This window comes from Stenotrophomonas sp. GW821-FHT09E08 (assembly GCF_059416125.1).
On sequence record NZ_JBWKOO010000004.1, the window covers coordinates 226,710 to 338,600 of the forward strand.

Consider the following 111,891-nt stretch of genomic DNA (forward strand, 5'->3'; position numbering starts at 1 on the left):
GGCGCCGTTGCCCAGCGCGGTCTGGTAGACCTCCTGGCCCGGCTTCTTGAAGCGGATGGCGAAGCCGCAGGCACACGGACCGTGCTTTTCGGCGAAGTCGGCGGCGAACGAATCAGGGTCTTCATTGACCAGGAAGTTGACGTCGCCCTGGCGATAGACGGTAATCGGACGCTGCTTGTGCTTGAGCACCGCGCTGAAGCCCATCTTCCGGAAGTACTCGTGCAGCTCCTGGCCACGGCCGGCCGGGGCGGCGAATTCGACGAACTCGAAGCCGTCGATGCCCATCGGGTTCTCGAAGGTGGTGACCTGCATGCCGGGGTTGGGATGCGAGGCGGTCGGGACTGCGGTATTCATGGCGTGGCTCCGAATCGGTACCGCATCGGTACAAACCAGGTGCGGGCAGGTAGGGACCCGGCGAGAATGCAGGGTCTGGACCTACCCCTTATAGTTACACTTGAAACCACCAGCAAGGTGCACCGCAACATGAGCCCCGCCGATCCCGTTTCGACCCGCCTGCGTTCCTCGCACGTCCTGCTCGACCTGGAACAGTTCCTGCCGTACCGGCTGAGCGTGCTGTCCAACCGGGTCAGCGGCAACATCGCCAAGCTATACGGCGATCGTTACGGTCTGGCGATCCCCGAATGGCGGGTGATCACCATCCTGGCGCTGTACCCGGGTTCCTCGGCCAGCGAGGTCTCCGACCGCACGGCGATGGACAAGGTGGCGGTCAGCCGCGCCGTGGCCCGCCTGCTGGAGCGTGGCTTCATCAAGCGCGAGACCCATGGCGACGACCGCCGTCGCTCGGTGCTGGCGCTGTCGGCAGCCGGCTTCGAGGTGTACGAGACCATCGCGCCAATGGTGATCGAGATCACCCGCAAGCTGATGTCGGTGCTGAGCGAGGAGGAGGAGCAGGTGCTGGAGAAGCTGATCCTGCGCCTGGCCGGCGACGGCCTGGAGCGGATGGGCGAAGGGGTCTGAAAGAAAAAGGGGACGGAGGGGATCAAGTCGTTTTGGGCACAACTGTGCTGATTGCGGCTTTATCCCCTCTGTCCCTTTTTTCCGCGCCTCAGCTCAGATGCTTGCGGCGTGCATGGATCCACGGCACGGCCAGCGCGGCGATGGCACCACCTGCAAAACCGAGTGACGCAGCAACCGTGGCCGCTTCGACCGCCCCTGGCAGCGCCAGTGCCGCAGCCACCAAGAGCAGCGACGGCAGGCCGACGAAGGTGCCGAGGAAGAAGTGCCAGCGCGGCGACCAGGTGTTGAGCTGCAGCAGGCTGACCGGCTGCCAGGCGTCGGATGCGGCGTCCTCGGCGATCTTCGCTACCGCCTTGCCCAGGTCTACTTCCGGCAGCGCGCGCCCCTGCCGTGCGGTCGCCAGCAGCTCGGCCACGGCCTCCACCGGCGGAAAGCTGGACGGCCACGCCACCGGCGCCGGCACGCCGTAGGCGGTCATCAGCGGCACGCTCAGCCACGGCGCCACCAACGGGCGCATGCGGCGTCGGCCATGCACGCACCAGATCTGTGGCTGGCCATGGGCGGTGACGCTGTACAGCGCCAGCTCACCCGCTGGCGGGTAGCCAAGCATGGTCACCCGCGCCGCCAGGCTGTCCTGGCCCATCGCGCGCAGGAATCCAGGACGGCTGCGTCCCTCCTGCATCCACGCCAGGCCGAGTGCACCCACCAGATACGCCTCGGCCACGTCCTTGCTGCCGGCAGTGGCGCGCTCATCACTGGCCAGGTACCAGGCCAGCGATTTCGGTTCGGAGACATCGTCCAGGCCCCAGCGGCTGTCATCGCCCAGCACGTGGCGCACCGGCAGGCGCGCCGGCGCGGTTTCGCCACGTTCGCCCGGCTGCAGGAACGGCAGTACGCCCTGGATGAAGGTGGACAGTTCGATGGCCCGCGCGCCATGGCCCTGCCATTCCGGCGGCAGCAACCCGGCCAGCTGGCCTTCGGCAGCCAGCGCATCCAGCCGCGCTTTCTGCTCGACCAGCCTTTGCACCGCCCCCTTCAGCACCACGTTGTCGGGCAGCGCGATCTGCGGCAGGCGGTGGCGCGATGGTGTCAGTTCAACGGTGTTCTCGCCGGTACCATCGTCATCGAGCAGCACTTCCTGCGCCGGCAGGCTCACGCCCTCATCTGCTCCGCTCTCGGCCAATGCGCTGGCAGGTTCGGGCAATCGTTCGGCGTGGTCGCTGTGCATGGGCGTTCCGGTAGGTTGAATCGACGGGGCGTCGACTGAAGTCCTTGCCGGTAACGGCGTGCACGCAGTGAAATTGAGACACCGATTCGGAGAGTGTGACGGCGCGCGCAATAGATCCACGCCATGCGTGGTTGCACGTCTGTGCCGACCAACGGTTGGCACCCACCAGAGCCTGCTGACCAGCAGGCGGCACCCAGCCAGGTTGCCGGCCAGCGGCCGGCACTACCGGTCAGGTGCCCACTGCTTGAGGAAGGCGCTCACTCGGGCAGGCTGGAAAGCTTCGCCCCTGCGCAGCTCACCAGTCGCCTGCGATACCAGCAGTCCACCATCGGCATCGAGCACCAGCAGGTACGGGTAGTCGCGTTCCATCATCGGGAACTGGGCAAAAAAGGCGGTGTTGGGCTGTTCGTCGCTGGCGTTGATCTTCACCCACACGTAGTGGGCATCGCGGAAGCGGCGCAGGTCGCCGTTGCCTTCCACCAGTTCGTCCAGCGCATGGCAGCGCTCGCAGGCGGCGTTGCCGACCTCGAGCAGGATGCGCTTCTTGCCGCGCTGGGCTTCCACCTTGGCGGTGGCCAGGTCATTGGCCGGGTCGCGGGCCGGGTCGAACTGTGCACCGAGCCCGGCGATGGCGGCGATGTCCGCCGCCACCGGGGTGTTGCCCGAGGCCACCGGTTCGCTGGGGTCAGCGACCGGTGGCTCGGTGGGTCGGGTATCCAGGGGCTGCGTAGGCTCGGCGGCTGCAGGCGGTTGCGGTTGGGAACAGGCGCCGATCAGCGCCGCACAGACCACCACTACCGCAGTACCGAGCTTGCTACGCATGCCTTCTACCCTCTCATCATTACTTGACGCCGTGCATCAGCTTGTTGATCAGCGGGGCGACCAGGAACAGCACCACGCCAGAGCCGATCAGAGCCCAGAACCCGAAGGTATACCCCTTCAGTGCCGACTCGACCGTCATGCCGCCTTCACCACTGACAACGCCGGCGAAGATGCCCGACAGGTTGTTGCCGATGCCGGTGGACAGGAACCAGCCACCCATGCCGAAGCCGACCAGGCGCACCGGAGCCAGCTTGGTCACCATCGACAGGCCGATCGGCGACAGGCACAGCTCACCGACGGACTGGATGACGTAGACCATGAACAGGGTCCAGAACGGGATCTTGCCGTCCACCACCATCTGCGACAGGGCGTACATCAGCAGGGCGAAGGCGGCGCCGTTGAACAGCAGGCCCAGGCCGAACTTGCGCGGAATCGACGGATTGGCGCGGCCCAGGGCCACCCAGATCCAGGCGATGATCGGCGCCAGGGTGATGATGGCCACCGAGTTGACCGACTGGAACCAGGCGGTCGGGAAGGTCCAGTCGCCCATCTGGCGGTTGACGATGTTCTCGGCCAGGAAGGTGAACGAGCTGCCGGCCTGTTCGAAGAACATCCAGAACATCACGTTGAAGGCGAAGATGATCAGCATGGCGATCACGCGGTCGCGCTGCACCTTGCCCTCGCGGATGCCCTCGACCAGCAGCAGCACGGCCAGTGCGGCGAACATCACGCCCAGGATCCAGGCCAGCGCGGTGGCGCCGGTGGCCAGCAGGAAGTAGGCCACCGGAATGGCGAACAGCGAGCCCACCAGCACCATGACGACACGGCCGAAGCCTTCAGCGCCAGCCGGCGGAGCACCGATGCCCTTCAGGCCGGCGCGCCCGATGTAGAACCACACCAGCGAGATCAGCATGCCCACGCCCGAGGCGATGAACACGACCTTGTAGGACGGCATTTCCGAGGTGCCGAAGACCTTGCGGGCCAGGTACTCGGTCAGCACCGGGGCGATCATCGCGCCGATGTTGATGCCCATGTAGAAGATGGTGAAGCCCGAATCGCGACGCTCATCCTTCAGGCCGTACAGCTTGCCGACCATGGTCGAGATGTTCGGCTTGAACATGCCGTTGCCGACGATGATCGTGGCCAGGCCGAGCTTGAACAGATGCTCTTCCGGCAACGAGATCATGAACAGGCCGGCGGCCATGATCACCGCACCGGTCAGGATCGAGCGCTGGTACCCCAGTACCCGGTCGGCCACGTAGCCACCGAAGATCGCCGCGGCGTACACCAGCGCCAGGTAGGCACCGTAGATGCGGCTGGCGTCGGCTTCACCGGCGGCACTGCCATCACGGAACTGGGCGACGATGTACAGCACCAAGGCCCAGCGGATGCCGTAGAACGCAAAGCGTTCCCAGAACTCGGTCATGAACAGCATCCACAACGGGCGCGGGTGGCCCATCATGGTCTTGAAGTCCGGCACGGCCGGCTCTGGGGTGTTCGCAGTGGCGTTCAAGCTCATGCGGATTTCCTGGTTCGGTGGATGACGAGCACGTCCGATGTGCAGTGGAGCAACGCGCGAGGATCACCGACTTCTGGCGTTCACGTCAAATACACGCCGTTTGAGGCAGGTGCCAGCCTGCTCGCTGAACTTGCATCTGAAACGATCCAGCCGCCGGCCGGGAACCAAGCTGAATGGGAGTCAGGCCAGATCGGCCGGGGGTGCGGCCTGCAGGCTGGTGCGCACCTGGAACAGTTCGGGGAAAAAGGTCAGTTCCAGCGCCTTGGCCAGGAAACCGACACCGGACGAGCCGCCCGTGCCGCGCTTGAAGCCGATCACCCGCATCACCGTACGCATGTGGCGGAAGCGCCAGAGCTGGAAGGCGGTCTCCAGGTCCACCAGGTCCTCGCACAGCGAATACTCGCGCCAGTAGCGATCGGTGTCCTGGTAGATGCGTTCGAAGACCGGCTGCAGTGCGTCATCGGCCACATGCGGCTGGGTCCAGTCGTGGGCCTCGTACACCGCCGGCACGGCGTGGCCGAAACGGGTCAGGTACTTGAGGAATTCCTCGTACAGGCTCGGCGCTTCCAGTGCGGAGCGCAGCTGCGCCTGGCCAGCCGGGTCGTGCTCGAACACCTGCAGCATCTGCGTGTTCTTGTTGCCCAGCAGGAACTCGATGTAGCGGTACTGCAGCGACTGGAAGCCCGACGACGGGCCCAGCACGTCGCGGAAGCCCATGTACTCGGACGGGGTCAGCGTTTCCAGTACCGACCACTGCTCGGTCAGCTGGCGCAGCACCTGCTTGCTGCGCGCCAGCACCTTGCGGCACTGCCAGACTTCATCACGCTGCAGGAAGCCGATCGCGGCACGCAGTTCGTGGCCGAGCAGCTTCAGCCACAGCTCCGAGGTCTGGTGCTGGATGATGAAGAGCATCTCGTCGTGGTGCGGCGGGTTGGACAACGGCTGCTGCGCGCTGAGCAGCTGGTCCAGCCGCAGGTAGCCGCCATAGGTCAGCCGCCCCTGCAGATCGGTGTGGATGCCAGCTTCGAGATCGCGTTGGTTGTTGTCGACGGACATGGGCGGGACCAGATCGGGGGCGGCAAGGGTAGCGCGTTGCCGCCATGCTGGCAGCCGCCGCGTCCATACCGGGGCGTCCGGGGGCCCGTGGAGCATCCGCCGATATGGGGGCTGCGCGTGGAACCGTTCGGGCCGTTGCACGGGCAGTCAGCCAGAGGCGTATTCTGATGCTTTGCAGCAACGACTGAATACGTTGTTGTTATTGGCCCCCCACCCGCCGGCAGGGGTAAAACAGGGCATCGCCGTGTTGCGCCGCAGGAAGGCTATTCCGTACGCGTTCCTTAACATGGCGATTCATATCATTTGTAACTTCTCTGTCGAAGGTGCAGTACGCAATGACGGTTGCCGCTGAATTCAAGATCGAATACCTGCAGTACCTGGACACGGACGGCACGCTCGTCCGCGATGACCTGCCCGCGTCGCTGCGCGACCCCAAGGTCCTGGTGCCGCTGTTCAAGCAGATGCTGTTCGTACGTACGTTCGACAGCAAATCCATCGCGCTGCAGCGCACCGGCAAGCTCGGCACCTATGCCGCCTGCCTGGGCCATGAAGCCGCGCACGTGGGCATCGGTGCCGCCATGCAGAAGGACGACGTGTTCGCGCCTTCGTACCGCGAGTATGGCGCGATGTTCATGCGTGGCGTGCGCCCGCACGATGTGCTGATGTACTGGGGCGGCGACGAGCGCGGCAACGACTACGGCGGCAACGCGGCCAAGGACTTCCCGTTCTGCGTGCCGATTTCCACCCAGTGCCTGCATGCCGCAGGCGCCGCGCTGAAGTTCAAGCTCAACAAGGAACCGCAGATCGCGGTGGCCGTGTGTGGCGACGGCGGCAGCTCCAAGACCGACTTCTACGCGGCACTGAATTCGGCGGGCGCTTACAAGCTGCCGCTGATCCTGTGCATCGTCAACAACGGCTGGGCCATCTCGGTCCCGCGTTCGGCCCAGACCGGTGCCGAAACGCTGGCACAGAAGGGCCTGGCCGGCGGCCTGCATTGCCTGCAGGTGGACGGCAACGACCTGATCGCGGTGCTGGCGGCAATGGAGCAGGCGCGCGAACGTGCGCTGGCCGGCGACGGTGGCACTGTGCTGGAACTGATGACCTACCGCCTGTCTGACCACACCACCGCCGATGACGCGCGCCGCTACCGCGACGACGCCGAAGTGAAGGATGCCTGGCAGCGCGAACCGATGCTGCGCCTGCGCAAGTACCTGATCAACGCCGGCGTCTGGAGCGAGGAAGAGGAAACCGCTTGGGTCGCCGAGTGCGGCACGCGCGTGGACGAGGAAGTGAACCTGTACCTCAACACGCCGGTGCAGCCGGTCGAGGCGATGTTCGATTTCCTCTACGCCGATCCGCCGCAGGACCTGCTGGCCCAGCGTGCCCAGGCGATCGCCCTGGAGAAGCGCCATGGATGAGATCAAGAACGGCGCGCCCGGCGCGCACACCAACGCCGCCGACAGCGCCGCCGTCGCGCGCGGAGAACAGAGCATGACCACCACCCCCATCACCCTGATCGAAGCCATCACCCAGGCACTGGCCTGGGAGCTGGAGCACGACCCGTCGGTGCTGGTGCTGGGCGAGGACGTGGGCGTCAACGGCGGCGTGTTCCGCGCCACCGCCGGCCTGCAGCAGCGCTTCGGCTCCGAGCGCATCCTCGACACCCCGCTGGATGAAACCACCATCGCCGGCCTGACCATCGGTCTGGCGGCACAGGGCATGAAGCCGGTGGCCGAAGCGCAGTTCGACGGTTTCATGTACCCGATGGTCGACCATATCGTCTGCCACGCCGCACGCCTGCGTTACCGCACGCGTGGCCGCCTGCACTGCCCGATGGTGCTGCGCGTGCCGTGGGGCGGTGGTATCCGCGCACCGGAACATCACAGCGAAGCCAATGAGGCGATCTTCACCAACGTGCCGGGCCTGCGCGTGGTGCTGCCGTCGTCGCCGCAGCGTGCCTATGGCCTGTTGCTGGCCGCGATCCGCGAGCCGGATCCGGTGATCTACATGGAGCCCAAGCGCATCTACCGCCAGTACAAGGAAGTGGTCGTCAACGACGGCGAAGCCTTGCCGCTGGACGTCTGCTTCGTGCTGCGCGATGGCACCGACGTGACCCTGGTGACCTGGGGCGCGCAGGTGAAGGAAGCGCTGGAAGCGGCCGACAAGCTGGCCGGCGAAGGTATCAGTGCCGAAGTCATCGACGTGGCCACGCTGCGTCCGCTGGACTTCGCCACCATCGCCGAATCGGTGGCCAAGACCGGCCGCTGCGTGATCGTGCAGGAGGCCCCGAAGACCGCGGGCTTCGGCGCCGAGATCGCCGCGCGCCTGGCCGAGGAATCGATCTACGACCTGCTGGCCCCGGTCGAGCGCGTCACTGGCTACGACACCCACATTCCGCTGTTCCGCCTGGAAATGAAGTACCTGCCGAGCGTTGAGCGGATCGTGGCTGCGGCCAAGCGCGCGGTGGCGGCCGGCTGACATGCGGGCCCGCCTCCTGGGGGCTTACCGCAGCCAGTATCCCAACCCGCTCCGGTTCCGCACCGGCCAGATCGTCGAAGTAGGTGTCCGTGACGAGGAATGGCCGGCGTTTGCCTGGGTACGCACCAACGATGGGCGCGCTGGATGGGCGCCCATCGCCTGGTTGCAGCTGCTGGACGAGGGTCGCGCCGAAGCGCTGTGCGACTACGACGCCCGCGAGCTGGATGTGGAAAGCGGCGAGATGGTGAAGCTTCATCACGAACACGGCGGGTGGTGGTGGTCCGAGCGCGCCAATGGCGCGACGGGTTGGCTGCCGGCCCGCGAACTGGAACTGCTGGAAGAGAACTGCAAATGAGCCAGACCAAGAACTTCAACCTGCCCGACCTGGGCGAAGGCCTGCCGGACGCGACCATCGTCGAGTGGTTCGTCAAGGAAGGCGATGTGATCAAGCTGGACGAGCCGCTGGTCTCGATGGAGACCGCCAAGGCCGTCGTCGAAGTACCGTCGCCGTTCTCCGGCAAGGTGCTGAAGCTGTCCGGCGCCGCCGGCGATATCATCCCGACCGGCTCGGTGCTGGCCAGCTTCGAGCTGGACCCCAACCTGCCGCAGCGCGCCGATGGCCAGGACACCGGCCACAGCCACGGTCATGCCGCACCTGCCGCAGCACCGACCCCGCCACCGCTGCCGGCCGCTGCCGCACCGGTGGCCGCCGAAGCCGCCAAGCCCGCCGCCGCCGAGCGTGATGACGCCGGCACCGTGGTCGGCGCGATGCAGAGCTCCAACGCCGTGCACGCCGAGCAGGCGCTGGCCGTCGGTGGCGTCAAGGCCGTACCGGCCGTGCGTGCCACCGCGCGCAAGCTGGGCGTGGACCTGTCCCGCGTACGCGCCACCGGCGCCGATGGCGCGGTGACCATGGCCGACGTCAAGCAGGCAGCTGCGGATGGCAGCGCAAAGATCGGTGCCGCTCCGGCTCCAGCCGCTGCTGCCGCCTATGCCACGCCGGCCCCGGCGCAGGTGTCTGCCCCGGTGCAGAGCGAAGCGCGCACCCCGCTGTCTGCTGCCGGCAAGCCGATGCGTACCCAGCCGCCGGGCGTGGTCGCCAAGGGCCAGCCGGAACCGCTGAAGGGCGTGCGCCGCAACATGGCGCGCGTGATGGCCGATGCGCACAGCAAGGTCGTGCCGACCACGCTGAACGACGACGCCGACATCCACGCCTGGCTGCCGGGCAACGACGTCACCGCGCGCCTGGTGCGTTCGATCGTGGTCGCCGCACAGAAGGTGCCGGCGATGAACGCCTGGTTCGACGGTGAAGCGCTGACCCGCACCCTGCACGCCCAGGTCGACATCGGCATTGCCGTGGACACCGACGACGGCCTGTTCGTGCCGGCGCTGCGCAATGCCGACATGCTCGATGCACGCGGCATCCGTGAAGGCGTCAACCGCCTGCGCGAGCAGGTCGAATCGCGTTCGATCGCCGCCTCGGAACTGAGCGGCTACACCATCTCGCTGTCCAACTTCGGCATGTTCGCCGGCCGCTACGCCACCCCGGTCGTGGTACCGCCGTGCGTGGCCATCGTCGGCGCCGGCCGTGCCCGCCACCAGATGACCCCGGTGATGGGCGGCGTGGAAGCGCACAAAGTGATCCCGCTATCGGTCACCTTCGACCACCGCGCGGCCACGGGTGGTGAAGCGGCCCGCTTCCTGCGCGCGATGATGGACGATCTGGCACTGGCCAGCTGATCGGGTGGGCCCACCGAGGAACTGATCGGTGGGTGCCAACCTTGGTTGGCACATGAATTGGAGAAAACGCTGGGCACTGCCCGGCGTTTTTTTGTGCCTGCTGGATCGCGCGCCATCCACGCATGGCGTGGATCTACTGAACGACCTGTCGCTGCGGTGGGCTCGCCGTTGTTCTGCGTCAGGGGAGGATCAATCGCGCGCGACCATGCCCTCGGCGCGGCTGTAGACACGCAGCCGGTGACCATCGGGGTCGACCCCGACGAAGGTGTGGCCGAATTCCAGCGTCACCGGCGCCTGCGCGATCTGCACACCGAGTGCGCGCCAGGCATCGTGCAACTGCCGCACTTCATCAGGATTGGCCACCACCATCGCCAGTTCGGCGGCACCGGCCTGCGCAGACACAGGTGGCTGCACGTCATCGCGCTGCCACAGGCCGAGTGCGGCGCCATCGCCGAGCAGGAACAGGGCAAAGCCGGGTGACTGTTCGACCGGTGCCGTGCCGAGGATGCCGCTGTAGAAGGTGGCGCTGGTGGCAACGTCGCGCACGTACTGCAGCAGGGTGCTGGGCGTGAACATGGGAAAGCTCCGTTGTTGGGAGCGATCATGGTGGTACGGGCCTGCTGACAGATTCTGTCAGTAGATCAAGCAGATGAAATCGGCCAGGTAGAGTCGATCGTCGTTCGAACATCTCGCGTATTGCGGGCACTTCCGCCACCGGATGGAAAGGCAGGCGACCCACTGTGATCTCGCGATATATCGCAAAGCCAAGTCATGATGGGAGCTGTCGTCGGCGATGAACCTTCGCTCTTTTGGAGCCCCCCGGACCAATCAAAGGGAGACGCAGTTACCAGTTGCAACACACAGAAGTGATTTAGAGTCAAATGCAGATGGAACGCCGCTTCACGTAATACACATGAAAAGGAAAGTTCATGACCACAATACGCAGATATCTCCCGTTGTTGGCAGCCATCCTCACCGCCTCTCCCGCCCTTGCGGACGACGCCCCCAAGGATGTAGCAATACAGCACTACGCGGAAACCATGCACGTAGGCACGTTCGAAGCCGCGCAACGAATGGATGCGGAACGGGCCGCCGGTAAACTCAGCGCACGGCTTCAGAGGGAGAAGCCGGAGACGTTCGCCGGCCTTTACATCGAGCACTCCCCTGAATTCAGGATCGTGGTGAGATTCACCGGCGATGCCTCACGCCAACTTTCTGCTTACACCAAGGACCGCCTCTACGTCGCAGAAGCCGCGCCACGTTCTCTCGAGCTTCTCCGCGCCACCCAAGAGGAGGTGTCCGATCAGCTCGTCAAGGCGGGCATTGAGTTTGCAGCCACGGTAGACATAAAGAGCTCTATCGTCGAGGTATATGTACGCGATCCCGATGCCGTACGCGCCAGACTTTCCAAACTTCTCTCTGTCGCCGACTTCATCCGCATAAAAGAGACCACAGGTTTCATAGAGCCAACAAACACTGTAGCGGGCGGGCGGCGACTGGAAGGCTACCAGCAGCAGCTCTGCACAGCCGGCTTCAACGTGGTCGAAACTGCAACTCGCGAACTAGGCTTGGCCACTGCGGGTCACTGTGACAATGACAACTATCAGCGCAATCCAACCGCTCGCATTCTGTTCAAGAGTGAACGCAACAAAGGATCTTACGACGTTCAGTGGGGTGCACAGCAGCGTGGCGGCGTCATCTTCTCCCAGTCGAACGAAATCATTGTCGATGGGGAAAAACTGGCGATAACCGATGAGGCATCACTGGCCGACATGACACCAGGCACAACGGTCTGCAAGTTCGGCGTAACGACCGGTCGCACATGCGGATCCATCAAAGACGCAGAGTTCGCAGCCAACTGGAATGGGGAAGCTGGCACCTACGTCCAAGTCGTCAGCCTTGATGGAACCGTGATGAACAAAGGCGGCGATAGTGGTGGGCCCGTCTATGCCGGCAACTCGGCCTACGGCCTTGTTCATGGCAGGGGAAACGATGGCTCTCCTTGGGAGAATGACCTTTTCTTCATGCCCATAGAGAGAATGTCCACCCTGGGCGTCGCTACCCTGACGAAGCCATTTCAGCTGGACAGCGTTCCGAACGTGTCTGGAACAGGCGCCAGTGTTACTGCCACGATGAACTTCAGTGGGTATCCGAGGTTTCCGGTATACATCAACCTCGAGATCGTGACGTGTCCCGCCAGATGGATCTGCTACGGGGGCCGCGCTAAAGTCGATAAGAACATCCCATCCCCCATCACCTTCACTTGGGGTTGTACACCCAGTAAACCTGGTGAACCTCAAGTTTCGAGAGTCAGGACATTCTTGGAAGATGCGTCGGGCCTCGTAACCCAGGCCATAGAGTCGACGATTACCTGTACCACCCCGGCCTCCCCCGGCACATAGCCCACCAGCTGTGTAAGCCCACCGCGTTGATGCACAGCGCCATTCCTCGTTGGGGTTACGAGCGGTCCAACCAATCCGGTGCGATGCCCTGCGCCTTCTGCCAGCGCCGCAGCAGGGTGGCGCGTGGCACGAGGTAGCGATCCTCCAGCACGCGCACCTGGCGGATGCGGTCCAAGCGGAAATGACGGAAGTCCTCGCGGCTTTCGCACCACGCCGCCAGCATTGGCACTTCATCGAAGTAGCCCAGCGCGAACGGCCAGACGATGCGCTCGGTACGTTGGCCCTGCGCATCCTGGTAGCCGAACTGCAGTCGTTGTTGCGCGCTCACCGCTTCGCGCACAGCCTGCAGGCGCGCAGCGGGTACCTTGGCTGCCGCACGCGAGGGACCCACGCGCAGGCCGCTGTCACGCAGCGCTTCGCGACGCGCGGCAGGCAACACATGCGCGATGCGCGCCAGGGCATCGCGTGCGGCCTCGGCCAGCGCGGGTTCGGTGCGGGCCGCAACCCAGCGCAGGCCCAGCACCAGCGCATCGATCTCGGCGGGCGGCAGGGTCATCGGCGGCAGGGTATCGCTCGGTGCCAGCTGGTAGCCGACGCCGGCCTCGCCGCGCAGGTCGGCACCCTGCTCGCGCAGGGTCTCGATATCGCGGTACAGCGTGCGCAGGCTGATGCCCAGGGCTTCGGCCAGAACCTGTCCGGCCACCGGCCGCCGATGGCGTCGCAGCAACTGTTGAAGCTGGGTCAGGCGCAGCGCACGCGACATCAGCCGGCCAGTGCGCTCGATGCCACTACGTGTTCACCCGGGTGCGGGGCGAGTGCGGCCTCGACCAGTGCCTTGGCAACTTCGCTGGCCGGATTGATCCGCCACGCCCGTGGCAGTACTGGCCCCAGTGCGCCGAGTACCGTCAATGCGAAACGCTCGCCGCGGCGCACCTCGTTACGCTCGCCACCAATCAACCCTGGACGTACCAGCGTCAGCGAAGCGAAGTCGAGCGCGCGCAGGTCATGCTCCAGCTCACCCTTCACCCGGCTGTAGAAGATCGACGACTGCGGGTTGGCACCGGCTGCGGAGTTCAACACATAGGTCTGCGCTCCCTGCGCCCGCGCCAGCCGGGCGAACGCCAGCGGGTAGTCATGGTCGATTCGATGGAAGGCCTCGCGGCTGCCGGCCTGGGCAATGGTACTGCCGAGCGCGCAGATGACCGCGTCCACGCGGGCCCATTCGGCTGCGGCGGGCAGTGCATCGAAGGCCAGGACCGGGTTCTCAAGCGTCCCGTGGGTCATGCCCAGCGGGCGGCGGGTGGGAGCGACCACGACACTGCAGCGCGGGTCGTCCAGCAGCTTGCGCAGGGTCAGCCCGCCCACCAGCCCGGTCGCCCCCAGCAACATCACGCGCATCACCACCTCCACTGCGGCATCCTGTCGCCCATCCTAGCCGTTCAAGCCGTCGGCGGCCGCGCCGATATGCTGGAACCAGTCCCTGCCAGCCCCCAGGATTTGCTCCATGACGGACCAGCCCGACCACCGCCCTGCCCCCGGTACCGCCCTTGGGCCGCCGGCACGCGTGCGCGCGGTGGTGGATGACGGGCTGGGAGACCGCGTGGTGCTGCAGGGCGGTGGCGGCGTGGCCCTGCAGCAGCTGTTCGCCGGCGCCGATGCACCGGAACCACTGCTGGCCGCGTTCGCCAACGGTATGGCCACCCTGCCCGGTGAACTGGGCGACATGGGCGACCGCCTGCAGTCGGCGCAGGCCAGTGCCGACTGGCCGCGCTACGGGCGCGCGATGCGGCAGCTGATCGACAAGTACATCCGAACCATCGAACAGCATTCGCCGGATGGCCAGCCCGAAAGCCTGCGCCTGTCCGAGCAGCTGCGGTTGCTGCTGGGCGGCGCGGTGGTGGCCCTGCTGCAGCACGATCCGGACCTGCGCGAGCAGGCGCAGACGCTCGCCATGCAGCTGCGCCAGTGGCAACCGGGCACGGCGCTGGAACCGATCGAACAGGGCGTGCGCGAGCTCGGCCACCAGGTCGGCGTGCGTGCCGAGAGCTGGCAGGAGCAGCAGGCGCTGCTGCTTGAGCTGTTCGCGCTGCTGCTGGAGAACGTCAGCGAACTGCTGGACGACCGCAGCTGGCTGCAGGGCCAGATCGCCGCAGTGCGCCACCTGCTGGACGGACCGCTGGAAGCCGAAGCGGTGGAGCGCACCCGCGCCGAACTGCGCGAAGTGATCTACAAGCAGGGCCTGCTGCGCCAGGGCATCGACGATTCGAAGGCGGCGATGCGCGGGCTGATGGGTGAATTCATCGAGCGCATGGATGGCATGGCCACCAGCACCGGTGAGTACCACGATCGCATCGGCAGCTATGCACTGCAGCTGCGCGAGGCACGCAGCATCGCCGACCTCAACCAGCTGCTGCAGGAAGTGATGCGCGATACCGGCAAGGTGCAGCAGCAGGCCGCGCAGGCGCGCGATCATCTGGCCAGCGCGCGCCAGGAAGTGGAACGTGCCGAGCAGCGCATCGCCGAGCTTGAGCAGGAACTGCGCGCGGCCGGCGACCTGGCCCGCATCGATCCACTGACCCAGGCACTGAACCGCCGCGGCCTGGACGAACTGCTGCAGCGCGAGCTGGCCCGCGCCACGCGCAACAACTCACCGCTGGGCGTGGCGGTGATCGACCTGGATGATTTCCACCAGACCAACGATGCGCACGGCCATGCCGGTGGCGATGCGCTGCTGCAGCACCTGGTGTCTGTGTGCAAGCTGCTGCTGCGCGCCACCGACGGCATCGCGCGGCTGGGTGGCGACGAGTTCGTGCTGGTGCTGCCGGAAACCCAGGGTGCCGACAGCATGGCCACCGTGCAGCGCCTGCAGCGCTCGCTGGCGCACCGCGTGTTGACCGTACAGGATCGGCGCGTACCAGTGCATTTCAGTGCCGGACTGGCGCAATGGCAGCCCGGCGACGATATAGAAACCCTGCTGCTGCGCGCCGATGACGCGCTGTATGCGGCCAAGCGGCAGGGCAAGAACCGGGTGCAGGCAGGGTAGTTTCCCGGCACACCGGAAACTGCTTCGGTAGGTGCCAACCTTGGTTGGCACACGCGGGAAACAAAGCACCGACCAAGGTCGGCCTCTACCGGACAAAGGGCCGTCGCTTACTTCCCGCGCAGCTTCTGGAACCCGGTCACCGCCGCCAGCACGATCGCACCGGCAATGATGCCGACCACCATGTTGGCCACGGCACTGATCAGCCAGCCCCACTGGCCTTCACCGCCCAGCGCCTGCACCGCGTGGTGCAGCGCCGGCACGTTGTGCACCAGGATGCCGCCACCGACCAGGAACATCGCCGCGGTACCGGCCACCGACAGGAACTTCATCAGCCACGGGGCCGACACCAGCAGGCCGCGGCCAACTGCCGCCAGCGCCGCGCCCTTGCGCGACAGATATAGGCCCAGGTCGTCCAGCTTGACGATGCCGGCGACCAGCCCGTAGACGAACACGGTCATCGCCAGCGCGATCACCACCAGGGTGCTGACCTGGTTGATGAACGACGCCGTGGCAACCACGCCCAGCGACAGCACGATGATTTCGGCCGAGAGGATGAAGTCGGTGCGGATGGCGCCCTTCACTTTGTCCTTTTCCCACGCGACCATGTCCACCTGCGCATCGGCCAGCGCCTTGCGCCGCTCGGCCTGGTGTTCGGCGTCCTCATCGGCGGAATGCAGGAACCGGTGCGCCAACTTCTCCACGCCCTCGAAGCACAGGAAGGCGCCGCCGATCATCATCAGCGGCACGATCAGCGGCACGTTCCAGCCGCGGCTGTGCAGCCAGGCTTCCAGCGCGCTGATCGCCAGCGCCGCTGGCACCAGGATCACCTTGTTCACCAGCGAGCCCTTGGCCACCGCCCACACCACCGGCAGTTCGCGGTTGGCGTTGACGCCGGTCACCTGCTGCGCGTTCAGTGCAAGGTCGTCGCCCAGCACGCCGGCGGTCTTCTTCGCCGCGACCTTGGTCAGCACCGAGACGTCGTCGAGCAGGGAGGCGATATCGTCGAGCAGGGCGAACAGGCTGGCACCGGCCATGGGGGATCCAAGAGAGGGAATGAGCGGATTCTGACCGATACCGGGGCGACTGCGGAAGCGGTCGGATTCACTGCATGCCTACCGCCCCCCGGCGACACTGCGGAATCCGGTAGTGACGGCCGCTGGCCGGCAACCGCGCAGTTCCGGACATTACCGGCCAGCGGCCGGCACTACCTGTATCCGTCGCATGGGAGTTCCACTTGAGCAATCCGCCCACCACCAATGGCAACCCTCCGCTGGTCAAGGGCATGAACCGGCGCAGCCAGATCCTGCGCCTGCTGATGCGCTATCGCCATTCGGGCGTGTTCTCGGGCATGAACCTGGACGCCGCCAGCAATCAGGCCGACGTGCCCGCCGACGGAAACCCGGAACAGTTCGTCAGCGACCTGGAAGCCCTGGGGCCGACTTTCGTCAAGCTGGGCCAGATGCTGTCCACGCGACCGGACATGGTGCCAGTGGAGTTCGCTACGGCGCTGGAGCGCATGCAGGAAAAGGTGGCCGAGATTCCGGTCGCTCGCATCCATGCCATCGTCGAACAGGAGCTGGGCGCGCCGGTGAACAAGCTGTTCGCCGCGTTCGATCCCGAGCCACTGGGCTGTGCCTCGATCGCGCAGGTGCATCGCGCGGTGCTGCACGATGGCCGCCAGGTGGCGGTGAAGGTTCAGAAACCCGAGGTCGCTGCTCAGCTGCGCTCGGACCTGGAGGCACTGCGCAGCTTCGCGCTGGCCGCCGACCATCTGACCCAGGTCGGCCGTCGGGTGCGCCTGCGCGACTGGCTCAACGAGTTCGCCAAGACCCTGATGCAGGAGCTGGACTACCACGCAGAGGCCGAGAACCTGGCCCGTTTCGGCCGCCATCTCAAGCCGTTCCGCCGCCTGTGGATACCGCAGCCGCTGTGGGATTACAGCAGTCAGCGCGTGCTGACCATGGAACTGGCCACCGGCGTGCGCGTGGATGCGATTCCCGATGTCCGCCGCACCGAACAATCGATGGACCCGCTGGCGGCGGCGCTGATCCGCGGCTACCTGGACCAGATCTTCGTGCATGGCGAGATCCATGCCGACCCGCATCCCGGCAACCTGCGGGTGATGCCCGATGGACGGCTGGCGATCTTCGACCTGGGCATGGTCGCGCACATGCCGCCGCGCCTGCGCGAGCGGCTGCTGAAGATCCTGTTCGCCGCTGTCGATGGCCGTGGCGAAGAAGTGGCCGACGACCTGATCAGCATCAGCACGCGGTTGGAGGCATTCGACGAAGAGCGCTACCTGCGCGAGACCGGCCAGCTGATTGCGCGCTACGCCGCCAGTGGCAGCTTCTCGGAAGGCCGCGTGGTACTGGACCTGGTGCGCATCGCCACCGCCTGCGGCCTGCGCACGCCGCCGGAGCTGAGCCTGCTGGGCAAGGCCCTGCTCAATCTGGAAACCGTGTGCCGGTTGTTGGCACCGGACCTGGATACCCGCCGCATCGTCGAGCGCCAGCTGCAGCACGTGATGCGCGCACGCCTGAAGAAATCGCTGTCTGCCGCCAACCTCGCCAGCGAGGCGATGGAGCTGCAGCAGCTGCTGCGCGATGGGCCGCGCAAGTTGTCGGACATCATGGCGCTGCTGGCCGAGAACCGCCTGCAGATGAAGGTGACCGGCCTGGAAGAATCGCGGTTGATGGAGAACCTGCAGAAGATCGCCAACCGTGTGGCGGCCGGCATCATCAGCGCGGCATTGATCATGGCTGCGGCAATGATGATGAAGATCGACACCGGCTGGCATCTGTTCGGCTACCCGCTCATCGCCCTGATTCTGTTGTTCATCGGCGTGGTGCTCGGGCTGGGCATCGTTACCAGCGCGTTGTTGTTCGATCGTCGTGCGCGGGCGCGCGAAGAACGCGGGCATCGCTAGCGCATCGATGAAAACATCCGTATTCATGCGGTTTTTAATGCAATTCAACGAACCCTTTCACGCTCGTTTTACCTTCTGAACGCGATTGCGCGCGCGTTATTTCAACAAACATTTCAGTCAGGTTCGTGCATGCACTATCGGGTCATCGGCCTGTCATGTGTATGTGCTTGCGACAGCGCCGGTCGGATGGACACGCGTCGGTACGACGTCCATCAACATCCCGCCACTGCCGAAGCTGCCTATGCTCTGGATACTGTTGTTGTCGTTGCTGCTGCTGTGCTGGCTGTTTCTCGCATCCGGCAAATGGGTGTGGTGGAAGGCCGGTTCACTCTCGCTGCTGCTGCTCATGCTCAGCGCATGGTGGCTGATCGACAAACTCTCCGGTGATGGGCTCAATGCCGCCACCCTGTACCACCTCGGCGCCGATATGGAAGGCGCCGGTGTCTCCGATTTCAAGGGCTATATCGCCGGCTTCATCGTGCTGGCGCTGGTCTCGCTGCTGCCGCTGTTCGCGACGCGGGTGAAGCGCTGGCGCCGGCCCGGCCACGGTGGCGCGTTGTTCGCCGGTTTCGCGGCCGTGTGGGTGGCCGCGATCATGATCAGCCCGCTGGCCCGCGACGGCCAGCGCCTTTACCAGCAGCTGCGTCCGGTCGACTTCGCCCGCATCGCCCCCGAGTACCAGGTGCCGACGCAGCCGCTGCAGCGTCCGCGCAACATCGTCTGGATCTACGGCGAAAGCCTGGAACGTACCTATCTGGATGAGAGCGCTTTCCCGGGCCTGATGCCCAACCTCAACCGCTTGGCATCTGAGTCGCTGGACGTGCGCGGCCTTGCCTCCGCTGAGGGCAGCGGTTGGACCATCGCCGGCCTGGTGTCATCGATGTGCGGCGTGCCGCTGACCACCTCGCAGGGTGATGAGAACAGCATGGACCGCATGGGCAGCTTCCTGCCCAAGGCCGTGTGCCTGGGCGATTACCTCAAGCAGCAGGGCTACACCAACCATTACCTGGGTGGTGCCAACGGCCAGTTCGCTGGCAAGGGCCAGTTCCTGGCCAGCCACGGCTTCGATGAAGTGCATGACCTGGCGTGGTTCAAGCAGCAGAAGAAGATCGGCCGCATCCATTACTCGGCGTGGGGCGTGCACGATGACGTGCTGCTGGATACCGCCTACCAGCGCTTCGAGCAGCTCTCGCGCGCCGGTTCGCCGTTCATGCTGACCACGTTGACCATGGACACCCACCACCCGGCGGGTCATCTGCCGGTGTCGTGCAAGGGCGAGCGCTACCAGAGCCAGTACGGCAACATCAACATGCTCAACGCGCTCAAGTGCAGCGACCGGCTGATCTCGCAGCTGGTGCAGCGCATCCAGGCCAGCCCGTACGGCAAGGACACGCTGATCGTGATCGCTTCCGACCATCTGGCGATGCCCAACGATCTGACCCATATCCTGACCCGGCAGAAGCGCGAGAACCTGCTGCTGTTCCTGGGCGATGGCATTGCCCCGCAGCAGCTCAGCGCCGATGCCGGCACCACCCTGGATTCGGGTGCGACCCTGCTCAGCCTGCTGGACCCGAACCTGAAGACGATGGGCTTCGGCCGTTCCCTGATCGATACCCAGCGCGCGCCCAGCGCCAGCGTAGCCACCCAGCGCGATGGCGGCCGTGACTATCCGCAGTACCTGGCCTTCGCCCGCTCACTGTGGCTGGGCGAACCGACCCGCGAGCTGAAGATCGATGGCGATGACCAAGTGGTGGTGGGCCTGCAGCACGTGCAGCCACCGGTATTGCTGGAGTACGACAAGGACTGGGGTTTGAAGTCCGTGTATCTGGAAAACACCTCGCGCCAGTTCGATGATGCCAACCCGGACAACACCCTGGCCTACGTCGACCGTTGCACCGCATTCGAGGATGGCTCAGCCGACGGTGACTGGTGCGCCCTGCTGGTCAACCGCGACAACGGCATCAAGCTGTACCGCGACAACGACCTGCGCGGGGGCATCGCGGTGGATGCACCACTGGACGCATTCCAGGGCCCGCGCCCGAGCGTGCGCCAGGCACACATGATCACCCAGAAGGGCCGCCGTACCCGTGCCGGCCAGTACATGCTGCAGCTGGTGGCAAGCACGCGCCCGGATCGCGGCTTCTGGATCGAGGCGGTGTCCTCGCAGCGCAAGGTGGTGCTGGCGCAGCAGTGGGTGCAGCCCGATGCCAACGGCAAGATCAACGTGTCATTCGGGCTGGACCACGAAGTAGATGATCTGGAGATCCGCGCGTGGTTGAACCACGCCGAAAAGCTGGCGGTGGACACGTTCGCACTGGTGCCCTCGCGCAGCCGGCCACGAGGGTAGGGGTTTCTTTGCAGGGCTGCGCCCTGCACCCGCCGAAGCAACAGCCGAAGCAACAGCAACAGCAACGGCAACAGCGGGCATTCCGTGGGATGGCGGGGTGGGTCCGGTTGCGGGAGACGCCGTAAACCCATCCATGGGGGCTTGGCCGCGGCATCCATGCCGCGGACACTCCCGCAACCGGACCCACCCCGCCTTCGACAGTTTTCCGCGATCTGTCGGAAATACTCTTGGGGTCAGATCCGTTTTCCGGAGGAAAACGGATCTGACCCCAGATTGATTTCGATATCTGACAGACGTGTCGACCAAGGTCGACACCTACCGACAGCCGCAGGAATCTGTCAGAGGTGGGGCGGTGTCGGAGTGCGGGGTGTCAGCCGCATGGATGCGGCTGCCAAGCCTCCATGGACGGATTTACGGCGTCCCCGCACTCCGACACCGCCCCGCCATCCCACGGAATGCACGCTGTTGCCGTTGCCGTTGCTGTTGCCTTTGCTCCGGCTTGTAGCGGGTGCAGGGCGCAGCCCTGCAGAACAACCCCTACTCCTGCGGATCGCGGGTGATGTGGATGTCGGTCGGGGTCGACAGCGGAATGTTCCGCTCGGCCAGGATCTGCAGCAGGCTGAAGTACAGATCGCTGCGGGTCGCATACACCTGCCGCGGGCTGGCCACGTACGCGAAGCTGTTGATGGTGATCTGGCCACCGGCAATGCTGTCGATGTAGACCGTCGGCGCCGGCTGTTTCAGCACGTTGGTGTGCGCGGTGTACGCATCCAGCAACGCTTGGCGCAGGTTGCCGACATCGGTGCTGGTGGGCACCGCGAACTGGATCTGGATGCGGCCCTGATTGTTGCCCATCGTCATGTTGCGGATGGTCTTGGTGATCAGTTCCGAGTTCGGCACGATCAGCGTCGACTTGTCGCTCACCTGGATCTCGGTCGAACGCACGTTGATGCGGCGGATGTCACCCTCCTGGTCACCCAGCTTCACCCAGTCGCCGATCTTCACCGGGCGCTCGGCCAGCAGGATCAGGCCCGAGACAAAGTTCTGGATGATCGCCTGCAGGCCGAAACCAATACCCACCGACAGCGCGCTGACCAGCAGCGCCAGGTTCTTCAGGTTCAGGCCCATGGCGGTCAACGCCCACAGCCCCACCAGGATGATGCCGACGTAACCTGCAATGGTGCTGATCGAGTTGCGCGCCCCCAGGTCCAGCTCGGTCTTGGGCAGATAGGTGTCGGTCAGCCAGCGTTGCAGCAGCCGGGTCACCGCCAGGCCGACCAGCATCACCAGCAGAGCAATGGCGATGCGGCCGGGTTGCAGCGTCAGGTCCTTGGTGATCGGGATGCCGTTGGCCAGCGAGGCCACGCGTTCAACGACCGAGCCGATGTTGCCGAACGGCGCTGCCAGTGCCAGCAGCGCGATCAGCACCACGAAGGTACGCAGAACCGCCGACAGCAGCACGCCAGCCTGCTCCAGCCGCGATACGCTCAGGCCGGTGCTGAGCAGAATGGTCTGGCCAACCTTGCTGTCGGCATTGAGCATCCACGTGCTCAGGTCATCGACGAATTTGAACAGCAGCGTCGCCGCCAGCACCACGATGCTGCCGCCGATCAACTGCTGGTTCACGAACTTGGCGAAGTTCAGATAGCCCAGCAGGGTGGCGATGATGGCCGCTGCCACAGCGATGTTGCCCGCCACGCGTGCCAATACCAGCCAACTGCTGCGGCGCACCGGCGTGGCCGCACCCACGCCATCGGCCTGCGCCTCCAGCTTGGCCTCGGCCTCGGCGGTCTGCCGGCGATGCAGGCGCGCCAGGGTCACCAGCATGGCCATGATCAGGCCGAGGTAGGTCAGCGCAATCAGGCCATCCAGCGCCACCGTGGTGACGTCGCTGGTACGCGTGGCCTGATCGAGGGCGACCAGCACCGTGCTCAGCCAGGCCAGCGCCGCCGCACCCCAGGCGTATTTGCGCAGCTTCAGTGCGGCGGTGTCATCCAGATTCAGCAACCGCCACGACGGACGCTTGGGAACCAGCATGCAGGCGCTGAGCGCGGCGATGAAGGCGGCGCGGAAGGTAGCCGTCTCCAGGCCGTCGGCCACCACCTGCAGGCGCGGCGCGATGGCATCGATGGCGTCCAGCGCCGCCATCAGTACCACCACGGCATAGCCGGGCAGCAGTGTCCCCACCAGCAGCAGCCACATGGCCAGGCCAGAACGCCGCAGGCGGCCATCGGGTGCACGCTCGGACGCAGCAAAGCGACGACCCAGCCGGCGCAGCCACAACCGCAGCGGGAACATCATGACCAGTGCAGCCACCAGGCCCAGCAACGGCGTGCCCCAGCCATTGGCCCGGATGCCGGCGACGAAGGTATCGCGCCCCTGCTCGGCCAACGGCGCAACGCGTGCGATATCGATCGGCAGGCGCTCGGCAACTTTGCTCCACAGCGCGGGAGACAACGGCGAGGCAACCTTCTGCCCTAGTTCTTCGGTGCGCTGCGCGACGCGTTGCTGGTCGATGTCGGTCGCCAGCTGCTGGGCACGCACGGCACTGGTCTTGGCCTGCGCTACCGACGCGGCCAGTCCGTCCCGCTGCTTGGTGATGCTGCGCCGTTGCGCCGCCAGTTCCGGCGGCTCGGTAGTGCCCTCGGCAGGCGTACCCAACTGCGCCAGTTGTTCGTCGAGGCGAACCAACTGTGGCTGCAGCTCCTTTTCCAGCGCCTCAGCGTCTCGCCGTGCCTGCGAGGCACTCTCGGACAACATGGCCAGTGTCTCGATGGCCGAAGCATCACCGCGCTTGCGGTCGATCTCCTTCAGGCTGGATTCGATCTGCGCCAACTGCTGCTTTGGCGTGAGGTCCTCATCCTGTGCCAGCACCGGCGCGGACAGCAGGAGGGCGGAGCACAGCATCAGGACCCACCATGGCCCTCGTGCACGGATCGATCGCAGGAAAGAAGACAAGCCAGCCACACCGGTTCGCGCGGACCACCGCGCCTGCGCGCGACTATACGGCAGAGCCGGTAAAGGGCGGATGGGCGGCCCCGGCAGCGTCGAGCATCAGTACTTCAGGCGCAGCTCTTCCACCGTGGGCTGCTGCAGCGCGTACCAGTCCTGGAACTCTTCCTCGGTGATCTCATCGGGCGCATACACCGCCACCGGGTGCCAGTCGTGGTCGGTCGGCAGCGGCTGGCGCGGGCCGGCACGCAGGCTGTAGGCCACGCCTTCGTAGTCCACCAGGTCATCGACCTGCGGCCACTGTTCGCGTGTGAACGCGGATTCACTCTTCAACAGGATCACCTGGTACATCGGCACCTCCACCTCGTCTGGATCAGGAAAACACGGCGCTGGCTGCAGGATACCGCCGCGCCGGTGACAACGGGCGCTCCGCCGGGGCGACGGAACGTTCTGGACGCGGCCATCGCCCCGGCTTCACCCGCCCATGGCAAGGCCATCGGCATCGTGGAGGCCCACCCCTGCAACGACCGCCAATGACCGATCACCCGCCGCTGAAGACCGTTGCCGACCTCAAGCTGCCGCGCTACCTGGGCACCTGGTACGAGATCGCGCGCCTGCCTATGCGCCATGAACCGGAGGGCTGCACCGACGTGTCGGCGCACTACACGCTGCTCGACAACGGCAACGTCGGCGTCACCAACCGCTGCCGTATGGACGGCGAGGTCGAGGAAGCCACCGGCGAGGCCTGTGCCGTCGACAACGACAGCGCGCGGCTGGAGGTGAGCTTCCTGCCCAAGGGCCTGCGCTGGTTGCCGTTCGCCAAGGGCGACTACTGGGTGATCCAGGTTGCTCCGGACTACAGCGTGGCGCTGGTCGGCAGCCCGGACCGTAAATACCTGTGGCTGCTGGCGCGCGAGCCACGCCTGGACGCGACCGTGCAGGACCATTATCTGGCGGCGGCCCGCCTGCAGGGCTTCGATCTGTCCGAACTGATCCAGACCCCGCACACCGGCCGCCCCACCGCCTGAGCAACGCACGACCATGGACCTCAAGAGTGGCTACCCGTGGTGGGCGTTACGCAACGGCCTGATCCACGCCTTTCCCCCGCTGCAGCAGGACCTGCGCTGCGACGTGCTGGTGGTCGGCGGCGGCATCACCGGCGCGCTGATTGCCGACGAACTGTCCCGGCATGGCCACGACGTGGCGGTGATCGAGCAGCGCGACATCGGCTGGGGCAGTACCGCCGCCAGCACAGCGCTGCTGCAGTACGAGATAGATACCCATCTGCTGGAACTGGCCCAAAGCTATGGCCAGGACGCCGCCGCGCTGGCCTACCGGGCCTGTGCCGAGGCGATTCCGGCGCTGGGCGAGGTCGCTCGCGGTCTGAAAGACGTTGATTTCCAGCGCATGGACAGCCTGTACCTGGCCAGCCGCCACCGTGACGTCCCCACCCTGATGGCCGAGGGTGAGGCCCGGCGCAGCATTGGCCTGGATGCCCGCTGGCTCGGCCCGGAGGCACTGCAGGAACGCTTCGACGTGGACGCCGGTGGTGCCCTGCTCACACGCCAGGCGGCACGGGTCGATCCCTATCGCCTGACCTATGGGTTGCTGCAGCGCGTGCGCCGGCGCGGCGGCAATGTGCATGACCGTACGGTGCTGCACACGCTCACGCCCAGCGCGCGGGGGGTGACCGCACTCACCGAGGGCGGCGCCACGATTCACGCCCGCCATGTGGTGCTGGCAATGGGCTACGCCAACCAGACGTGGCTGCAGCAGCGCGTCGCACGTAACCGCAGCAGCTATGCCTTCATTACCGACCCGATCGATGCGGACGTGCTGGGCCGCCTGCGCAACACGATGGTATGGGAGAGTGCACGTCCCTACCTGTACCTGCGCGCCACCGGCGATCGCCGCCTGCTGGTGGGCGGCCTGGACGACGCCATCGACATTCCCGCCCGCCGTGATCGGCGCGTAGAACGCAAGGCCGACAAGCTGATGAAACAGCTGCTGCATTGGTTCCCACGGCTGGACCCGGTGCCGGCATTTTCCTGGGCCGGCACCTTTGCCGAAACGGCGGACGGCCTGCCGTTCTTCGGCCCGCACGATCAATGGGGGCCACGGGTGCACTTCGCCATGGCCTACGGCGGCAACGGCATCACCTATTCGATGATCGGCGCGCAGCTGCTGCGGGCCCGGATCGAGCGGCGCAAGCACCCGCTGCAGGGGCTGTTCGGGTTCGGGCGGTTGTAGCGCGCAACCAGGCATGGCCTGGCTCTACCCCAATCCGGCGCCGACAGGCATCATTCAAGCAGCCCCTGCTAGCGTCGGCCTGTACCGCCGCGTGTTGCGTGGCCACCTGTCCGCTGGAGCGCCGTCATGATCCGCCCCCTGACCCTGCTGCTGTGCCTGGCCCTGCCGGGAACCGTGCTGGCCCAGTCCGCTGCTGGCGCGACCGCGCCGCAGGCGACCGGGCTGGATCTGTCGCTGCCGCAGGCACCGATGCGCTATCTGAACGATGCGAGCCTGAAGCAGGACCCGCCGGGCACGTTCTACGGCGACAAGAGCGGCCCGCGCGTGCACGACGACGCGAAGATCGCCGACGTCACCGACGACAAGGTCAAGGTGTCTGGCAGCTTCACCACCGGCATCGGTTATTCCAAGAACGGCGGCAACAGCCACTACAACGCCGCCACCCTGAACCTCAGCAAGAACTACACCACCGATGAAGGCAAGACCCATGGGGTCAACGTCAACATCCACGTGAGCGAAGGCAAGGGCCCAGGCTTCTACGGCCCGTACGGCGGCTACTACGGCCGCGGCCCGGGCTATTGGGATTACCCGCCGCCGTTTGGTTGGTAAGCCCCGCGTCGGGCCTGGGCCGACCAAGGTCGGCCACTACCGGTGCACGTGTCCGGTAGGTGTCGACCTTGCACGTGTCCGGTAGGTGTCGACCTTGCATGTGCCGGTGGGTGTCGACCTTGGTCGACACGCTCTGCCTGCTTTCCGTGCCGACCAAGGTCGGCACCTACCGGCACGCGAATCAATCCAGCCAGCCATCGCGCTCGCTGTGCAGGATGCGGCCGTCATAACCGCTCAGGCGCACGTCCACCTTCTGGTTGCGGGCATTGCGCGCTTCCAGCGACCACGTCGCACCATCGCGTTCCAGCGAATGGATCTCGCGCAGGCCATGCGCCTGTGCCCGTGCCAGCACCTGCTCGGTGGTCAACAGTGCGCGGCTGCTGTGCTCATCGAAGATCTCGCCGGTCTTGGGGTCAACGTAGACCTCGCTGAAGCGGCCGTCGGCGCGGCTCACGTCAGCCTCCCACAGGCCATCATCGCGCTCGATCTCGTGGATCTGGGTGTAGCCGGCCTTGCGCAGGGTCTGTTCGACCTGGGCCATGCCCAGCGGCGCGGCCTGTACAGCCGGTGCGATGGCCAGCAGAGCAACAGTGGCGAGGGTGAGCGACTTCAACATGGGGATTCTCCTGTTCGTGTTCGTGACCGGACCATCCCGGCAACGCCACGATGCACCCCGTGGTTAACAGCGTCTTAGCCGCCCCTGTTAGCCAACGGTTAGTCGCCACCAGCACACTCACGCCCGTTCCCCTTACCTTTCCGCATCCGCCATGCTTGCGACCCTGCCCCTGCTGCTGGCCCTGGCCAGCGCCCCGACCGCCGCCGCGCCCGCACAGGATCCGGCGCAGCAGGTCGCGCGCCGCGCCGTGCAGCAAGGCCGTTACGTGCCATTGGAAAGCGTGGTGCGCGATGCCCTCAAGCGCTACCCGGGCCAGCTGCTGGAAGTGGAGCTGGACGATGGCGTCTACGAGGTGGAGATCCTGCGCGGCGACGGCGTGGTGGTGGAGCTGGACTATGATGCGCGCAGCGGAAAGCTGCTGAAGACGGAGCTGGACGATTGATGCGCATCCTGTTGGCCGAAGACGATGCTGCGCTGGCACAGCGCCTGCTGCCCCTGCTGGAACACGCCGGCTACGTGGTGCACGTGGTTGCCGACGGGCGCGAGGCCGAGGAAATCGGCCAGATCGAAGACCTGCAGGCGGCCATCGTCGACCTGGGCCTGCCCGGGCTGGATGGACTGAGCGTGATCGAGCGCTGGCGCGGCAACGGCCGCAGCTTTCCGGTGCTGGTGCTGACCGCACGCGGGCGCTGGCACGACAAGCTGGCCGGCTTCGACGCCGGCGCCGATGACTACCTGACCAAACCGTTCCAGGCCGATGAGCTGGTGCTGCGCCTGCGCGCCCTGATCCGCCGCAGCCACGGCCACGCCAGCCCACGCCTGCACTGCGGCCCGCTACAACTGGACGTCAATGCAGGCCGCTTCGAACTGGATGGGCAGGCGCTGTCGCTCAGCCCGCAGGAGTTCCGCCTGCTCAGTTACTTCATCCACCACAGCGGCCAGGTGATCGGCCGCGACCGTCTGGGCGAACAGGTGTTCGAGGGCGGCCACGATCCGGACTCGAACGCGCTGGATGTGCTGCTGGGACGGGTCCGTCGCAAGCTCGGTACCGAACTGATCCAGACCGTGCGTGGCCAGGGTTGGCGGCTGGCCGCGCCATGACGCGGCAGCCATCGCTGCGACGGCGCCTGCTGCTGGCCGGCGGCGTCGGCCTGCTGCTGGTCTCGCTGCTGGCCAGTTCACTGCTGGGCGAACTGTTCAAGCGCAGCGCGCGTGACCGGCTCGACCACGAACTGCAGCAGGACATGCTGACCCTGCTGGCACAGGCCGAAGTGGATCCGGAAGGACAGCTGCGCCTGCGCCAGGAACCGAACGACGCGCGCTTCCAGCGGGTGTTTTCCGGTGCGTACTGGCAGATCGCCGGTGCCGATGGCCGTGTGCTGCTGCAGTCGCGCTCGCTGTGGGATGAAACCCTGCCGGCCACGACCAGCGGGCCGGCCACGCGCAATCTGAGCGGGCCGCTGCAGCAATCCCTGCGCGCACGTGTGCAGCAGGTGCGGTTGCCGCGCGCCAGCGAGCCGTTCGTGGTCGTGGTCGCCACCGACCGCAGTGCGCTGGATGCGGATGTGGCCGCATTCCGTCAGCGCACGGCCATCGCCCTGGCCGTGCTGGTAGCCGCGTGGCTGGCGGTGCTGGCCAGCCAGGTGCACTTTGGATTGCGCCCGCTGCATCGCCTCGGTGCGCAGCTGGAACGGGTGCGTCGCGGCGACGCGCAGCGCATCGATACACAGGGGCTGGGTGCGGAGGTCGCACCGCTGGGCGAAGAACTCAACGCGCTGTTGGAGCACCAGCAACGCATGGTGGCGCGCGCGCGTACCAGCGCACAGGATCTGGCGCATGCGCTGAAAACCCCGCTGAGCGTGCTGGCCACCGAGGCCGATGGCGACGGCGCGGACTGGCGCGCCACCGTGCGCGAGCAAAGCGCACGCATGCAGGCCAGTGTTGACCGTTACCTGGCTGCCGGACTGGCCGCCGACCATCGCCAGCGCACCGACGTGGCCGCTGTCGCGCAAGCACTGTGCAGGCTGATGGCACGCGTGCATGGCGAGCGCGGCATTGCGTTCACGGCGGAAGGCATCGATCCAGCGCTGCAGTTCGCCGGTGCCAGTGCGGATCTGGAAGAGATGCTGGGCAACCTGCTGGATAACGCCGGGCGGTGGGCGCAACAGCAGGTGGACGTCACCGCAGACAGCAGTGACGGGCAGCTACGCATCGAAGTACGTGATGACGGCCCGGGCCTGGCCGCGGAGTCACTGTCACAGGTCACGCAGCGTGGCGTGCGGCTGGATGAGCGCGAGGGCAGCAGTGGGCTGGGCCTGGCGATTGTGGGGGATATCGCCGCCAGTTATGGCGGGCGCTTGGCGCTTGAGAATGCGCAGCCGGGATTGCGTGCGACGTTGTGGTTGCCGTTGGGGTGAAGCGGCCAACCTGACGGCCGGCTCTACCAAGCGTCAATTCGACTGGTCGCCGTGCACCCGGTAGGTGTCGACCTTGGTCGACACGCATCAAAAGCGCCGACCAAGGTCGGCATCCACCCATGCATCAACGGTGATGCATCCACCAGCAGTCAATCGCGTCCAGCACGATGTGGATGATCAAACCGATGCCGAACAATCGCGTTTTCTTCGGCACGCACAGCCCGGCATAGACCGCAATCGCCGGTGCGGTGTGCAGCGGGTGGAAACCGATGCTGCAGCGGTTCGGTGCATAGATCGGATCGGCCAGCAGGTGGTCCAGATCGATGATCCAGCCCAGCAGCATCAGCAGCCAGGCCGAGGCGAAGCGCTTGCGCCAGAACAGCCATGCCAGCAACGCTGGCACGGCGGCATGCAGGAACAGGTGGAAGATTGCGCGGGCGCTCATCAGGGCCGGTAGCGCCGGGCCATGCCCGGCGTTCCCGTTTACCTCAGACCAGCGGTTCGTCGGACAGGTAGGTGTAGCCGGTCAGGCCCCCTTCCAGCGCTTCGGACAGTTCCTGCGCGCGCTCCGGCGACAGGTCGGCCGAGGCCACGCGTTCGGCATAGGCCGCACGCAGGTCATCCAGCTTGTAGCCCACGTAGTCCAGCATCACGTCGGTGGTATCGCCGCGGCGCTGCTGGGTGATGGCGTAGCCATCGGCATCGGCCAGCACTTCCACCGCGTCGGTATCGCCGAACAGGTTGTGGATGTCGCCCAGGATTTCCTGGTAGGCGCCGACCATGAAGAAGCCGATGCGGTAGCTCTCGCCATGCTTCATTGCGTGCAGCGGCAGCGAGCTGTCCAGGCTTTCGTTCTCGACATAGGTCTTGACCATGCCATCGGAATCGCAGGTCATGTCGGCGATGATGCCGCGACGGTCCGGCGTCTCGTTCAGGCGCTCGATCGGCACGATCGGAAACACCTGGTCGATCGCCCACGCATCGGGAATCGATTCGAACACGCTGAAGTTGACGAAGTACTTGTCTACCAGGCGCTCGTTCAGTTCGTCCAGCGCCGGGCGATGGCTCTTTTCGTCATAGCTCAGGCGCGCACGCACACCGTGGGCGATGGCGTAGAACAGATCGTCGATGCGCGCACGCTGCGGCAGGTCGATCTGGCCCAGCGCATAGCTGGACAGGCCTTCGGCGTGGAAATGCTGGGCTTCCTGGAACAGTTCCACCGCCGGGCGCACGTCCAGTTCCTCGTGGATCTCGCGCAGGTGGCGGATCGAAGCCGGCTCGTCGTCGTGCTGGTCCGGCACGCGGCCTTCCTGCGCCTGTTCCACTTCAGACACGTTGGCGATCAGCACCGCGTGGTGCGCGGTCATCGCGCGGCCGCACTCGGTGACGATGCGCGGCGGGGTCAGGCCGTGTTCTTCGCAGGCATTGGCCAGCGGCTGCACGATGTTGCTGGCATACGAATGCAGCCCGTAGTTGATCGAGCAGAAGCTGCGCGAACGGGTGCCTTCGTAATCCACGCCCAGGCCGCCGCCGACGTCCACATGGGTGATCTTCGCGCCCAGCTGTGACAGTTCGACGAAGTAGCGGGTGGCTTCGCGCATCCCGTTGGCGATGTCGCGCACGTTGGAGATCTGCGAGCCCATGTGGAAATGCAGCAGGCTCAGACAGTCGGCGTATTCGGTATCGCGCAGCGACTTCCACAGGTCCAGCAGCTGGCGCGGCGACAGGCCGAACTTGGCCTTGTCGCCACCGCTGTTCTGCCACTTGCCAGCGCCCAGCGAGGCCAGGCGCATGCGCACGCCCAGGCCCGGCTTCACATCCAGCGCCTTGGATTCTTCCAGCACCAGCTTCAGCTCGGACGGCTTCTCGATAACGATGAAGGTCTGCAGGCCCAGCTTGCGGCCGATCAGGGCCAGGCGGATGTACTCGCGATCCTTGTAGCCGTTGCAGACGATCAGGCCGCCCGGGCGCGACAGCGCCAGCACCGCCATCAGTTCCGGCTTGCTGCCCGCTTCCAGGCCAAAGCCCTCACCGTGATGGCTGGCCAGGGTGCCAGCCACACCGCGGTGCTGGTTCACCTTGATCGGATAGACGGCGGTGTAGCCACCGGCGTAATCCCAATCGGCGCGGGCCTGGGTGAAGGCCGCCTGCAGCTTGCCCAGGCGCTGGCCCAGGATGTCCGGGAAGCGCACCAGCAGCGGCAGCTTGGCACCGGCCGCACGGGCCGCGTCCACCACCTTGGGCAGCGACACCACCGGGCCGTCTGCCCCGGTCGGTCTCACTACCATGTGCCCGGCCTGATCCACGTCGAAGTAACCGTCCGCCCAATGCGGGATCGAGTAGGTCTTGCGGGCTTGGTCGAGGGACCAATCGGTCATTGCAGTCGGCCTTGTTGGCAATAAAAGGGGGGGCATGATAACGCCTATATGCCCACAGGTTCGTTATCATGCGCGCCCGCGCCCGTGGCAGGTTCCAACCTGAACGGGCCGATCCGTCCGGATGTGGCATCTGTGCCACGCGGCCCCGCCCGCCAGCCCGGCTTCACCCCTCCGAACAGGACTGTTTTCCAATGACTGACAGCAACAACTGGTACATCGAACACTTCGAGCGCACGGGCTCGGCCATCGGCTACCGCATCACCGGCAAGCTGGACGAGGTGCAGTCGCCGTTCCAGAAGATCGAGATCTTCCAGACCACTGACTGGGGCAACCTGATGACCATCGACGGGGCCATCATGCTGACCAGCAAGGACAACTTCTTCTACCACGAGATGATCAGCCACCCGGTGCTGTTCACCCATGCCGCGCCCAAGCGCGTGGTGATCATCGGCGGCGGCGACTGCGGCACCCTGCGCGAAGTGCTCAAGCACAAGGGCGTGGAGAGCGTGACCCAGTGCGACATCGATGAGCAGGTGACGGTGATGGCGCGCAAGCACTTCCCGGAACTGTGCGATTCCAACGACGACCCGCGCGCCGAGCTGATGTTCGACGACGGCGTGGCCTACATGGCCAACTGCCCGGCCGGCAGCGTGGACGTGGTGATCGTCGATTCGACCGATCCGGTCGGCCCGGGTGAAGGCCTGTTCAACAAGGCGTTCTATGAGAGCTGCTTCAAGGCCCTGAAGGACGACGGCATCCTGGTGCAGCAGTCCGAGTCGCCGCTGATGCAGCTGGAACTGATCAACGAAATGCGCACCGAGATGGGCAAGGCCGGCTTCGGCTCGTTCAAGACCCTGCCGTTCCCGCAGCCGTGCTACCCCACCGGCTGGTGGAGCGTGACCCTGGCGCGCAAGGGCGAAAGCAGCTTCGACTTCCGCCAGGCCGACTCGGCCGCCAAGACCTTCGAGACCCTGTACTACACCGCCGCGCTGCACACCGGCGTGCTGGTGACCCCGCCGTTCGTGCAGGCGGCACTGAAGGGCTGATCGGAAAGCGTGCCAACCAAGGTTGGCACCTACCAAAGCAAAAACCCGCGCTGGCGACAGCGCGGGTTTTTTCGTTTTCCGGTAGCGCCGGGCCATGCCCGGCGGCGGTCCGCTTACAGCGCCCAGATACCCGCAATCACCGCCACCACCAAGCCCCACTTGATGACCTGGTAAGCCACCACGCTGCGCTCGCGCAGTGCCTTGGCCTTCAGGCGCACCTTGTAGACGCTGCCGAACGCCTTGTTGACGCCACCGGTCGGGTCACCCGGCAGGTTCGGCGACGCACCACCGGCCAGCAGCGTGGCTGCCACCGCACGATTGAACAGGCCCGGCAGGCCGAAGTGCAGCGGGCGGGCGATGTCACAGAACAGGATCACGCGATCATCGGGCGTCTCGTTGTGCGCGTGGTGGATGTAGGTCTCGTCGAACATCATCCACTCACCGTCGCGCCAGCTCTTCTTGATACCGTCCACTTCGATGTAGCAGCCGTCATTGTTGGGCGTGGCCAGGCCCAGGTGCAGGCGCAGCGAACCGGCGAACGGATCGCGGTGCGGGCGCAGTTCACTGCCCGACGGCAGCTGCGCGAACATCGCCGCGCGCACGTCCGGCAGCGACTCCAGCAGCGCCGTGGTCTTCGGGCACATCGCCTTCGCCGACGGGTGCGAGGGGCCATACCACTTCAGGTAGAAGCGCTTCCAACCACGGCGGAAGAACGAATTGAAGCCGGCGTCGTTGAACGTGCTGGACGCAGCGATCTTCTGCGCATCGCGCAGCGCCAGCGCCTCGTCGCGGATCATCTGCCAGTTCTGGCGCAGCGGCTCCAGCTGCGGGAATTCCTTGGCCGGGTCCAGGAACGGCGTGGTCGGCACCTTCGAGAACATGTACATGACCACGTTGATCGGGGCCATGAAACTGGAGTGGTCCAGCAGCTGGCGCGACCAGCGCGCGCGGACCTTGCCACGGAAGTGGATGTACAGCACGCAGGCGACGAACAGCGCTGCGATGACGATTTTGATGATCAAAGCACTTTCCTCCAGCCGCAGCCGGAACGGGAAACAGGGCGATGCACGGCCGGACGGCCAGCACCGGAGGGGACCGCGGCAGGGGACGGGGACATGCCAGGAAGGGGCGGCCGCCGATGTCGCGAATTAACAGCTTATGGTCGGTAGGCCGTGCGTCGGGGTCAAGCTGGACGTGCGTGACGTTCAGCGGGCCGCGGATGAACGAAGCGGAGCGGAACGCAACCTATTGATTATGAAAGAACCGACGACAAAGTGAGACAGAATAGTCCGATTGAGCGCGACGAACTGTTCCAGCCACGACCCCGACATTTCTCCGACAAATCGTGGAATAGCGAACTGGCGAGTACTAAAATTAACGAAAACTTAGTAACCCCCTGTAACACCGGTTCGCTTGACGCTTTGCGCCACCCACCGGGTCGTCCGAGACCCCGACATGTATCTTCCTGCTCTGCCCCCCTCCTCCTGCGGCGATGACGCCGCCACCCCGCTGCTGCTCAAGCGCGGCGAACGCTTCCTGGCCCCCGACGTCTACCGCACCTGCCTGGACGGGCGCGAGGCAGTCATCAAGGACTATTCCCGCTACCGCGGCACTCCCGTTTCGCTGATCGCCCGGCTGATGGTTCGCCGTGAAGCCCGCATGCTGCAGCGCCTCGGCGGCTGGAAGCATGCCCCCGCGCTGCTCGGCACGCTCGGTGGCCTGGCGCTGGGCATGGAGTTCATCCCTGGCCAGACCCTGAGCACCGCGCAGGCCGTCGGCAATGAAGTGTTCGAGCAGCTGCAGCACGCGCTCAGCCGTTTGCACGCCGCCGGCATTACCCATAACGACCTGCATGGCACCAATGTGGTGGTCAGTGGCGGCGTGCCGGTGCTGCTGGACTTCACCTCGGCCTGGCGGGCCCCGCGTTGGCTGCGCCGCAACCCGCTGAGCCGGCAGATGCGCCGCAGCGACATGAAGAACCTGCTGAAGATCCGCCAGCGCGTAACCGGCCAGGCGCCGAGTGCCGCGCAGGCCGCGCTGGTGGCCGACCCAGGCTGGGTCGCCGCCGTGCGCCAGGGCTGGAAGCGGTTCTATAAGTGGGCGAAGCGGCGGTAGGTGTCGTGTCTTTTGGGCGGCGATGGATCGCCCGATGGGATGGGACAACGTCGTTGGGGCTGGATGCCCCGACGGGGATGATGCCTCGGCGGCTGCGTGCGCCCGACCAGGTAGAGTCGACTGTTAGTCGACTGCTCTTCGTTCCGAAGCCGGAAAACCCCGCGCTGCGCGCGCAAGTCGACTAACAGTCGACTCTACCTCGTCGCACCCCGGCATCCCTGTCGTGCGCCGACAGCCCGCGGCGCGCTTACAACGCGTCCGCGTCCAGCTCACCGGTACGAATACGCACCACGCTGCCCAGGTCGTATACGAACACCTTGCCGTCGCCAATCTTGCCGGTGCCGGCGGCCTTCACGATGGCCTCAACCACGGCCTCCACCTGGTCATCGGTCACCGCCACTTCCAGCTTCACCTTCGGCAGGAAATCGACCACATACTCCGCGCCTCGGTACAGCTCGGTATGGCCCTTCTGGCGACCAAAGCCCTTCACTTCCGTCACCGTGATGCCGGTAACCCCACGCTCGGCCAGCGCTTCGCGCACGTCGTCGAGCTTGAACGGCTTGATCACCGCCATGACCATCTTCATCGCTTATCTCCTGTCTTCCGGCGTGGAGGATAGCGCCTGAACACGGCCCGTGCGAAGCCGCTGCCGCCTGTCCGGGCAGTGGCTGCCAGCAGTATCCTTGTGCCCGAATGGCCTGCCCGCGCCGGATGCACGGGCCCTACCCCACGGAGCACCCTATGATCGACCTGAACCAAATCGATGACCTCGCCCGTCGCCTCAGCGACCTGGTGCCGCCGGGCCTGCGCGAATCGCGCGAGGAACTGCAGGCCACCTTCAAGAGCGCGCTGCAGGCCGGCCTGGCCAAGCTGGACCTGGTCACCCGCGAAGAGTTCGAAGTGCAGCGCGCCGTGCTGCTGAAGACCCGCGAGAAGCTGGATGCGCTGGAAACCGCCGTGCGTGAACTGGAAGGGCGCGGCGCCGCAGAATGAAAAAAGGAGGCGCACTGCGCCTCCCACTACAGAGTATTTCCCGGATAGGGCCTTGCAGCAAGGCCCGCCGGGCGCCCTAGACTCGCCGGCCTGTCGATCCGGCAGGACACGCAGGGGCAGTGCCGATGGCGCAGGACACCGAATGGACACCCGTTTCGCATGACACCTGCGACCAGGTCGCCGGGCCGTTCTACCATGGCACCCGCGCTGATCTGGCGGCGGGCGAGTTGCTGAGTGCGGGCTACCGCTCCAACTATCGCGACAGCGTGGTGATGAACCACATCTACTTCACCACGATTGCCAAGGGCGCCGGGCTGGCTGCGGAGATGGCCCGCGGTGAAGGGCGGCCGCGCGTGTATGTGGTGGCGCCGACCGGGCCGTTTGAAGACGATCCGAATGTGACCAACAAGAAGTTTCCCGGGAACCCGACGCGGTCGTATCGGAGTGCGCAGCCGTTGCGGGTGGTTGGGGAGATTGTGGAGTGGGAGCTTTATGACGCCGAGTTCGTTCGGCAGTTGAGAGCATTTGTTGCTTCGGGGAGTGGAGAGATCATCAATTGAGGGAAGGAGAGACCGGTGCCTTGGCTGACGGAAGATCAATGTCGTCGAACGATGTCCGCTTTCGGACAAAAGCGGACGTTCAACTCTGGAATTAGTCCGACTCACGAAGCAAGCTCGGCTTGACTGAACTGTTAGGCGCCAACCTGCGATCCGAAGCCGGCAGGAAACCGAACGTCCGTAGACATGCAGATGCCATTACCCCCGGATAGTGGCCGTACACCCAAGATGGTGCCCTGCTGCGCGAGCTCTGCCTGGACAATGACGATAGGCCGCTCAGAGCCATCGTCCAGTATCTGAACTGCGCAGCATGGAAGGCTCATTGGAGCTGGAGTGGAACCACCCTGTACATAGAAGATGGCCGAGCCGGCCGCGACATCAGCCTCGGTCGCTGCGCGGCCGACCATGCAGGGTGTGGCATGCCCATCGGTTGCCGAAATGGGACCCCAAAGATCAGTCATAGCTGTAGTGGCGCCCAACCACCAAGTAGACGGACCCGTTGGTCCGGTTATGCGACTCGCCCACAAAGCACCGATCTGCGCGCTTCGCCTTGATACAACTCGATCCTAGGACGGCCGGGTCCGGCTAACAGGTACCTGAAGGCTTACTTCGACAGCTCTTTGTTCCAACAGACGCTGCAAATGCTCGCCAGTTCTGGCTCGACCCGCGCCTACCTCGGCATCACCGAGCAGCACCGGCTGCCGATCATCCTCCCTCCGCCCGAAAAGCAGGAAAAGATCGCCGCGATTCTGGGCACGATTGACGACCTGATCGCCAACAACCAGCGCCGCATCGCCTTGCTGGAGTCCATGGCCGAGGAGATCTACCGCGAGTGGTTTGTGCGGCTTCGGTTTCCGGGCTATACCGTCAGCTCTTTCGACAAGGGGTTGCCGAAGGGTTGGAGCAGCACTCCGCTGGGCCAGCTCATCGGCGAAACGAAGCGTCCAGTCAAGAAGAGTGATCTTGCTGGCCACACGCGCTACGTGGGGCTGGAGCACATATCGCGCAAGTCGGTCGCTTTGACTATGCACGGCGCACCCGAATCGGTGGAAAGCGACAAGCTGGCCTTCTTCGCCGGAGACATCCTGTTCTCGAAGATCCGCCCTTACCTGCACAAAGTGGCGCTGGCACATTTCGACGGCATCTGCTCAACAGACACATTGGTGCTCAGCCCTAAGCGCCAGGACTTTAGGGAGTTCGCTTTGTTAACCGTCTTCAGCGAGACGTTCATAGAGATCGGCAACACGGCATCGAAGGGAACGAAGATGCCCCGTGCTGATTGGCATTTCCTGAAGCAGCTAAGAGTCTCTGTGCCGAGCGATCCCCTGTTGGCGCGCTTCAACACCATGGTGAAACCTATGCTGGACGAGATTGCCAGCTTGATTCACTTGAACGAAACGCTGGGAAAGCAGCGCGATGCCCTGCTCCCCCGCCTGATCTCCGGCAAGCTCCGCGTCGATGCGTTAGACATCCAGTTCCCGCCCAGCATGCAGCCGCCGTCAGAGGCTGCGTAGCATGAGGTGATGGCTCGTTAGCAGGTTTTCTTCTCCACAACCGGCAACACCAGGGGTACCGTGGCCGCCGCGAAGAATTTCATCAGCGAAGACGACATCGAGCAGGCCTTGCTGCAGCGGCTGCAGCATCTTTGCGGCTTCGATGCGCTGAACTGCTTCACGGCCCAGCCCGACGAGCTGAACGACGGCTCGGGCCGCGCGGACAAGCGCGAGGTGATCCTGGCCGACCGGCTGCGCGCCGCGCTGGAGCGGCTGAACCCGCAGGCTCCGGCCCATGCAGTGGACCAGGCTCTGGCCCAACTGCTGCAACCGCGCACGGCAATGAGCCTAGTCGCGGCCAACCGGGAGATGGACGGATTGATACGCGACGGCGTGCCGGTTACCTACAAGCCCGAGGCCGGGCCGCAGGTCGGGCAGACCGTGACCGAGCGGCTGAAGGTCATCGACTTCGACGCGCATGATCCGCGCACCGGCCGCAACCACTACCTGGCGGTGAGCCAGCTCTGGGTGCGCGGCGAACATGGCTACCGCCGGCCCGACTTGCTGCTGTACGTGAACGGCCTGCCGTTGGTGTTCATCGAGCTGAAGAACAGCAACGTGAAGCTGCGCGCAGCCTTCGACGACAACCTGACTACCTACAAGGCCGAGATTCCGCAGCTCTTCACCGCCAATGCGTTGTGCCTGCTGAGCAATGGCATCTGGCCGACGTGCGCGGGCAGGCGCATGCACGGCGTGCATTGGAGGTCGCCGCAGCGGGTGGGCACCATCTATTGCTGATCGGTAGCCCTGGCTGCGGCAAGACGCTGTTGGCTTCGCGCCTGCCCAGCCTGCTGCCGGACACCGAGGAAGCCGAGGCGTTACAGCTGGCCGCGATTGCCTCGGTGAGTGGTGAAGGGCTGGACCCACGGCGCTGGCGGCAACGGCCTTTCCGATCCCCACATCACAGTGCCAGTGCGGCGGCGCTGGTGGGTGGCGGCAATCCTCCCTGCCCCGGCGAGATCTCGCTGGCCCATCACGGCGTGCTGTTCCTGGACGAGCTTCCGGAGTGGAACCGCAGCGCGTTGGAAACCCTGCGCGAGCCGCTGGAATCCGGCCACATCCGCATCGCCCGCGCGGCGCGGAGCGTGCAGTATCCCGCACGGTTCCAACTGGTGGCAGCGATGAACCCATGCCCGTGTGGCTGGGCCGGGGACCGTAGCAACCGCTGCCTGTGCAGCGACGAACGTATCAACCGCTACCGCGCGCGGGTGTCCGGCCCGTTGCTGGACCGCATCGACCTGCACATCGGCGTGGCACGTATGGACGCGGTGGAGCTGCGGGAGAGTACGCCGCTGGGTGAGCCCAGTGCTGCGGTACGTGCACGGGTGGAAGCCGCCCATGCCCGGCAGCAGGCGCGTGGCGGGCTGAATGCCCATCTTCCACCGGCGGCGCTGCGGGCATGCACGAAGCTGAGCGAGGCCGATCAGGACTTACTGGAGCAGGCAATTGAACGCCTGCAACTTTCCGCGCGGGCCATGCACCGGATTCTGCGCGTGGCGCGCACGATTGCGGATCTGGCGGGTTGCGAGGGTATCCAGACCGCGCATCTGGCTGAGGCGATCGGCTATCGGCAGTTGGACCGGGGAAAGCCTTAGAAATGCCGGTCGGGTTGGCTATTGGTAGAGTCGACCGTTGGTCGACTCTCGCGCGAAGCGCGGCCTTCTGAGAGGTAGATGCGAAGAGCGGTCGACTAACAGTCGACCCTACCAAGGGCAGGCATCAGGCCGCCGAATGCAACCGTCCCCGCTTCGCCAGCAACGCCACCCGACGGCTGACCAGCGCGTGCAGCTCCGCCAGCTCCGACGCCCGGCCAGCCGTCATGTTGTCGCCGAACAGCACCCGCGACAGTCCCGCCGCCTCGCTGTCCTCCGGGTGCTGCCAACGGTCGCGATAGACCTTCTGGCACACCAGCCACGCCTGCGGCAGCCCACCACCGGGCAGCGGGCGGACCACGCGTTCGTAGATCTGCCAGAACTGGTACTCGGCCCGCAGGTCGATTGCAGGCGCCACGGACAGCGCCTGCCGGGGCCGTCCTGGGCCCCGGATGCCGAACAACGGGGTTCGCGGGTTGTGCTGAGCCATGCCGACAGCATGACCCAGCAACATTGTGGGAACCTTGCGTCGCTGCCAGAAAACCCCTGTTGTTTGCGCAAGGCGGGTTTCTGGGCGGATCTGAGCACCTGCCTGGGGACCGCCAAGTGCATCCACGCATGGCGTGGATCTACTTAAAAGGTCATCGAGGTACTGAACATCAGCTGCCGGGGCGCGCTGCGCTGCAGGGTCTGGTAGTCCCCCGAGAACGACGAGCCGGCGATGGTGGCAGTGCCGATGTTGTGGCGGTTGAACAGGTTGCTCACGTCCAGCCGCAGCTCCAGGCCGGGCACCACGCTGTCCGCACCGAAGCGATAGGCGGCATAGGTGTTGACCTGCCAGAAGGTCGGCACGCGGATGTCGTTCTCGTAGGTGAAGGGCTGGCGCAGGTAGGAGGTGCTGGTGGCACCGAAGCGCCAGTCACCGAAGTGCGCGGACAGGTCGCTGACCAGCGAGATCTGCGGGTAGCCCGGTTGGGCGTTGCCCTTGATCGGGTACACCATGTCGCCCACCACGAAATCGCTGTCGTAGTACGAACGGGCCACGGCCACGCCCTGGTAGAACTGCAGGTGGTCGGTCAGGTCGGCGGTGATGCCGAGGTCGGCACCAATCACGTGCATCTTCGGCATCAACCGCACGGTATTGATCTGTGCGAACTGGGTGCCGATGGCGGCCGATAGCAGGCGATTGCGGATGTCGTTGTAGAACACATCGCCGGTGATCGTCAGCCGGTCGAAGCGATGCGATGCGCCCACGGTGAGGTTCCAGTTCTTCTCCGGGCGCAGCGTGCCGGCCACGCGGTCGAACTCTTCCTGGTCGGTGATGGTCCACGCCGAGGCGGTGTAGCCGATGTTGCCGCGCTGGGCGACGCGATAGCCGTTCATGGTATTGGCCAGGTCGATGAAGGCATCGGTGGATTCGGTCGGGCTCCAGAACAGCGAGACGTGCGGCAGGAAGTTGCTTTTCGCACGCAGCGTTCCGTTCACCGGCCGGTCCTTGGCATCACCCAGGCCGCCACCGCTGGTGCGGAAGTCCACGGCCTTGAAGCCGACACCCAGCTTCAGCGTGTCGTTCAACACGATGTCGTCCTGCAGATAGAACTGGCGCGAGCGGGTCACCCAGCTCGATGCGTTGTCGGTCTTGAACGCGGGACCGTACACATCGAACGGACCGGTGGCCTTCAGCGGCGGGCCCTCGCCCAGCAGTGGCTGCTGGTACCACTCGGTCTTGGCTGCGGCCTTGCTCTTCTCCTGCCAGAAACCGGCGGTGAAGGTGTGCGCGCCGGTCTCGAACTGCAGGTTGACCATGCCGCCCAGCCGGTTGAGGCGCGGCGTCTGCACCTGTTCGGAGAATGGCGCGCCGTTGGGCGACGGTACGGTCGGGTCGGTCAGCGTGGCCTGCGTATGGCTGTTCGCGTTGTACAGCTGCACGTTGCCGCTCAGGGCCGGGGTGATCTGGAAGCGATGGTTGATCGAGGACACGCGGTCGCGGGTGATCTGGCCGGTGTCGTACGGGATCAGTTCGGACAGCTCACCGCAGGTGTAGGCGCCGCAGGATTTGTCCGCATTCTCCGGCGAGGCCACGTACCACGCCCACGCATAATCGGGATAGAAGATGTCGGCCTTCCAGCCCAGCTTGCGGATCATGTCGAAGGAGATGTTGTTGTAACCCCAGACCTTGGCCTTGCTGTCGGACAGGAACACGGTGAAATCGCCCCAGGCGACGTCCTGCTGAAGCTTCAGGTCGCCGCGCAGGAAGTTCTGCGTGCCCTCGCCCTGGTACTTGTCGGCGGACACGCGCTGCAGGTCGACCAGCACTTTCGGGCCGTGCTCACCGAGCTGGCCGCTCTGGCCGGACACGGTGGTGACCAGCGTGCTGTTGCTGCCCACGCCCTGCTTCACGCGCAGGCTGGGCGTGTCCTGCAGGTCGCGCAGACGATATTCCAGGCTGCCGCCGTTGACGCTGCTGGAGAACACGCTGACCGGGGCGCCACCGGGGCTGACCGTGATCGCGCCGATGCCATCGGGCACGCCCACGTTCACCACGCTGGTGCCGGTGAGCGAGAGGAAACCGTTGTCGTTCAGCGGAACGCCTTCGAAGGTGATGCCCATTTCGTTCATGCGGAAGCCGCGCACGAACAGGCTGGTGGCGGAGATATCCAGACCCAGCCCGTCGGTGGCGGTGTAGCTGGCACCCGGCACCTGCTTGAGCATGGCCAGGCCGTTGTTGCCGGTGACCATCGCGTCGAGGTCTTCGGCCTTGATGATGTAGCGGTTGGGGCCGACCACCTGGGTCGGGGTTACGGCCGCGCCGCGCGGTGTGGCGATCACCTGCAGGGCGTTGAGCGTGGTGGGCGTGTCGTGCGCGGCATCGTGCGTTTCTGCGGCGTACGCAGGTGCGGTGATGGCCGTGATGATGGCCAGGGCGAGGCGCGTCGTGGGTGGGGTGTTCATGGGCAGATCCAGGGTGCAGGGAGAGAGCGGCGCAGGCGCACGCCCAGCGCGTTGCAGCACCGGTGTCGGCGCCCTGGCTGGCGGTGCGATTGCGTTGAGGGAGTGACAGCGCAGTGCGCGCCGGTCAGTGGCAGAGGAAGACGATCCTCTGCCTCAGGATTCGATGGCGTGATTTCGACGTGCGAAATTCTTGCATCGCAGTGCCGCATCCGCCATTGCACCGTGGTACAGCGCCGATGGCGGTGGGGATGGGTGGGCTATACGTGGGTATAACCCCGGCGTGGTGGAGGCCGACCTTGGTCGGCGCTTGCCGTCTGCGTGTGCCAACCAAGGTTGGCAACCACCTTGGGCGGATGGGGCGTGGTGGGGGCCGACCTTGGTCGGCGCGTGCCGTTTGCGTGTGCCAACCAAGGTTGGCACCTACCGGGGCAGCTGGACGCGCGGTTACTGCAGGACGAAACGCTCAATGGCGCGCGCCACGCCTTCATCGGCATTGCTCGTGGTTTCAAAACGCGCCACCGCCTTCACTGCGTCGATGGCATTGCCCATCGCCACGCTGGTACCGGCGTACTGCAGCATGGTCAGGTCGTTTTCCTGGTCGCCGATCGCCATCACGTTGCCGCGGTCGATACCCAGGTGCTCGGCCAGCTTCTGCAGGCTCGGGCCCTTGCCGGCACGGTGGTCGAACACTTCCAGGAAGAACGGTGCGCTCTTCATTACCGCGAAGCGCTCGGTCAGTTCGCTGGGCAGGCGCGCGATGGCGACATCCAGCACGTCCGGCGCGTCGATCATCATCAGCTTGATGAAGGACATCGATGGGTCCATGTCTTCCACGCGACGGTAGGAAAGCGGCATCCGCGAGAGATGCGAGTCGGCCACGGTGTAGTAGCTGATGTCCTGGTTGGGCGTATACATGCGCTGGCTGTCCAACGCCTGGAAATGCACACCCAGTTCGCGGGCCACCTGCTCGCAGAACAGGAAGTCGTCGAAGCTGAGCGGATACTCGACCACGGTTTCGCGCGTGCCGATGCGCTGCACCAGGCCGCCATTGCAGGCGATGCAGTAGTCGTCGTCGCCGGTGATGCCCAGCTCATGCAGGAACGGCGCCAAGCCGGGAACCGGGCGGCCACTGGTCAGCACGATATGCACGCCCAGCGCGCGCGCCTGCGCGATGGCCTGCTTGGCCCGGGAGGTGAGCGTGTGGGTGGGGTCCAGCAGGGTGCCATCCATGTCGATGGCGACCAGTTCGATGGTCGATTGCCTGCGGCCCATGTCCATTGCGTTCAGCTCGTGCGGGGCACGCCAGTTTACCCCTCATGCCCGGTTCACCTCTTTGCCCACGTTGGCCGGGATACTGCGGGAGCCTGTGCGTCCCCCACCGCAGGACGGCCCGCTGACCGCCCTTCCCTGGAGAACCTTGCGACGCATGACCTACCGTGCCCCCGAAACCAATGACAGCGCGCCCCTGGCCAAGCAGATCGAGCAGATGATCGACGAGCTGCCCGGCGACCAGGTAAGCGTCGGTACCCTGCTCAGCGCGCTGGGCGATGAGGGCCTATTGCTGATCGTGATCCTGCTCTCGGCCATCTTCATCATCCCGGTGTCGATTCCCGGGCTGAGTACCGTGTTTGGTGCCTCGATCCTGCTGATCGGCCTGAGCCGCGTGCGCAACCGCCCGCTGTGGGTGCCGCAGAAGCTGGCGCGCCGCGAGATCGCCACCGACAAGCTGAAGGCCAACCTCGGCCGTGCGCTGAAATGGGTGCACCGCATGGAGCGCCTGTCACAGCCGATGCGGCTGGCGGTGATGGTGCGCTCGAAGAGGATGATGCGCCTGAACAACCTGATGCTGGTGTTCGCGACCCTGCTGCTGATGGCCCCGGCCGGGCCGATTCCCTTCAGCAATACGTTGCCGGCACTGGCGCTGATGTCGTTTGCGATTGGCTTCATCCAGCGCGATGGTGCGGCGGTGGCGGCTGGTTATGGTTTCGTGGTGGCTACGGTGGTGTATTTCGGCGTGCTGCTGGGTGGCGTGGGGTTTGCCGCCGAGTCGGTGTTCAGCGGGCTGCGTGGCAACTCAATCTGATACTCGGCTGCGGGGTCGGGCATACGGGCAAGGCCGCGCCACGGTGGGCGCGGACGCACGTCACATCACAAAGGTTCTACGCGGGCTGGGGCCGGGCGCGTTGTCGATCCAGAGCTTGAGTTCGGCGAGGTTTGCGAACTCCTTGGTGTACAGCTTACCGCCGACGACACAACACATCAGCAGTTCGACGTCGTCGGCATCGTCACTTTCGCCTTTATCGTCGGTGTCATCGTCCAGTGACAGCAGCCATCGCACGTAGTCCCTGAAACTCTGAAAGTCGACTCCGACCTTCTGCGACACCATCGCCTGTGCAAACTCCTGGACCGTCTCGCACTGGATGGAGATGGAGCTGCTGAAGGTGATATCAGCCTGAGGAAGTTGGATGATCGCTGGAGTACAGACATAGGTTCCGTAGCTCCTCACGGGAAACTCGATATTGGCCCCCTGGGTCGATCGCCAGCCGATCAGATGGCAGCTTGCATGGATGTCAGACCACCCATCCAGGAGGCGGCACAGCTTCTTCCTGCGCGGCTTTCTTGCTTCAGTGGCTGCATCGCGCTTCTCATCCTTGAACTCTATCAGCGAGAAGTTCCGGCCATCTGAGGCAAGCACGTCCGCACCCAGCCGAACATCCTGATGGTCGGTTGGCGCGATGTAGGCACTATGCCCCAGGTTCTCCAGCTCGCGTTCCAGGTTCCTGCTGAACGCGGCCACGTTGGACGTTTCATGATTCAACTTCATACGATGCTCCCTATCGACGGGGAGCATCGTAACGAAATGACCAGCATTGGGTCATCCCGTGCCAGCCAGCGGCCTTCATCGTGCAGACACCCGCCACACCACGTCGCCCACGTCGTCGGCGATCAGCAGTGCACCCTGGGCGTCCATGGCCATACCTACCGGCGCGCCCATCAGGGTCTTCTCGTCCTTCGAGGCGAAGCCGCTGACCACGGTCTGCGGCCGCCCGGTCGGCTTGCCGTCCTTGAACGGTACGTAGACCACTTCGTAGCCGCTCAGCGGCGAGCGATCCCAGCTGCCGTGCTCGCCGATGAAGGCGCCACCGTGGTACTGCGCCGGCAGTGCCTGGCCGGTGTAGAACAACAGGCCCAGCGGTGCCACGTGCGAGCCGATGGCATAGTCCGGCACGATCGCCTTGGCCACCAGGTCCGGCCGCTGCGGCTGCACGCGCTCGTCCACATGCTGGCCGTAGTAGCTGTAGGGCCAACCGTAGAAGCCATCCTCCTTCACCGAGGTGAGGTAGTCCGGCACCAGGTCGGCACCGATCTCGTCGCGCTCGTTGGCCACGGCCCACAGCTGGCCGGTGCTCGGCTCCCAATCCAGCCCGGTCGGGTTGCGGATGCCCGACGCAAAGATGCGGCTGCCACGGGTAGCTACGTCCACTTCCAGCACCACCGCGCGACGGTATTCGACGGCCAGGCCGTTCTCGGTGATGTTGCTGTTGGAGCCCACGCCCACGTACAGCTTGCTGCCATCGCGGCTGGCCAGCAGTTCCTTGGTCCAGTGGTGGTTGATGGTGCTGGGCAGGTCGGTGAACTCGCGGCCCTTGTCGGACATGCGGGTTTCGCCCGGCACATAGTGGTACTGCATGATGTTGCCGGTGTTGGCCACGTACAGCGTGTCACCGATCAGCTGGATGCCGAACGGCGAGTGCAGCCCTTCGATATAGACATGCTGGGTCCAGGTGTTCGTGCCCGGCGTGCGCCGCAGCAGGGTGACCCGGTTGCCGCCCTTGCCGGCCTTGCCCGAGCGCGCCTTCACCTTGCCGGCGATCCACTGCTTGGGCGTGGTGACTGGCTCTTCGCCGGGGCCATTGCCTTCCACCACCAGCACATCGCCATTGGGCAGGGTCAGCAACCGCCGCGGATGCAGCAGGTTGGCGGCGATACGTTCGATCTTCAGGCCTTCGGCCACTTTGGGTGACTGGCCGTCGGCCCAACCCACGCCGCGCGGCACCTGCATCGGCGGCATCAGGAAGTTCTTCGGTGCCGGCAACGGCGGTTGTGCACCGGACTGGTCAGCGGGATGGTATTCAGCCTTGGCGGCGCAGGCCGACAGCATCACGGCCAACGCCAGGGCGCCCACGGTGGGCAGGATGTACTTAGCCATGACGACCTCCCTGCAGCACCGGCGGCTGCAACGACAGCAGGATCAGGCCCAGTGCGATCAGGGCCACGGTCAGCGCCGACAGGATCGTGCCTGGTACCGCCACGGCATACGCATCGCGGCTGTGCACGAAGGCATTCCAGATGGCCAGCACCACTGCGACCAGGTTGAGGAAGAAGTCGATGCGGTCGATGCGCGTGGCGGTGCCGTTGCGGCGCCAGACCGTGAACAGGTTGATCAGCCGCGGCACGATGGCGATCAGCAGGCCGAAGGTGATCAGCCAGGCGGCGGCCTTGCCCCACATCACCTCGGCGCTGTTGAGATAGATCGCGTCGAAGATCAGCGCGCCGACGAAGAAGCCGAACGGTATCGGATTCAGCAGACTGAACAGCGTGGTGCCGAGGCCGCGATGGGCCTGGGCCAGAGGGTTGACCATCATCGTGCTCTGATGCGGAAGGGTGCACGGGCTGTAGTAGCACAGCCGGATGTGAGGGCGCGCGACGATGCCGGGTAGATCCACGCCATGCGTGTATACGCGTGCCAACCAAGGTTGGCACCTACCAGATGCGGGGCACGGCAGTCGTCATTACCCCACGGCATAAGTGTTTGTGACGCAATTGGCACATCTGCAGATTGCGGGTGTGAAGAGGTAGGGGGTTGTTCGTTGTGTCGCGTTTGGATTGTTGCGATGGGGCAGTTCCGCCCCGCCGTCCTGCCATGCCGATTCACAACAGAAGGATTCGTGTATGAAGCGACACACGCAACGCTCCGCGCGTCTGGCCTTGGCCACTGCCCTGGTCCTGGGCAGCCTGGCCGTCACCGCCCAGGCCCAGCAGGCCGATCCACTGGCCGGGCGTCAGTGGCATCTGCTCAACACCGGACAGGCCGTACTGGGCGATACCCTGCCGGTGGCCGGCAACGATCTCAACGTGGATGGCCTGTTCCGCAATGGCATCCGTGGCCAGGGCGTCACCATCGCCATCGTCGATGACGGCCTGCAGATCGCGCACCCGGACCTGGCCGCCAACGTCGCGGCGGTCGCAGGCAAGAACTTCGCCAACCAGAGCAACAACCCTTCACCGTCCAATCCGGACCGCGACTATCACGGCACCATGGTCGGCGGCATCGCCGGTGCGGTGGGCGCCAACAACCTGGGCGTGCGCGGCGTGGCCTCGGCGGCCACCCTGAAGGGCTTCAATTTCCTGGCGTCCAATGCCCAGGGCAATTCGAGTTCCAACATCGAGTACTCGTGGTGGGACGGCGCCGAAGTGGCCGACGTGGGCGTCTTCAACAACAGTTGGGGCTCAGGCCCGGGCAACCCCAACCTGCCGTTGGCCCACAGCGAGAACGACATCACCGCCTATGAGCAGGCCATGTCCGGCACCCGTGGCGGGCGCGGTGGCATCTACGTGAAAGCCGCCGGCAACAACCACAACAACGGCGCACGCACGGATGGCACCGACATCTGCTCGGCAGACACCAAGAACCGCAACACGGGTTGCATTCCGGCAGGCCGGGATCCGCGCAACAACCTGTTCAACGTGATCACCGTTGCCGCCGTGCGTGCCGATGGCGTACGCTCGTCCTACTCGTCCACCGGCTCGGCACTATGGGTGTCCGGCTTTGGCGGCGAGAAAGGCTGGCAGCGGCAGGTCGTGCCGGGGGAGCTGGCGATTGGCTACGATCCTGCCATTCTCACCACCGACGTCACCGGCTGCGCGCAGGGCAGCAACAAAAACACGAGCCTGCGCAACACCTTGGACGGCGACCAGTCCGCCATCGACAGCACCTGCAACTACACCGGCAAGATGAGCGGCACCTCGGCGGCCACGCCAATGGTGTCGGGCGTGGCGGCATTGGTGCTGGAAACCAATCCGAACCTGTCCTACCGCGATGTGAAGTACATCCTGGCCACCACCGCCAACCGGACCGATCCGAACCAGGCTGCGGTAACGCACTCCGATGGCCGCGTGCTGGTGCCGGGTTGGACGGTGAATGCCGCCGGCCGCGCCTACAGCAACTGGTACGGCTTCGGCGTAGTCAACGCCGCGCGCGCGGTGCAGGTAGCGGAGAACTTCCAGTCGCTGGGTGCATTGGTGGACAGCGACTGGCGCAGTACGACGCGCACCGTGGCCATCGGCAATACCTCGGCCGCCGCTGCACGCCTGACCTTCCAGCTGGCCAATGGCGCGCGCAACATCGAAAGCGTGCAGCTGGGCTTCCGGGTCAATCACAGCAATACCCGCCAGCTGCAGTTCGTGCTGGTTTCGCCCAGTGGCACGCGCAGCGTGGTGCAGCCGGCATTCACCGCGATCGGCTCTGGCCTCAAAGGTGTCCAGCGCAACTTCACCAACTGGGACCTGCTGTCCAGCAATGCCTTCCTGGATGAGAACGCCACGGGCACCTGGACACTGGAAGTAACCGACCTGGGGCAGGCCGCGAACGCTGCATCGCGTGGCAACCTCGAATTCTTCAAGATCCGCGTTCTGGGGCACTGATGATGAAGACGACCATTCTGTTGAGCACCCTCGCCCTGGCGGCGATGACCACCACCGCCTGGGCACAGAGCTCGGGCCAGACACCTCCGGCGAAGACCTTGTCGACCGTAGACACGCAGCAGTTGAAGGCGGAGGCCACTGGCCGTTCGTTCAATGTGGGCGGCTCGCGCTTCCAGCTGGCGCCGTCGGCAACCGTGCAGCAGGCCAGCGGCGGTCAGTTCCGGATCACCACCGGGGCTGATGCCAGCGCTGCGGCCGTCGGCACCCGCAGCAAGCGGTCCACCGACGCGTCTACCGGTGTGGCCGCACGTGCGGATGCCGGTGCCAGCAAGTTTGCGGCCGCTGTCTCCAACGATGGCGCGCCAGTCGTGGCGACCTCGCGGGTCAAGGTGTTCTTCACCGATGCGGCTTCGGCGCAGCGTGCGGCCACCGCCACCGGCGGCACCGTGGTGAAGGTGTCCAAGGCCTCGGGCCGCGCGATTGTGGAGTACCCGTCGGTGAACGCGGCGCTGGATGCGACCACCAAGCTGCTGTCGACCGCCGGCATCAAGGCGGCCGAGCCGGACGTGGTGCAGTGGGAAGAAACCAAGTAAGGCGTTGAGTGGTGCCCCCGGTCGGTTGGCTCTCCTGGCCGGCCGGGGGATTGGTTTTGGGGGTGTGCCGACCAACGGTCGGCACCCACCAGATTCATTCATCGCGTGTCGACCAAGGTCGACGGCTACCGGGGCAGCGGGCGCAACGAACGGTTGGTATCAGTCGGGCATGGCCCGGGACTACCGGGCAGCGAGCGTGTCGCTTTGCTTGAGGTGGCAGCTGGCCAGTGCGTCGTTGCCGGCGGCTGGATGGGCCGGCTCCAGCAGCAGGCGCTGCACGTCGGAGAACAGCTTGTCCACCGGCATGCCATAGGGCGCGAACAGGCGCAGGCGGCCTTGGCGGTCGAATACGTAACCGCCCGCGATGTGGCTCATGGTGTAGGTCTCCGGCACCTGGCCAGGTTCCTTTTCATAGAACGCCTTGAAGTCGCTGGCCATCGCGGCCAATTGTGCTTCGTTGCCGACCAGTGCGATCGCCTTGGGGTCGAACGCTTCCACATAGGTGCGGGCGACTTCGGGCGTGTCGCGTGCGGGATCGACGCTGACGAACACCACCTGTAGCTGGTCGGCATCCTTGCCCATCAGGTGCTTGACCTGGCTGAGCTCGACCATGGTGGTCGGGCAGACATCCGGGCAACTGGTGAAACCGAAGAACAGATAGGTCACCTGCCCCTGCAGGTCCTTCGGGCCGCGCAGGGTGTCGTGGCTGTCGGGCATCGACCACTGCTGGCCGAGCTCTTCGCAGGCGATGTCCTTGGAATAGAAGTCCATGCGCGACTGCGCACTGCAGCCGGCCAGCAGGCCGATGGCCAGGCCTGCCAGCAGCGGCAGGCGGAAACGGGGAGAGAACAACGAACGGACAACAGCAGCAGGACGCTTCACGGGGTACCACCAACGCAGACGCGGGCGGGGTCTCGGTCAGGCCTGCCCTTGGGGGGAAAGAGGACGGAGGTGCCGGGGTGATCGCGCGGTCCATGCCGATCACCCCGGCCACGGTCAGTTGATCATCATGTGGTAGTGCATGCTCCAGATGATCCACACCGACAGCGCGACGATGATGAACAGGATCACCAGGGTGAACACGAAGCTGGCCAGGTTCCAGCCGCCTTCGGACTTGCGGTCCATGTGCAGGAAATAGACCAGCTGCACCAGGATCTGCGCCACCGCGAAGCCGACCAGCAGGAACAGCGTGAGCGGCCGCGACAGCACCGGATTCATCACCAGTGCGAACGGCACCACGGTCAGCAGCGCGCACAGCACGAAGCCGATCAGGTAGGACTTGGTGGAACCGTGCGCATTGCCGGCGCGCGAGGTTTCGACGTGGGCCATGTCAGAAGGCTCCGATCAGGTAGACGAAGGTGAAGACGCAGATCCACACCAGGTCCAGGAAGTGCCAGAACAGGCTCAGGCACGACACGCGGGTGATGTTGGTCGGGGTCAGGCCGCGGCTGTAGACCTGGTGCATGACCACCGCCATCCAGATCAGGCCGCTGGCCACGTGCAGGCCGTGGGTGGCGACCAGTGCGAAGAACGTCGACAGGTAGGCGCTGGTGCTGGGGCCTGCGCCTTCATGGATCAGGTGCGAGAACTCGTAGATCTCCATGCCGATGAACGAGGCACCGAGCACGAAGGTCACGCCCAGCCAGCGCAGCACTGCCGAGGTGTCGTGGCGATGCATCGCCAGCACGGCCTGGCCATAGGTGATGCTGGAGACCAGCAGCAGGAAGGTCTCGGCCATCACGAACGGCAGCGAGAACAGGTCCTTGCCGGTGGGGCCGCCTGCGTAGGCGGTGCTGAGCACCGCGTACGAGGCGAACAGCGAACCGAACAGCACCAGATCGGACATGAGGTAGACCCACATGCCGAACACCTTCATGCCGCCCTGTTCGTGGCAGTGGTCGTGTTCGTGGTGGTCCTCGTGCGCCTGCGTGTCGCTGGCCAGCTCCGGGCGGGTCAACAGGTTCATGCGCGTACCTCCTTCAGCTTGGCAAGGCTGGCCGCTTCGGTGCGCGCCACCTCTTCGGAACTGACGTAGTAATCCACGTCCTCGTCGTAGGACCGCACGATCAGGGTCACGATCATCGCGATGAAGCTGGCCGCGGCCATCCACCAGATGTGCCAGACCAGGGCGAAGCACAGCACCAGGATCCAGATGTTGAGGATCAGCGGCACGCCGGTGTTCTTCGGCATGTGGATCGGTGCGTACTTCTTCGGCGGCGGCGGCAGGCCACGCTTCTTCGCTTCGTGGAAGGCGTCCAGCTCATCGGCCTTGGGCACCACGGCGAAGTTGTAGAACGGCGGCGGCGACGGCGTGGCCCATTCCAGCGTGCGTGCGTTCCACGGGTCGCCGGTCAGGTCCAGGTTGCGCTTGCGGTCGCGCACGCTCACGTAGATCTGCACCAGCATCAGGATGATGCCCGCGAACACGAACAGTGCACCGATGAAGGCGGCGATCAGGTACGGCGTCCACGCCGGGTTGTCGTACTGGTTCATGCGGCGGGTCATGCCCATGAAGCCGAGCATGTACAGCGGCATGAAGGCCAGGTAGAAACCGATCACCCAGCAGGCGAACGACCACTTGCCCAGACGCTCGTTGAGGGTGAAGCCGAACACCTTCGGGAACCAGTAGGCGAAGCCGGCCAGGTAGCCGAACAGCGCGCCACCGATGATGGTGTTGTGGAAGTGCGCGACCAGGAACAGGCTGTTGTGCAGCAGGAAGTCCGCGCCCGGGATGGCCAGCAGCACGCCGGTCATGCCACCGATGGTGAAGGTGACCAGGAAGGCGATCGTCCACAGCATCGGCACGCTGAACTCCACGCGGCCGCCATACATGGTGAACAGCCAAGTGAAGATCTTCACGCCGGTGGGGATGGCGATGATCATCGTCATGATGCCGAAGAAGGCATTGACGCTGGCACCGGAGCCCATGGTGAAGAAGTGGTGCAGCCAGACGATGAACGACAGGATGCCGATTGCCAGCGTGGCGCCGACCATCGACTTGTAGCCGAACAGTTTCTTGCGCGCGAACGTGGCGGTCACTTCAGAGAAGATGCCGAACGCCGGCAGCACCAGGATGTACACCTCCGGGTGGCCCCAGGCCCACACCAGGTTCACGTACATCATCGGGTTGCCACCCAACGTGTTGGTGTAGAAGTTGAAGTCCAGGTAACGGTCCAGGGTGAGTGCACCCAGCGCCACGGTCAGGATCGGGAAGGCGGCGATGATGATCACGCTGGTGACCAGCACGGTCCAGGTGAACACCGGCATCTTCATCAGGGTCATGCCCGGCGCACGCATGCGCAGGATGGTGATGAACAGATTGACGCCGGTCAGCAATGTGCCGATGCCCGAAGCCTGCAACGCCCAGATGTAGTAATCGACACCGACCCCTGGACTGAACTCGATGCCCGACAGCGGCGGATAGGCCACCCAGCCGGTCATGGCGAACTCGCCAACGCCGAGCGAGATCATCATCAGCGCGGCGCCGACCACGAAGATCCAGAAGCTGAAGGCGTTGAGGAACGGGAACGCCATGTCGCGCGCGCCGATCTGCAGCGGCACGATGATGTTCATCAGGCCGACCACGAACGGGGTGGCTACGAAGAAGATCATGATCACGCCGTGCGCGGTGAAGATCTGGTCGTAGTGCTCAGGTGGCAGGAAGCCATCACTGCCCGGGCCAGCCGCCGCCAGCTGCGCGCGCATCATCAGCGCATCGGCAAAGCCACGCACCAGCATGACCAGCGCCACCACCACGTACATGATGCCGATCTTCTTGTGGTCCACGGTGGTGAACCAGTCACGCCACAGCGGGCCCCACAGCTTGAAGTACGTCACCGCGCCAAGCAGCGCGAGGCCACCCAGCACCATGGCCGCCAATGTGACCACGACGATTGGCTCGTGCAGCGGCACGGCCTCCCACGTCAATTTACCCAACATGTTCGTTACTCCTGGGAAACCTGGGCACCACCGGCAGCGCCCGCCGGGGTCGCAGCAGCGGTGTTCTCACCAACGCCGATGAACTGGTCGATGACCTTCTTGAACAGCAGTGGTTCAACACTGGAGAAGTGCTGTACCGGTGCGTTCTTCGACGGCGCGGCCAGCGCCTTGAACTGGTTGAAATCCAGCGCCTGCGGCGCACTGCGCACCTCGGCCACCCAGCGCTCGAAGTCTTCGTTGCTGCTGGCGGTGGCGATGAACTTCATGTTCGAGAAGCCATGCCCGCTGTAGTTGCCCGACATGCCGCGGAACTGGCCGGGCTCGTTGGCGATCAGGTGCAGCTGCGTGCGCATGCCGGCCATCGCATAGATCTGCCCACCCAGCTGCGGGATGAAAAAGGTATTCATCGTCGAGTTGGAGGTGATGTTGAACGCCAGCGGGCGGTTGGCCGGGAAGTTGAGCTGGTTGACCGTGGCGATGCCCAGGTCCGGGTACACGAACACCCACTTCCAGTCGGTGGCGATCACGTCCACGTGCAGCGGCTCACCGGCCACGTCCAGCGGCTTGTACGGGTCCAGCTCGTGGGTCGACTTCCACACGATCACCGCCAGCACCGCGATGATGATCAGCGGCACGCCCCAGACCACGATCTCCACCTTGGTGGAGTGTGACCAGTCAGGCATGTATTTCGCTTTGGTATTGCCGGCGCGGTAGCGCCAGGCGAACACGAAGGTCAGCACGATGGCCGGTATCACCACGATCAGCATCAGGCCGATGCAGATCAGGATCAGGTCGCGCTGGGCGAGCCCGACCATGCCCTTCGAATCCAGCAGCACCCAGTCACAGCCCGACAGGCCGACGCAGGCCAGGGCGACCAGCGCCAGGCGGATGCGGTTCCAGCAGATATTCATTGGAGGTCAACCCTGTTGAAGAAGCGCGCTTGACCGGCTCGCCTGCGCGCAGCGCCCGGGCGTGGAGCGGCTACACTGTGGGTACGAGGTCGCCTACAAGCAGGCGAACCACTCCAATCAAGCCCATACAAGATACAGCATTGTATGGACTTGTGCATCTGCACGTATGGAAAAAACTGACCGATGACGCCACCTGCCGCCGGCCGCCGCCTGAAACACCCCAATCGCACCTGGGTTCGCCCCTTCCGCGAAGGCGCCGGCCCGCTGTACCTGCAGATTGCCCAGCAGGTGCGCGAGGCGGTGGATGACGGCGTGCTGCGCCCGGGCGACCGGCTGCCGCCGCAGCGCGACCTGGCCCAGCAGGTCGGCGTGGACCTGACCACGGTCACCCGTGCCTTCGCCGAGCTGCGCCAGGCCGGCCTGCTCGACGCCCAGGGCGCCGGTGGCACCTTCATCGCGCTGTCGGCCGGCAACCGCAGCACCTCGGTCGACCTGAGCATGAACATCCCGCCGCTGCTGGGCAGCGCGCCGTTCGCGCAGGGCATGGAGACCGGCTTCCAGCACGTCGGCCAGCAGCTGGGCCAGGGCGAACTGATGAGCTACCACGTCGGCGCCGGCACCCGTGAGGACCGCTCCGCCGCCGTGCAGTGGCTGGCGCCGATGCTGGGCACGGTGGGTGCCGACCAGGTGGTGATCTGTCCCGGCGCGCAGACCGCGCTGTGCGCGCTGATTCTGGCCCGCACCCAGCCGGGCGAGCTGATCGCCGCCGAGCAGCTGACCTACCCGGGCCTGCTGGCTGCCGCGCGCGTGCTGCAGCGGGGCGTGGTGCCAGTGGCGATGGACGCCGAAGGCATGCTGCCTGAAGCGCTGGAAGAGGCCTGCCAGCTGCGGCGCCCGCGCCTGCTGTACCTGGTGCCGACCATCCAGAACCCGACGACGGCGACGATGTCGGCACAGCGCCGGCAGGCCCTGCTGACGATCGCGAAGCGCCACGATCTGACCGTGATCGAAGACGATCCCTACTGGTTGCTGGCCGGTGACGCCGCACCGCCGCTGGCCGCCCACCGCGATGCCGGCTGCCCGGTCTATTACATCTCCACCCTGTCCAAGTGCCTGGCCCCGGGCCTGCGCACCGCCTATCTGGTGGTGCCGGCCGGCGAGCCGATGGAACCGGTGCTGGACGCCCTGCGCGCGATCGCGCTGATGCCGACCCAGTCGATGGTGGCGGTGGCCTCGCAGTGGATCCGCAGCGGCTTGGCACAGGACATGGTTCAGCGCTTCCAGCAGGAGCTGCGCGAGCGTCAGGCCATTGCCGCCCGTTATCTGCCCGCCCGTGCCCAAGCGCATCCGGCCGGCCTGCATGTGTGGCTGCCGCTGCCGCCACGGCTGGACCAGTACCGGCTGATCCAGGCCGCGCAGGAACAGGGGCTGGGCATCGCCAGCTCCGATGCCTTCAGCGTGGAAGAGCCACCTCCGGGCAACGCGATCCGCTTGTCGTTGGGCGGCGCAGTTGACCAGGGCGCGCTGGCCGGGGCGCTGGCCAAGCTGAACGAGATCCTGTCCGAGGCCCCCGAGGCCCGCCACAACGCCATCGTCTGAACGGCATGGCGCTTTATCCATACAAAATGATATTTTGTATGCAATGTATGGATGAAGGGACGTGCATCGATGCGCGCCGAGAAACTGAAATTCCACCTGGTGATGGCCGGGTGCGGCGGCTTTGTGGTGCTGATGCTGGCCGCGCTGGCCTGGGTCTGCCTGCAGCCGCAGACCGTGGACGTACAGGCCGCCGAACGCCACGCCATCGAGCAATGCGTGCAGCGCAGCGAGGATCCGTCGCGTAGCGAGATCCAGCGCCGCGCCCAGGCCGATTCCTGCCGCGAGATGCGCAAGCAGTACGTGCACAAGTTCGGCCGGGAAGATTCCTGATGGGCGCAGCCGCGCCGCGTCGCCGCTGGCTGCTGCCGACGATGATCGCCCTCGCCTGCCTGTTCATGGCCGGCGTCGCGGCTGCGCTGTGGCAGTACTTCGGCTACAGCGCGCAGTCCACCTTCACCGAACAGGCCATCGTCTTCGACGATTCTCAGCTGCGCCTGCCGGCCGACCTGGCCGGTGATACCGGCCGCATCCGCGTGGTGCATTTCTGGGACCCGGCCTGCGGCGTGTGCAACCGCGAGACCGGTGCGCACCTGAGCTACCTGATCAGCATGTACCGCCGCGCCGGCATCGACTTCTATGCGATCCGCCGCCCGGGTACCCAGGGCGAGCTGCCCGAGCCGCTGAGCAACAAGGTGATCAACCTGCCGACCATCGACGGCATCGAACACATCCCGGCCAGCCCCGCTGTCGCGATCTGGGATCGCCAGGGCCACCTCGCCTACGCCGGCCCTTACAGCATCGGCATGGTCTGCAACTCGGCCAACAGCTTCGTCGAACCATTACTGGACAGACTGGTACGCGGTGAGACCGTGCGCCCGAAAGGACTGCTTGCCGTGGGCTGCTACTGCCCGTGGCAGGCCAAGCGCTGAGGACGCGCAATGACATCACTGACACTGGCCGGCGTGGCCGCCGCAAACAACAACGGCGGTCACCTGTCCGAACCGACCGATGGTTATGGACAGGCTCCCGCCGTTGGAAGCAACGATACGCCCCGACATGCTCCGTACATGCCGCGACCGGATGTCGCAGCACGCGAATGGGTGCAGGACGTGCTCGCGCACAACGGGCCGATCTACCTGCGCATCGTCAATTCGCTGGAACGCACGGTGCGCCGCGGTGGTCTCGCACCGGGCCAGCGCCTGCCTTCGCAGCGCGCGTTGGCGCAGCAGCTCGGCATCGACCTGACCACGGTGACGCGGGCCTTTGATGAAGCGCGCAAGCGCGGCCTGATCGAAGCGCGTGGACCGCAGGGCAGTTTCATCGCACCACCCAAGGCCGGTTTCGACCAGGTGGTGGACCTGAGCATGAACGTGCCGCCGGTGCCCGACGCCGATGCGCTGGCCGAAACGCTGCGGCGTGGCGCGGCCGCCGTACTCGCACGCAGCAACGCACCGAACCTGATGACCTATCACCTGGGCGGTGGCAACCCCACCGACCGCCACGCAGCGGCGCGCTGGCTGCAGCCGATGCTGGGCGCGGTGGACGATGCCTGCCTGCTGCTGACCGAGGGTGCACAGGTGGCGCTGGCGTCGATCCTGGTCAGCCAGGGACGCGACGACGACGCGATCCTGTGCGATGCGCTGGTCTATCCGGGCCTGCTGCAGGCGGCCGCCGCACTCGGTCGGCGCTTGCTGCCGGTGGACAGCGACGAGCACGGCATGTGCCCCGAAGCGCTGGTGCGGTTGGCACGCGAAAGCGGTGCGCGGCTGGTCTATCTCAATCCCACCTGCCAGAACCCGACCGCACTGACCCTGCCGCTGCATCGGCGCGAAGCGCTGGCGCGCGCGCTGGAAAGCGAAGGCCTGCTGGCGATCGAGGACGATCCTTACTGGCATCTCGCCGAAGATGCGCCGACACCGCTGGCAACCCTGGCACCGCGTCACGTGTTCTACGTGGCGACGCTGTCGAAGGTGATCAGCCCCGGCCTGCGCACCGCCTTCGTGCGTTGCCCGAGCGCCGCGCATGCCGAGGCGATGACGGCCGCACTGCGAGCGACGCGGTTGATGGGCCATCCGCTGGTCTCGGCGTTGGCCAGCCAGCTGCTGCTGGATGGTTCGGCGCAGTCACTGCTGGCGCAGGTGCGCACCGAGGCGCGCGAACGCGTGCGCCTGGCGCGATATCTGCTTGCGCCTTCGCTGCTGCAGCGCGCGGAAGGGCTGCATGCCTGGTGCCGGATACCGGCACCGTGGACCGATGCCACCCTGGTGCGTACCGCACAGCTGCAGGGGCTGGCGATCGCGCCGTCATCGGCGTTCTGTCCGCCGGGGGTATTGCATCAGAGCGGTGTGCGGCTGTCGCTGGGACTGGCCGCGGACCGCCGGCAGCTGGAAAGCGCGCTGCGGAGAATCGACCGGTTGTTGTTGTCGGATGCGTTGCCGGCGATCGAGCGGTAGGCGCAAGGAAGTGCCAACCAAGGTTGGCACCTACCAGAGCCGTAGATCCACGCCATGCGTGGATGCGCGGCGCCCGGGATGCGGTAGCGCCGGGCTATGCCCGGCGGGGGATTCGCCGGCGCGGACGGAATGTGCCAACCAAGGTTGGCACCTACCAGAGCAGGGTCAGGCCAGAGCGGAGAGGGCCTGCACGAGCGCATCCATCTGCTCCGGACGGGTGAACACCGACGGTGTCACCCGCACGCACGCGCCGGACTCCAACCCGTCGCGATGGGTGGTGAACACGCGATGCTCATCCAGCAGGCGCTTCTGCAACGCGATGTTGTCGGCCACGCTGGTGCGCCCCCGCAGGCGGAAGCTGGCCAATGCACTGGCCAACGCCGGATCCGGTGACGACAGCACCTCGATATGCGCCATCTGCCGCGCCGCCACCGTCCAACGCTCACGCAGGTAGCGCAGCCGCGTCTGCTTGTTCGCTGCGCCGATGCGCTGATGCAGCGCGATGGCCTCCGGCAGCGCCAGATAGGCCGCGAAGTTGACCGTGCCGGTGTGCACGCGACTGCCCACGCGGCCGTCGTCGGTCTCCCCCATGTACGAATCCAGGTCGGCCACGCGTCCTTTGCGCACGTACATCGCGCCCACGCCCACCGGTGCGCCGATCCACTTGTGCAGGTTGATGCCAACGAAATCGGCCTTCAGGTCCGGCACCGCGTAGTCGATCTGGCCAAAGCCATGTGCAGCATCGACAATCACATCGATGCCGCGCGCCCGCGCACGCTCGGCGAGCTCGGCCACCGGCAGCACCAGCCCATGGCGGTGGCTGACCTGGGTCAGCAGTACCAGTTTCAGGCGCGGCAGGCGCGCGAACGCCTCATCGTAGGCCTGCAGGATCTGCTCATGGGTGGGCACCACCGGCAGTGCGATGCGCTCGACCTGCACGCCACGACGCTGCTGCAGCCAGCGCATCGCGTTGATCATGCTGTCGTAGTCGACGTCGGCGTACAGCACCTGGTCGCCTGCAGCCAGCCGGTTGTAGCCGCCGATCAGCGCGAGCATCGCTTCGGTGGCGCCACGGGTCAGCGCGATCTCGGCGGCGCCGACGCCAAGCATGTCGGCCACCTGCCGATGCACGGCCATGTACTGCGCCGGGAACTCACGACGGCCGTACCAGGCGTTGCCACGGTTCACCTCGGCGGTGTGGCGCTGGTAGCTGGCCAGCGTCTCACGGCCCATCGCACCCCAGTAGCCGTTTTCCAGGTGGTTCACTTCATCGGTGATGTCGAAGTGGCTGGCCACAGCGGCCCAGTAGCCTTCATCGCGGGCCAGCACGTCCGGCGCCACGGTCGTTGCGGGAATCTGCATGGGCGCAGCGTAGCGCGCGGCGGCCGTGGCGGGCAGTGAAGACAGTGCGGCTGCGGCCGGCAGCAGGGTACCGGCTCGCAGCAGGTTACGGCGGCGGCTGTCCATCAGAAGCTCAGCCGGTACTGCGCGTACAGGTTGGCACCGTCGGTGTCATACGGCGCGTTGCGCGAGTAGACCAGGCCACGGCTGGCCTGGAAGACCGCCTCGTCCGGGTAGCGGTCCAGCACATTGTCGGCGCCGACGCGCAGGCTATGGTGCTCGTTGATGCGATAGCCCACGGCGAGGTCGAGGAAGCTCATCGCGCCGAAGCGCTGGTAGATATCGCCCACCGCATTGCCGCTGGCGTCGGTCCAGGCACCGTAGTAGCGCATGCGCGCCATCAACGACCAGGCACCGATGTCCCAGCTGCCGGTGAGGCTGCCCTTGTGCTCGGGCAGGCGATCTTCGAACAACACGCGCTGGGTCTCATTGGTGGCCACCGAGGTGCTGCCGTTGTCCACTCGCGTACGGTTGTAGTTGTAGGCCAGGGTCAGCGTCATACGGCCGGCACCGAGATCGCGCAGGTAGTTGCCGACCACGTCCACGCCGGTGGTGGTGGTATCGAAGTCATTGGTGAAGTAGTTCACCGAGGTATAGCCCAGCGGATTGGGAGTACCAGCCGGAATGGCGAAACTGGCCGACTGGCTGAAGCGGTCGGAGAGCTTGATCTGGTAGACGTCCACCGAACCGGACAGGCCCAGGTCGGTGCGCCAGGTCAAGCCCAGCGACGCGGTACGCGATTCCTCCGGCTTCAGCGGCCTGGCGCCGAGCAGCTGCGCCAGCGGATCGTTCGGCGACAGACGACCACTGGTGAAGATCTGCAGCGTGCGCGTATCCAGGCCCTGGGTGGTGCTGGTGGTGTTGAGCTGCGCGGGTGTCGGCGCACGGAAGCCGGTGGACACCGTGCCACGCAGGGCCAGATCCGGGGTGATCGCGAAGCGCGCCGAGAGCTTGCCGTCCAGCGTGCTGCCGAAACTGGAGAAGTCTTCATAGCGGCTGGCCGCACCGATACTCCAGCGCTCGCCCAGCGGCACTTCCATATCCACGTAGGCGGCCTTGCTGCGCTGGCTCCACTGCCCGGCCTGGCTGGCCGAGAAGCCCGGCGCGCCGTTGGAATTGGCCTCCAGGCCTGCCGCTGCGCCCGGGCCCACCGCGTACGAGGCCGGATCACCGGCACGCACCTGGTAGGTCTCCTGGCGGAACTCACCACCGAAGGCGACGTTGATCGGCTTGGACAGCCCAGCCACGTCCCACTCGTAGTTGAAGTCGGCGTTGGCGTTCTTCTCGGTCTGGGTCAGGCGGCCGAGATCGAATGCGGTGGGGCTGGCCGGGCCGAGCGAGGCGTTGATCGAGTTTTTCAGGCTGTAGTCGATCGCGTTGCGGCCGTACGAGGCGCTGACATCCCAGCGCAGCTTGGGCGTGATCTCGCCACGCAGGCCACCGACCAGCTGCAGGTCGTTCTGGACGTTGCCGTACTGCGGGCTGAAGCCCACCGGATAGATCGAACGCAGGTTCCAACCGGGGAAGATCGCCGCAGTGCGGTAGGCACCGGTGGTGGTATCCGGATTGCGCCAGTTGAAATCGCTGACGCCATCGCTGTGGCTGTACAGGCCGAACGCATACAGCTCCAGCGTGTCGCTGGCGTTGGCCTTCACGTTGAAGCCGACGCGGCGGCTTTCCAGTTCCGGTTGGCCCCAGCGCTGTACCGGGTTGGGCACGTCCAGCTCCGGATGTGCAGCCTGGAAGGCGATCGCATCCGGGCGCTGGCGGGTGCGCGAGGTGGCGTCGGAGTTCGACGATTCGGCGAACAGCACCAGGCTGCCGTAGTCACCCAGCGACCAGCCGGTGCGTGCACTGAAGTCGCGCGAGGCGCCATCGCCCTGTGCGTACTGCGAGTAGCCGGCAGTAATCTCGGTACCGGGGCCATCTTCGAGAATGATGTTGATGACACCGGCGATGGCATCCGAACCGTACTGCGCCGAGGCACCATCGCGCAGCACTTCGATGCGCTTGATCGCACTGGTCGGAATCTGTGCCAGGTCAGCCGCCTGCGCGCCACGGTTGCCGAGCAGCGCGCTGCGGTGGAAGCGGCGACCGTTGACCAGCACCAGCGTCTGGTCCGGCGACAGGCCACGCAGCGTGGCCGGGCGTACGAACACCTGGCCATCCGCCATCGGCAGGCGCTGCACCACGAACGACGGCACCAGCTGCGCCAGCACGTCCTTCAGATCGGTCGTCTCGACGGACTTGATGTCTTCCTTGGTGAATACGTCCACCGGCGCCAGCGTTTCGAACTGGGTGCGGTTGGAGGCGCGGGTGCCGGTGACCAGCATCGCGTCGAGCTGGGTGGGCGCCGCACGGCTGCTGCCCGCGGCATCAACCGCATCGGCCTCCGCTGCGATCGCGCCTCCTGCGCTGGCCATGGAAAGGGCAAGGAGGATGGAACGCGAAAGCTTCGAACGATGCACGGCAGGGCTCCGGGAGGACGCGACAGGGCCAGCACCTGTGCGGACACAACAGGCCTGGACAAGGCGCGCAGTGTCGGCGCGATGTGTGAAGGAGCCATGACGTCAGTACGACAGCTTGATGCCGCACGGGCGCACGCGCAGGCAGTGGACGCGGCGCTGCGGCTCTTTGGCCTGTCCCTGCGCTAGTGGCCGCCGGGCATGGCCCGGCGCTACAGTGGGTGCGTCCACGGAGGATCGATCATGCGCCTGCTGTACCTCACCCTGCCGGCATCCGACGTCGCCACCGTCGCCGCGTATTTCCACGATGTACTGCAGCAGCGCGTGGTCGGCAATCATGTGCACATCGGCTGGAGCACGATCGAACTGCAGCCGGCGGGTGACCACCCTGTCGGTGGCGTGCACCTGGCCTTCAACGTACCGGACAACCGCTTCAGCGAGGCGATGACCTGGTTGCGTGAGCGCACGCCGCTGCAACGCAATCCGGCGGGACTGGACTACTTCGCGCTGGAGAGCAGCTGGCAGTCGCAGTCGGTGTACTTCACCGGCCCTGACGGCCTGATCCTGGAACTGATCGGCCGCCGCCGTTTGCCGGCCAGCGCGCGCGAAGGCGCGTTCCATGGCAGCGAGCTGACCTGCCTGAGCGAAGTCGGCCTGCCCAGCCACGATGTCGATGCCGTGCGGGCACAATCACAACAGCGTTTCGGTCTGGAACCGATCAGTACGGCCTCGCCGCAGTTCGCGCCGATGGGCGACGACGAGGGCCTGCTGATCGTGGTCGCTGCCGATCGCCGCTGGTTCCCCGAGCAGAAAGACCTGCCCAATGCGCAGGGCCTGCAGCTGCGGGTGGGAGATGTCGCCGGCATCGGAGAGCTCTGCGACGTCGCACTAGGCTGGCGCGTCGCATCGACCTGAGGCGACGATCCAAGCGTGATGCGCGCTACTGCACGCGCGTGCCCTGCCCCGCCTCGATCTGCGCATGCAGCGCCTGCAGCTGCGCGGCGGTCTGGTTGAAGACCTGCAGATCCGCGTCCACCAGGGCCTGCCAATCCGGTGCGTGGCCCAGCAGCTGTGCCACCTGTTCCTGCGGCGCGCGGTCGAAGCCCTCGCCCAGCACGCCGAGATAGCGCTGGCGGAACCCTTCCGGATCGCGCTGGTCCTGCACATAGAGCTGCACGGCCAGCAGGCCCGCATACAGATAGTTCACCAGATAGTTCGGATCTTCATACATCAGGCGCTTGGCGATCCAGCTGTTGCGCAGCTGCGGATAGCGCTCCGGTTGCTGGCCGAAGCGCGCCAGCACCTGGCCGGTCAGCGCATCCAGATCGTCGGCGGTACCCAACGTGCCTGCGGCAACGCCGCGATAGATCGACTGCTCCAGCTGCGCTTCCTCGGAAGAGGTGAACAGCTGCAGCACCATGTCGTCCAGCAGTGACTTCAGATAATAAGCTTTGGCACGCGGATCCTGTGCCTGCTGGTAAAGCTGGTCGCGGAAGCGCAGCTCGTTGTAGATCGCGAACGCCTCGGCCAGCCACTGGCTGCCATTGCGCTGCAGCGGCGACGCATGACCGCGCTGCATCCATTCACCATGCACGGCATGACCGGCTTCATGTGCGATCTCGACATCGCTTTCCAGATCACCGCTACGCACGCCAACGAACAACATCGCCGGCACACCGGGAGCGCTCACCGAGAACGCGTCCTGGCTGCGGTCACCGCGTTCGGTGGCCAGATCCATACGCTGGTTGGCCGGATCGAGCAGCGCGCGCAGTTCGGCGACGTACGCAGGCCCCAGATGCTGCATGGCATCGGCGGCGTTGTCGCGCAGCTGCGCCAGCGTCAGCACCGGTGGCGTATAGCCGGCATCTGGCAGCGTGGTGTCCCAGATCTGCGGCGCGTCGATGCCGGATCGCGCAGCGTGGTGCAGCAGCATGTCCTGATAGGCGCGGCGGTCGCCGGCGTGATGTTCGATCGCTACCAGCGTTGCATCCACTGCGGCGGTGTCCAGGCCCATGCGCTGGTAGCCACGTGCTGGCGCCGAACCATCGCCCTGCAGGCGTGCGGCGGCGTCGTTCACCTGTACCAGCCCCAACAGCACCGAGGCCATTGGCTCGCGGCGCGACTGCAGCCCCTGCCAGTAGCCCTTCCAGCCCGCCTCGCGCAATGCGCGATCCGGTTGCAGCGACAGTGCCCGCTTGTCGCGCCCAGCATCCCAGTGCCGACCATCACGCTCGATCTGCGGGTACTCGGCACTGCGCAGGATCTGCCCACGCAGGCGCGCGAAACTGTCCAACGCCGGATCGGCCAGCGCATCCACCGCCTCGTCCAGCGCGGCATTGGCCGGAGCGGCAGCCTCCTTCAGCCCACGCGCGCGCAGGAAAGCGTAGGGCGCGGCCCACGCCGCGTCCGCAGGCGCCGCGCGCAGGGCGGCGCGACCAGTGCGGGCGATGCGGCTGCACAGCCCCATTGCCTGCTCCATCGCCTGTGCCGGACGATGATCACGTGCGTTGCGGGCGGACTGCAGATGCAGGTAGGCGAGATGACGCAGGCACTGCGCTTCCAATACCTCGGCCTGCTGGAAGCGTTCCACGGGCGCGAGGGTGGAAGCGTGCTGCAGGGCCTCGACGCGCTTGCCCAGCGCATCACGCGCGGTCTGTTCGGCCGCGGCCTTGGCGAAGTAGGCGCGATCGTCGGCGTGCACCGACTGTGCCTGAGCGCCGCTGAAGGGGGCTATCGCCAATACGGCGGCAATGGCGGTGGTGGTGGCGTGCTTCCTGAAAACCTGCATCGGCGTCTCCCTGCCTGGACCAGGCTTCGAGCCTAGCAGCCGCTGCCCCGCCGTGCCTGTGCCGGATCGGGCCTCAGATCGACTCATCCTCACGCTTGACCAGCGCCCAGCAGGGCGCCTGCGTGAAGGTGTAGGTCTGCTGGTCGCTGCTGTCCGGCGTGCGGATCTGCACCTGGCGTTGCCCGTCAGCCAGCGTGCTGACCTGCATTTCGCGGCCCTGCCCGGCCAGCGCGGCAGGATCGGGCATCACCGGCCACTCCACATCGGCCAGCGCCAACCGGCTTTCCACCTTGCGCGGTTCCGGCTCGGCCTCCGCGTCGATGTAGCTGTCCAGCAGCGGATCGGCGGTGGCCTTCTCCTGCAGGGTGATCTCGTTGCCGAAGTGCTTCAGGAACGCATCGAAGTCCGGGTACGGGCATTCACTGCTGGCAGGCATCGGTGCGGGCTGGATCGCTGCCGCCGTGGACGACGGCGCGGGACGTGCAGGTGCGGTTTCCGTGGGCGTCGACTGCGGCGCAGGTCTGCAGGCGACCAACGCTACGCCAACGGCGAGCATCAGCAGTGCCTGGAAACGATATCGACGCATGGGCTTATCCTGAATCCGGTCCGGTCGCTCCATGCTACCGCGCACCCTACAATTCCGGCATTCCGCCTGTCCGAGAATTCCATGCACCGCCTCCTGCTCCTGATCGGCCTGCTGTTGCCCGCCCTGTGGCCGGCCGTGGCGATGGCCGTCGATGTCCACGAGGGCGACCTGCTGTTCGTCACCGCCGGCCGCAGCGGCCTCAGCGCCGCCATCGACGATGCCACCGGCAAGCAGAGCGCGCCCAGCTTCGATCATGTCGCGCTGGTCGCTTCCGCGCCGAAGGGCTGGGAGGTATTGCATGCCGACGAGAAGGGATCGCGGCGGCAATCGCTGTCCGAGCTCCGCCAGGACGCGAGAGCAAAGCAGCGGCAGATCGTGGTCTATCGCCTGCGCGCACCGCAGCAGGCGGCAATCAAGGATGCAATCGCCACCGCGCGCACGATGCTCGGCAAGCCGTACAACACGTCGTATGTGTTGAACGATGACAGCTACTACTGCTCGGACTTCATCGAACGTGCGTTCCGTGCGCACCACGTGTTTGCGCTGCAGCCGATGAACTTCCGCAACCCGCAGACCGGGGAGATTTCCCAGCACTGGATTGACCTGTATCGCGGCATGGGCATGGAGGTGCCGCAGGATCAGCCCGGCAGCAATCCCAACGACATGTCGGCGGCACCGGTGTTGCAGCGCATTGGCGTGCTGGAATAAGCGAAGCCCCGCACGTGGCGGGGCTTCACCGGTCACTCCGCATGCACGGCGCGGTCATTCTTCTTCGTCGTTGCCGCCCTGCTGCTGGTTCTGGTTGCGCTTCTGCTGTTCCTGCTGCTGTTGCTGCTGCTGGTCACGGCCACGACCCTGCTGCTGATCCTGCTGGTTCTGCTGGCCCTGTTGTTTCTGGTTCGGGTTCTGGTTCTGCTGTGCCATGTCCGATCTCCAAAGCCACTCGCGGAATGCGGTGGACGTGGCCATCGTCTGCAGCAAATGGTTAATCACGCGTGGGGGGGCGGCTACATCTGTGTGTACGCCTGTGAATGAACACGCAGAAGCCCTTGTGGCACAAGCGGCTGAAGGATTCATGCGGGTTCGGCATGTGTTCATGCCGTCGTCAACGGTGCACGCATTCATGGCGTTCGCAGCCGGAAACACGCGCTGAACGAGGTTGGCTTCCCAACGCACGCAGGGAAGCCTACCCTCCATTCAGGGCATCACCGGCGGCACATACGCCAGGGTCATGCCCAGCAGCCACAGCAGGCCCAGCACCAGCGGAATGTGCACCAGCAGCTGGATGAAGGTGAAGCCGACGATGTCGCGCGCCTTCAGGCCCAGCACGCCCAGCAATGGCAGCATCCAGAACGGGTTGATCAGGTTCGGCAGCGCTTCGGCCGCGTTGTAGACCTGCACCGCCCAGCCCAGGTGTGCCTTCAGTTCGTTGGCGGCCTGCATCACGTATGGCGCTTCGATGATCCACTTGCCGCCACCGGAGGGCACGAAGAAGCCCAGCACCGCCGAGTAGACGCCCATCACCAGCGCGAACGTATCGGTGCTGGCTACGTGCACGAACAGGCTCGACAGCCGGTGCGCCAGCGTCTGTCCATCGCCGCCGGCAGCATGGGTGAGAATCATCGCGATGCCACCGTACAACGGGAACTGGATCAGCACGCCGGTGGTGCTCGGTACCGCCTTGGCGACCGCGTTGAGGAAGCTGCGCGGCCGCCAGTGCAGCAGCAGGCCCAGCGAAATGAACAGAAAGTTGTAGGTGTTGAGGTTGGCGATGGCCGTGACCAGCGGCTTGTTGGCGAACTCGTTGAACAGCCAGCCGAACGCCAGCAGTGAGAGCAGCACGGTCAGCAGCGGACTGTACTCCAGCCATTCGCCCGGGCGCGTGCGGCGCTGCAGTGGTTCCGGCTCGGCCTGCGCAGCGCCGGGGAAGTCTTCAGCGGTACGGGCGCTGCCGGCGGCCGGTGCGGTCAGCCAGGCGATCAGCAACGAGACCAGGATCAACACCGCGGTCAGTGCGATCGACTGCCACAGGAAAATGGTTTCAGTGAACGGCAGGACGCCGGTGATCTCGACCAGCCCCGGCGGCATGCTGGCCGGGTTGGCCTGCAGCTGCGCGGCCGACGAGCTCAATCCCATCGCCCACACCGCACCCAGACCGAGATAAGCCGAGGCACCGGCCGCGCGGTAGTCCATGCGCAGCTCGGTGCGGCGAGCCAGCGCGCGGACCAGCAGGCCGCCGAACACCAGCGAGAAGCCCCAGCTGAGCAGCGAGGCGAGCATGCTGACCAGGCCCACGTACACCACCGCACCACGGCCGGTGCGCGGCACACGGGCAAGGAAATCGATGAAGCGTGCGACCACCGGTGCAGTGGCCACGGCATAGCCACCGATGACCACGAAGGCCATCTGCATGGTGAAGGGAATCAGGCTCCAGAAGCCGTCGCCGAAGGCACTGGCGGTAGCCTGCGGGGTGGAGCCGAAGCTCATCGCCGCCAGCGCGACAATGACCACGCCCAGCACCGCGAACACGTACGCATCGGGGAACCATTTTTCCGCCCAGGCGGCCGAGCGCAGCGCAGCGCGCGCCATCCAGCCGTCCTGTACTGCTGCCGTCGAGGCCATCACCTACCCTCCCAGGTTCGATGGCTCGATTCTGGGCGGTGGGGTGCGGGCTGTCAGCCACCTATTGGTCGTAGGTGGCCGGTGGCGGTGGTGCCGGCCGCTGGCCGGCAACCTCGAGATTACGCACGGGTGCAGCCGGCCAGCGGCCGGCTCTACCTCACCTTGGGTTCAACGCAGCGCCAGATCCACGGCAATGCCGGAAAACAGCGCGGCGCCCACCCAGTTGTTGTGCAGGAACGCCTTGAAGCACGGGCCGCGCTCGCGGTTGCGGCAGATCCAGAACTCGTACACCACCAGCGCGGTGGCCACGGCCACGCCCACCAGGTAGTAGCCACCCAGCCCGCCACGCACGCCGACCAGCGCCATGGTGGCCAGGAACAGTGCGTACAGCACGCCCTGGATGACCAGGTCGAGGTCACCGAACAGGATCGCGGTGGAGTGAGAGCCCATCTTCAGGTCGTCCTCGCGGTCGACCATGGCGTACCAGGTGTCGTAGGCGGTGGACCACAGGATGTTGCCGGCATACAGCAGCCAGCCCAGCAGCGGCACCTCGCCCTGCACGGCGGCGAACGCCATCGGGATGCCCCAGCCGAACGACATGCCCAGGTAGACCTGCGGCAGATGGGTGTAGCGCTTCAGGTACGGGTAGCTGGCGGCCAGGAACACACCGATGAAGCTGAGGCCAATGGTCAGGCCGTTCAGGGTCAACACCAGGCCGAACGCCACCAGCATCAGCACGGCGAACAACGCCAGCGCAGCGCGGCCACTGATCGCACCGGTGGCCAGCGGGCGCGCCTTGGTGCGCTCCACGTGCGGATCCAGCCAGCGGTCGGCATAGTCGTTGATGACGCAACCGGCCGAGCGGGTCAGCCACACGCCGGCGGTGAACACGAACAGGGTCCACAGCGGCGGCAGGCCGCCTGCGGCCAACCACAACGCCCACCAGGTGGGCCACAGCAGCAGCAGCGTGCCGATCGGGCGATCAGCGCGCATCAGACTCCAGTAATGCCGCCAACGCGGCGTCGCCGGCGACTGCGGCGAAGTGAGGGGGGTATCAGCCATGGCGATAGGATACTCCTGCCCCTCTTGCAGGGCTTTGCCCATGGGGGGAGATTTGTTCGGCGAAACTGGATAGAATGCCGGTCCCGCACCGCCTCATGGCGCTGCGATGCCCGCCCCGGCACTGGTCGGTGGCGCGGCGGTTCTACAACGCGCCCGTAGCTCAGCCGGATAGAGTAGTGGCTTCCGAAGCCATTGGTCGGGGGTTCGAATCCCTCCGGGCGCGCCATCTCCCCTATTGTTGCCTGCACGCTGCCAGCCCGCGCTGGACGATGTCGCGTGCTTCATCAACACTGCGCGCATGACGCCACCGGATCTGCTGAAGCTGGCGGCAGGCGCTGCGATTCTCGGCCTGGCCGCGTTGTCCACCGGAGTGAGCTTCGGCCGCGCTCGGCGTGGCAGTTACCTGCTCACCACCTTCTTCGCCTGTTTCGCCGCCGCGAACCTGTTCGGACTGGTGCTGTTGGGTGGCCAGGCCTGGCTCTCACCCGATGCCGTACGCTGGTTGCGGGTCATCGAAGTGCCGCTGGTCTATCTTCTGGGCCCGCTGCTGTACGGCCATGCGCGTGCGCTGCTGGCGCCTGCGCCGGACCGCGCATCGTTGCTGCCGCTCGCGCATCTGCTGCCGGCAATGCTCGCGTTCGTCATTTCCCTGTTGAACGCTGTTGCGCCTTTCGAGGCCTCGCCCTTGGGCAAGGTGCTGTTCCAGCTCAGCTTCCATGGCTGGCTGCTGCAGGGCGCGCCCTACCTGCTGGCCACGCTGTGGCTGTCACTGCGCACGTCTTCGTCTCCGCGCGGAACCGCCATCCAACACAGCGGATTGCGCGGGCTGGCGATCGTGATGGCGGGCTGCTGGCTTGCCAGCACGATGAACCGGTGGCCGCCGGATGCCGCTCCACTGCTGGCCAGCATCGGGCTCAGTCTGCTGACCACCGCCGGCATGTATCTGCTGGCCTGCCACGTAGTGCGCCAGCAGCTGCGCGCACCGATGAGCATCGCAGCACCGGGCATGGGGAATCTCATCCCCGCGCCCATCGAAGACGTCGCTGTCGCACGCTACGAGCGCTCGGGCATCGACGCGGCGCAATGCGCGGCCATCGCCAGCGCGCTGACCGCATTGATGCAGGGCGAACGCCTGCATGAGGCCCCGGGACTCGATCTCCAGGGCTTGAGCCAGCACAGCGGCTGGTCACCCAACCAGGTCTCGCAGGCGCTCAACCAAGGTCTGGGCCAGAGCTTCTCCGAGTTCGTGACCGGTTTCCGCATCACGGCCGCGAAGTCCTTCCTCTCCGACCCGGCTGACCCACGCAGCGTGCTGGACATCGGCCTTGCCGCCGGCTTCGGCAGCAAGTCCACCTTCAACAGTGCGTTCAAGCGCGCCACCGGGAAGACGCCCAGCGAGTACCGCCGCAGCCGCGCCACGTCCGGCTGAACGTCCAATCCTTCACGCCCGGTCGAACGACGCCCGCCGCTGCGTTGCCATCAGCGCTCGACCCGACGAAGAAGGTGATGCGATGCGATGGCAACGGATGATGTTCGGCCTGCTGTGGATGCTGGCGGTTCCCGTGCAGGCTGCGGTGGGGGATGCGGCGGGTGTGCTGGCCCGGGCCCGTGCAGCCAGTGGCGGCGAGCCGTGGCTGTCGGTACAGCGCCTGCAGGCTGAGGGCGAGCAGTCGCTCGGTGGCTTGCACGGGCGCTGGCAGCTCAACCAGGACCTGCGCGCCGGTCGCTATGCCGAACAGGCGCAGCTGGGAGCCTTCACCGTCGCCCAGGGGTTCGACGGCCAGCTGTCCTGGCGGCGTGACTATGGCGGCGAGGTCGGCCTGCTGGACGGCACCGTGCCACGCCGCACCGCGCGCACGCAGGCGTGGCTGGCCACCCGCGCCTACTGGTCCAGCGCCTATCCCGCCTCGCGCTTTGCCGCGCCCCGCACCGAGGCTCTGAATGGCCGGCGCTATACCGTCCTGGCCACGAAGCCGGAGGGCGCGGACCCGATCGAACTCTGGTTCGACACCCGCAGTGGCCTGCTCGGCCGGGTGGTCATCGCCTCCGCGCGCACACCCACCGCCACCACGCTGGAAGACTACCGGGCGGTCGATGGCCTGCTGCTGCCCCATCGCATCATCACCGACACCCTCGATGCCCAAGGCCGTGCCGATCCACGATTGCGCAGCGACGTGCAGGTGCAGCGCTACCGGGTGGATTTCCCTGTGCCGGATGGGCTGTATGCACCACCAGCGATGGCCGACGACAGCTACATCGAGGATGCCAGAGGCACCACTCGCGTCCCGTTCGACCTGATCAACAACCATGTCTACGTCGAGGCCGAAGTGGACGGCCAGCCGGCGCGATTCCTGGTGGATACCGGCGCCATCAACCTGCTGACACCGACCGCCGCCAAGCGACTGGGGCTGACCACGGCGGGTCGCCTGAGCGTGCATGGTGCCGGCGACAACGCCAGCGACCTGGGCCTGGCACAGGCCCGCCACCTGCGCATCGGTGGCGCGCACCTTGCAAACCCGGTGTTCCACATCATCGACCTCGGCCAGCAGATCAACTCGATGGGCGTGCCGCACGATGGCTTCATCGGCTACGAGACCTTCCTGCGCTTCGTCACCACCTTCGACTACGGCGCGCGCGTGCTCAGCTTCACCCGGCCTGGCCACTACCAGCCACCTGCCAACGCGGTGGTGCTGCCGTTCGAGCAGGACGACCGCGCGCCGGTATTGAACGGCGAACTGGACGGCATCCCGCTGCGGTTGTGGCTGGACACCGGCTCACGCAACTCGCTGAGCCTGAGCAGCCCATTCGTGCTCACCCATCATCTGCTGGAGAAGTACCGCGCCAGTGAGGAGGCGGTCCTTGGGTGGGGCATCGGTGGTCCGGGCCGCGCGCAACCTGCTCGGCTCGGTGTGCTCGGCATGGGCAGCATCAAGGTCAGCGGCCTGGTCGGTGATCTATCCACCACCGACAAAGGCGCGCTGGCCCTGGCCGACTACGGTGCGATCCTGGGCGGTGGCGTGCTGCGCCGATTCTCCATGGGCATCGATTACGACGCCAAGCGCCTCTATCTGGTGCCCAATGCCGAAAGTACGCAGCCGGATGCCTTCGACCGCAGTGGGTTGTGGCTGCAGGCCGAGAACGACGCATTGCGGGTAGCGGATGTAGCGCCGACCAGCGCCGGTGCACGCGCCGGGCTGCGCAAGGATGATCGCATCGTCATGATTGCGGGAGAGCCGATTGCCTCTCAGATGTTGGGAGACTGGCGTGCGCTGCTGCGCGAGCGCCCGGTCGGAACGCGCGTGGGCATCCGTTATCTGCGCGATGGCCGGCAGGTGGATACCGAACTGGCGCTGGCGGACCGGGTGAAGGAGCGCTGGCCTGCCGATTGAGCTGGGACCGATGCGAACACAGTAGAACATCCATCGATAGCCATCATTGAATGCGGCTGCGCTGCGCCGGTTCTGCGGTGCCGCCGGTGGATGGTCCGCCCGGCCTGCGCGCATAGCTGTAATCGGGATCCCGGCAGGCGCGCACGATCGGACTTCGTGCGTGCCTGATCACGCCGGGGAACCAGGACAACACCAACACCACGGCCCAGATCGCAGCCAACCAGAACCATCTACCCGAGGCATAGGCCCAGATCATGGGCAATGCAGCCAGCAGCACGACGATCTGCGTATACAGCAGGTAGAGCGTATGCAGGCCCAAGCGGGGATCCGAGCGCAGCACCACGCCACATTCCCTGCATGCCGTCTTCGCCTGCCGTCTCGATGCGCAAAGCAGCGGGAATCGCTGCCCGGCAGCGCCGCAAAGTGGACACGTGAAGGTCAGCACGCGCATCCGGAAGCTCCTCTCCACCGATTGGCGTCATCTGCCAGGTACGTATCCGAGCCTAGCATGGGCGTGGCAGGGGGGCCCCAGATACAGCAACGCCGGGCAGTGCCCGGCGTTGTGTTCAAAACAGTCCAGCATGACTCGACTCTACAGAGAGCGGATCAATACCTGCCGTCGAACGCAAAAATCGGCTTACGCTGCTTCCACGCACCGGCGGTGAAGTCCGGGAACTCCAGCGTCTGGAAACTGTTGGCGATCGACTGCTCGCTCAACGGGGTAATCGCGCTCCACGTCACTGCGTCGTAGATGTCGATCGGCATCGGCGCCTTGGCCTTCAGCGCTTCCACGAACGCATGGATCACGAACCAGTCCATGCCACCGTGACCAGCACTGGCGGCGGTGTCGGCATTCTGCTTCCACAGCGGGTGTTCGTATTCGTCCTGGTACTTCTTGAACTCTTCCCACTGGTGCGGTGGGCTGCGGCCTTCGATGTGGATTGAATGGTTCACATCCATCCACAGGCCCTTGGTGCCCTGCACGCGGAAGCCCATCGAGTACGGGCGCGGCAGCGAGGTATCGTGCTGCAGCAGGATGGTCTCGCCGTTCTCGCAGGCCAGCGTGGTGGTCACGATGTCGCCCAGCTTGAACTTCACCTTGGTACTGGGATGCGTGGTGCCGCCACTCTTGGCCACGGTGTATTCGTGCAGGCCGCGCGCCTTGGTCGCGAAGGCGTTGATGTGGGTGAAGCGGTTGCCGCGATTGATGCCGGTGTACATCGCGCACGGGCCGATGCCGTGGCTGGGGTAGAGCTCACCATTGCGCTCCACCGAATGCTCGGTACGCCAGCGTGCTTCGCTCCAGCCCTTGGGGCCGAACTCCACGCCGCTGTCGTAGGGCTGGTTCGGGTCACCGGAATTGAACTTCACGCCGCGCAGGTCGTGCTGGTAGCCGGCCTGCAGGTGCACCAGCTCGCCGAACAGCCCCTGGCGCACCATCTGCAGTGCGGCCATCACATCGCGTCGGTAGCAGACGTTCTCCAGCAGCATGTACGGGGTGCCGGTACTCAGCTGGGTCTTCAACACGTCCCAGTGATCCTGCAGGGTGATGCCGGCCACCACTTCACAGCCCACTGCCACGCCAGCCTGCATCGCGGCAATCGCCATCGGCGCGTGGTACTCCCACGGCGTGGCGATGATCACGCCATCGATGCCCTTCTGTTCCAGCAGGCGCTTCCAGGCGTTGGTGTCGCGGTCCTGGCCGTAGGTCTTCGGGGCCGGTTTGCCGGCCTTGCTGACCATCTCCACGGCGCGGCCGAGCATGATCGGCTCGATATCGCAGACGGCAACCACCTCGACGTCGTCTCGGCGCACAAGTTCCTTCAGCAGCACCAGGCCACGCATGCCGGTACCGATCATGGCCAGGCGCACCTTGCGCCCACGTGCCCAGGCCGGGGTCTGCGGCAGCAGGCTGCTGGCGGCGACAGCGGCGCTGGCCGCGATGAATTCCCTACGCTTCATGGCAAACATCTCTCCTCTTGGCAGCGTGCCGGCCGCAGCCGGCACGCCAGGTCACGCAAACGGAATTACTTGAACCGATAGCCGATGGTCACACTGTAACCACGACCGAAGATCGTTGCGTAGTCACTGGAGTCACCCAGGAAGCTGTTCGGGTCGTAGAACGGCAGGCGGTTGAACAGGTTCTTGACGGTGAAGCTCAGGTTCCACGCATCATCCGGGCGCCAGGTGACGCTCATGTTGGCGGTCCACCACGACGGTGCACCATCACACTTGCTCTTCTGCAGGGCCAGGTAGCCGCCGGTGCAGGTTTCCTTGTTGTTGCTCACCTCATCAACCTGGTCGGTGGCCCACTTGGTGCCGCCCACGTAGTTGACGAACATGCTGGTGGTCACCTGCTTGTAGGTCCAGTCGGCATTGAGCGTGGCACGCAGGCGCGGGTTGTTGTAGTAGCCCACCACGTCGCCGTAGTACCAGCCGCTCGCTTCATCCATGTAGAAGCGGTTGCGGTTGGCGATGGTGGCAGCCAGGCCGATGTTCAGGTTGCCCCAATCACCCAGCGAGAAGCGGCTGCGCGCGTCGATGTCGAAGCCGTCGATCAGGGTCTTGCCACGGTTCTTGTACTGGCCCACCACGCTGGCCACGTTGCCGGCGGAGTAGCCTGGCAGCGTCGAGGGACAGTTCACGCCACTGGCCGGGTCGGCACACATCGCCGCCAGCTGCGCCAGGTTGGCACGGTCGCTGTCGGTGATCGGCGAACGCGACGAGGAGATGATGTCTTCCATGCGGCGGTAGTCCGGCGCAACGATTTCATTGTCGCGGTAGATGAACCAGTAGTCGGCCGACACCGACAGCCAGGTTGCCGGCTCGTAGACGAAACCAAGGGTAGCGATCTTCGCCTTCTCAGGCTTCAGGTCCTTGTTCGGCTGGGTCATGCGTGCCACGGTGCGGCTGCAATCGACGTTCAGCAGGTTCTTGCCGAGATCCACGTCACCCGGGCGCTGCGACCTCAGCAGCAGGTTGGCGATGGCGTTGGTCTCGTTGCAGCGCAGCTCGTCACGGTAGCCGCCCAGCTGCGCGAACACGCCGCCGTTGCCGGACTCGGCCAGGCTCGGTGCACGGAAGCCGGTGGAGTAGGTGCCGCGCAGCATCAGCTGATCGAACGCCTGGTACTTGAAGCCGATCTTCGGCGCGATGTTGGCGCTGAAGTTCGGGTACTTGTCCACGCGCACCGCCGCATCCAGTTCCAGCTTGTCGGTGATCGGCGCCACGGTCTCGGCGAACAGCGCGTAGGTGTTGCGCTTGCCATCGAACCAGGAACCACCCTGCTGGGTGATCAGGCCGTTGGCCGCATCGGCGTTGCCCGGGGTATAGAAGGTCTCACGGCTGGCGTTGAAGCCAAACGCGGCGCGCATCTCACCGGCCGGCAGCTGGAACAGCGGGCCTTCGATCTTGCCGTCCAGGGTGTGCAGGCGGGTCCACGACTGGATGTCGAAGGTCGGGAACGCTTCACGGATCAATGCAGCGTTGGCTTCGCTGATCTCGCCGAACTTGTACGCCGGGTGGTCGGAGATGATCACGCGGCCGGTACCCGGATCGATCGTGTACGGACCGAAGGCCTTCTCGAAGCCCTTGGTATTGACGTTGATCGTCTGATAGGTGGTGGAGTGGGTACCCGCGCTGGCGAACGCGGTCTCCCAGTTCCAGTCACCCCTGCTGCCGCGCGCACCGGCCAGCACGCGGTAGCTCTTGTCGGTGTTGCGCTGGCCGAAGTAGTTGGCGCCGGCATCCTGCAGCAGGTAGTTCAGGCCGACCACTCCGCCCATCATCGCCTTCATTTCAGGGCTTGCGTGGTTGTACTCGTTGTTCGGGCCCAGGAACGGGTACAGGAACTGGTTGACGTTGTTGCCGGTGTTGCGCGAGAACCAGCTGGTCGGGTTGCCGGTGGTAGTGCCGTAGGTGCGCGGCGTGCCGCCATTGGCGCGCAGGTCGATGTCGGTGTAGGTCGCCTCGGCGAAGATCTCGGTGCTCTCACCCACCAGGAAGGTGCCGTTGAGGTAGGCGGTGTTGCGCTCGGACTTGGCGCCGGCATCGATCTCGTTGTTCATCCAGGTTTCCCAGACGCAACGCGGACCGGCCGCTTCACTGGTCAGCACGTTCTTGCAGCCCGGTGCGGCTTCCTGCACGCGGCGGCCGGTGACCGGATCGAAGGCGAAGTAGCTGCCCGGGTTGAACTCGCCCGGCCTGCTGCCCACGCCCAGGCGCAGGTTGTTGAGGTAGTTCGGGTTGTTGACGTAGTACTGGTCGGGCCGCTTGTCGTAGAAATCGCTGAGCGGAATCGCATCGCGGCGGTACATGTTCACCGCGCCGTAGATGTTGAAGCGGTTCTCGGTCAGGTCGCCGAAGCCAGCGGTGATGCTGGCCTGGCGCTCGCCGTAGGAGTCGATGCGCGAGGAGGTATCGTTGGTGAAGCTGACCTCGGCACCCTGGAAGTTGCGCTTGGTGATCACGTTGATCACGCCGGCCACCGCGTCGGTGCCGTAGACGGCCGAAGCGCCGTCGGTCAGCACTTCCATGCGCTCGATGGCCGCAGCCGGGATCGCATCGATGTTGACGAACTGGGTCTGGAAGCCCGCCGGCGCACCGTAGTACGACAGGCGGCGACCATTCAGCAGCACCAGCGTGCCCTGTGCACCCAGGCCGCGCAGATTGGCCTGCGAAGCACCGTCGGAACCAGTGAACAGTGAGCGCGCATCCTGCTGCGCTGGCCGCGCGGCCGGCAGGTTGTCGAGCACCTGCAGCAGCGTGCGCGCACCCATGTTCTGGATGTCCTGCTTGCTGATCACCTGCACCGGCGAGGCGGTTTCAACGTCGGTACGGCGGATGTTGGAGCCGGTGACCTCGATACGGGCCAGGTCGGTGGCCTTGTCCTTGCTCTCCTGGGCGAAGGCAGGAACGGCGACCGACAACAGCACGCCGGCGATGGCCAGCGACAACGGTGCGATCGAACGACAGGGGGGGCGGTGGTGGCGGGCGGGCAACATCGGGGTTCTCTCCTGGCAGGGGTGCGGCGCGAATGGTGGATCGGCGGGCAAAACGCTCCCGGGCCACGGCCCCCACCGTCGTGGTGAAGCCGTAGTCGGAATGGGCGGGGGAGGAGCGGTGTTACGTGGCGGTCATGGGGCGACGATGCTGGCGGAGTCGCCCTCCTGGCCGATCAGCACGGCATTGGCCCAGTTGGCACAGACCTGGGCGGGTTGGCTGCCCTGCGCACCCAGCGTGCGCAGGCTCAGAGTGGAAAGGCCACGGATGTCCAGCTCCGGCTTGACCACGCCGGGCGCCTTCACCAGGCCGCTGTCATACAGCAGGCGGTTGTCGCCCCAGACCTGGAACTGCAGGCCACCGGCCGTGCGGCAGGCGTCGTCAATGCCGAGGTCGGCTCGCAGCAGATGCCAGCCGCCCTGCAGGCGCAGGTCGATGCGGCTGTTGGCGCCGACGCCCAGGCCACGGCGGAACTGCAGGCCGTTCATGCGCATGCCGGCGTCGCCACGGAACGATTGGTCGGTGCGCAGCTGGCTGGCCAGCGCGGCCGGCACCGGCAGCTCGGAGAGATAGCGCTGCCGGGCCGGTCGCTCCGGTTCCTGGTGTTCGAGAATATGGAAGGTGGACAAGGCGATCGGGCCGACGTCGCGCGGCTGCAGCGCATCGAAGGCGCGGGCGCTGCCCTGTGCAGCAGTCACCATCGGGTCGGTGCTGCTGGCGCCGTCGCCCTCGGGGTTCTGCACGCTCAACACACGGAAACGCAGCAGGCGGCCGGCGTGGGCCGGGAAGTCGATGCGCTGCATGCCTTCCTTCAGCTGCAGGCGACCGCGTGCAATCGGTTCACCCCACTCGCCGTTGCTGTCGCCCAGGTACACCTCGTAGTCGCGCACCTGGCCGTGCTTCCAGTTCTTGTCGTTGCGCGGCGCGATGTCGATGCCATCGATCATCTTCCGTTCGCCGAAACCGATCACCCACTCATGGGCACCGGTGCGCACGGCCTGGTTGCGCACGCTGCGGAACCAGGTGGCCGGATCATCATCGAAGGCATTTTCCAGCGCATGGCCGGGTTCTTCGGCCGGGCGGTTGACCACCAGCAGGCTGTCGGCCGGCAGTTCGCGGCCCAGCACCGGTGCGGCCGGATAGGCATCGTCGGCGGCCGCTGCGGTGACGGCGAAGTCCAGCTGCAGCTGCAGCGGCTGGCGGATGTCCTGCGCCGCGGTGCGTACATGCAGGGTGCCGCGACGCTCCTTGGCATCGAAGTACCAACCCTCGCTGGCGCTGTTGAATGCGGTCGCGTCGGCCAGCGCCGGCAGCGCGCGGCCAGCGGCCTGCACCGCACGCGGCGCCTGTCGGCTGAGCACGCGCAGGCCATAGCGGCGCTGTGCCAGCTGGCCGTTGTACTGGCCCTGTACCGCATCGATCTGCACCTGCACCGGGCCACTGCCCTGTGCCGGCGCCTGCACACTGATCCGCTGCGTGCTCGATTCGCCCTGCTGGTAGCGGCGGGTGTTGCCGTCATCTTCGTACAGCGTGTACTGCGAATCACCCTGCGGGTACAGGTCGAAGGTCACTTCATCGAGAGGTTTCTCGCCGTCGAACAGCATCGACGGGTACATCGGCAGGATCGCACCGGCACGCACGAACACCGGCAGCGTGGCCAGGTCCACCTGGCGGTCCAGCTGGCGGCCATCGGCGGCGGCCTGCACGCGGCGGCCGTCCCAGTAGTCGATCCAGCCGCCGGCGGGCAGGTGGATGTCGCGGCGCCAGCCACGGCTGGCGGCCTGGCTGCGGTACACCGGTGCAACCAGCAGGTAGCGGCCGAGCAGGAACTGGTACTTGTAGGTTTCATCCTGCGCGTGCGGATCGCGCGGGTTGTCCCACATCAGGCCACGCACCGGCGGTGCACCGGTCTGCGCAGCCTCATGCACCAGCCCATACATGTACGGGGTCAGGCGCATCTTCAACTTCAGGTAATCGCGGTTGATGCTGCGGTAGGGCTCGTCGTACCACCACGGGTGCTTGCGCGCATTCGACGACCAGCCACTCATGCCCATCAGCACCGGGGTGAACGCCTTCCACTGTAGGTCGCGGGTGAAGGTCTCGGCGCTGCCGCCGAAGATCGCGTCCACATCGCCACTGGCGTAGGCCATGCCGGACAGGCCCGAACCCACCAGGGTCGGCACATGCCAGCGGATGTAGTCCCAGCTGCTGCTCTGGTCGCCGGTCCACGCCACGGCATAGCGCTGGATGCCGGCCCAGCCCATTACCGTCCACAGGAACGGGCGCGAATCGGAATTGTCGAGGATGCCGTTGAACGCCTGGCGGTTGGCATCCATCGCGAACTGGTAGCCCTTGCCGGTCCAGGCCACGTCCAGTTTCTGCACGCGGCTGCCGGCCTTGCCTACTTCCCAGGCGATCTTGTCGACGCCGTTTTCGGTCCACAGGCCGGTGCGGAAACCGTACCCGGCCAGCCCCTTCACCGTCTCCGGCAACTGCTTGTAGCCGCAGCCATAGCCATCGTTGGGCAGGATCCAGCCGCCGGGCATGTCATTGGCGCGATACTGCTTGGCTACGCTGTCGATCACATCGGGGGTGGTGCCGGTCGGGCCGTCGCTCCAGCCCTCGGGCACGGTGCCGGGCTTCTTGCTGTTGTCGCCGTCGTTGTAGCAATCGGCATCGCCGTAGGACAGCGCCCAGCGCGCGACCATGTTCGGGCGGCCGGTCAGCTGGGTGTAGCGCTCGATCAGCTTCGGCAGATCGGCGCCAACGAAGTAGTACGCATCGAAGCGGTCTTCGCGATGCAGCAGGGTGGCCTGGTCGCTCTGCCGCAGGTCGTAGCTGCCATCGCTCCACGTATTGCGCAGCATGCCCCAGCCACGGCTGCTCAGCAGCATCGGTGCCGGGCTGGGGCGGTCGCCCTCTTCCCAACCGCCGGAATAGGACACTTCCAGCTCGCGGCCCTTGAACTGGTAACGGCCGTTCTGCTGGCCGCCACCGTAATAGCCTTCATCGGCCTGCGAGGACAGCACCTGCACGCTCTGCGCCGCATCCAGATCCAGCGGTTGCAGTTCCTGCCAGAGCGCGGTGGGCTGGCCGTTGTCCAGGCGCTCCAGGCGCAGGCGCAACGGCTGCCGCTGCACATGCAGCACCAGTGCATCGGTGCGCACGCGGATCTCCTGCGCGTCTTCTTCCAGCTGTGCCTGCACGTTGGCCTTGGGCTGTGGCAGCACGATCGGCGCGGCCTTGTCGCCGGCACCGGTCAGCTTGCCGTTGCGGCCGGCCTGCACGCGGATGATGTCGGTGGCCGGCAGTTCAATGCGGATGCGCGTGCCGTTGTCGGTCTGCAGGTCCCAGCCATTTACACCGTCGGTGCTGGCACTGGCGCTGACCGAGCGCAGGTTGCCGACCGGTGCGGCCTGGGCCGACAGGGACGCCGACAGCAGTGCCGGCAACAGGGCCAGCAGCAGTGGCGAACGACGAACGCAGATTTCCACACGGACTCCCAACCCGTTCACCGGGCGTTTCGAAAGCGGTTGGGCCGACTCTAGGGCAGCGATTCGAAAGATGTCAACAAATTGAAAGGAAAAAGGAAGATATATTCCATTGAAACGAAAGTTGTTGCGTTGCAATACTTTGTGTAAGCGCTTGCAGCTGCCTGTTAAGCATTGTGCGATACGGCATTCGGTCCTTCCTTTCGTTTTTCTGGGCACCTCGCGGTGGCAAAAGTCACTCCGCCATTTTCTTTCTTTTTACTTTCGATGTTTGACATTTCGAAAGAAAACGCAGATGGTGCGCTGGCCCAACTGGAACCTCCGAATGGACGTCACCCTGCTTTCCGATGTGTCCGCCTGGCAGCGCCGCGGCGGAGCCGATACCGCTACCGAAATCGCCCAGCAGCCTGCGCTGTGGGAAGCCCTCGCACAGGACCTGTCGCGTGCCCGCGACCGCCTGCAGGCCTTCCTTGGCGACAGCCTCAACGATCCCAACCAGCGCGTGCTGTTCACCGGCGCCGGCAGCTCAGGCTTCATCGCCGAAATGGTGGCCGATGCGATAAATGCGCAATGGCCGGCCGAGGTGCGCGTGGTGCACACCACCAGCCTGCTGACCCACCCGGCGCTGTACCTGCAGCGCGACCGCCCGACCCTGCTGGTCTCGTTCGGCCGCAGCGGCTCCAGCCCGGAGAGCGTGGCGGCGGTGGACCGCGTGCGTAGCGACGTGGATGACGCGCGCTTCCTCGACATCACCTGCAACGCCGATGGCGAACTGGCCCGTCGTGGCGCCGGCCGTGCCGATACCTGCACCCTGCTGATGCCGTCGGCCAGCTGCGACCGTGCCTTCGCCATGACCAGCAGCCTGACCTGCATGCTGCTGGCCGCGCTGACCGTGTTTGATCGTTCGCCGTGGGATGCGCGTATCGCGCGTCTGAAACAGATTGCCGCGCTGGCCCGCGAAGGCCAGGCACAGTGGGATGCACCGGTGGCGGCGCTGGCGCAGCGCCCGTTCAACCGCATCATCTACCTCGGCAGCGGCCCGCTGGAAGCGCTGGCACGCGAGTGCGCGCTGAAGGTGCTGGAACTGACCGCCGGCCGCGTGCTGGCGCTGGCCAACACGCCGCTGGGCTTCCGTCATGGCCCGAAGTCGACGCTGGATGGCAACACCCTGGTGGTGGTGCTGCGCAGCGTGCAGCCGCTGGCGCGCCGCTACGAACAGGACCTGCTGGAAGAACTGCGCCGCGATGGCGTGGCCGGCCAGGTACTGGCAATCGGCCCGCATTCGGATATCGGCGCCGATGACGAATATACCCTTACCGTACCGGCACTGGATGATCCGTGGCTGGCGCCGGTGTGGCTGGGCTTTGCGCAGCTGTTCGCGCTGCAGCGCTCGGCTGCGCTCGGGCTGACCCCCGACAATCCGTTCCCGGACGGCACCGTCAACCGCGTCGTCAAGGGCGTCACCATCCACCATGGCTGAGCTGATCGCCCACGCCTGCTACGGCATCGACATCGGCGGCACCAAGATCGAGCTGGTGGTGTGCGATGCGGCGATGCAGGTCAGCTGGCGCCGCCGCGTGGCCACCCCGCAGGGTGACTACGACGGTTTCCTGCAGGCGGTGGTGGAACTGGTGGTCGAGGCCGATGCGGCGCTGGGCCGCAGTGACGCGGCCATCGGCATTGCGCTGCCCGGCGTGCGCGACCGCCGCAGCGGCCGCCAGCTCAGCGCGAACGTTCCCGCGCTGACCGGCCACAGCGTGGCGGCTGATCTGCAGGCACGCCTGCAGCGCCCGCTGCATTTCGGCAACGACCTGCAGTGTTTTGCGCTCTCAGAGGCGCATGGTGGCGCCGCCGATGGCTACCCCAGCATGTTCGGCGCCATCCTCGGCACCGGTGCCGGTGGCGGCTTCTGCCTGCAGGGCCGCCTGTTGTCCGGCTTCAACGGCCTGGCCGGCGAATGGGGCCACTGGAGCGTGCCGGGCCACCTGCTGCAGCGCCACGGCCTGCCGCTGATCGACTGCGCCTGCGGCCTGCAGGGCTGCGTGGAGCGCTACGTGTCCGGTAGTGGCGTGGCAATGATCGAACGCCACCTCGGTGGCAGCGCCGCCGACGCCAGCGCAGTGATCGCACTGGCCGAAGCCGGCGATGCCCGCGCACGCAAGGCTCTGGACATCCATCGCGACCTGCTCGGCCACAGCCTGGCCGCGCTGGTGCTGGCGCTGGACCCGCACGTGATCGTGCTCGGCGGTGGTCTTTCGCAGTATGCGCCGCTGTACCAGCAGTTGCCTGCGGCCATCGCCGCGCATCTGTTCAACGGCGTGCAGGTACCGCCCATCGTGCCGCCACGCTTCGGCGATGCCGGTGGCGCACGTGGAGCTGCCCTGCTCGCCTGCCAACCCTCGTTTTCCTGATGTCCGGAGCTTGACCATGTCCCCGTTGCAGACCCTGCTTGCTTCCCACCGCGCCGGCCATAACGTCGGCCTGTACAGCGTCTGCTGCAGCAACGAGCAGGTGCTGCGCGCGGCCATGCACGTGGCGCTGGCGCATGGCACCGTGCTGCTGATCGAGGCCACCTCCAACCAGGTCGACCAGTTCGGCGGCTACACCGGCATGACCCCGCCGCAGTACCGCGATTACGTCGGCACGCTGGCCGATGAAGAAGGCTTCCCGCGCGAACGGCTGATCCTGGGCGGCGACCACCTTGGTCCGAATGCCTGGCAGAAGCGCCCGGCCGCCGAAGCAATGACCCACGCGCGCGCGCTGATCGAAGCCTACGTCGCCGCCGGTTTCCACAAGATCCACCTGGACTGCAGCAAGTCCTGCGCCGATGACCCGGTGCCGCTGCCCGATGCCATCGTCGCCGCGCGTTCGGCCGAGCTGGCCGAGATCGCCGAACGCACCGCCGCCGAACACAGCCTGCCGCCGCCGGTCTACGTGATCGGTACCGAAGTGCCGATTCCCGGTGGCGAAGCCTCGCTGGCCGAAGGCCTGCAGGTCACCACGCCGGCCGCCGCCGCGCAGACCCTGGCCATCCACCAGCAGGCGTTCGACACGCCGCAGCTGCGCGATGCGTGGCAGCGCGTGATCGCGATGGTGGTGCAGCCGGGCGTGGACTTCGACCACAGCAGCGTGCACGAGTACGACGCGGCCGCCGCCAGCACGCTGGCTGATTTCCTGGAACAGCAACCGCGCATCGTGTTCGAGGCGCACTCCACCGATTACCAGCGCGAGAGTGGCCTGCACGCGCTGGTGCGCGACCACTTCGCCATCCTCAAGGTCGGCCCGGCGGCGACCTTCGCCTACCGCGAAGCGCTGTTCGCGCTGGCCGCGATCGAAGCCGAGCTGCTGCCGGCCGCGCAGTGCTCGCGCCTGCCGCAGGTACTGGACGAGGTGATGCTGGCGCAGCCGAAATACTGGCAGTCCTACTACCAGGGCGATGACGCCGCGCTGCGCCTGCTGCGCAGCTATTCCTTCAGCGACCGCTGCCGCTACTACTGGGGCGAGCCGGCGCTGGTACGGGCGGTGCAGACCCTGTTCGCCAACCTGGAACAGCATGCGCCGCCGCTGGTACTGCTCAGCCAGTATCTGCCGGAGCAGTACCGCGCCGTGCGCGAGGGCACCCTGGCCAATACGCCCACCGCGCTGGCGCAGCATCGCGTCGGCCTGTGCCTGGGCGAATACGCCCGCGCCTGCAGCGCCAACCAGGCCGGAACCCGCGCGCAGAACGCAGGTTCGGCTGCCGCCGTTCTTGCGAACGGCTAATCTCTACCTTTTCCCGCGAAACCGAGAATGGCCATGCGCAACACCCGCTCCCGCCGGCAACAGATCCTGCAGCTGCTGATCGAGCACGGCTCGGTGCAGGTGGCCGATCTGGTCGAGCGCTTTGGCGTGTCGGCGGTGACCATCCGTGCCGACCTGACCCACTTCGAGTCGCAGGGCCTGGCCAACCGCACCCACGGCGGCGCCACCCTGGTGCGCACGCCTCCACAGGAACAGGACATCCACGAGAAGGACGCGCTGAACCTGCCGCTGAAGGAATCGATCGGTGCGCGTGCCGCACGCCTGGTGCAGCCTGGTGACAACATCATCATCGACTCCGGCTCGACCACGATGACCCTGGCCCGCCACCTGCGCGCGCATCGCGATGTAACGGTGATGACCAACGGCCTGAACATCGCCTGGGAGCTGGCCAATGCGGCGGGCATTACCGTACTGCTGACCGGTGGTCTGCTGCGCCAGCAGTCGCTGTCGCTGCAGGGCAGCCAGGCCGAAGCCAGCCTCAACTCGTACAGCTTCGACACCCTGTTCCTGGGCGTGGATGGCCTGGACCTGCAGTTCGGCCTGACCACCCACGATGAAGCCGAAGCCCGCCTCAACCACCGCATGGTCGAGCGTGCGCGCCGTATCGTGGTGCTGACCGACGCCTCCAAATTCGGCCGCGTCAGCCTGCACCGCATCGCCCTGCTGGATCAGATCCACGCCATCATCACCGACGCCGGCATTGACGACGCAACCCGTGAGGGGCTGCAGCGGCTGGGCATCGAAGTGATCATCGCCGAGCCCACCGCATGACCGACACCCGCGCCCTGCATGGCCGCATCCTCACCCCGCTGGGTTGGCGGCGTGGCCACGTCCACTTCGATTCACACGTACGCCAGCTGCTGGTGGACGACCACAGCGGCGCTGACGACCTGCAGCTACCGGTGATCCTGCCCGGCTTCATCGACCTGCATGTGCATGGCGCGGCCGGCGTGGACCTGATGCAGGGCGGCGACGTGGCACGCACCATCGCCCGCACCCATCTGCGCTTCGGTACCACCACGCTGCTGGCGACCACCATGACCGCCGGGCTGGACGAGATCGAATACGCGCTGCAGGGTGTGGCCGCCACCATGGCAGCGCCCGACGCCGAAGCCGCCTGCATTGCCGGCGTGCATCTGGAAGGTCCGTTCATCAGCCCGCAGCGTCTTGGCGCGCAGCCGAACCGCACGATCGAGGCGACGCTGGCACTGGTGCAGCAGCTGCATGCGCTGGCACCGATCCGGGTGATGACGCTGGCTCCGGAGATCGGCGAGCACACCGCGTTGATTCCCGCGCTTTCGGCAATGGGCATCCGCGTGCAGCTTGGTCACAGTGCTGGCACCTACGAGGAAGGCGTGGCCGCGCTGCAGGCCGGTGCCTCCGGCTTCACCCATCTGTTCAACGGCATGACCGGCGTCGATCACTATCGCCCCGGCATTGCGGCGGCGGCGCTGGCACATGCGCAGTACGCCGAGATCATTCCCGACCTGCAGCACATCCATCCCGGCGTGATCCGGTTGGCCGCGCGCGCGATCCCGCGCCTGTACGCGGTGACCGACGCCACCGCCGCCACCGGCATGCCCGATGGCGAGTACGCCTTGGGCGAACAGCGCGTGCACAAGTGCGGCGGCTGCGTGCGCCTGGCCACCGGTTCGCTGGCCGGCAGCGCACTGACCATGGACCAGGCGCTGCGCAATCTGGTGCAAGTGGGCCTGGACCTGGCCGACGCCTCGCAGCGTGTTTCCACGTTCCCCGCCGCGTATCTCGGCCTGGACGATCGCGGCCGCATTGCGCCCGACGCCCGCGCCGACCTGGTGGTGCTGGATGCCGAACTGCGCCTGCAGCAGGTCGTGGTGGGCGGTCGATTGATCGATCTGCACTGACACAGGCCATGCGGCCCGGATGCCGCACACAAGGCGCGCAAGCGCATTGCATCAGCCACGCACCATCCCGTTAGTCCAGGAACGAGTCGATGACCGCAGCCACTGCACCTGCCGTACCCGCTTCCACCGCCCCGCGCTGGCCCGTACGTTACCTGCTCTTCATCGGCGGCCTCGGTGGCCTGCTGTACGGCATCGACATCGGCATCATCGCCGGTGCCCTGCCCTATCTTGAAGCCACCGCCAGCCACGCCTGGCAGCTCAGCAGCCAGCAGCTCGGCTTCGTCGTGGCGGCGGTGTTGCTCGGCAGCGTGTTGTCCTCGCTGTTCGCCGGCATGGTCGCCGACCTGATCGGCCGCCGCGGCGCGATGCTGCTGGCCGGCCTGCTGTTCACCGCCTCGATTCCGATCATGGCGCTGGCCTCGGGCTACACGCCGTTGCTGCTCGGCCGGCTGCTGCAGGGCATCAGTGGCGGCCTGATCGGCGTGGTGATTCCGCTGTACCTGGCCGAAGTGCTCAGCCCGGAACGACGCGGGCGCGGCGCGGCGATGTTCCAGCTGCTGCTGACCATCGGCCTGGTGTTGGCGGCCCTGATCGGCCTCTATCACGCGCATGCGGTGGATGCCGCCACTGAAGCCGTGCGTTCGCTGCCGGTGGCGCAGCAGGCGCAGGAGCTGTTCACGGTGAAGGACCACGCCTGGCGCACCATCTTCTGGACCTGCCTGGCACCGGGCCTGCTGTTCTGCGCCGGCATCTTCTGGCTGTCCGAGTCACCGCGCTGGCTGGTGCGCCGCGGCCGCATCGATGATGCCCGCCGCAGCCTGCAGCGTGTGCTGCCTGCTTCGGAGGTCGAGCCGACGCTCGCACAGATCCAGGCGCCGGAATCGAGCAGCAGCAGCGGCAAGCGCGACCCGCTGCTCAGCCGCCGCTATGTGGTGCCGTTCCTGCTCGCCTGCGTAGTGCTGGCCTGCACCCAGGCCACCGGCATCAACTCGGTGCTGGCCTACGCGGTGAACATCCTCAACCAGGCCGGCCTGTCCGGCTCGGTGGCCAATGGCGCCGACGTGGCGATCAAGCTGCTCAACGCGGTGATGACCGTGGTCGCACTGCTGCTGGTCGACCGCAAGGGCCGCAAGTTCCTGCTGATGCTTGGCAGTGGCGGTATCTGCGTGGCCCTGCTGGCAGCGGCGACGCTGTTCTTCCAGGCCGAACGCGGTCGCACCGACGTGCAGCCGCAGCTGCAGGCGGCGGTCAGCGGCGATGGCCTGCAGCTGGTACTGGACGATACGCAGTGGCAGCGCTTGGGCGCTGGCATCGACAGCGAAGGCCGGCCGATGCAGCTGACCGTCTCCTACGCCTACGGTGACTTCACCAACGTGCGCGCCCTGCGCAGCGACAACCTGATTGATCGCGAGCTGCGCATCGAGCGCGCCGGCACCGTGCAGCCGGACAGCGTGATCGGCGCGTTCTTCCGCAAACTGCGCCTGAACCCGTTCGCCGACCCGGCCGCTGCTGCGCAGGCACCGCTGCGCATCGAACAGGCCCGCATCGGCCCGGTGCCGCCGCCTGCACATGGCTGGGCGGTGGCCGCCTGCATCCTGGTGTTCGTCGCGTTCTTCGCGGTCGGTCCGGGCGTATGCGTGTGGCTGGCACTGTCGGAGCTGATGCCGAACCGTATCCGCTCCAATGGCATGAGCATCGCGCTGCTGATCAACCAGTTCGTATCCACCACCATCGCCGCCATCTTCCTGCCCACGGTGGGCCACTACGGCTACGCCAGCATGTTCGTGTTCTGGGCGGCGTGCACCTTCGTGTTCTTCCTGGTGGCTGCACTCTGGCTGCCGGAGACCAAGGGCAAGTCGCTGGAAGAGATCGAAGCGCGGTTCGCCCGGTAGCGGTCGACCTTGGTCGACCTCCGCGCGCAGCGCGGGGGTGTTGGCGCGCCCGTCATTCGCCGGTGATGTGCCTGGCCAGCTCCCGCGCTTCGGCAACGCTGGACAACCCGCTCAGCATCATCGATTCACCGAATGGCCCCTGCACGGTCGCCACCATCAGCACGCGGCCATCCACGCTGAGCGCCGCACGCTGGCCCACCAAGGCAGCGGTGCCATCGTGGATGCGCTGATGTGCCTCCGGCCGGTAGCGGATCTGCAGGCCCGGCTGCTTGCGTTCGTCCAGCACGTAGCGCACATCGGCGATGTCCGCGCTGCCGGCAATCGGCGGCTCGCGCAGGGCCAGGGTTTCGCCCTGCCACTGCACCGGCGTGCCCTTGCCGGCTGCATCGACCGCGCTCAGGCGCACATCCACTCCGGGTCGTGGCGCATGATCCTTGCCTGCCCAGGCACCGGGTGTGGCGCCCGGCATGCATCCGGTCAGGATCAACGCCATGCCCAGCAACAGCGGAAGCGCAGCCCTCACTTCAGCTTCCGCAGCTTGAATGCCACCAGCACCTGCAGCAGCCCATACAGCAGGCTGCCGATGCCGATCCACAGCGTGGTCACCGCAACGCCTGCATACGGATTGGCCGCAAACAGCAGGCCCAGCACCACCGCCAGCACGCCACTGAGGATCAGCAGCCACTCGCCCTGGATCTGCTTGCGCACGCGTATCGCGAACACGATGCGATAGATACCTGCCACCAGCAGCCACGCTGCCAGGAACAGCACCAGCACGCTGGCGGTGGCCAGCGGATTGATCACCGCCAGGATGCCGAAGCCCAGCGAGGCGATGGCATACAGCGCCAACCACCCACGCGAGGCACCGCTGCCGCCGCTGATCAGTGCGAACAGGCTGATGACACCTTCAACGATGGCCATCACGCCCAGTGTCCACGCCAGTGCCATCGCCGCGGACAGCGGCCAGCCAATGGCAACGATGCCGAAACCCAGTGCGACGAGCCCGTACAGCAGCAGGATCCACCAGCTGCGCCCAACCGCCGACAGCAAGGGAGACAAAGGGGAATTCATGGCCACTCCTTCGATCCGGAACCGGCCTCATCCTAGCCCCTGTGGATGAAGAGGACGATCACGGCGCCCGCGCGCACACCCATACGCGCACCTCTCCAACTCCCACGCAGCGCAGCGTTTCGGTAATCTCCATCACCGTACTGCCGGTGGTCATCACGTCATCGACCACCGTCAGTCGCGGTGGCACCGGACGGCGTACATCGAAGGCATCGAACAGGTTCTCCCGGCGCTGTTCGGCCGTGCGTTCGGACTGGGGCGCGGTGTGGCGCCGCCTGTACAGCCCCTGCCAGACCGGCATCGGCAGCAGGCGGCACAGTTCTGCCGCCTGGTTGTAACCGCGCTGGCGCAGGCGGCGCCCGTGCAACGGCACCGGCACCAGCGGTGGGCATGACCAGGGCGGCGGTGCCCGCTGCATCAACTGTGACAGCAGGCGACCGGCGGCGAGGTCCTGATGGAACTTGTAGCGCACCAGCAGCTGGTCGACCGGCGGCAGGTACAGCAGGCTGGCATGCGTGGCGGCCTGCGGCGGTGCTTCCTCACGGCAGGTACCGCAGACGATCAACGCGTTGTCCGGCAACGGCAGTGCACACCGCAGGCAGGCGCGGCCAGCCCAGGGCAGTCCGGCCAGGCAGGCACCGCAGAGATCGAGCCCATCGTGGCCCGGGTCACCGCAGACCAGGCAACGGAGTGGTAGCAGCACGCGAAGTGCTGCCTGCACGTGGCGGCCCGCGTCGAAGAAAACAGACATGCGCTTCAGCGTGACGCAGCCGTCAGCGCGTCGCCATCGGGTGTGTCCTCAACGAGCCGTAGGAGTTTTGTCGCCCACCCGCTGCCCCGACCACCTCACCGCGTTGGCGCAGGCTTCGCATCCACTCGGGTGCGATACACCATGTACGGCGTCTGCCGGCGATCAACGCCACCATTGAATCCGGCCTGCCGATGCAGCTGGTTGGCGGTGAAGTACAGGTAGCCGTCCGGTCCCATCGACAAGGTATCCGGCCACAGGATGCGCGGATCGTGCACCACGGTCGTCCATCGTCCATCCGCATCGCGGGCATGAATGGCGTTGTGCTCGTAGTCGCTCGCATACAGCCGGCCGTTGGCATCCATTTCCATCCCATCGGAGGCGCCCTTGTCGCCCAGGTCGACCACGGCCGCAGCCAACGCCGCTTCGCTTACCTTGGGGTCGCGCAGCAAGACGGTGGGCACGCTGTACAGATGACGGCTGGACAACGGGGTATAGAACAGCGTCCCGCCATCGGGCGACAAGGCAATGCCATCGGCGGCCACGGTGAACGGCTGCGTCGAACCATCCGAATTGCGCAGTCGCATCTGCTGCCCTTCCACGATCGGTACGAATGCCGGATCCGCCGATGTGGACACATGACCGACCAGGCGCTTGGATGCGGCGCCGGTGGCGAGGTCGATCACGATGATGCCGCCGATTCCGCTCAGCGACGAGTCGGTCACGTAGGCCACGCCCTCGCGGCCGACACGGAAATCGAAGCGCACATCGTTGACGTAGGTGCGCGCGTCGATGACGTTGGCCGGGAACACCAGCGTTCTGGCCACGGTATTGGTGGCCAGATCGATCGCCACCAGCTTGACGCCACCGGCCTGCGGCGCAGAGAACCCGGGCGCGGCGGTATCCAGCACCCACAACCGGCCCTGGCCATCGGCCACCACACTCTGCACGCTGATGAAGTGGGCCGTCGGATCGGGACCGTCCTTGCGGTTGATGCGCGCATCCGGATAGGGCACGGCGTGACCATCACGCCACTCGGCCACGCTGTAGGGCACCTCATCGCCCCAGCGCGGGAAGTTGACGAAGATGCGTCCGCTTTCAGACACCGCCACGCTGGTGGGCATAGCACCTTCGAAACGCGCCACCGGCTCAATGACACCGATGCTGCGTTCGCTGGGCAGCACAGGAGTGCCCGCCAGCGCCAGCGCGGGGGAACTGGCCAGGGCCAGCACGGCAGCCGCCAGGCGGCGGATACGGCAGTTGATCATGGTTGCTCTCGATGCAGGTCCGGGTGCAGCCCCGGCGTGTATGCATCTTCAGCGGCGCACCTGGCATCGGCTAGACGGTGCAACGGGAAATCAGCTTCACTGCAAAAGTGAAGATGGAAGGCGGATTGATCGCGCTGATCACAGCAATGGGCGATACCTATCGACAACGCTCGCGACGGCTGACGCTATTGGCCCGCGCGCCCTGACCGTGCATCGCTCCGGCGCGATGAAGCACAGCAGCGGATCGGAAGAGGCTCAACGCCCCGCGGTGGTGTCCCGGCCGCGTTCCTCGGCATCTTCATGCGCAGGCGCAGGCACCATCAACAACTCCGCCAACCCACGGTAGATCGGCACGCGGCACACCAACCCGGACACGCCACGCGCGATCAGCACCGTGGCCAGGATCGGCAGCAGCAGATCGCCGCTGTCGGTCAGCTCCAGCGAGATCACCGCCGAGGTCAGCGGTGCCTGGGTGACGCCGGTGAGATAGGCACACATGCCCAGCAGCACGAACGCGCGCGGCTCCACGCCGGGCATCAGGACCGCCAGGTTGTGGCCCAGTCCGGCACCGACCGCCAGCGCCGGCGAGAACAGGCCACCGGGAATGCCCGCCACATAGGACGCCAGGTTCGCCAGCAGCTTCATCAACCCGAACTCGTGGCCGACCATCGCCTGCCCCTGTACCAGGCTGCGCGCTTGCTCGTAGCCGGTGCCGAACGCGCCTTCACCGAAGACCAGGGCGAGCAGCACCACCACCAGACCGCAGCCTGCGGCCAACAGAACCGGATGCCGCTGCCGCAGTTGCCCGAGCCAACGCGGGCGGCCCGCCGCACTCGCCAGCACCGCACGCGCGAACAGGCCTCCCAGCAACCCGGCCACCACGCCGCACAGCAGGATCGCGAGCCAACCCGGGCCCAGCGGCAGCCGCGCGCTTACATGGCCGAAGTAGGTGTAGTTGCCCAGCAGTCCGAGCGATACCACGCCGCCGACGATCACCGCGGTCAGCAAGGTGCCTGAGAAGCGATGTTCGAAGCGGCCGCTGAGCTCCTCGATGGCGAAAACGATACCGGCCAGCGGCGTGTTGAACGCCGCCGCGATGCCTGCCGCGCCGCCCGCCAGCAGGAAGTGCGAGAGCTCGCGTGGATCCTTGAAGCCGAACCAGCGGCCGAACAGATACATCAGGCTCGCGCCCACATGCACGGTGGGCCCCTCGCGCCCGACCGAGGCGCCGCCGAGCAGCGACAACGAGGTCAGCAGCAACTTGCCGGCCGACACCGCAGGCGAAAGGTTGGTTTTCCGGAACGACTCATCTGGCTTGTCCAACGCAGCGATGACCTGCGGAATGCCGCTGCCGCGGGTGGGTTTCAGCACGCCCGCGGTCAGCCAGGCCAACAGCGCGAAGATGCCCGGCGTGAGCAGCAGGGCCCACCACGGCGAGTGCGAGGTGATGCGCTGGAACAGGTGGAACGCGGCGTCGCTGGCCTTGGCGAACAGGATCGCCACCAGTGCCACGGCCACGGCGCCGCCCCAGAGCGCGGCGCGGCGGCGCCAGGCCTCGCTGAGAACCAGCGCGGTGATACGGCCGCGGAGGCGGTAAAGATCGATCATGGGAAAGAGTCTGCGCGCCAGCGCTTGCGTTGGGCAGCGGCCACTGTGGCCGGAGGCCTTGCAGGATGCGGTGAAATGCGGCGCATCCTTCGGACTTGATTGAACGGCCCGGCTGTAAACCATTTTGATTAATAGATGGTTGACAGTCCGGACGCACCCACCCACACTGCCGCCCTCGCTCCACTCGTACCCAAGGTCCCGCCATGGCTGCTGCCATCCGCCACGACTGGCAACACGACGAACTGCAGGCGCTGTTCGATCTGCCGTTCCCCGAGCTGCTGTTCCGCGCCGCAGCGGTCCATCGCGAGCACTTCGACCCCTCGCAGGTGCAGGTCTCCACGCTGCTGTCGGTGAAAACCGGTGGTTGCCCGGAAGACTGCGCGTACTGCCCGCAGGCGCAGCGCTACAACACCGGGGTGAACGCGCAGAAGCTGATGGAGACCGATGCGGTGCTGGCCAAGGCACGCCAAGCCAAGGCCGCCGGTGCGTCGCGCTTCTGCATGGGCGCCGCGTGGCGTTCACCAAAGGACCGCGACATCCCGAAGGTGGCGGCGATGATCGCCGGGGTGAAGGCACTGGGCCTGGAGACCTGCGCCACGCTGGGCATGCTCAGTGGCGAGCAGGCACGTGCGCTGAAGGACGCCGGACTGGACTACTACAACCACAACCTCGATACCGCGCCGGACTACTACGATTCAATCATCCACACGCGCCAGTACCAGGACCGCCTGGATACGCTGGAGCACGTGCGCGATGCCGGCCTGAAGACCTGCTGCGGCGGCATCGTCGGCATGGGCGAGACGCGCGCGCAGCGCGTCGGCCTGCTGCTGGCGCTGGCCACGTTGCCGGCACACCCCGATTCGGTGCCGATCAACAAGCTGGTGCAGGTGGCGGGCACGCCGCTGCATGGCAGCGCCGAACTGGATCCGTTCGAGTTCGTGCGCATGATCGCGGTGGCACGCATCGTCATGCCGCGCTCGATGGTGCGGCTGTCGGCCGGTCGCGAGGCGATGAGCGATGAACTGCAGGCGCTGTGCTTCGTCGCTGGCGCCAACTCCATCTTCTACGGCGACAAACTGCTGACCACCGGCAACCCGGAGAGCGAGCGCGACCTGGCGCTGTTCGCGCGGCTGGGACTGCAGCCGATGGCGGTGCAGGTGGATGCCGAGGGCCACGACCACGGCGGCACCGTGCACGCCGATATCAGCGCCGATACGCCCCGCTGTGGCTGCGCTCACGCGGCCTGAGACGGGCCGCAAGCAGGCGTCGCGGCAACGCGCTACCCTAGCCGCCCCGTCGTCGCATTCAGCCGCCATGGCCCGCCCCGACCTGACCGCCCGCCTCCACGCCCAACGCGCCCTGCGCGATGCCCAAGGCCGTCGCCGCCCGCGACGCACGGTCACCCGTCGTGATGGCGTGCGCCTGGAGGTGGACGGCCAGTGGCTGACGGGCTTCTGCAGCAACGACTACCTGGGCCTGGCCCAGCAGTTCAGCGTGGTCAACGCGTTGCAGGACGCCGCGGCGCGTGAGGGTGCCGGTGCCGGTGCCTCGCACCTGGTTTGCGGCCATCACGCCATGCACGAAGCGCTTGAACGCGAAGTGGCCGAGTGGCTGGGCTATCCGCGTGCGCTGCTGTTCGGCAGTGGCTTCGCCGCCAACCTGGCGGTGCAGCAGGCGCTGCTGAGCGAAGAGAACGACGTCTGCGTGCAGGACAAGCTCAACCACGCCAGCCTGCTCGATGCCACGCGGCTGGCGGGTGCACGCCTGCGCCGCTATCCGCATCTGGATGCGGAGGGCGCAATGCGTCAGCTCAAGCACGCGCCGGATGGCGCGGCGATGCTGGCCACCGACGGTGTCTTCAGCATGGATGGCGACATCGCACCGCTGCGCGCGTTGTCGCTTGTGGCACGCCTGCAGCAGGCGCTGTTCTACGTCGATGACGCACACGGTGTAGGCGTGGTCGGTGATGGCCGCGGCGCCGTCGCGGCCGCTGGTCTGGGCGTGGACGATGTGCCGCTGCAGCTGGTCACGCTGGGCAAGGCGCTGGGCGGTTCCGGCGCACTGGTACTGGGCCGCGACGACCTGATCGAGCACCTGGCCGAAACCGCACGCCCCTACATCTACACCACCGCAGTGCCACCGGCGATGGCCGCTGCCGCACTGGAAGCGGTACGCCTGGCGCGCCGTGACCACTGGCGCCGTTCCAAGCTGGCCGACCTGATCGCGCTGTTCCGCAGCGAAGCCCGTCGCCATGGGCTGGACCTGATGGCCTCGGATACACCGATCCAACCGCTGCTGTGCGGTGATGACCACGCGGCCGTGGCGATGTCCACGACGCTGGAACAGGCCGGCTGGCTGGTCGGTGCGATCCGCCCGCCGACGGTGCCGGAAGGCAAGGCGCGGCTGCGCGTCACGCTGTCCGCACTGCATACGCCGGAACAGGTGCGCGGCCTGGTCGAGGCCATCGCCAGCGCGCGCGACCGCGTGACCCTGGCCGTGCGTGAAACCGCGCCACCGCCGCTGCCCGCTTTTGCCTGAGTTCCGTGTAGTTCCCCATGCATATTGAAGTCACCGGCCGCGGGCCGGACCTGGTTCTGATCCACGGCTGGGCCCTGCAGGGCGGCGTGTTCGCACCGCTGGTGCAGCGCTTGGCGGACCGGTTCACCCTGCACCTGGTCGACCTTCCCGGCCATGGCCACAGCCGCGACGACACCACGCCGCTGCGCCTGCCGTTCGTGGTCAACGCGATTGCTGCGGCCACGCCACCGGCAGTGTGGTGCGGCTGGTCGCTGGGCGGATTGTTCGCGCTGCACGCGGCGGCGACGCTGCCGAAGGTGCGTGGGCTGGCGATGATCGCCGCCACACCGCGCTTCGTACGTGGCGAAGATTGGCCGCACGCGGTGGAACCGGCAGTGTTCGAGCAGTTCGGGCGCGAACTGGCCACCGATTTTGCCGGCACCCTGGAACGCTTCCTGGCGCTGGACGTGATGGGCTCGGCGCATGCCCGCGAGGAGCTGCGCACATTGCGCCAGCGCCTGGTCGAGCGCGGTGCGCCCACCGAACGCGCGCTGCTGGAGGGCCTGCGGCTGCTGGAAAGCGCCGACCTGCGTGGCGCGCTGCCGACGCTGGGCAAACCCAGCCTGTGGATCGCCGGCCAACGCGACCGGCTGGTGTCGCCGTCGGCGATGCAGGCCGCTGCAGCGCTGGCCCCGGGCGGACAGGCGCTGACCATCGCCCATGGCGGCCACGCGCCCTTCCTCGGCCATGCCGATGAGGTGGCCACCGCGTTGCAACACTTCGTTGCCGGCCTGTCACCGGCCGATGGCGGACAATGAGCGCCTTCCGAATTCCGCAGGACTGACGCATGGATCTGGGTATCAATGGCCGCTGGGCACTGGTCTGCGGCGCAAGCAAGGGGCTGGGGCTGGGCTGCGCGCGTGCGCTGGTGCGCGAGGGCGTCAACGTGGTGATCGTGGCTCGTGGCGAAACGGCGCTGCAGCAGGCTGCCGAGGAGCTGCGCGCGCTGGCCGGCGCCGCTGAAGTACGCGCGGTCTCCGCCGACGTCACTACCGAGGCCGGCCGTACCGCAGCGCTGGCCGCCTGCCCGCAGGTGGACATCCTGGTCAACAACGCCGGTGGCCCGCCGCCCGGTGACTTCCGCAATTTCGAACGCGACGACTGGATCGCTGCGCTGGACGCCAACATGCTGGCGCCGATCGCGCTGATCCGCGCCACCGTCGACGCGATGATCGAGCGCGGCTTCGGCCGCATCGTCAACATCACCTCATCGGCAGTGAAAGCCCCGATCGACATCCTGGCGCTGTCCAATGGCGCGCGCAGTGGCCTGACCGGCTTCGTCGCCGGCCTGTCGCGCCGCACCGTGGCCCACAACGTCACCATCAACAACCTGCTGCCCGGCCAGTTCGACACCGACCGCCTGCGTGCCAACTTCGCCCACAGTGCGGGCAAGGACGGCGATGCTGGCGAAGTGGCCGAACGCCGCCGCCAGCAGATCCCCGCCGGCCGCTTCGGCACGCCGGATGAGTTCGGCGCCGCCTGCGCCTTCCTGTGCAGCGCACAGGCCGGTTACCTCACCGGGCAGAACCTGCTGATCGATGGCGGCGCCTACCCCGGTACGTTCTAAGAGACTCCTGCAATGCCGTCCCACTTCGATGCCCGCCATGTCCGCCGCGCGTTCGCCCGCGCCGCCAACAGCTACGATGCCGCCGCCGCCCTGCAGCGCGAAGTGCAATCGCGGCTGATCGAATCGCTGGACTACCTGGAGGCGCGCAAGCCCGAGGTGGTGCTGGATATCGGCGCCGGTACCGGTCATGCCAGCTCGCTGATGAAGAAGCGCTGGCCGAAGGCGCAGGTGATCGCGCTGGACGTGGCGCTGCCGATGCTGGACCAGGCCAAGCGCCAGGCTGGCTGGTGGAAGCCGTTCCAGCGCCTGTGCGGCGACGCCGCCGCGCTGCCGCTGGCCGACAACAGCGTGGACGTGATCTTCAGCAACCTGTGCCTGCAGTGGGTGGACGACCTGCCGGCGGTGTTCGCCGGGTTCCGCCGCGTACTCAAACCAGGCGGCCTGCTGGTGTGCTCGACCTTCGGCCCGGAAACCCTGATCGAACTCAACGAGGCATTCGCCGCTGCCGATGACCGCCCGCACGTGAGCCGCTTCGCGCAGATCGCCCAGTTCGGCGATGCGCTGATGATGGCCGGCTTCCGCGACCCGGTGCTGGACCGCGACCTGTTCACCCTGACCTACGACGACCTGCCCTCGCTGATGCGCGAACTGCGTGCGATGGGCGCAACGAATGCCCGCGTCGACCGCCGCCACACGCTGACCGGGCGTGGCCGCTTCGCTGCTGCTGCGGCCGCCTACGAGCCGATGCGCCGCGCCGACGGCAAGCTGCCGAGCAGCTGGGAAGTGATCTATGCCCACGCCTGGGCGCCGGACCCGGGCGCGCCGATCCGCGAGGGTGGGCATGACGTGGCATCGGTACCGGTGTCGGCGATTCCGATCCGGCGCAGGCAGACCTGATCGTCCGGTAGCGCCGGCCGCTGGCCGGCAATCTCATGATTCCATGCTGGACATCTGCCGGCCAGCGGCCGGCACTACCGCATTCCACGCCGTACGCGAATCGCACTGGTAGGTGCCAACCTTGGTTGGCACAGCACGTCAGATCGCGTTGCGGCCGGCATTGTGCCAACCAAGGTTGGCACCCACCCAAAACAGGCTTCCGCCTCAGGTATTGGCCGGCGAACTCAGCGGCGGGCGCACCAGATCGCGGTGGAAGAAGTAGATCTCCTGCACCAGGAAGCGCCAGCTGGTGTGGAAGCTGCGGAAGCGCGTGCTGGGCGTGGACGAGGCCAGCGCGTCGATCCCCAGTGCCTTGCTCAGGCGCAGCGCGCGCGCCATGTGCAGCGGGTCACTGACAATGATCACCCGGTGCAGGTCACGCTGCTCCATCAACCGCTTGGCTTCGACCAGATTCTGCACGGTGTTGCGCGAGGCGGTCTCGATCAGGATCGCATCGTCCGGGATGCCGTGCTTGAGCGCGTAGCGCCGCGCCACCTGTGATTCGGAAAAGCGTGCACCGGTGCCGCCATAGCCACCGGTAAAGATCAGCAGCGGCGCGTAGCGGGCCTCGTACAGATCCAGGCCGTGGCGGATGCGCTCTTCGAACACCGGTGACGGCTTGGCGTCATAGGCCGCCGCGCCGAGCACGATGATGGCGTCGGCCTTGGCGGCCTGGTCGCGTTCACCAACCCACACGATCCACGCGGTCACGCCCAGCAGCCAGATCACCAGCAGGACAAACAGCCGCCACAGCCAGCCCAGCAGGCCGGTGCGATGCCGCTGCCGGTCGCGGCTCACGGCGCCCCCCAGCGCAGCGCTGGCAGGTCGACGTTACCACCGGACAGCACCAGCCCGACGCGCAGCCCTGCAAAGCGCTCAGGTTGCGCCAGCACTGCGGCCAGCACGGTGGCCGAGGACGGTTCGACCACCTGCTTGAGGACCTCCCACAACAGGCGCATCGCGGCCATTGTCGCCACGTCGTCGACCACGATCACCTCGGCGCCGGCCGCGCGCAGCAGCGCGAAGTTGGGTGCGCCGATCAGGGTGCGCAGTCCATCGCAGATCGTGTCCGGGGTGAACGCGCCCAGACGCTCGCCTGCAGCCAGCGAGCGCGCGGTGTCATCGGCGCCGGCCGGTTCGGCCAGCACCAGCCGGGTCTGCGGGCTGGCGTGCTGCAGGGCCAGCGCAGTGCCGCTGGCGAGGCCGCCGCCGCCCACCGGCACCACCAGCACGTCGAACGGGCCGTCGCTGTGCAGCAGTTCCAGGGCAGCAGTGCCCTGCCCGGCCATCACCGCCGGATCGGTATAGGGGTGGACCAGGGTCGCGCCGGTATCGGCCTGCACCTTGGCGCAGGTGGCTTCACGGTCGGCGATGGTCGCCGGGCAGTGCCAGAGCGTGGCGCCATGCCGGGCAATATTGGCCAGCTTGGCCGCCACCGCGCCTTCCGGCACCACCACATGGCAGGGAATGCCCCGGGCGCGCGCGGCCAGCGCCAGCGCGGCGCCATGGTTGCCGGAGGAATGGGTCACCACGCCGGCACCGGCGCGGCCGGCATCCAGCGACCACACCGCATTGCAGGCACCGCGGAACTTGAACGCGCCACCACGCTGCAGGTGCTCGGCCTTGAAGGCCAGCTGTGCCGCGGCCAGAGCATCGAGCGTGTGCGAGCGCAGCACCGGGGTCACGCTGGCATGCGGGGCGATCCTCGCGGCAGCAAGCAGGACGTCGTCGGCGCGGGGCAACAGTGAATCGCTCATGACGCAAGATTAACGTATGCCCCCGCGCTGGCGACCGGGGCACAGGTCATGCCAGCATGCGGGCCTTCACCTCCATTCATCCTGGCCGGTGGAATTAAGGGTCGATTCAATGCCCGCGCACGAAGCTGACTGCACACCCGTCCTCTGGGGGGACCCACCATGAAAACGCGCTTGATGCTTGCCGGTGGCCTGATGCTGGCCCTGACCGGCTGCACCACCTACGACTACGTCGGCGGTGGCCGCGGTGGCGGCTACTACCACGGTGCGCCGTCGGTGGAATACCGCTACCCGGCCGGCTATCCCTACAACTCCGGCTACCCGTACTACGGCGGCTATGGCGGTTACTACGGTGGCTACGGCAATCCGTACTACTCGCGCCCGATCTACCGCCCGCCGCACAACCACCGTCCGCCGCCGCGTCCGGGCAATGGCGGCGAGAACCGTCCACCGCCGTCGCGCCCGTCCTACAACGGTGGTTCGCCGTGGCGGAACATGGATTCGATGCGACGCCCGCCGCAGTCCAACGTGCAGCCGTCGGCGCCCCCGCCGCAGGCCCGTCCGGCGCCGGCGCCGAGCGCACCGAGGATGAACGGTTCCCCCTGGCGCAACATGGATCGTGGGACGCAGCGCACAGTTGAGCGCTGAACCGTCTTGCATTTCACACGGTCTAAGCCGCAATCTACCGGGATGGTGACGGCCCGCGTCACAAAGTGACAAAAACGACACGGGCCGCCGCAAAAAGCTCTACGTCGATATCCGACAGGAACATCTGGATCCCCCCTGTTCCGGCCCTGTCGGATGTCGGCACCTCTGAAGGCAGACGGCCCCGCAATGCGGGGCCGTTTGTTTTGGGGCCTTTCCCGGCGACCCCAAAAAAACAGGGCCGGACAGTCCCCCGACTGCCGGCCCCCTGCTCCCCCACCGTGCGCCTGTACCGGCCCCTGTTCCAATTCCGGTCACGGGCGCCTACGGCGCCAGCCACGGTGGGTGCTATTGGGTTATCTGCAAAAATCCTGCCAACTTTAGGGCTGATTTCGACGCCGGGCGGCTGGCGACGTCGTCCCGGCCCGGAATGGCGCTAAAATCGCCACCCCGGCGCCGCCCCCGGCCGCGCCCGCCCCTAGCTGAACAGCACCCATGAACTCGTCCTTCCATCGTTACGACGTCATCGTCATCGGCGGTGGCCACGCTGGCACCGAAGCCGCGCTGGCCGCGGCCCGCACCGGCGTGCGCACCCTGCTGCTGACCCACAACATCGAGACGGTGGGCGCGATGAGCTGCAACCCGGCCATCGGCGGCATCGGCAAGGGCCACCTGGTCAAGGAAATCGACGCGCTTGGCGGCGCGATGGCGCATGCCGCCGACCGCGCCGGCATCCAGTGGCGCACGCTCAACGCCTCCAAGGGCCCGGCCGTGCGTGCCACCCGCTGCCAGGCCGACCGCAACCTGTACCGCATGGCGATCCGCGCGATCGTCGAAGGCCAGGTCAACCTGACCGTATTCCAGGCCGCCGTCGATGACCTAGTCATCGAAGGCGACGCCGTGCGCGGGGTCATCACCCAGACCGGCCTGCGTTTCGACGCCGAGGCCGTGGTGCTGACCGCCGGCACCTTCCTGGCCGGCAAGATCCATGTCGGGCCGACCCAGTACGCCGCCGGCCGCATGGGCGACCCGCCGGCCACCACGCTGGCCGCGCGCCTGCGCGAGCGCCCGTTCCAGGTCGACCGTCTGAAGACCGGCACGCCGCCGCGCATCGATGGCCGCTCGCTGGACTACAGCGTGATGGACGAGCAGCCCGGCGATACGCCGCGGCCGGTGATGTCCTTCCTCGGCTCGGTGGACGAGCATCCGCAGCAGGTCAGCTGCTGGATCACCCATACCACCGAACAGACCCACCAGATCATCCGCGACGCGCTGCACCGCTCGCCGCTGTACAGCGGCCAGATCGAAGGCATCGGCCCGCGCTACTGCCCGTCCATCGAAGACAAGGTGGTGCGCTTTGCCGAGAAGGCCAGCCACCAGATCTTCGTCGAACCCGAAGGCCTGGGCATCGTCGAGATCTATCCCAACGGCATCTCCACCTCGCTGCCGTTCGACGTGCAGCTGGAGATGGTGCGCAGCATCCGCGGGTTCGAGAACGCGCACATCACCCGCCCCGGCTATGCGATCGAGTACGACTTCTTCGACCCGCGCGGGCTGAAGGCCTCGCTGGAAACCAAGCTGGTCAACGGCCTGTTCTTCGCCGGCCAGATCAACGGCACCACCGGCTATGAAGAAGCGGCCGCGCAGGGCCTGCTGGCCGGCCTCAACGCCGCGCGCCAGGTGCGCGGGCTGGACGGCTGGTGCCCGCGCCGCGACGAGGCGTACCTGGGCGTGCTGGTGGATGACCTGATCACCCACGGCACCAACGAGCCGTACCGCATGTTCACCAGCCGCGCCGAGTACCGGCTGCAGCTGCGCGAAGACAACGCCGACCAGCGCCTGACCCCGGTCGGCCGCGGGATGGGCCTGGTCGATGATCGTCGCTGGAGCGCATTCGAGACCAAGCAGGCGGCGGTGGACGCCGAGCGCGCGCGACTGGGCGCGCTTTGGGCGACCCCGGCCAATGCGCTGGGCCGCGAAGTGAACGAAACGCTGGGCGTGGCGGTCAGCCGCGAAACCAACGTACTGGACCTGATCAAGCGCCCCGAGCTGGATTACGCCAAGCTGATGCAGGTGCCCTCGCTCGGCCCGGCGGTGACCGACGGCAAGGTGGCCGAGCAGGTGGAGATCGGCGTGAAGTACGCCGGTTACCTGGATCGCCAGCGCGAGGAGATCGAGCGCCAGCAGCGGCATGAGGCCACGCCGATCGCTGAGGCCTTCGATTACGCGACCGTGCGCGGGCTGTCGGCCGAAGCACTGCAGAAGCTGGAGCGCGTGCGGCCGCAGACCATCGGTCAGGCGCAGCGCATCCCGGGCATGACCCCCGCGGCGATCTCGCTGCTGCTGGTGCACCTGGAGCGCGCACGCCGCGGCCGCGTAGCGTAAGCGGTCGCACCTGCTTCTGGTGGCTGCCGACCTTGGTCGGCACATAGCTCTGCCCTGGTGGGTGCCGACCTTGGTCGGCACGAATCATCTAATCGCATGCTTCCGTGCCGACCAAGGTCGGCACCCACCGGAGCGGAAGACGCACACACCCGCGCAAGCGCGTTACCGTGCGTCGGCGCCACCTCCCAGCACCTTGAACAACGTCACCCGGTTGCCCGCCTCCCGCTGCTGCAACGCAATCAGGTCCTGCTGCGCGGCATACAGGCTGCGCTGTGCATCCAGCGCCTGCAGGTAGCCGTCCAGCCCGGTGCGGTAACGCGCATCGGCCAGCGTGTAGCTGCGCTGGCTGGCGGCGACCAGCGCACGCTGGGCTTCCATCTGCGCAGTCAGATGATCACGCGTGGCCAGCGCATCGGCCACTTCACTGAAGGCCTGCTGGATCGCCTTCTGGTACTGCGCGATACCGATGTCCCTGCCGATCTTCGAGGCATCCAGAGAGGCCTTCAACGCGCCGGCGTGGAAGATCGGCGCAGTGATGCTGGGTGCGAACGACCAACCGCGGGTACCGGCCGAGAACAGCGTCGACAACACGGTGGAACTGTGGCCGTAGTTGGCGGTCAGCGTCAGCGTCGGGAAGAACGCGGCGCGCGCAGCGCCGATATCGGCATTGGCCGCCTGCAGTGCGTGCTCGGCGGACAGCACGTCCGGGCGCTGCAGCAGCACGCTTGAGGGAAGGTTGGCCGGCAGCGGTGCCAGCGCCACGGTGCCATCCAGCGCCTGCGCGCTGGGCAGCAACGCCGCGTCAAGCGGAGCGCCCACCAGCAACTGCAGCGCATCGCGATCCTGCGCCTGCTGGGTCTGCAGCCTGGCCAGCGCAGCGCGCGCGGCTTCCACGCTGGTCTGCACCTGCGACAGGTCCAGGCCCGAGGCCAACCCCTGTGCATGGCGGGCCTCGGTGCGCTGCAGGGTCTGCTGCTGGCTGTCCAGGGTCTGCCGGGTGAACGCCAGCGACTGCTCGTCCGCCGCCAGCGCCAGCCACGCCGTCGCCACTTCGGCCACCAGGCTGGTGCGCGCGGCGCGCTGGTTCTCGGCGCTGGCCAGCCAGTTCTGCAGGGCCTCATTCTTCAGGCTGCGGATGCGCCCGAACAGATCCAGTTCCCAACTGCTGATGCCCACCTGCACGGCATCGGATTCGGTCACCTGGGTGGCACCGCTCTCGCTGTTGGCATCACTCACCCGCGAGTGGGTGACGTTGCCACTGGCATCCACCGATGGCAGCAGCGCCGCGCGCTGGATGCGGTATTGCGCGCGTTCCTTCTCCACCTGCAGCACCGCCACGCGCAGGTCGCGGTTGTTCTGCAGTGCCAGCGCGATGACCTGCTGCAGGCGCGGCTCCAGGAACACTTCGCGCCAGGCCGGCATCGCCAATGCCGGCCCGGCCTGGCCAGTGGCGGCATTGTCGAACTGTGCCGGCACCGGTGCTTCGGGAAGCTGGTAGTGCGGGGCCATGCTCACGCAGCCGCCCAGCACGGTGGTCATCGTTGCGGCCGCCAGGGCGCGCAGCAGCATCGGCTTCATGGGCTTGCCTCCGCGGCAGTGGCTTCGGCCGGCGCGCGGCCCGGGAACAGGCGGCGCACCACCAGGTAGAACAACGGCACGAAGAACATGCCCAGCACCATCGAGGCGACCGTACCACCGGCCACGCCGGTACCCAGCGAACGGCGCGCGGCCGAACCGGCGCCGGTGGCAAACACCAGCGGCAACACGCCCATCAGGAACGCCAGCGAGGTCATCACGATCGGCCGCAGCCGCAGATAGACCGCCTGCAGGATCGCTTCGCGGGTGCTCTTGCCCTGCTGTTCGAGGATGCGCGCGAACTCGACGATCAAGATGCCGTTCTTCGCCGCCAGACCAATCGTGGTCAGCAGGCCGACCTGGAAGTACACGTCGTTGTTGAGGCCACGCAGGTTCATCATCAGCACGGCACCGAACACGCCCACCGGCACCGCCAGCATCACCGCGAACGGCACTGCCCAGCTTTCATACAGCGCGGCCAGGCACAGGAACACGAACAGCAGCGAGATGGCGTACAGCATGGGCGCCTGGTTGCCTGACAGCTGCTCCTGGTAGGCCATGTCCGACCAGGCATGGCTGAAGCCTTCCGGCAGTGTGTCGGCCAACCGCGCGATCTCGGCCATCGCCTCGCCAGAGCTGACGCCGGGCGCCGGCTGGCCGGTGATTTCCATCGCCGATACGCCGTTGTAGCGCTGCAGCGCGGCCGGCGCGCTGGTCCAGTGGCTGCTGACCAGCGACGACAGCGGCACCATCTGGCCGGCCTGGTTGCGCACGCTCCAGCGCTCGATATCCTGCGGCTGCATGCGTGCTTCGGCGGTGCCCTGGATGAACACCTTCTTGATGCGGCCCTTGTAGATGAAGTTGTTGACGAAGTCGCCGCCCAGCGCCGCGTTCAGGGTGTCATTGATGTCCTGCGGATTCACGCCCATGGCCTGCGCCTTGGCGTCGTCCACCTTCACGGCGTACACCGGCGCGTCTTCCAGGCTGGCGTAGCGCACGTTGACCAGCTTCGGGTTCTTGGCGGCTTCCTTCAGCAGCGTGTTGCGCGCGGCCACGGCGGCGGCATGGCCGGCACCGCCTTCGTCCTGCAGTTCCAGGGTGAAACCACCGGCATCGCCCAGGCCGAGGATGGCCGGTGGCGAGGTGATGAACACCTGCGCATCGGGCACTCTGGCCATGGCTGCGGTCAGCCGCGCGGCGATGGTATCGGCATCGTCCTTGCGGTCATCCCAATCCTTGAGCCGGATGAAGGCCTGGCCGACGTTCTGGCCGCTGCCGGTAACACTGAAACCGGCAGTTGCCTGGATCGACAGCACACTGTTGTCCTTCACTGCGGCGGCACTGAGGCGATCCATCACCGCGCGGGTCTGCTCCAGGGTGGAACCGGCCGGCAGCTTCACCAGCGCGTTGAGCATGCCCTGGTCCTCATCGGGCAGGAACGCGCCCGGCAGGTGCCACAGCAGCAGGCCGGTGGCCACGCTCAGCACCAGGTAGAACAGCACGCCCAGCGCGCGCCGGCCGAGGAAACCATCGACGCGATGGCGCAGGCCATTGGAGGTGCGCTCGAAGCGGTGGTTGAACCAGATGAAGAACTTGCCCAGCAGGCTCGGCTCGCCGCCGTGGTCACCATGTGGGTGGCCGCCCTTGGGAATCTGATGCAGGATGCTGCCGCACAGCGCCGGCGTGATGGTCATCGCCACCAGCACCGACAGGATCATCGCAGCAGCGATCGTGACCGAGAACTGGCGATAGATCACGCCGGTGACACCGCTGAAGAACGCCATCGGCAGGAACACCGCGGTCAGCACCAGCACGATGCCGACCAGCGCACCGGTGATCTGGCCCATTGCCTTCAGCGTGGCCGGCTTCGGTGCCAGCCCTTCGAAGGTCATCACCCGCTCCACGTTCTCCACCACCACGATGGCATCGTCCACCAGCAGGCCGATGGCCAGCACCAGCGCGAACATGGTCAGTGTGTTGATCGAATAGCCGAACGCGGCCAGCACGCCGAACGTGCCCAGCAGCACCACCGGCACCGCGATGGTCGGGATCAGAGTGGCCCGCCAGTTCTGCAGGAACAGGTACATCACCAGCACGACCAGCGCGATTGCCTCGATCAGGGTGATCACCACTTCCTTCAGCGAGATGGTCACGAACGGCGTGGTGGTGAATGCCACGTGGGCGGTGTAGCCATGCGGCCAGTACTTCTGCAGCTGCTGAAGCCGTGCATCGAGGGCCTTGGAGACGGCGATCGCGTTCGCACCGGCATTGAGTTCAATGCCCAGCGAGGCCGACGGCTTGCCGTTGAAGGTGCTGATGCTGTCGTAGCTCTCCGGGCCCAGGCCGATCGTCGCCACGTCGCCCAGGTGCACCACGCTGCCATTGGCATCGGCCTTGAGTACCACCTGCGCGAACTGCTCGGGCGTGTGCAGGCGGCTGCGCGCGGTAACCGTGGCGTCCAGCTGCTGGCCCTTCAGCGCCGGCTGGCCACCCAGTTCACCGGCCGACACGTCGGTATTCTGCGCCTGCAGTGCGGTTTCGATGTCCGACGGCATCAGCGCGTACTGGCGCATCTTCTCCGGGTCCAGCCAGATACGCATCGCGTATTCCTGGCCGATCGGCTGGATGTTGCCGACGCCGCTGACACGGCTGATCTGGTCGTCGATGCGCGCTTCCATGAAGTTGGCGACATCGAAGTTGTCCATGCTGCCGTCTTCGCTGGTGAACGACAGCACCTCGAAGATCGAACCACTGGACTTGGTGATGGTCAGGCCGTTCTGCTGCACCGCCTGCGGCAGCGTCGCCATAGCCGCCTGCAGCTGGTTCTGCACCTGCACCTGTGCAGTGTCCGGATTGGTACCGGTAGCGAACACCAGGTTGACCTGCGCCGAGCCGTCCGAGGCGCTGGTGGAGGTCATGTACATCAGGTGGTCCAGGCTCTGCTGGGACTGCTCGATGACCTGGGTGACCGCGTTTTCCACGGTCTGTGACGAGGCGCCGGTGTAGGTGGCGCGGATGGTGATGGTGGGCGGGGCGATCTGCGGGTAGCGGTCCACCGGCAGGATCAGGATCGCGAGCAGGCCGAGCAGGCTGACCGCGATGGCGATCACCCATGCAAAGATCGGCCGGTCGATGAAGAAGCGAACCATGCGCGGCGGGCCTCAGTGCGACTTTTCGTCGGTGTTGCCGTTCGGGTCGATCGCCGGCATGGCGGCCAGCTGCGCGGTGGTGGCTGCGACCGCCTTCACCTGCTGGCCGAGCGCTACCGCACTGCCGTTGCTGACGATTACCCGCTCACCGGCTTTCAGCCCCTGCATGATCTGCCACTGGTTGCCCACCACCTGGCCGGTACTGACCCGGCGCTCGACCACGTGGTCCTTGGCATCGAGCAGGCGCAGCAGCGGCTCGCCGCGTTCATTGCGCAGCACCGCCTTCTGCGGCACCAGCAGGGCACGCGCATCGGTGGCCATCGGCAGCACCGCCTTCAGGTACATGCCCGGCAGCAGCAGACCGTCCGGGTTCGGAATGACCGCGCGCAACACAACATTACCGGTACCCGGATCGACCGCGCTACCGACAAACTCCAGCGTGCCTTCACGGGCATAGGTGCTGCCGTCCTCCAGCAGCACCTTCACCTGCGCCTTGCCGTCGATGGCCTTCACCAGGCCGGCATCAAGCTGCTTGCGCAGTGCCAGCATCTGCGTGCTGGACTGAGTGACATCCAGGTACACCGGGTCCAACCGCTGGATGGTCGCCAGCGCCGCTTCCTGTCCTGCAGCGACCAGCGCGCCGGCAGTGACGCTGGAGGTGCCGATGCGGCCCGCGATCGGTGCGGTCACCCGGGTGTAGTCGAGGTTGATGCGGGCGGCCTGCAGCGCAGCGCGCGCGGCGATCACATTGGCCTGTGCCTGCTTCAGCGCCGAGGTGGCATCGTCGGCGTCCTGCTTGCTGGCCGCATCCAGGCCCAGCAGCGTGCGGGTGCGCTCGGCCTTCGGCTGCGCCGACAGCACGGTGGCCTCGGCCTGCGCCAGCTGGCCACGCGCGGTATCGAAGGCGGCCTGGTACGGCGCCGGATCGACCTGGTACAGCAGCTGGCCGGCCTTGACCTGCTGGCCTTCGGTGAACAAACGCTGGCGGATCAACCCGCCGATCTGTGGCCGCACCTCGGACACCTCGAACGGCACCGCGCGACCGGGCAGGGTCTGCTGCAGCGCCAGCGGCTGCGCGCTGGCGGTAATGACGCCCACTTCAGGCGTGGCCGGGGCGTCGGTCCTGCCCGCCGTACAGGCCGCCAGGGACATCAGCAGGGGCAACAACAATGGATGGGGAGAGCGGGACAGCAGGCGCGGGAGTGACATGGGGGGCGTGGGGGCCTTGCGTTGACCCGTGCACGCTGCCGTGGAACTGTGCAGAGAATATGGAGAATCTGCGACCAGCTCAGCTGGCGCTTGCTTTCAGCGCCACATGCGCCGCTAATGGCCCCGCGATGGTGAAGATTCGACTCAAATTCGGCCTGACCGCGAAGACCTTCCTCGCGATCTTCACCGCCTGCCTGCTGGTGCTGGCAGTGAACGGCATTGCCAGCCGCGTGGCATTCCAGACCGGCTTCCTGGACTACCTCAACGACCAGGGCGACCTGCGCATGCAGCGCCTGATGCCACACCTGCAGCGCGAGTACAGCGCGCACGGTGGCTGGGAGCATCTGCGCGGTGACAGTGATCGCTGGGCGCGGCTGCTGCGTCCGGATCTGGCCCATGGGCATGAGGGCCCGGTGCCGCCGCTGTCCGACCAGACCGGCGTACCGTCGCGGCTGGGCCTGTTCGATGCGCAGCACCGGTTCGTGGCCGGCAACCCCGATGCCACCAGTGATGACGAGCCGCATCCGGTGCAGCTGGACGGGCACACCGTCGGCTGGCTGGGCATGGTGCCATTCCAGACGGTCATCGCCACCAACGATCTGAACTTCTACAACACCCAGGTGCGCGCCTGGTGGGTGATCGGCGTCGCCCTGCTGCTGGTGACGGTGCTGCTGGCCTGGTTGGTGTCGCGTGCGCTGCGCCAGCGCCTGGCCAAGCTGGCTGCGGCCACCCATCGGCTCGCTGCAGGCGACTATGCCACCCGCATCGAGCGCACCAGCGATGACGAGCTGGACGCACTGGTCAACGACTTCAACCGGATGGCACAGGCGCTGGACGATACCGAGCGCAACCGCCGCGCGTTCATCGCCGACATCTCGCACGAGCTGCGCACGCCACTGGCGGTGGTGCGCGCGGAGCTGGAGGCGATCGAGGACGGCATCCGCCCGCTGGACCGCGCCAACCTCGGTGGCCTTCAGAGCGAGATCCGCCAGCTGGGCAAGCTGGTCGACGACCTGCACGATCTGTCGATGACCCAGTCTGGCGGCCTCGCCTACCGCTTCGCGCCGCTGGACCTGGTGGCGCTGCTGCGCAGCGAACTCAATGGCATGCGCGTGCGCTTCGCCAACGCAGGCCTGTCGCTGGAAGAAGATCTACCCGCCACACCGCTGCAGGTGTCCGGCGACGAGCGACGCCTGCAGCAGGTACTGACCAACCTGCTGGAGAACGCGCTGCGCTACACCCATACCGGCGGCCGCGTGCATGTGCAGGCCGCGCGCGTGCCTGCAGGCGTGCAGCTGATCGTGGAAGACACCGCTCCGGGCGTACCGGCTGACAAGTGCGCGCTGCTGTTCGAGCGCTTCTACCGGGTTGAGAGCTCACGCAACCGTGCCAGCGGTGGCAGCGGGTTGGGCCTGGCCATCAGCCACAACATCATCCTCGCCCACCACGGCCACATCCACGCCGAGCCCTCGCCACTGGGCGGCCTGCGCGTGGTCATCACCCTGCCGGAGCCTGCATGAGCACGTCCCCCGTCGCGCCCGCGAAGATACTGATCGTCGAGGACGAGCCGCGGTTGGCCTCGGTACTGCGCGACTACCTGGCCGCTGCCGGCATGGACAGCGAATGGGTGGATGACGGCGGCCAGGTGATCGAGGCGTTTGCGCGCTACCAGCCCGACCTGGTGCTGCTGGACCTGATGCTGCCGCAGCGCGATGGCGTGGATCTGTGCCGCGAACTGCGCGCCAGCAGCGACGTGCCGGTGATCATGGTCACCGCACGGGTGGAAGAGATCGACCGCCTGCTGGGCCTGGAGATCGGCGCCGACGACTACATCTGCAAGCCGTTCAGTCCGCGCGAAGTCGTCGCGCGGGTGGTAGCGGTGCTGCGCCGCTACCGCCCGGACCCGGGTGCACGCGCCAACGGCGGCCTGCATATCGACGAACCGGCGGCACGCGCCACCTGGAACGGCAAGGGCCTGGACCTGACGCCGGTGGAGTACCGCCTGCTGCGTACCCTGCTGGCCACGCCGGGCCGGATCTGGGCCCGCGACGAACTGCTCGACCGGCTGTACCTGGACCACCGCGTGGTGGTCGACCGTACCGTCGACAGCCACGTGCGCAACCTGCGCCGCAAGCTGGCCGATGCCGGCATGGAAGGCGAGCCGATCCGTTCGGTGTATGGCATGGGCTACAGCTACGAACCGTAGCGGGTAGTGCCGGCCGCTGGCCGGCAACCGCGCGGCACGCCTGGAT

Annotated in this window: 95 protein-coding genes, 1 tRNA gene and 1 pseudogene (1 of these 97 cut by a window edge); 49 read left to right on the plus strand and 48 right to left on the minus strand. The window is 66.4% G+C overall.

Translation table 11 applies throughout. The annotated features are described in order from the left end of the window. Positions 1 to 354, minus strand: partial view of a 4-hydroxyphenylpyruvate dioxygenase gene (hppD, locus tag AC07M7_RS07965; protein ID WP_211195207.1) — the start only. Its footprint begins 759 nt before the window's first position; only the first 354 of its 1,113 coding nucleotides appear in the window; it begins with the start codon at positions 352 to 354; the stop codon falls past the left edge of the window. Positions 355 to 420: 66 nt separating this feature from the next. Here hppD and AC07M7_RS07970 point away from each other — a divergent pair, with 66 nt between their 5' ends. Beyond that, positions 421 to 978: a MarR family winged helix-turn-helix transcriptional regulator gene (locus tag AC07M7_RS07970; RefSeq protein ID WP_081307605.1), complete on the plus strand. Its 558-nt coding sequence runs from the start codon at positions 421 to 423 to the stop codon at positions 976 to 978. Positions 979 to 1,066: 88 nt separating this feature from the next. On the opposite strand, the gene AC07M7_RS07975 is transcribed toward AC07M7_RS07970, so the two are convergent. The 4 genes from AC07M7_RS07975 to AC07M7_RS07990 all read right to left on the minus strand — a co-directional run bounded on the left by AC07M7_RS07975 (position 1,067) and on the right by AC07M7_RS07990 (position 5,603). After that, positions 1,067 to 2,206 carry a hypothetical protein gene (locus AC07M7_RS07975; RefSeq protein ID WP_495207084.1) on the minus strand — a complete coding sequence of 380 codons (1,140 nt, stop codon included), beginning with the start codon at positions 2,204 to 2,206 and terminating at the stop codon, positions 1,067 to 1,069. A gap of 222 nt (positions 2,207 to 2,428) precedes the next feature. Beyond that, positions 2,429 to 3,028 carry a thioredoxin family protein gene (locus tag AC07M7_RS07980; RefSeq protein ID WP_046984833.1) on the minus strand — a complete coding sequence of 200 codons (600 nt, stop codon included), beginning with the start codon at positions 3,026 to 3,028 and terminating at the stop codon, positions 2,429 to 2,431. A gap of 19 nt (positions 3,029 to 3,047) precedes the next feature. Continuing rightward, a complete protein-coding gene (locus AC07M7_RS07985) occupies positions 3,048 to 4,547 on the minus strand; it encodes a peptide MFS transporter (protein WP_136639148.1) in 1,500 nt (499 codons plus the stop codon). Positions 4,548 to 4,727: 180 nt separating this feature from the next. Continuing rightward, the gene (locus AC07M7_RS07990; protein WP_495207085.1) at positions 4,728 to 5,603 is read right to left on the minus strand and encodes a tryptophan 2,3-dioxygenase; all 876 of its coding nucleotides are present in this window, start codon (positions 5,601 to 5,603) and stop codon (positions 4,728 to 4,730) included. A gap of 335 nt (positions 5,604 to 5,938) precedes the next feature. Between AC07M7_RS07990 and pdhA the strand changes: the two genes are divergently transcribed. From pdhA to AC07M7_RS08010, 4 genes are read left to right on the plus strand one after another with little or no spacing between them, the layout of a single operon-like run. Then, positions 5,939 to 7,021 carry a pyruvate dehydrogenase (acetyl-transferring) E1 component subunit alpha gene (pdhA, locus tag AC07M7_RS07995; protein ID WP_295380023.1) on the plus strand — a complete coding sequence of 361 codons (1,083 nt, stop codon included), beginning with the start codon at positions 5,939 to 5,941 and terminating at the stop codon, positions 7,019 to 7,021. After that, positions 7,014 to 8,081: an alpha-ketoacid dehydrogenase subunit beta gene (locus AC07M7_RS08000; RefSeq protein WP_006474353.1), complete on the plus strand. Its 1,068-nt coding sequence runs from the start codon at positions 7,014 to 7,016 to the stop codon at positions 8,079 to 8,081. The genes pdhA and AC07M7_RS08000 overlap by 8 nt, the downstream gene beginning before the upstream one ends. Position 8,082: 1 nt before the next feature. Further along, a complete protein-coding gene (locus AC07M7_RS08005; protein WP_012512332.1) occupies positions 8,083 to 8,436 on the plus strand; it encodes an SH3 domain-containing protein in 354 nt (117 codons plus the stop codon). After that, positions 8,433 to 9,821, plus strand: a complete 1,389-nt coding sequence (locus tag AC07M7_RS08010) for a dihydrolipoamide acetyltransferase family protein (protein ID WP_482998226.1) — start codon at positions 8,433 to 8,435, stop codon at positions 9,819 to 9,821. The genes AC07M7_RS08005 and AC07M7_RS08010 overlap by 4 nt, the downstream gene beginning before the upstream one ends. A 189-nt stretch (positions 9,822 to 10,010) precedes the next feature. Here the strand turns inward: AC07M7_RS08010 and AC07M7_RS08015 are convergent, their stop codons facing one another. Next, entirely contained in the window at positions 10,011 to 10,397 is a 387-nt protein-coding gene (locus tag AC07M7_RS08015) for a VOC family protein (RefSeq protein WP_136639145.1), read from the minus strand. Between the two features lie 353 nt (positions 10,398 to 10,750). Between AC07M7_RS08015 and AC07M7_RS08020 the strand changes: the two genes are divergently transcribed. After that, positions 10,751 to 12,223 carry a S1 family peptidase gene (locus tag AC07M7_RS08020; protein WP_046984838.1) on the plus strand — a complete coding sequence of 491 codons (1,473 nt, stop codon included), beginning with the start codon at positions 10,751 to 10,753 and terminating at the stop codon, positions 12,221 to 12,223. A gap of 55 nt (positions 12,224 to 12,278) precedes the next feature. Here AC07M7_RS08020 and AC07M7_RS08025 read toward each other — a convergent pair whose 3' ends face one another. Together AC07M7_RS08025 and AC07M7_RS08030 are read right to left on the minus strand one after the other, a co-directional pair. After that, complete coding sequence (locus tag AC07M7_RS08025) at positions 12,279 to 12,986, minus strand: helix-turn-helix transcriptional regulator (RefSeq protein ID WP_046984839.1); 708 nt, start codon at positions 12,984 to 12,986, stop codon at positions 12,279 to 12,281. Further along, positions 12,986 to 13,621, minus strand: coding sequence for a Rossmann-fold NAD(P)-binding domain-containing protein (locus AC07M7_RS08030; RefSeq protein WP_046984846.1), 636 nt, complete (start codon positions 13,619 to 13,621; stop codon positions 12,986 to 12,988). The genes AC07M7_RS08025 and AC07M7_RS08030 overlap by 1 nt, the downstream gene beginning before the upstream one ends. Before the next feature lie 106 nt (positions 13,622 to 13,727). Here AC07M7_RS08030 and AC07M7_RS08035 point away from each other — a divergent pair, with 106 nt between their 5' ends. Further along, positions 13,728 to 15,266 carry a GGDEF domain-containing protein gene (locus AC07M7_RS08035; protein WP_495207086.1) on the plus strand — a complete coding sequence of 513 codons (1,539 nt, stop codon included), beginning with the start codon at positions 13,728 to 13,730 and terminating at the stop codon, positions 15,264 to 15,266. A 107-nt stretch (positions 15,267 to 15,373) separates the two neighbouring features. Here the strand turns inward: AC07M7_RS08035 and AC07M7_RS08040 are convergent, their stop codons facing one another. Continuing rightward, positions 15,374 to 16,300 carry a DUF808 domain-containing protein gene (locus tag AC07M7_RS08040; protein WP_046984841.1) on the minus strand — a complete coding sequence of 309 codons (927 nt, stop codon included), beginning with the start codon at positions 16,298 to 16,300 and terminating at the stop codon, positions 15,374 to 15,376. Positions 16,301 to 16,500: 200 nt separating this feature from the next. On the opposite strand from AC07M7_RS08040, the gene AC07M7_RS08045 reads away from it, so the two are divergent. Together AC07M7_RS08045 and AC07M7_RS08050 are read left to right on the plus strand one after the other, a co-directional pair. Beyond that, the gene (locus tag AC07M7_RS08045; RefSeq protein ID WP_208043613.1) at positions 16,501 to 18,192 is read left to right on the plus strand and encodes an ABC1 kinase family protein; all 1,692 of its coding nucleotides are present in this window, start codon (positions 16,501 to 16,503) and stop codon (positions 18,190 to 18,192) included. Between the two features lie 241 nt (positions 18,193 to 18,433). Then, positions 18,434 to 20,539, plus strand: coding sequence for a phosphoglycerol transferase I (locus tag AC07M7_RS08050; protein ID WP_253079269.1), 2,106 nt, complete (start codon positions 18,434 to 18,436; stop codon positions 20,537 to 20,539). Positions 20,540 to 21,076: 537 nt separating this feature from the next. Here AC07M7_RS08050 and AC07M7_RS08055 read toward each other — a convergent pair. Together AC07M7_RS08055 and AC07M7_RS08060 are read right to left on the minus strand one after the other, a co-directional pair. After that, positions 21,077 to 23,446 (minus strand): DUF3772 domain-containing protein, encoded by a 2,370-nt coding sequence (locus AC07M7_RS08055; protein ID WP_295380034.1) that lies wholly within the window; start codon positions 23,444 to 23,446, stop codon positions 21,077 to 21,079. Between the two features lie 147 nt (positions 23,447 to 23,593). Further along, positions 23,594 to 23,842, minus strand: coding sequence for a hypothetical protein (locus AC07M7_RS08060; protein ID WP_495207087.1), 249 nt, complete (start codon positions 23,840 to 23,842; stop codon positions 23,594 to 23,596). A gap of 182 nt (positions 23,843 to 24,024) precedes the next feature. On the opposite strand from AC07M7_RS08060, the gene AC07M7_RS08065 reads away from it, so the two are divergent. The 3 genes from AC07M7_RS08065 (at position 24,025) to AC07M7_RS08075 (ending at position 26,350) form a co-directional block, all read left to right on the plus strand. Further along, positions 24,025 to 24,519: a lipocalin family protein gene (locus tag AC07M7_RS08065; protein WP_136639270.1), complete on the plus strand. Its 495-nt coding sequence runs from the start codon at positions 24,025 to 24,027 to the stop codon at positions 24,517 to 24,519. 13 nt (positions 24,520 to 24,532) lie between these two features. Then, on the plus strand, positions 24,533 to 25,741 hold the full coding sequence (locus AC07M7_RS08070; protein ID WP_495207088.1) for an NAD(P)/FAD-dependent oxidoreductase: 1,209 nt from the start codon (positions 24,533 to 24,535) through the stop codon (positions 25,739 to 25,741). Between the two features lie 126 nt (positions 25,742 to 25,867). Next, positions 25,868 to 26,350, plus strand: coding sequence for a hypothetical protein (locus tag AC07M7_RS08075; RefSeq protein ID WP_006399397.1), 483 nt, complete (start codon positions 25,868 to 25,870; stop codon positions 26,348 to 26,350). A 181-nt stretch (positions 26,351 to 26,531) separates the two neighbouring features. Here AC07M7_RS08075 and AC07M7_RS08080 read toward each other — a convergent pair whose 3' ends face one another. Next, positions 26,532 to 26,966, minus strand: a complete 435-nt coding sequence (locus AC07M7_RS08080) for a PepSY domain-containing protein (protein WP_046984202.1) — start codon at positions 26,964 to 26,966, stop codon at positions 26,532 to 26,534. Between the two features lie 151 nt (positions 26,967 to 27,117). Here AC07M7_RS08080 and AC07M7_RS08085 point away from each other — a divergent pair, with 151 nt between their 5' ends. Genes AC07M7_RS08085 through AC07M7_RS08095 form a run of 3 tightly spaced genes read left to right on the plus strand, consistent with a single transcriptional unit; the run spans position 27,118 to position 29,383 of the window. Then, positions 27,118 to 27,408 (plus strand): PepSY domain-containing protein, encoded by a 291-nt coding sequence (locus AC07M7_RS08085; protein ID WP_099589012.1) that lies wholly within the window; start codon positions 27,118 to 27,120, stop codon positions 27,406 to 27,408. Then, entirely contained in the window at positions 27,408 to 28,067 is a 660-nt protein-coding gene (locus AC07M7_RS08090) for a response regulator transcription factor (RefSeq protein WP_495207089.1), read from the plus strand. Before AC07M7_RS08085 ends, AC07M7_RS08090 begins: the two co-directional genes overlap by 1 nt. Further along, positions 28,064 to 29,383: a sensor histidine kinase gene (locus tag AC07M7_RS08095; protein WP_480982864.1), complete on the plus strand. Its 1,320-nt coding sequence runs from the start codon at positions 28,064 to 28,066 to the stop codon at positions 29,381 to 29,383. Before AC07M7_RS08090 ends, AC07M7_RS08095 begins: the two co-directional genes overlap by 4 nt. Before the next feature lie 124 nt (positions 29,384 to 29,507). On the opposite strand, the gene AC07M7_RS08100 is transcribed toward AC07M7_RS08095, so the two are convergent. Together AC07M7_RS08100 and speA are read right to left on the minus strand one after the other, a co-directional pair. After that, positions 29,508 to 29,828 (minus strand): DUF6122 family protein, encoded by a 321-nt coding sequence (locus tag AC07M7_RS08100; RefSeq protein ID WP_005411369.1) that lies wholly within the window; start codon positions 29,826 to 29,828, stop codon positions 29,508 to 29,510. Positions 29,829 to 29,871: 43 nt separating this feature from the next. Beyond that, positions 29,872 to 31,761 carry an arginine decarboxylase gene (gene speA, locus AC07M7_RS08105; protein ID WP_495207090.1) on the minus strand — a complete coding sequence of 630 codons (1,890 nt, stop codon included), beginning with the start codon at positions 31,759 to 31,761 and terminating at the stop codon, positions 29,872 to 29,874. Between the two features lie 191 nt (positions 31,762 to 31,952). On the opposite strand from speA, the gene speE reads away from it, so the two are divergent. Continuing rightward, positions 31,953 to 32,807: a polyamine aminopropyltransferase gene (gene speE / locus AC07M7_RS08110; protein WP_136639275.1), complete on the plus strand. Its 855-nt coding sequence runs from the start codon at positions 31,953 to 31,955 to the stop codon at positions 32,805 to 32,807. 113 nt (positions 32,808 to 32,920) lie between these two features. Here the strand turns inward: speE and AC07M7_RS08115 are convergent, their stop codons facing one another. Next, on the minus strand, positions 32,921 to 33,826 hold the full coding sequence (locus AC07M7_RS08115) for an aspartyl/asparaginyl beta-hydroxylase domain-containing protein (RefSeq protein WP_046984214.1): 906 nt from the start codon (positions 33,824 to 33,826) through the stop codon (positions 32,921 to 32,923). A gap of 436 nt (positions 33,827 to 34,262) precedes the next feature. Here AC07M7_RS08115 and AC07M7_RS08120 point away from each other — a divergent pair, with 436 nt between their 5' ends. Continuing rightward, positions 34,263 to 34,922 carry an RIO1 family regulatory kinase/ATPase domain-containing protein gene (locus tag AC07M7_RS08120; protein ID WP_277779434.1) on the plus strand — a complete coding sequence of 220 codons (660 nt, stop codon included), beginning with the start codon at positions 34,263 to 34,265 and terminating at the stop codon, positions 34,920 to 34,922. Between the two features lie 247 nt (positions 34,923 to 35,169). Here AC07M7_RS08120 and AC07M7_RS08125 read toward each other — a convergent pair whose 3' ends face one another. Next, positions 35,170 to 35,508, minus strand: coding sequence for a P-II family nitrogen regulator (locus AC07M7_RS08125; RefSeq protein WP_005411374.1), 339 nt, complete (start codon positions 35,506 to 35,508; stop codon positions 35,170 to 35,172). A gap of 155 nt (positions 35,509 to 35,663) precedes the next feature. Between AC07M7_RS08125 and ubiK the strand changes: the two genes are divergently transcribed. From ubiK to AC07M7_RS08150, 5 genes and pseudogenes are all read left to right on the plus strand, one after another. Further along, positions 35,664 to 35,915, plus strand: coding sequence for a ubiquinone biosynthesis accessory factor UbiK (gene ubiK, locus AC07M7_RS08130; protein ID WP_005411375.1), 252 nt, complete (start codon positions 35,664 to 35,666; stop codon positions 35,913 to 35,915). A gap of 125 nt (positions 35,916 to 36,040) precedes the next feature. Continuing rightward, positions 36,041 to 36,475 carry an NAD(+)--rifampin ADP-ribosyltransferase gene (arr, locus tag AC07M7_RS08135; RefSeq protein WP_495207091.1) on the plus strand — a complete coding sequence of 145 codons (435 nt, stop codon included), beginning with the start codon at positions 36,041 to 36,043 and terminating at the stop codon, positions 36,473 to 36,475. A gap of 638 nt (positions 36,476 to 37,113) precedes the next feature. Continuing rightward, complete coding sequence (locus AC07M7_RS08140; RefSeq protein WP_495207092.1) at positions 37,114 to 37,986, plus strand: restriction endonuclease subunit S; 873 nt, start codon at positions 37,114 to 37,116, stop codon at positions 37,984 to 37,986. 60 nt (positions 37,987 to 38,046) lie between these two features. Next, positions 38,047 to 38,763: a type I restriction endonuclease gene (locus AC07M7_RS08145; protein WP_495207093.1), complete on the plus strand. Its 717-nt coding sequence runs from the start codon at positions 38,047 to 38,049 to the stop codon at positions 38,761 to 38,763. Beyond that, a pseudogene (locus AC07M7_RS08150) lies at positions 38,685 to 39,620 on the plus strand (YifB family Mg chelatase-like AAA ATPase); the annotation flags it as partial. The gene AC07M7_RS08145 and the pseudogene AC07M7_RS08150, both read left to right, overlap by 79 nt. Positions 39,621 to 39,744: 124 nt before the next feature. Here the strand turns inward: AC07M7_RS08150 and AC07M7_RS08155 are convergent. The 3 genes from AC07M7_RS08155 to yidA all read right to left on the minus strand — a co-directional run bounded on the left by AC07M7_RS08155 (position 39,745) and on the right by yidA (position 43,847). Further along, positions 39,745 to 40,131, minus strand: a complete 387-nt coding sequence (locus tag AC07M7_RS08155) for a hypothetical protein (RefSeq protein WP_495207094.1) — start codon at positions 40,129 to 40,131, stop codon at positions 39,745 to 39,747. 119 nt (positions 40,132 to 40,250) lie between these two features. After that, entirely contained in the window at positions 40,251 to 42,569 is a 2,319-nt protein-coding gene (locus AC07M7_RS08160; protein WP_495207095.1) for a TonB-dependent receptor, read from the minus strand. 444 nt (positions 42,570 to 43,013) lie between these two features. Further along, positions 43,014 to 43,847 carry a sugar-phosphatase gene (gene yidA, locus AC07M7_RS08165; protein WP_495207096.1) on the minus strand — a complete coding sequence of 278 codons (834 nt, stop codon included), beginning with the start codon at positions 43,845 to 43,847 and terminating at the stop codon, positions 43,014 to 43,016. A gap of 148 nt (positions 43,848 to 43,995) precedes the next feature. Between yidA and AC07M7_RS08170 the strand changes: the two genes are divergently transcribed. Beyond that, entirely contained in the window at positions 43,996 to 44,652 is a 657-nt protein-coding gene (locus AC07M7_RS08170) for an exopolysaccharide biosynthesis protein (protein WP_495207097.1), read from the plus strand. 60 nt (positions 44,653 to 44,712) lie between these two features. On the opposite strand, the gene AC07M7_RS08175 is transcribed toward AC07M7_RS08170, so the two are convergent. From AC07M7_RS08175 to AC07M7_RS08185, 3 genes are all read right to left on the minus strand, one after another. Continuing rightward, a complete protein-coding gene (locus AC07M7_RS08175) occupies positions 44,713 to 45,393 on the minus strand; it encodes a hypothetical protein (RefSeq protein WP_495207098.1) in 681 nt (226 codons plus the stop codon). 75 nt (positions 45,394 to 45,468) lie between these two features. Next, a complete protein-coding gene (locus AC07M7_RS08180) occupies positions 45,469 to 46,779 on the minus strand; it encodes a PQQ-dependent sugar dehydrogenase (protein WP_495207099.1) in 1,311 nt (436 codons plus the stop codon). After that, positions 46,772 to 47,212 (minus strand): DUF2231 domain-containing protein, encoded by a 441-nt coding sequence (locus AC07M7_RS08185; protein ID WP_295380076.1) that lies wholly within the window; start codon positions 47,210 to 47,212, stop codon positions 46,772 to 46,774. The genes AC07M7_RS08180 and AC07M7_RS08185 overlap by 8 nt, the downstream gene beginning before the upstream one ends. Before the next feature lie 310 nt (positions 47,213 to 47,522). On the opposite strand from AC07M7_RS08185, the gene AC07M7_RS08190 reads away from it, so the two are divergent. Next, positions 47,523 to 49,274, plus strand: a complete 1,752-nt coding sequence (locus tag AC07M7_RS08190; RefSeq protein WP_495207100.1) for a S8 family serine peptidase — start codon at positions 47,523 to 47,525, stop codon at positions 49,272 to 49,274. Then, on the plus strand, positions 49,274 to 49,867 hold the full coding sequence (locus tag AC07M7_RS08195; RefSeq protein WP_006399785.1) for a S8 family serine peptidase: 594 nt from the start codon (positions 49,274 to 49,276) through the stop codon (positions 49,865 to 49,867). Before AC07M7_RS08190 ends, AC07M7_RS08195 begins: the two co-directional genes overlap by 1 nt. A gap of 180 nt (positions 49,868 to 50,047) precedes the next feature. Here AC07M7_RS08195 and AC07M7_RS08200 read toward each other — a convergent pair whose 3' ends face one another. The 5 genes from AC07M7_RS08200 to cyoA all read right to left on the minus strand — a co-directional run bounded on the left by AC07M7_RS08200 (position 50,048) and on the right by cyoA (position 54,717). After that, positions 50,048 to 50,719: an SCO family protein gene (locus AC07M7_RS08200; protein WP_495207134.1), complete on the minus strand. Its 672-nt coding sequence runs from the start codon at positions 50,717 to 50,719 to the stop codon at positions 50,048 to 50,050. A gap of 144 nt (positions 50,720 to 50,863) precedes the next feature. Further along, the gene (cyoD, locus tag AC07M7_RS08205; protein ID WP_005411473.1) at positions 50,864 to 51,196 is read right to left on the minus strand and encodes a cytochrome o ubiquinol oxidase subunit IV; all 333 of its coding nucleotides are present in this window, start codon (positions 51,194 to 51,196) and stop codon (positions 50,864 to 50,866) included. 1 nt (position 51,197) lies between these two features. After that, entirely contained in the window at positions 51,198 to 51,833 is a 636-nt protein-coding gene (cyoC, locus tag AC07M7_RS08210; protein WP_495207101.1) for a cytochrome o ubiquinol oxidase subunit III, read from the minus strand. Beyond that, positions 51,830 to 53,806 (minus strand): cytochrome o ubiquinol oxidase subunit I, encoded by a 1,977-nt coding sequence (cyoB, locus tag AC07M7_RS08215; RefSeq protein ID WP_014038802.1) that lies wholly within the window; start codon positions 53,804 to 53,806, stop codon positions 51,830 to 51,832. Before cyoB ends, cyoC begins: the two co-directional genes overlap by 4 nt. Before the next feature lie 5 nt (positions 53,807 to 53,811). Next, positions 53,812 to 54,717, minus strand: coding sequence for a ubiquinol oxidase subunit II (gene cyoA / locus AC07M7_RS08220; RefSeq protein WP_049444335.1), 906 nt, complete (start codon positions 54,715 to 54,717; stop codon positions 53,812 to 53,814). A gap of 183 nt (positions 54,718 to 54,900) precedes the next feature. Here cyoA and AC07M7_RS08225 point away from each other — a divergent pair, with 183 nt between their 5' ends. The 4 genes from AC07M7_RS08225 to AC07M7_RS08240 are packed head-to-tail and all read left to right on the plus strand — an operon-like array spanning position 54,901 to position 58,769. Next, the gene (locus tag AC07M7_RS08225; RefSeq protein WP_495207102.1) at positions 54,901 to 56,316 is read left to right on the plus strand and encodes an aminotransferase-like domain-containing protein; all 1,416 of its coding nucleotides are present in this window, start codon (positions 54,901 to 54,903) and stop codon (positions 56,314 to 56,316) included. Between the two features lie 51 nt (positions 56,317 to 56,367). Continuing rightward, positions 56,368 to 56,646 carry a hypothetical protein gene (locus tag AC07M7_RS08230; protein ID WP_005414763.1) on the plus strand — a complete coding sequence of 93 codons (279 nt, stop codon included), beginning with the start codon at positions 56,368 to 56,370 and terminating at the stop codon, positions 56,644 to 56,646. Next, the gene (locus AC07M7_RS08235; protein WP_208043449.1) at positions 56,646 to 57,245 is read left to right on the plus strand and encodes a DUF6436 domain-containing protein; all 600 of its coding nucleotides are present in this window, start codon (positions 56,646 to 56,648) and stop codon (positions 57,243 to 57,245) included. Before AC07M7_RS08230 ends, AC07M7_RS08235 begins: the two co-directional genes overlap by 1 nt. A 9-nt stretch (positions 57,246 to 57,254) precedes the next feature. Continuing rightward, positions 57,255 to 58,769: an aminotransferase-like domain-containing protein gene (locus tag AC07M7_RS08240; protein ID WP_046984154.1), complete on the plus strand. Its 1,515-nt coding sequence runs from the start codon at positions 57,255 to 57,257 to the stop codon at positions 58,767 to 58,769. A gap of 165 nt (positions 58,770 to 58,934) precedes the next feature. Here AC07M7_RS08240 and AC07M7_RS08245 read toward each other — a convergent pair whose 3' ends face one another. Together AC07M7_RS08245 and AC07M7_RS08250 are read right to left on the minus strand one after the other, a co-directional pair. Further along, positions 58,935 to 60,236, minus strand: coding sequence for an aminotransferase class V-fold PLP-dependent enzyme (locus tag AC07M7_RS08245; RefSeq protein WP_495207103.1), 1,302 nt, complete (start codon positions 60,234 to 60,236; stop codon positions 58,935 to 58,937). Then, positions 60,236 to 62,638 carry a TonB-dependent receptor plug domain-containing protein gene (locus AC07M7_RS08250; protein WP_495207104.1) on the minus strand — a complete coding sequence of 801 codons (2,403 nt, stop codon included), beginning with the start codon at positions 62,636 to 62,638 and terminating at the stop codon, positions 60,236 to 60,238. The genes AC07M7_RS08245 and AC07M7_RS08250 overlap by 1 nt, the downstream gene beginning before the upstream one ends. 240 nt (positions 62,639 to 62,878) lie before the next feature. Here AC07M7_RS08250 and AC07M7_RS08255 point away from each other — a divergent pair, with 240 nt between their 5' ends. Further along, entirely contained in the window at positions 62,879 to 63,550 is a 672-nt protein-coding gene (locus tag AC07M7_RS08255) for a VOC family protein (RefSeq protein ID WP_495207105.1), read from the plus strand. Between the two features lie 25 nt (positions 63,551 to 63,575). Here AC07M7_RS08255 and AC07M7_RS08260 read toward each other — a convergent pair whose 3' ends face one another. After that, positions 63,576 to 65,423, minus strand: coding sequence for a M3 family metallopeptidase (locus AC07M7_RS08260; protein ID WP_495207106.1), 1,848 nt, complete (start codon positions 65,421 to 65,423; stop codon positions 63,576 to 63,578). Between the two features lie 73 nt (positions 65,424 to 65,496). Further along, positions 65,497 to 66,009, minus strand: a complete 513-nt coding sequence (locus tag AC07M7_RS08265; protein ID WP_495207107.1) for a hypothetical protein — start codon at positions 66,007 to 66,009, stop codon at positions 65,497 to 65,499. Positions 66,010 to 66,090: 81 nt separating this feature from the next. Between AC07M7_RS08265 and AC07M7_RS08270 the strand changes: the two genes are divergently transcribed. Beyond that, positions 66,091 to 66,717 carry a YiiX/YebB-like N1pC/P60 family cysteine hydrolase gene (locus AC07M7_RS08270; protein ID WP_495207108.1) on the plus strand — a complete coding sequence of 209 codons (627 nt, stop codon included), beginning with the start codon at positions 66,091 to 66,093 and terminating at the stop codon, positions 66,715 to 66,717. A gap of 54 nt (positions 66,718 to 66,771) precedes the next feature. Here the strand turns inward: AC07M7_RS08270 and AC07M7_RS08275 are convergent, their stop codons facing one another. The 3 genes from AC07M7_RS08275 to ubiA form a co-directional block, all read right to left on the minus strand. Further along, complete coding sequence (locus tag AC07M7_RS08275) at positions 66,772 to 66,933, minus strand: hypothetical protein (RefSeq protein WP_167796845.1); 162 nt, start codon at positions 66,931 to 66,933, stop codon at positions 66,772 to 66,774. A 273-nt stretch (positions 66,934 to 67,206) separates the two neighbouring features. Further along, positions 67,207 to 68,631, minus strand: coding sequence for a short-chain fatty acid transporter (locus AC07M7_RS08280; protein ID WP_191850188.1), 1,425 nt, complete (start codon positions 68,629 to 68,631; stop codon positions 67,207 to 67,209). Between the two features lie 168 nt (positions 68,632 to 68,799). Continuing rightward, positions 68,800 to 69,693 carry a 4-hydroxybenzoate octaprenyltransferase gene (ubiA, locus tag AC07M7_RS08285; protein WP_046984146.1) on the minus strand — a complete coding sequence of 298 codons (894 nt, stop codon included), beginning with the start codon at positions 69,691 to 69,693 and terminating at the stop codon, positions 68,800 to 68,802. A gap of 149 nt (positions 69,694 to 69,842) precedes the next feature. Here ubiA and AC07M7_RS08290 point away from each other — a divergent pair. The 3 genes from AC07M7_RS08290 (at position 69,843) to AC07M7_RS08300 (ending at position 73,082) form a co-directional block, all read left to right on the plus strand. Further along, a tRNA-Arg gene (locus AC07M7_RS08290) sits at positions 69,843 to 69,919 on the plus strand. Positions 69,920 to 69,991: 72 nt separating this feature from the next. Then, positions 69,992 to 71,122: a helix-turn-helix domain-containing protein gene (locus AC07M7_RS08295; RefSeq protein ID WP_495207109.1), complete on the plus strand. Its 1,131-nt coding sequence runs from the start codon at positions 69,992 to 69,994 to the stop codon at positions 71,120 to 71,122. Between the two features lie 82 nt (positions 71,123 to 71,204). Beyond that, positions 71,205 to 73,082 carry an aspartyl protease family protein gene (locus tag AC07M7_RS08300; protein ID WP_495207110.1) on the plus strand — a complete coding sequence of 626 codons (1,878 nt, stop codon included), beginning with the start codon at positions 71,205 to 71,207 and terminating at the stop codon, positions 73,080 to 73,082. A 43-nt stretch (positions 73,083 to 73,125) separates the two neighbouring features. Here AC07M7_RS08300 and AC07M7_RS08305 read toward each other — a convergent pair whose 3' ends face one another. From AC07M7_RS08305 to AC07M7_RS08320, 4 genes are all read right to left on the minus strand, one after another. Further along, positions 73,126 to 73,533 (minus strand): hypothetical protein, encoded by a 408-nt coding sequence (locus AC07M7_RS08305; RefSeq protein WP_426354911.1) that lies wholly within the window; start codon positions 73,531 to 73,533, stop codon positions 73,126 to 73,128. Between the two features lie 155 nt (positions 73,534 to 73,688). Further along, positions 73,689 to 75,044, minus strand: a complete 1,356-nt coding sequence (locus AC07M7_RS08310; protein ID WP_495207111.1) for a Gfo/Idh/MocA family protein — start codon at positions 75,042 to 75,044, stop codon at positions 73,689 to 73,691. A 65-nt stretch (positions 75,045 to 75,109) separates the two neighbouring features. After that, on the minus strand, positions 75,110 to 78,085 hold the full coding sequence (locus tag AC07M7_RS08315; RefSeq protein ID WP_495207112.1) for a porin family protein: 2,976 nt from the start codon (positions 78,083 to 78,085) through the stop codon (positions 75,110 to 75,112). A 132-nt stretch (positions 78,086 to 78,217) separates the two neighbouring features. After that, positions 78,218 to 81,577: a TIM-barrel domain-containing protein gene (locus AC07M7_RS08320; RefSeq protein WP_495207113.1), complete on the minus strand. Its 3,360-nt coding sequence runs from the start codon at positions 81,575 to 81,577 to the stop codon at positions 78,218 to 78,220. A gap of 322 nt (positions 81,578 to 81,899) precedes the next feature. Between AC07M7_RS08320 and AC07M7_RS08325 the strand changes: the two genes are divergently transcribed. The 6 genes from AC07M7_RS08325 (at position 81,900) to AC07M7_RS08350 (ending at position 89,150) form a co-directional block, all read left to right on the plus strand. Next, positions 81,900 to 83,054, plus strand: coding sequence for an SIS domain-containing protein (locus AC07M7_RS08325; protein WP_295380140.1), 1,155 nt, complete (start codon positions 81,900 to 81,902; stop codon positions 83,052 to 83,054). Continuing rightward, positions 83,047 to 83,985 carry an ROK family protein gene (locus AC07M7_RS08330; protein WP_164157788.1) on the plus strand — a complete coding sequence of 313 codons (939 nt, stop codon included), beginning with the start codon at positions 83,047 to 83,049 and terminating at the stop codon, positions 83,983 to 83,985. Before AC07M7_RS08325 ends, AC07M7_RS08330 begins: the two co-directional genes overlap by 8 nt. A 16-nt stretch (positions 83,986 to 84,001) precedes the next feature. Then, positions 84,002 to 85,336, plus strand: a complete 1,335-nt coding sequence (locus AC07M7_RS08335; RefSeq protein ID WP_495207114.1) for a D-tagatose-bisphosphate aldolase, class II, non-catalytic subunit — start codon at positions 84,002 to 84,004, stop codon at positions 85,334 to 85,336. Positions 85,337 to 85,369: 33 nt separating this feature from the next. Next, the gene (locus AC07M7_RS08340; RefSeq protein ID WP_014038836.1) at positions 85,370 to 86,146 is read left to right on the plus strand and encodes a DeoR family transcriptional regulator; all 777 of its coding nucleotides are present in this window, start codon (positions 85,370 to 85,372) and stop codon (positions 86,144 to 86,146) included. After that, positions 86,143 to 87,258, plus strand: coding sequence for an N-acetylglucosamine-6-phosphate deacetylase (gene nagA / locus AC07M7_RS08345; RefSeq protein ID WP_495207115.1), 1,116 nt, complete (start codon positions 86,143 to 86,145; stop codon positions 87,256 to 87,258). Before AC07M7_RS08340 ends, nagA begins: the two co-directional genes overlap by 4 nt. Positions 87,259 to 87,347: 89 nt before the next feature. After that, positions 87,348 to 89,150, plus strand: a complete 1,803-nt coding sequence (locus tag AC07M7_RS08350; protein WP_495207116.1) for an MFS transporter — start codon at positions 87,348 to 87,350, stop codon at positions 89,148 to 89,150. Between the two features lie 52 nt (positions 89,151 to 89,202). On the opposite strand, the gene AC07M7_RS08355 is transcribed toward AC07M7_RS08350, so the two are convergent. The 5 genes from AC07M7_RS08355 to AC07M7_RS08375 form a co-directional block, all read right to left on the minus strand. After that, positions 89,203 to 89,673, minus strand: coding sequence for a SecDF P1 head subdomain-containing protein (locus AC07M7_RS08355; RefSeq protein WP_136639182.1), 471 nt, complete (start codon positions 89,671 to 89,673; stop codon positions 89,203 to 89,205). Beyond that, a complete protein-coding gene (locus AC07M7_RS08360) occupies positions 89,670 to 90,221 on the minus strand; it encodes an HdeD family acid-resistance protein (RefSeq protein WP_021203354.1) in 552 nt (183 codons plus the stop codon). Before AC07M7_RS08360 ends, AC07M7_RS08355 begins: the two co-directional genes overlap by 4 nt. 58 nt (positions 90,222 to 90,279) lie before the next feature. Beyond that, the gene (locus AC07M7_RS08365) at positions 90,280 to 90,969 is read right to left on the minus strand and encodes a ComF family protein (RefSeq protein ID WP_295380157.1); all 690 of its coding nucleotides are present in this window, start codon (positions 90,967 to 90,969) and stop codon (positions 90,280 to 90,282) included. 95 nt (positions 90,970 to 91,064) lie between these two features. Further along, positions 91,065 to 92,234, minus strand: a complete 1,170-nt coding sequence (locus AC07M7_RS08370; protein ID WP_495207117.1) for an L-dopachrome tautomerase-related protein — start codon at positions 92,232 to 92,234, stop codon at positions 91,065 to 91,067. Between the two features lie 255 nt (positions 92,235 to 92,489). Continuing rightward, positions 92,490 to 93,842, minus strand: coding sequence for a chloride channel protein (locus AC07M7_RS08375; RefSeq protein ID WP_495207118.1), 1,353 nt, complete (start codon positions 93,840 to 93,842; stop codon positions 92,490 to 92,492). Positions 93,843 to 94,045: 203 nt separating this feature from the next. Here AC07M7_RS08375 and bioB point away from each other — a divergent pair, with 203 nt between their 5' ends. The 5 genes from bioB to bioC all read left to right on the plus strand — a co-directional run bounded on the left by bioB (position 94,046) and on the right by bioC (position 98,883). Beyond that, positions 94,046 to 95,089, plus strand: a complete 1,044-nt coding sequence (gene bioB, locus AC07M7_RS08380) for a biotin synthase BioB (protein WP_478474254.1) — start codon at positions 94,046 to 94,048, stop codon at positions 95,087 to 95,089. Positions 95,090 to 95,156: 67 nt separating this feature from the next. Then, entirely contained in the window at positions 95,157 to 96,380 is a 1,224-nt protein-coding gene (gene bioF / locus AC07M7_RS08385; RefSeq protein ID WP_482998166.1) for an 8-amino-7-oxononanoate synthase, read from the plus strand. A 17-nt stretch (positions 96,381 to 96,397) separates the two neighbouring features. After that, positions 96,398 to 97,177 (plus strand): pimeloyl-ACP methyl ester esterase BioH, encoded by a 780-nt coding sequence (gene bioH, locus AC07M7_RS08390; RefSeq protein WP_428709788.1) that lies wholly within the window; start codon positions 96,398 to 96,400, stop codon positions 97,175 to 97,177. 29 nt (positions 97,178 to 97,206) lie between these two features. Then, the gene (locus AC07M7_RS08395; RefSeq protein WP_495207119.1) at positions 97,207 to 97,986 is read left to right on the plus strand and encodes an SDR family oxidoreductase; all 780 of its coding nucleotides are present in this window, start codon (positions 97,207 to 97,209) and stop codon (positions 97,984 to 97,986) included. A gap of 12 nt (positions 97,987 to 97,998) precedes the next feature. Then, a complete protein-coding gene (gene bioC, locus AC07M7_RS08400) occupies positions 97,999 to 98,883 on the plus strand; it encodes a malonyl-ACP O-methyltransferase BioC (RefSeq protein WP_337302343.1) in 885 nt (294 codons plus the stop codon). Between the two features lie 204 nt (positions 98,884 to 99,087). Here bioC and AC07M7_RS08405 read toward each other — a convergent pair whose 3' ends face one another. Both AC07M7_RS08405 and AC07M7_RS08410 read right to left on the minus strand, forming a co-directional pair. Beyond that, positions 99,088 to 99,732, minus strand: a complete 645-nt coding sequence (locus AC07M7_RS08405; RefSeq protein WP_041864602.1) for a YdcF family protein — start codon at positions 99,730 to 99,732, stop codon at positions 99,088 to 99,090. Further along, positions 99,717 to 100,679, minus strand: a complete 963-nt coding sequence (locus AC07M7_RS08410; RefSeq protein WP_495207120.1) for a pyridoxal-phosphate dependent enzyme — start codon at positions 100,677 to 100,679, stop codon at positions 99,717 to 99,719. Before AC07M7_RS08410 ends, AC07M7_RS08405 begins: the two co-directional genes overlap by 16 nt. A gap of 159 nt (positions 100,680 to 100,838) precedes the next feature. Between AC07M7_RS08410 and AC07M7_RS08415 the strand changes: the two genes are divergently transcribed. Continuing rightward, positions 100,839 to 101,324 (plus strand): hypothetical protein, encoded by a 486-nt coding sequence (locus AC07M7_RS08415; RefSeq protein ID WP_012512405.1) that lies wholly within the window; start codon positions 100,839 to 100,841, stop codon positions 101,322 to 101,324. Positions 101,325 to 101,816: 492 nt separating this feature from the next. Further along, positions 101,817 to 103,706 (plus strand): tRNA uridine-5-carboxymethylaminomethyl(34) synthesis enzyme MnmG, encoded by a 1,890-nt coding sequence (gene mnmG, locus AC07M7_RS08420; RefSeq protein ID WP_495207121.1) that lies wholly within the window; start codon positions 101,817 to 101,819, stop codon positions 103,704 to 103,706. Between the two features lie 162 nt (positions 103,707 to 103,868). On the opposite strand, the gene smeC is transcribed toward mnmG, so the two are convergent. From smeC to smeA, 3 genes are read right to left on the minus strand one after another with little or no spacing between them, the layout of a single operon-like run. Continuing rightward, a complete protein-coding gene (smeC, locus tag AC07M7_RS08425) occupies positions 103,869 to 105,284 on the minus strand; it encodes a multidrug efflux transporter outer membrane subunit SmeC (RefSeq protein ID WP_495207122.1) in 1,416 nt (471 codons plus the stop codon). Beyond that, entirely contained in the window at positions 105,281 to 108,430 is a 3,150-nt protein-coding gene (smeB, locus tag AC07M7_RS08430) for a multidrug efflux RND transporter permease subunit SmeB (protein WP_495207123.1), read from the minus strand. The genes smeC and smeB overlap by 4 nt, the downstream gene beginning before the upstream one ends. A 12-nt stretch (positions 108,431 to 108,442) precedes the next feature. After that, positions 108,443 to 109,639 (minus strand): multidrug efflux RND transporter periplasmic adaptor subunit SmeA, encoded by a 1,197-nt coding sequence (gene smeA / locus AC07M7_RS08435; RefSeq protein WP_495207124.1) that lies wholly within the window; start codon positions 109,637 to 109,639, stop codon positions 108,443 to 108,445. 128 nt (positions 109,640 to 109,767) lie between these two features. On the opposite strand from smeA, the gene baeS reads away from it, so the two are divergent. Both baeS and AC07M7_RS08445 read left to right on the plus strand, forming a co-directional pair. Next, positions 109,768 to 111,159 (plus strand): sensor histidine kinase efflux regulator BaeS, encoded by a 1,392-nt coding sequence (baeS, locus tag AC07M7_RS08440; protein ID WP_495207125.1) that lies wholly within the window; start codon positions 109,768 to 109,770, stop codon positions 111,157 to 111,159. Then, positions 111,156 to 111,845: a response regulator gene (locus AC07M7_RS08445; protein ID WP_136639200.1), complete on the plus strand. Its 690-nt coding sequence runs from the start codon at positions 111,156 to 111,158 to the stop codon at positions 111,843 to 111,845. Before baeS ends, AC07M7_RS08445 begins: the two co-directional genes overlap by 4 nt. Positions 111,846 to 111,891 lie beyond the last annotated feature (46 nt).

Coding starts and splice junctions, on each gene's coding strand:
- AC07M7_RS08360 (WP_021203354.1), bottom strand. CDS start 90,221: ATGAATTCCCCTTTGTCTCCCTTGCTGTCGGCGGTTGGGCGCAGCTGG.
- pdhA (WP_295380023.1), top strand. CDS start 5,939: ATGACGGTTGCCGCTGAATTCAAGATCGAATACCTGCAGTACCTGGAC.
- AC07M7_RS07970 (WP_081307605.1), top strand. CDS start 421: ATGCAGGGTCTGGACCTACCCCTTATAGTTACACTTGAAACCACCAGC.
- AC07M7_RS08445 (WP_136639200.1), top strand. CDS start 111,156: ATGAGCACGTCCCCCGTCGCGCCCGCGAAGATACTGATCGTCGAGGAC.
- AC07M7_RS08120 (WP_277779434.1), top strand. CDS start 34,263: ATGTATCTTCCTGCTCTGCCCCCCTCCTCCTGCGGCGATGACGCCGCC.
- AC07M7_RS08030 (WP_046984846.1), bottom strand. CDS start 13,621: ATGCGCGTGATGTTGCTGGGGGCGACCGGGCTGGTGGGCGGGCTGACC.
- AC07M7_RS08035 (WP_495207086.1), top strand. CDS start 13,728: ATGACGGACCAGCCCGACCACCGCCCTGCCCCCGGTACCGCCCTTGGG.
- AC07M7_RS08080 (WP_046984202.1), bottom strand. CDS start 26,966: ATGTTGAAGTCGCTCACCCTCGCCACTGTTGCTCTGCTGGCCATCGCA.
- AC07M7_RS08235 (WP_208043449.1), top strand. CDS start 56,646: ATGGGCGCAGCCGCGCCGCGTCGCCGCTGGCTGCTGCCGACGATGATC.
- smeA (WP_495207124.1), bottom strand. CDS start 109,639: ATGTCACTCCCGCGCCTGCTGTCCCGCTCTCCCCATCCATTGTTGTTG.
- AC07M7_RS08040 (WP_046984841.1), bottom strand. CDS start 16,300: ATGGCCGGTGCCAGCCTGTTCGCCCTGCTCGACGATATCGCCTCCCTG.
- AC07M7_RS08300 (WP_495207110.1), top strand. CDS start 71,205: ATGCGATGGCAACGGATGATGTTCGGCCTGCTGTGGATGCTGGCGGTT.
- AC07M7_RS08225 (WP_495207102.1), top strand. CDS start 54,901: ATGACGCCACCTGCCGCCGGCCGCCGCCTGAAACACCCCAATCGCACC.
- AC07M7_RS08275 (WP_167796845.1), bottom strand. CDS start 66,933: ATGGCACAGCAGAACCAGAACCCGAACCAGAAACAACAGGGCCAGCAG.
- AC07M7_RS08015 (WP_136639145.1), bottom strand. CDS start 10,397: ATGTTCACGCCCAGCACCCTGCTGCAGTACGTGCGCGACGTTGCCACC.
- AC07M7_RS08090 (WP_495207089.1), top strand. CDS start 27,408: ATGCGCATCCTGTTGGCCGAAGACGATGCTGCGCTGGCACAGCGCCTG.
- AC07M7_RS08185 (WP_295380076.1), bottom strand. CDS start 47,212: ATGGTCAACCCTCTGGCCCAGGCCCATCGCGGCCTCGGCACCACGCTG.
- mnmG (WP_495207121.1), top strand. CDS start 101,817: ATGAACTCGTCCTTCCATCGTTACGACGTCATCGTCATCGGCGGTGGC.
- speE (WP_136639275.1), top strand. CDS start 31,953: ATGACTGACAGCAACAACTGGTACATCGAACACTTCGAGCGCACGGGC.
- baeS (WP_495207125.1), top strand. CDS start 109,768: ATGGTGAAGATTCGACTCAAATTCGGCCTGACCGCGAAGACCTTCCTC.
- yidA (WP_495207096.1), bottom strand. CDS start 43,847: ATGGACATGGGCCGCAGGCAATCGACCATCGAACTGGTCGCCATCGAC.
- AC07M7_RS08075 (WP_006399397.1), top strand. CDS start 25,868: ATGATCCGCCCCCTGACCCTGCTGCTGTGCCTGGCCCTGCCGGGAACC.
- speA (WP_495207090.1), bottom strand. CDS start 31,761: ATGACCGATTGGTCCCTCGACCAAGCCCGCAAGACCTACTCGATCCCG.
- bioB (WP_478474254.1), top strand. CDS start 94,046: ATGGCTGCTGCCATCCGCCACGACTGGCAACACGACGAACTGCAGGCG.
- AC07M7_RS08010 (WP_482998226.1), top strand. CDS start 8,433: ATGAGCCAGACCAAGAACTTCAACCTGCCCGACCTGGGCGAAGGCCTG.
- AC07M7_RS08410 (WP_495207120.1), bottom strand. CDS start 100,679: ATGAGCGATTCACTGTTGCCCCGCGCCGACGACGTCCTGCTTGCTGCC.
- bioC (WP_337302343.1), top strand. CDS start 97,999: ATGCCGTCCCACTTCGATGCCCGCCATGTCCGCCGCGCGTTCGCCCGC.
- AC07M7_RS08005 (WP_012512332.1), top strand. CDS start 8,083: ATGCGGGCCCGCCTCCTGGGGGCTTACCGCAGCCAGTATCCCAACCCG.
- AC07M7_RS08325 (WP_295380140.1), top strand. CDS start 81,900: ATGGACGTCACCCTGCTTTCCGATGTGTCCGCCTGGCAGCGCCGCGGC.
- AC07M7_RS08295 (WP_495207109.1), top strand. CDS start 69,992: ATGACGCCACCGGATCTGCTGAAGCTGGCGGCAGGCGCTGCGATTCTC.
- AC07M7_RS08375 (WP_495207118.1), bottom strand. CDS start 93,842: ATGATCGATCTTTACCGCCTCCGCGGCCGTATCACCGCGCTGGTTCTC.
- AC07M7_RS08065 (WP_136639270.1), top strand. CDS start 24,025: ATGACCGATCACCCGCCGCTGAAGACCGTTGCCGACCTCAAGCTGCCG.
- AC07M7_RS08160 (WP_495207095.1), bottom strand. CDS start 42,569: ATGAACACCCCACCCACGACGCGCCTCGCCCTGGCCATCATCACGGCC.
- AC07M7_RS08070 (WP_495207088.1), top strand. CDS start 24,533: ATGGACCTCAAGAGTGGCTACCCGTGGTGGGCGTTACGCAACGGCCTG.
- AC07M7_RS08100 (WP_005411369.1), bottom strand. CDS start 29,828: ATGAGCGCCCGCGCAATCTTCCACCTGTTCCTGCATGCCGCCGTGCCA.
- AC07M7_RS07985 (WP_136639148.1), bottom strand. CDS start 4,547: ATGAGCTTGAACGCCACTGCGAACACCCCAGAGCCGGCCGTGCCGGAC.
- cyoC (WP_495207101.1), bottom strand. CDS start 51,833: ATGAACCTGTTGACCCGCCCGGAGCTGGCCAGCGACACGCAGGCGCAC.
- smeC (WP_495207122.1), bottom strand. CDS start 105,284: ATGAAGCCGATGCTGCTGCGCGCCCTGGCGGCCGCAACGATGACCACC.
- AC07M7_RS08265 (WP_495207107.1), bottom strand. CDS start 66,009: ATGCGTCGATATCGTTTCCAGGCACTGCTGATGCTCGCCGTTGGCGTA.
- AC07M7_RS08350 (WP_495207116.1), top strand. CDS start 87,348: ATGACCGCAGCCACTGCACCTGCCGTACCCGCTTCCACCGCCCCGCGC.
- AC07M7_RS08140 (WP_495207092.1), top strand. CDS start 37,114: ATGCTCGCCAGTTCTGGCTCGACCCGCGCCTACCTCGGCATCACCGAG.
- AC07M7_RS08170 (WP_495207097.1), top strand. CDS start 43,996: ATGACCTACCGTGCCCCCGAAACCAATGACAGCGCGCCCCTGGCCAAG.
- AC07M7_RS08240 (WP_046984154.1), top strand. CDS start 57,255: ATGACATCACTGACACTGGCCGGCGTGGCCGCCGCAAACAACAACGGC.
- AC07M7_RS08055 (WP_295380034.1), bottom strand. CDS start 23,446: ATGCTGTGCTCCGCCCTCCTGCTGTCCGCGCCGGTGCTGGCACAGGAT.
- bioF (WP_482998166.1), top strand. CDS start 95,157: ATGGCCCGCCCCGACCTGACCGCCCGCCTCCACGCCCAACGCGCCCTG.
- AC07M7_RS08395 (WP_495207119.1), top strand. CDS start 97,207: ATGGATCTGGGTATCAATGGCCGCTGGGCACTGGTCTGCGGCGCAAGC.
- arr (WP_495207091.1), top strand. CDS start 36,041: ATGGCGCAGGACACCGAATGGACACCCGTTTCGCATGACACCTGCGAC.
- AC07M7_RS08050 (WP_253079269.1), top strand. CDS start 18,434: ATGCTCTGGATACTGTTGTTGTCGTTGCTGCTGCTGTGCTGGCTGTTT.
- AC07M7_RS08305 (WP_426354911.1), bottom strand. CDS start 73,533: ATGCGCGTGCTGACCTTCACGTGTCCACTTTGCGGCGCTGCCGGGCAG.
- cyoD (WP_005411473.1), bottom strand. CDS start 51,196: ATGGCCCACGTCGAAACCTCGCGCGCCGGCAATGCGCACGGTTCCACC.
- AC07M7_RS08230 (WP_005414763.1), top strand. CDS start 56,368: ATGAAGGGACGTGCATCGATGCGCGCCGAGAAACTGAAATTCCACCTG.
- AC07M7_RS08175 (WP_495207098.1), bottom strand. CDS start 45,393: ATGAAGTTGAATCATGAAACGTCCAACGTGGCCGCGTTCAGCAGGAAC.
- AC07M7_RS08085 (WP_099589012.1), top strand. CDS start 27,118: ATGCTTGCGACCCTGCCCCTGCTGCTGGCCCTGGCCAGCGCCCCGACC.
- ubiA (WP_046984146.1), bottom strand. CDS start 69,693: ATGGCTGATACCCCCCTCACTTCGCCGCAGTCGCCGGCGACGCCGCGT.
- AC07M7_RS08415 (WP_012512405.1), top strand. CDS start 100,839: ATGAAAACGCGCTTGATGCTTGCCGGTGGCCTGATGCTGGCCCTGACC.
- AC07M7_RS08335 (WP_495207114.1), top strand. CDS start 84,002: ATGTCCCCGTTGCAGACCCTGCTTGCTTCCCACCGCGCCGGCCATAAC.
- AC07M7_RS08245 (WP_495207103.1), bottom strand. CDS start 60,236: ATGGACAGCCGCCGCCGTAACCTGCTGCGAGCCGGTACCCTGCTGCCG.
- AC07M7_RS08095 (WP_480982864.1), top strand. CDS start 28,064: ATGACGCGGCAGCCATCGCTGCGACGGCGCCTGCTGCTGGCCGGCGGC.
- AC07M7_RS08315 (WP_495207112.1), bottom strand. CDS start 78,085: ATGTTGCCCGCCCGCCACCACCGCCCCCCCTGTCGTTCGATCGCACCG.
- AC07M7_RS08255 (WP_495207105.1), top strand. CDS start 62,879: ATGCGCCTGCTGTACCTCACCCTGCCGGCATCCGACGTCGCCACCGTC.
- bioH (WP_428709788.1), top strand. CDS start 96,398: ATGCATATTGAAGTCACCGGCCGCGGGCCGGACCTGGTTCTGATCCAC.
- AC07M7_RS08270 (WP_495207108.1), top strand. CDS start 66,091: ATGCACCGCCTCCTGCTCCTGATCGGCCTGCTGTTGCCCGCCCTGTGG.
- AC07M7_RS08340 (WP_014038836.1), top strand. CDS start 85,370: ATGCGCAACACCCGCTCCCGCCGGCAACAGATCCTGCAGCTGCTGATC.
- AC07M7_RS08195 (WP_006399785.1), top strand. CDS start 49,274: ATGATGAAGACGACCATTCTGTTGAGCACCCTCGCCCTGGCGGCGATG.
- AC07M7_RS08365 (WP_295380157.1), bottom strand. CDS start 90,969: ATGTCTGTTTTCTTCGACGCGGGCCGCCACGTGCAGGCAGCACTTCGC.
- ubiK (WP_005411375.1), top strand. CDS start 35,664: ATGATCGACCTGAACCAAATCGATGACCTCGCCCGTCGCCTCAGCGAC.
- AC07M7_RS08060 (WP_495207087.1), bottom strand. CDS start 23,842: ATGTACCAGGTGATCCTGTTGAAGAGTGAATCCGCGTTCACACGCGAA.
- AC07M7_RS08180 (WP_495207099.1), bottom strand. CDS start 46,779: ATGGCTAAGTACATCCTGCCCACCGTGGGCGCCCTGGCGTTGGCCGTG.
- AC07M7_RS08260 (WP_495207106.1), bottom strand. CDS start 65,423: ATGCAGGTTTTCAGGAAGCACGCCACCACCACCGCCATTGCCGCCGTA.
- AC07M7_RS08000 (WP_006474353.1), top strand. CDS start 7,014: ATGGATGAGATCAAGAACGGCGCGCCCGGCGCGCACACCAACGCCGCC.
- AC07M7_RS08310 (WP_495207111.1), bottom strand. CDS start 75,044: ATGAAGCGTAGGGAATTCATCGCGGCCAGCGCCGCTGTCGCCGCCAGC.
- AC07M7_RS08330 (WP_164157788.1), top strand. CDS start 83,047: ATGGCTGAGCTGATCGCCCACGCCTGCTACGGCATCGACATCGGCGGC.
- nagA (WP_495207115.1), top strand. CDS start 86,143: ATGACCGACACCCGCGCCCTGCATGGCCGCATCCTCACCCCGCTGGGT.
- AC07M7_RS08020 (WP_046984838.1), top strand. CDS start 10,751: ATGACCACAATACGCAGATATCTCCCGTTGTTGGCAGCCATCCTCACC.
- AC07M7_RS08190 (WP_495207100.1), top strand. CDS start 47,523: ATGAAGCGACACACGCAACGCTCCGCGCGTCTGGCCTTGGCCACTGCC.
- AC07M7_RS08125 (WP_005411374.1), bottom strand. CDS start 35,508: ATGAAGATGGTCATGGCGGTGATCAAGCCGTTCAAGCTCGACGACGTG.
- cyoB (WP_014038802.1), bottom strand. CDS start 53,806: ATGTTGGGTAAATTGACGTGGGAGGCCGTGCCGCTGCACGAGCCAATC.
- AC07M7_RS08025 (WP_046984839.1), bottom strand. CDS start 12,986: ATGTCGCGTGCGCTGCGCCTGACCCAGCTTCAACAGTTGCTGCGACGC.
- smeB (WP_495207123.1), bottom strand. CDS start 108,430: ATGGTTCGCTTCTTCATCGACCGGCCGATCTTTGCATGGGTGATCGCC.
- AC07M7_RS07975 (WP_495207084.1), bottom strand. CDS start 2,206: ATGCACAGCGACCACGCCGAACGATTGCCCGAACCTGCCAGCGCATTG.
- AC07M7_RS08155 (WP_495207094.1), bottom strand. CDS start 40,131: ATGTTGCTGGGTCATGCTGTCGGCATGGCTCAGCACAACCCGCGAACC.
- AC07M7_RS07990 (WP_495207085.1), bottom strand. CDS start 5,603: ATGTCCGTCGACAACAACCAACGCGATCTCGAAGCTGGCATCCACACC.
- cyoA (WP_049444335.1), bottom strand. CDS start 54,717: ATGAATATCTGCTGGAACCGCATCCGCCTGGCGCTGGTCGCCCTGGCC.
- AC07M7_RS08370 (WP_495207117.1), bottom strand. CDS start 92,234: ATGATCAACTGCCGTATCCGCCGCCTGGCGGCTGCCGTGCTGGCCCTG.
- AC07M7_RS08280 (WP_191850188.1), bottom strand. CDS start 68,631: ATGGCCTCGACGGCAGCAGTACAGGACGGCTGGATGGCGCGCGCTGCG.
- AC07M7_RS07980 (WP_046984833.1), bottom strand. CDS start 3,028: ATGCGTAGCAAGCTCGGTACTGCGGTAGTGGTGGTCTGTGCGGCGCTG.